Annotated in this window: 115 protein-coding genes, 9 tRNA genes and 1 riboswitch (1 of these 125 running past the window's edge); of the genes, 17 read left to right on the forward strand and 107 right to left on the reverse strand. The window is 46.7% G+C overall.

Going from position 1 to position 115,343, the window contains the following annotated elements; genetic code table 11:
* Positions 1-155: 155 nt before the first annotated feature.
* The 48 genes from ACLUWI_RS00005 to rpsJ form a co-directional block, all read right to left on the reverse strand.
* Positions 156-545: a hypothetical protein gene (locus tag ACLUWI_RS00005; protein WP_412145648.1), complete on the reverse strand. Its 390-nt coding sequence runs from the start codon at positions 543-545 to the stop codon at positions 156-158.
* Between the two features lie 19 nt (positions 546-564).
* The gene (locus ACLUWI_RS00010) at positions 565-1,461 is read right to left on the reverse strand and encodes a restriction endonuclease (RefSeq protein ID WP_412145649.1); all 897 of its coding nucleotides are present in this window, start codon (positions 1,459-1,461) and stop codon (positions 565-567) included.
* A 587-nt stretch (positions 1,462-2,048) separates the two neighbouring features.
* On the reverse strand, positions 2,049-3,422 hold the full coding sequence (rlmD, locus tag ACLUWI_RS00015) for a 23S rRNA (uracil(1939)-C(5))-methyltransferase RlmD (RefSeq protein ID WP_412145650.1): 1,374 nt from the start codon (positions 3,420-3,422) through the stop codon (positions 2,049-2,051).
* A gap of 66 nt (positions 3,423-3,488) precedes the next feature.
* Complete coding sequence (locus ACLUWI_RS00020) at positions 3,489-4,502, reverse strand: diacylglycerol kinase (RefSeq protein WP_412145651.1); 1,014 nt, start codon at positions 4,500-4,502, stop codon at positions 3,489-3,491.
* 24 nt (positions 4,503-4,526) lie between these two features.
* Positions 4,527-5,951, reverse strand: a complete 1,425-nt coding sequence (gatB, locus tag ACLUWI_RS00025; protein ID WP_412145652.1) for an Asp-tRNA(Asn)/Glu-tRNA(Gln) amidotransferase subunit GatB — start codon at positions 5,949-5,951, stop codon at positions 4,527-4,529.
* A 1-nt stretch (position 5,952) separates the two neighbouring features.
* On the reverse strand, positions 5,953-7,425 hold the full coding sequence (gatA, locus tag ACLUWI_RS00030; RefSeq protein WP_412145653.1) for an Asp-tRNA(Asn)/Glu-tRNA(Gln) amidotransferase subunit GatA: 1,473 nt from the start codon (positions 7,423-7,425) through the stop codon (positions 5,953-5,955).
* Positions 7,425-7,739, reverse strand: a complete 315-nt coding sequence (gene gatC / locus ACLUWI_RS00035) for an Asp-tRNA(Asn)/Glu-tRNA(Gln) amidotransferase subunit GatC (protein ID WP_006500583.1) — start codon at positions 7,737-7,739, stop codon at positions 7,425-7,427. The genes gatA and gatC overlap by 1 nt, the downstream gene beginning before the upstream one ends.
* 114 nt (positions 7,740-7,853) lie before the next feature.
* The gene (locus tag ACLUWI_RS00040; protein WP_412145770.1) at positions 7,854-8,954 is read right to left on the reverse strand and encodes a CamS family sex pheromone protein; all 1,101 of its coding nucleotides are present in this window, start codon (positions 8,952-8,954) and stop codon (positions 7,854-7,856) included.
* Positions 8,955-8,982: 28 nt separating this feature from the next.
* Positions 8,983-11,028, reverse strand: coding sequence for an NAD-dependent DNA ligase LigA (gene ligA / locus ACLUWI_RS00045; RefSeq protein ID WP_412145654.1), 2,046 nt, complete (start codon positions 11,026-11,028; stop codon positions 8,983-8,985).
* 14 nt (positions 11,029-11,042) lie between these two features.
* Entirely contained in the window at positions 11,043-13,283 is a 2,241-nt protein-coding gene (gene pcrA / locus ACLUWI_RS00050; RefSeq protein ID WP_412145771.1) for a DNA helicase PcrA, read from the reverse strand.
* Positions 13,284-13,413: 130 nt separating this feature from the next.
* Positions 13,414-14,586, reverse strand: coding sequence for an ATP-grasp domain-containing protein (locus ACLUWI_RS00055; RefSeq protein ID WP_412145655.1), 1,173 nt, complete (start codon positions 14,584-14,586; stop codon positions 13,414-13,416).
* A 20-nt stretch (positions 14,587-14,606) separates the two neighbouring features.
* Positions 14,607-15,179, reverse strand: a complete 573-nt coding sequence (locus ACLUWI_RS00060; RefSeq protein WP_412145656.1) for a xanthine phosphoribosyltransferase — start codon at positions 15,177-15,179, stop codon at positions 14,607-14,609.
* Positions 15,180-15,197: 18 nt separating this feature from the next.
* Positions 15,198-15,821 (reverse strand): glycoside hydrolase family 73 protein, encoded by a 624-nt coding sequence (locus ACLUWI_RS00065; protein WP_412145657.1) that lies wholly within the window; start codon positions 15,819-15,821, stop codon positions 15,198-15,200.
* A gap of 225 nt (positions 15,822-16,046) precedes the next feature.
* Positions 16,047-16,442 carry a 30S ribosomal protein S9 gene (gene rpsI / locus ACLUWI_RS00070; RefSeq protein WP_006500590.1) on the reverse strand — a complete coding sequence of 132 codons (396 nt, stop codon included), beginning with the start codon at positions 16,440-16,442 and terminating at the stop codon, positions 16,047-16,049.
* 13 nt (positions 16,443-16,455) lie between these two features.
* Complete coding sequence (gene rplM, locus ACLUWI_RS00075; protein WP_033934638.1) at positions 16,456-16,899, reverse strand: 50S ribosomal protein L13; 444 nt, start codon at positions 16,897-16,899, stop codon at positions 16,456-16,458.
* An 84-nt stretch (positions 16,900-16,983) separates the two neighbouring features.
* Entirely contained in the window at positions 16,984-17,778 is a 795-nt protein-coding gene (gene truA / locus ACLUWI_RS00080) for a tRNA pseudouridine(38-40) synthase TruA (RefSeq protein WP_412145658.1), read from the reverse strand.
* An 18-nt stretch (positions 17,779-17,796) separates the two neighbouring features.
* The gene (locus tag ACLUWI_RS00085; protein ID WP_412145659.1) at positions 17,797-18,618 is read right to left on the reverse strand and encodes an energy-coupling factor transporter transmembrane component T family protein; all 822 of its coding nucleotides are present in this window, start codon (positions 18,616-18,618) and stop codon (positions 17,797-17,799) included.
* Positions 18,611-19,486 (reverse strand): energy-coupling factor transporter ATPase, encoded by an 876-nt coding sequence (locus tag ACLUWI_RS00090; protein ID WP_412145660.1) that lies wholly within the window; start codon positions 19,484-19,486, stop codon positions 18,611-18,613. Before ACLUWI_RS00090 ends, ACLUWI_RS00085 begins: the two co-directional genes overlap by 8 nt.
* On the reverse strand, positions 19,465-20,280 hold the full coding sequence (locus ACLUWI_RS00095) for an energy-coupling factor transporter ATPase (protein WP_412145772.1): 816 nt from the start codon (positions 20,278-20,280) through the stop codon (positions 19,465-19,467). Before ACLUWI_RS00095 ends, ACLUWI_RS00090 begins: the two co-directional genes overlap by 22 nt.
* A gap of 218 nt (positions 20,281-20,498) precedes the next feature.
* Complete coding sequence (rplQ, locus tag ACLUWI_RS00100) at positions 20,499-20,882, reverse strand: 50S ribosomal protein L17 (protein ID WP_033934643.1); 384 nt, start codon at positions 20,880-20,882, stop codon at positions 20,499-20,501.
* A gap of 30 nt (positions 20,883-20,912) precedes the next feature.
* Entirely contained in the window at positions 20,913-21,857 is a 945-nt protein-coding gene (locus tag ACLUWI_RS00105) for a DNA-directed RNA polymerase subunit alpha (RefSeq protein ID WP_006500597.1), read from the reverse strand.
* A gap of 82 nt (positions 21,858-21,939) precedes the next feature.
* The gene (gene rpsK / locus ACLUWI_RS00110) at positions 21,940-22,329 is read right to left on the reverse strand and encodes a 30S ribosomal protein S11 (protein ID WP_006500598.1); all 390 of its coding nucleotides are present in this window, start codon (positions 22,327-22,329) and stop codon (positions 21,940-21,942) included.
* Between the two features lie 30 nt (positions 22,330-22,359).
* On the reverse strand, positions 22,360-22,725 hold the full coding sequence (gene rpsM / locus ACLUWI_RS00115) for a 30S ribosomal protein S13 (protein ID WP_006500599.1): 366 nt from the start codon (positions 22,723-22,725) through the stop codon (positions 22,360-22,362).
* A gap of 29 nt (positions 22,726-22,754) precedes the next feature.
* Positions 22,755-22,871: a 50S ribosomal protein L36 gene (rpmJ, locus tag ACLUWI_RS00120; RefSeq protein WP_006500600.1), complete on the reverse strand. Its 117-nt coding sequence runs from the start codon at positions 22,869-22,871 to the stop codon at positions 22,755-22,757.
* 39 nt (positions 22,872-22,910) lie between these two features.
* Positions 22,911-23,129, reverse strand: coding sequence for a translation initiation factor IF-1 (gene infA, locus ACLUWI_RS00125; protein WP_006500601.1), 219 nt, complete (start codon positions 23,127-23,129; stop codon positions 22,911-22,913).
* Between the two features lie 137 nt (positions 23,130-23,266).
* Positions 23,267-23,917 (reverse strand): adenylate kinase, encoded by a 651-nt coding sequence (locus ACLUWI_RS00130; protein WP_412145773.1) that lies wholly within the window; start codon positions 23,915-23,917, stop codon positions 23,267-23,269.
* A 27-nt stretch (positions 23,918-23,944) separates the two neighbouring features.
* Positions 23,945-25,243, reverse strand: coding sequence for a preprotein translocase subunit SecY (secY, locus tag ACLUWI_RS00135; protein WP_317315572.1), 1,299 nt, complete (start codon positions 25,241-25,243; stop codon positions 23,945-23,947).
* Positions 25,244-25,678 (reverse strand): 50S ribosomal protein L15, encoded by a 435-nt coding sequence (rplO, locus tag ACLUWI_RS00140; RefSeq protein ID WP_006500604.1) that lies wholly within the window; start codon positions 25,676-25,678, stop codon positions 25,244-25,246.
* 32 nt (positions 25,679-25,710) lie between these two features.
* Positions 25,711-25,893: a 50S ribosomal protein L30 gene (rpmD, locus tag ACLUWI_RS00145; RefSeq protein ID WP_006500605.1), complete on the reverse strand. Its 183-nt coding sequence runs from the start codon at positions 25,891-25,893 to the stop codon at positions 25,711-25,713.
* Between the two features lie 14 nt (positions 25,894-25,907).
* On the reverse strand, positions 25,908-26,417 hold the full coding sequence (rpsE, locus tag ACLUWI_RS00150) for a 30S ribosomal protein S5 (RefSeq protein ID WP_033934646.1): 510 nt from the start codon (positions 26,415-26,417) through the stop codon (positions 25,908-25,910).
* Positions 26,418-26,438: 21 nt separating this feature from the next.
* Complete coding sequence (gene rplR / locus ACLUWI_RS00155; RefSeq protein WP_033934647.1) at positions 26,439-26,804, reverse strand: 50S ribosomal protein L18; 366 nt, start codon at positions 26,802-26,804, stop codon at positions 26,439-26,441.
* A 51-nt stretch (positions 26,805-26,855) separates the two neighbouring features.
* The gene (gene rplF, locus ACLUWI_RS00160) at positions 26,856-27,392 is read right to left on the reverse strand and encodes a 50S ribosomal protein L6 (RefSeq protein WP_412145661.1); all 537 of its coding nucleotides are present in this window, start codon (positions 27,390-27,392) and stop codon (positions 26,856-26,858) included.
* Positions 27,393-27,420: 28 nt separating this feature from the next.
* Positions 27,421-27,819 carry a 30S ribosomal protein S8 gene (rpsH, locus tag ACLUWI_RS00165; RefSeq protein WP_033934649.1) on the reverse strand — a complete coding sequence of 133 codons (399 nt, stop codon included), beginning with the start codon at positions 27,817-27,819 and terminating at the stop codon, positions 27,421-27,423.
* Positions 27,820-27,849: 30 nt separating this feature from the next.
* Positions 27,850-28,035 (reverse strand): type Z 30S ribosomal protein S14, encoded by a 186-nt coding sequence (locus ACLUWI_RS00170; protein WP_074504970.1) that lies wholly within the window; start codon positions 28,033-28,035, stop codon positions 27,850-27,852.
* Positions 28,036-28,052: 17 nt separating this feature from the next.
* A complete protein-coding gene (gene rplE, locus ACLUWI_RS00175; RefSeq protein WP_412145662.1) occupies positions 28,053-28,595 on the reverse strand; it encodes a 50S ribosomal protein L5 in 543 nt (180 codons plus the stop codon).
* A gap of 28 nt (positions 28,596-28,623) precedes the next feature.
* The gene (rplX, locus tag ACLUWI_RS00180; RefSeq protein WP_006500611.1) at positions 28,624-28,932 is read right to left on the reverse strand and encodes a 50S ribosomal protein L24; all 309 of its coding nucleotides are present in this window, start codon (positions 28,930-28,932) and stop codon (positions 28,624-28,626) included.
* A gap of 31 nt (positions 28,933-28,963) precedes the next feature.
* Positions 28,964-29,332, reverse strand: coding sequence for a 50S ribosomal protein L14 (rplN, locus tag ACLUWI_RS00185; RefSeq protein WP_006500612.1), 369 nt, complete (start codon positions 29,330-29,332; stop codon positions 28,964-28,966).
* A gap of 66 nt (positions 29,333-29,398) precedes the next feature.
* Positions 29,399-29,659, reverse strand: a complete 261-nt coding sequence (gene rpsQ, locus ACLUWI_RS00190; protein ID WP_006500613.1) for a 30S ribosomal protein S17 — start codon at positions 29,657-29,659, stop codon at positions 29,399-29,401.
* 24 nt (positions 29,660-29,683) lie between these two features.
* Entirely contained in the window at positions 29,684-29,890 is a 207-nt protein-coding gene (rpmC, locus tag ACLUWI_RS00195; protein ID WP_006500614.1) for a 50S ribosomal protein L29, read from the reverse strand.
* Positions 29,880-30,311 carry a 50S ribosomal protein L16 gene (rplP, locus tag ACLUWI_RS00200; RefSeq protein WP_033934650.1) on the reverse strand — a complete coding sequence of 144 codons (432 nt, stop codon included), beginning with the start codon at positions 30,309-30,311 and terminating at the stop codon, positions 29,880-29,882. The genes rpmC and rplP overlap by 11 nt, the downstream gene beginning before the upstream one ends.
* Before the next feature lie 16 nt (positions 30,312-30,327).
* Positions 30,328-30,981 carry a 30S ribosomal protein S3 gene (rpsC, locus tag ACLUWI_RS00205; protein ID WP_006500616.1) on the reverse strand — a complete coding sequence of 218 codons (654 nt, stop codon included), beginning with the start codon at positions 30,979-30,981 and terminating at the stop codon, positions 30,328-30,330.
* An 11-nt stretch (positions 30,982-30,992) separates the two neighbouring features.
* Positions 30,993-31,340 (reverse strand): 50S ribosomal protein L22, encoded by a 348-nt coding sequence (gene rplV / locus ACLUWI_RS00210; protein WP_006500617.1) that lies wholly within the window; start codon positions 31,338-31,340, stop codon positions 30,993-30,995.
* Between the two features lie 16 nt (positions 31,341-31,356).
* Positions 31,357-31,638: a 30S ribosomal protein S19 gene (gene rpsS, locus ACLUWI_RS00215; RefSeq protein WP_033934651.1), complete on the reverse strand. Its 282-nt coding sequence runs from the start codon at positions 31,636-31,638 to the stop codon at positions 31,357-31,359.
* 40 nt (positions 31,639-31,678) lie between these two features.
* On the reverse strand, positions 31,679-32,527 hold the full coding sequence (rplB, locus tag ACLUWI_RS00220) for a 50S ribosomal protein L2 (RefSeq protein ID WP_033934652.1): 849 nt from the start codon (positions 32,525-32,527) through the stop codon (positions 31,679-31,681).
* Between the two features lie 23 nt (positions 32,528-32,550).
* Complete coding sequence (gene rplW, locus ACLUWI_RS00225; protein WP_006500620.1) at positions 32,551-32,844, reverse strand: 50S ribosomal protein L23; 294 nt, start codon at positions 32,842-32,844, stop codon at positions 32,551-32,553.
* The gene (gene rplD, locus ACLUWI_RS00230; protein ID WP_412145663.1) at positions 32,844-33,467 is read right to left on the reverse strand and encodes a 50S ribosomal protein L4; all 624 of its coding nucleotides are present in this window, start codon (positions 33,465-33,467) and stop codon (positions 32,844-32,846) included. Before rplD ends, rplW begins: the two co-directional genes overlap by 1 nt.
* Before the next feature lie 22 nt (positions 33,468-33,489).
* Complete coding sequence (rplC, locus tag ACLUWI_RS00235) at positions 33,490-34,149, reverse strand: 50S ribosomal protein L3 (protein ID WP_006500623.1); 660 nt, start codon at positions 34,147-34,149, stop codon at positions 33,490-33,492.
* Positions 34,150-34,188: 39 nt separating this feature from the next.
* On the reverse strand, positions 34,189-34,497 hold the full coding sequence (gene rpsJ / locus ACLUWI_RS00240) for a 30S ribosomal protein S10 (protein ID WP_033934655.1): 309 nt from the start codon (positions 34,495-34,497) through the stop codon (positions 34,189-34,191).
* Positions 34,498-34,538: 41 nt separating this feature from the next.
* Between rpsJ and ACLUWI_RS00245 the strand changes: the two genes are divergently transcribed.
* Entirely contained in the window at positions 34,539-34,967 is a 429-nt protein-coding gene (locus ACLUWI_RS00245; protein ID WP_412145664.1) for a hypothetical protein, read from the forward strand.
* A 64-nt stretch (positions 34,968-35,031) separates the two neighbouring features.
* On the opposite strand, the gene fusA is transcribed toward ACLUWI_RS00245, so the two are convergent.
* The 3 genes from fusA to rpsL all read right to left on the reverse strand — a co-directional run bounded on the left by fusA (position 35,032) and on the right by rpsL (position 38,155).
* Entirely contained in the window at positions 35,032-37,116 is a 2,085-nt protein-coding gene (gene fusA / locus ACLUWI_RS00250; RefSeq protein WP_033934656.1) for an elongation factor G, read from the reverse strand.
* Between the two features lie 135 nt (positions 37,117-37,251).
* On the reverse strand, positions 37,252-37,722 hold the full coding sequence (rpsG, locus tag ACLUWI_RS00255; protein ID WP_006500626.1) for a 30S ribosomal protein S7: 471 nt from the start codon (positions 37,720-37,722) through the stop codon (positions 37,252-37,254).
* A 19-nt stretch (positions 37,723-37,741) separates the two neighbouring features.
* Complete coding sequence (gene rpsL / locus ACLUWI_RS00260) at positions 37,742-38,155, reverse strand: 30S ribosomal protein S12 (RefSeq protein ID WP_006500627.1); 414 nt, start codon at positions 38,153-38,155, stop codon at positions 37,742-37,744.
* Positions 38,156-38,417: 262 nt separating this feature from the next.
* Between rpsL and ACLUWI_RS00265 the strand changes: the two genes are divergently transcribed.
* Entirely contained in the window at positions 38,418-39,101 is a 684-nt protein-coding gene (locus tag ACLUWI_RS00265; protein WP_412145665.1) for a prepilin peptidase, read from the forward strand.
* A 26-nt stretch (positions 39,102-39,127) separates the two neighbouring features.
* Here ACLUWI_RS00265 and ACLUWI_RS00270 read toward each other — a convergent pair whose 3' ends face one another.
* The 7 genes from ACLUWI_RS00270 to adhP all read right to left on the reverse strand — a co-directional run bounded on the left by ACLUWI_RS00270 (position 39,128) and on the right by adhP (position 52,820).
* Positions 39,128-40,294, reverse strand: coding sequence for an ABC transporter permease (locus ACLUWI_RS00270; protein ID WP_412145666.1), 1,167 nt, complete (start codon positions 40,292-40,294; stop codon positions 39,128-39,130).
* Positions 40,295-40,390: 96 nt separating this feature from the next.
* Positions 40,391-44,029: a DNA-directed RNA polymerase subunit beta' gene (gene rpoC / locus ACLUWI_RS00275; RefSeq protein ID WP_412145667.1), complete on the reverse strand. Its 3,639-nt coding sequence runs from the start codon at positions 44,027-44,029 to the stop codon at positions 40,391-40,393.
* A 32-nt stretch (positions 44,030-44,061) separates the two neighbouring features.
* On the reverse strand, positions 44,062-47,622 hold the full coding sequence (locus tag ACLUWI_RS00280; protein ID WP_412145668.1) for a DNA-directed RNA polymerase subunit beta: 3,561 nt from the start codon (positions 47,620-47,622) through the stop codon (positions 44,062-44,064).
* A 226-nt stretch (positions 47,623-47,848) separates the two neighbouring features.
* Positions 47,849-48,457, reverse strand: coding sequence for a TetR/AcrR family transcriptional regulator (locus ACLUWI_RS00285; RefSeq protein WP_412145669.1), 609 nt, complete (start codon positions 48,455-48,457; stop codon positions 47,849-47,851).
* A gap of 189 nt (positions 48,458-48,646) precedes the next feature.
* On the reverse strand, positions 48,647-51,145 hold the full coding sequence (locus tag ACLUWI_RS00290; RefSeq protein ID WP_412145670.1) for an ATP-dependent Clp protease ATP-binding subunit: 2,499 nt from the start codon (positions 51,143-51,145) through the stop codon (positions 48,647-48,649).
* A 22-nt stretch (positions 51,146-51,167) separates the two neighbouring features.
* Positions 51,168-51,635, reverse strand: a complete 468-nt coding sequence (locus tag ACLUWI_RS00295; protein WP_006500635.1) for a CtsR family transcriptional regulator — start codon at positions 51,633-51,635, stop codon at positions 51,168-51,170.
* A gap of 162 nt (positions 51,636-51,797) precedes the next feature.
* Positions 51,798-52,820: an alcohol dehydrogenase AdhP gene (gene adhP / locus ACLUWI_RS00300; RefSeq protein ID WP_412145671.1), complete on the reverse strand. Its 1,023-nt coding sequence runs from the start codon at positions 52,818-52,820 to the stop codon at positions 51,798-51,800.
* Between the two features lie 378 nt (positions 52,821-53,198).
* Here adhP and ACLUWI_RS00305 point away from each other — a divergent pair, with 378 nt between their 5' ends.
* Entirely contained in the window at positions 53,199-54,785 is a 1,587-nt protein-coding gene (locus tag ACLUWI_RS00305) for an amidohydrolase (protein ID WP_412145672.1), read from the forward strand.
* A 166-nt stretch (positions 54,786-54,951) separates the two neighbouring features.
* On the opposite strand, the gene ACLUWI_RS00310 is transcribed toward ACLUWI_RS00305, so the two are convergent.
* The 6 genes from ACLUWI_RS00310 to ACLUWI_RS00335 form a co-directional block, all read right to left on the reverse strand.
* Positions 54,952-55,023: transfer RNA gene (locus tag ACLUWI_RS00310), tRNA-Gly, on the reverse strand.
* 6 nt (positions 55,024-55,029) lie between these two features.
* A tRNA-Arg gene (locus ACLUWI_RS00315) sits at positions 55,030-55,103 on the reverse strand.
* A gap of 19 nt (positions 55,104-55,122) precedes the next feature.
* Positions 55,123-55,194, reverse strand: a tRNA-Gly gene (locus tag ACLUWI_RS00320).
* An 18-nt stretch (positions 55,195-55,212) separates the two neighbouring features.
* Positions 55,213-55,286, reverse strand: a tRNA-Pro gene (locus ACLUWI_RS00325).
* Between the two features lie 5 nt (positions 55,287-55,291).
* Positions 55,292-55,365 (reverse strand) — tRNA-Arg (locus ACLUWI_RS00330).
* Between the two features lie 17 nt (positions 55,366-55,382).
* A tRNA-Gly gene (locus ACLUWI_RS00335) sits at positions 55,383-55,454 on the reverse strand.
* 223 nt (positions 55,455-55,677) lie between these two features.
* On the opposite strand from ACLUWI_RS00335, the gene ACLUWI_RS00340 reads away from it, so the two are divergent.
* Positions 55,678-57,498, forward strand: coding sequence for a heavy metal translocating P-type ATPase (locus ACLUWI_RS00340; RefSeq protein WP_412145673.1), 1,821 nt, complete (start codon positions 55,678-55,680; stop codon positions 57,496-57,498).
* 71 nt (positions 57,499-57,569) lie between these two features.
* Here the strand turns inward: ACLUWI_RS00340 and ACLUWI_RS00345 are convergent, their stop codons facing one another.
* From ACLUWI_RS00345 to ACLUWI_RS00380, 8 genes are all read right to left on the reverse strand, one after another.
* Positions 57,570-58,238, reverse strand: a complete 669-nt coding sequence (locus ACLUWI_RS00345) for a potassium channel family protein (protein ID WP_412145674.1) — start codon at positions 58,236-58,238, stop codon at positions 57,570-57,572.
* Positions 58,231-59,574: a TrkH family potassium uptake protein gene (locus tag ACLUWI_RS00350; protein ID WP_412145675.1), complete on the reverse strand. Its 1,344-nt coding sequence runs from the start codon at positions 59,572-59,574 to the stop codon at positions 58,231-58,233. Before ACLUWI_RS00350 ends, ACLUWI_RS00345 begins: the two co-directional genes overlap by 8 nt.
* Before the next feature lie 115 nt (positions 59,575-59,689).
* A tRNA-Leu gene (locus tag ACLUWI_RS00355) sits at positions 59,690-59,771 on the reverse strand.
* Positions 59,772-59,788: 17 nt separating this feature from the next.
* A tRNA-Val gene (locus tag ACLUWI_RS00360) sits at positions 59,789-59,861 on the reverse strand.
* A 64-nt stretch (positions 59,862-59,925) separates the two neighbouring features.
* Positions 59,926-60,567 carry a deoxynucleoside kinase gene (locus tag ACLUWI_RS00365; protein ID WP_412145676.1) on the reverse strand — a complete coding sequence of 214 codons (642 nt, stop codon included), beginning with the start codon at positions 60,565-60,567 and terminating at the stop codon, positions 59,926-59,928.
* 274 nt (positions 60,568-60,841) lie between these two features.
* Entirely contained in the window at positions 60,842-62,338 is a 1,497-nt protein-coding gene (locus ACLUWI_RS00370; RefSeq protein ID WP_412145677.1) for an amino acid permease, read from the reverse strand.
* A 106-nt stretch (positions 62,339-62,444) separates the two neighbouring features.
* A riboswitch (Lysine riboswitch) is annotated at positions 62,445-62,619 on the reverse strand.
* Between the two features lie 51 nt (positions 62,620-62,670).
* Positions 62,671-64,194: an amino acid permease gene (locus ACLUWI_RS00375; RefSeq protein ID WP_412145678.1), complete on the reverse strand. Its 1,524-nt coding sequence runs from the start codon at positions 64,192-64,194 to the stop codon at positions 62,671-62,673.
* Positions 64,195-64,410: 216 nt separating this feature from the next.
* Positions 64,411-64,914, reverse strand: coding sequence for a GNAT family N-acetyltransferase (locus tag ACLUWI_RS00380; RefSeq protein WP_412145679.1), 504 nt, complete (start codon positions 64,912-64,914; stop codon positions 64,411-64,413).
* A gap of 41 nt (positions 64,915-64,955) precedes the next feature.
* Here ACLUWI_RS00380 and ACLUWI_RS00385 point away from each other — a divergent pair, with 41 nt between their 5' ends.
* A complete protein-coding gene (locus ACLUWI_RS00385) occupies positions 64,956-65,768 on the forward strand; it encodes an alpha/beta hydrolase (RefSeq protein WP_412145680.1) in 813 nt (270 codons plus the stop codon).
* Positions 65,769-65,828: 60 nt separating this feature from the next.
* Here the strand turns inward: ACLUWI_RS00385 and ACLUWI_RS00390 are convergent, their stop codons facing one another.
* The 4 genes from ACLUWI_RS00390 to ACLUWI_RS00405 all read right to left on the reverse strand — a co-directional run bounded on the left by ACLUWI_RS00390 (position 65,829) and on the right by ACLUWI_RS00405 (position 68,573).
* The gene (locus ACLUWI_RS00390) at positions 65,829-66,506 is read right to left on the reverse strand and encodes a phosphatase PAP2 family protein (protein WP_412145681.1); all 678 of its coding nucleotides are present in this window, start codon (positions 66,504-66,506) and stop codon (positions 65,829-65,831) included.
* Positions 66,507-66,573: 67 nt separating this feature from the next.
* Positions 66,574-67,035 carry a threonine/serine exporter family protein gene (locus tag ACLUWI_RS00395; RefSeq protein ID WP_412145682.1) on the reverse strand — a complete coding sequence of 154 codons (462 nt, stop codon included), beginning with the start codon at positions 67,033-67,035 and terminating at the stop codon, positions 66,574-66,576.
* A gap of 12 nt (positions 67,036-67,047) precedes the next feature.
* Entirely contained in the window at positions 67,048-67,800 is a 753-nt protein-coding gene (locus ACLUWI_RS00400; RefSeq protein ID WP_412145683.1) for a threonine/serine exporter family protein, read from the reverse strand.
* A 107-nt stretch (positions 67,801-67,907) separates the two neighbouring features.
* A complete protein-coding gene (locus ACLUWI_RS00405) occupies positions 67,908-68,573 on the reverse strand; it encodes a metal-dependent transcriptional regulator (RefSeq protein WP_412145684.1) in 666 nt (221 codons plus the stop codon).
* Between the two features lie 170 nt (positions 68,574-68,743).
* Between ACLUWI_RS00405 and ACLUWI_RS00410 the strand changes: the two genes are divergently transcribed.
* A complete protein-coding gene (locus ACLUWI_RS00410) occupies positions 68,744-69,646 on the forward strand; it encodes a cation diffusion facilitator family transporter (protein WP_412145685.1) in 903 nt (300 codons plus the stop codon).
* 149 nt (positions 69,647-69,795) lie between these two features.
* On the forward strand, positions 69,796-70,509 hold the full coding sequence (locus ACLUWI_RS00415; RefSeq protein ID WP_412145686.1) for a glycerophosphodiester phosphodiesterase: 714 nt from the start codon (positions 69,796-69,798) through the stop codon (positions 70,507-70,509).
* A gap of 94 nt (positions 70,510-70,603) precedes the next feature.
* On the opposite strand, the gene ACLUWI_RS00420 is transcribed toward ACLUWI_RS00415, so the two are convergent.
* From ACLUWI_RS00420 to ACLUWI_RS00430, 3 genes are all read right to left on the reverse strand, one after another.
* A complete protein-coding gene (locus ACLUWI_RS00420; protein ID WP_412145687.1) occupies positions 70,604-71,290 on the reverse strand; it encodes a VIT family protein in 687 nt (228 codons plus the stop codon).
* Between the two features lie 15 nt (positions 71,291-71,305).
* Entirely contained in the window at positions 71,306-71,986 is a 681-nt protein-coding gene (locus ACLUWI_RS00425; RefSeq protein ID WP_412145688.1) for a VIT family protein, read from the reverse strand.
* Between the two features lie 163 nt (positions 71,987-72,149).
* Positions 72,150-72,626: a universal stress protein gene (locus tag ACLUWI_RS00430; protein ID WP_412145689.1), complete on the reverse strand. Its 477-nt coding sequence runs from the start codon at positions 72,624-72,626 to the stop codon at positions 72,150-72,152.
* 233 nt (positions 72,627-72,859) lie between these two features.
* Here ACLUWI_RS00430 and ACLUWI_RS00435 point away from each other — a divergent pair, with 233 nt between their 5' ends.
* Complete coding sequence (locus ACLUWI_RS00435) at positions 72,860-74,398, forward strand: multicopper oxidase family protein (protein WP_412145690.1); 1,539 nt, start codon at positions 72,860-72,862, stop codon at positions 74,396-74,398.
* A 168-nt stretch (positions 74,399-74,566) separates the two neighbouring features.
* On the opposite strand, the gene ACLUWI_RS00440 is transcribed toward ACLUWI_RS00435, so the two are convergent.
* The 5 genes from ACLUWI_RS00440 to ACLUWI_RS00460 form a co-directional block, all read right to left on the reverse strand.
* Positions 74,567-75,421 carry an undecaprenyl-diphosphate phosphatase gene (locus ACLUWI_RS00440; protein WP_412145691.1) on the reverse strand — a complete coding sequence of 285 codons (855 nt, stop codon included), beginning with the start codon at positions 75,419-75,421 and terminating at the stop codon, positions 74,567-74,569.
* Between the two features lie 81 nt (positions 75,422-75,502).
* Positions 75,503-76,714, reverse strand: a complete 1,212-nt coding sequence (locus ACLUWI_RS00445) for a CPBP family intramembrane glutamic endopeptidase (protein WP_412145692.1) — start codon at positions 76,712-76,714, stop codon at positions 75,503-75,505.
* A gap of 148 nt (positions 76,715-76,862) precedes the next feature.
* Entirely contained in the window at positions 76,863-78,746 is a 1,884-nt protein-coding gene (gene rnjA, locus ACLUWI_RS00450) for a ribonuclease J1 (protein ID WP_412145693.1), read from the reverse strand.
* 240 nt (positions 78,747-78,986) lie between these two features.
* Positions 78,987-79,334, reverse strand: a complete 348-nt coding sequence (locus ACLUWI_RS00455; RefSeq protein ID WP_412145694.1) for a hypothetical protein — start codon at positions 79,332-79,334, stop codon at positions 78,987-78,989.
* Between the two features lie 73 nt (positions 79,335-79,407).
* Positions 79,408-79,854 (reverse strand): MerR family transcriptional regulator, encoded by a 447-nt coding sequence (locus ACLUWI_RS00460; RefSeq protein ID WP_412145695.1) that lies wholly within the window; start codon positions 79,852-79,854, stop codon positions 79,408-79,410.
* 234 nt (positions 79,855-80,088) lie between these two features.
* Here ACLUWI_RS00460 and ACLUWI_RS00465 point away from each other — a divergent pair, with 234 nt between their 5' ends.
* The gene (locus ACLUWI_RS00465; RefSeq protein WP_412145774.1) at positions 80,089-81,519 is read left to right on the forward strand and encodes a DHA2 family efflux MFS transporter permease subunit; all 1,431 of its coding nucleotides are present in this window, start codon (positions 80,089-80,091) and stop codon (positions 81,517-81,519) included.
* The gene (locus ACLUWI_RS00470; protein ID WP_412145696.1) at positions 81,519-82,241 is read left to right on the forward strand and encodes a DUF4811 domain-containing protein; all 723 of its coding nucleotides are present in this window, start codon (positions 81,519-81,521) and stop codon (positions 82,239-82,241) included. The genes ACLUWI_RS00465 and ACLUWI_RS00470 overlap by 1 nt, the downstream gene beginning before the upstream one ends.
* Before the next feature lie 158 nt (positions 82,242-82,399).
* Here the strand turns inward: ACLUWI_RS00470 and ACLUWI_RS00475 are convergent, their stop codons facing one another.
* The 3 genes from ACLUWI_RS00475 to ACLUWI_RS00485 all read right to left on the reverse strand — a co-directional run bounded on the left by ACLUWI_RS00475 (position 82,400) and on the right by ACLUWI_RS00485 (position 83,958).
* Positions 82,400-82,876, reverse strand: coding sequence for an S-ribosylhomocysteine lyase (locus ACLUWI_RS00475; protein ID WP_412145697.1), 477 nt, complete (start codon positions 82,874-82,876; stop codon positions 82,400-82,402).
* Positions 82,877-82,939: 63 nt separating this feature from the next.
* Complete coding sequence (locus ACLUWI_RS00480; RefSeq protein ID WP_412145698.1) at positions 82,940-83,818, reverse strand: RluA family pseudouridine synthase; 879 nt, start codon at positions 83,816-83,818, stop codon at positions 82,940-82,942.
* A gap of 64 nt (positions 83,819-83,882) precedes the next feature.
* Positions 83,883-83,958: transfer RNA gene (locus ACLUWI_RS00485), tRNA-Asp, on the reverse strand.
* Positions 83,959-84,150: 192 nt separating this feature from the next.
* On the opposite strand from ACLUWI_RS00485, the gene mprF reads away from it, so the two are divergent.
* The 3 genes from mprF to ACLUWI_RS00500 all read left to right on the forward strand — a co-directional run bounded on the left by mprF (position 84,151) and on the right by ACLUWI_RS00500 (position 89,965).
* Positions 84,151-86,757 carry a bifunctional lysylphosphatidylglycerol flippase/synthetase MprF gene (gene mprF, locus ACLUWI_RS00490; RefSeq protein WP_412145699.1) on the forward strand — a complete coding sequence of 869 codons (2,607 nt, stop codon included), beginning with the start codon at positions 84,151-84,153 and terminating at the stop codon, positions 86,755-86,757.
* Positions 86,758-87,153: 396 nt separating this feature from the next.
* Complete coding sequence (locus tag ACLUWI_RS00495; protein WP_272218656.1) at positions 87,154-88,587, forward strand: APC family permease; 1,434 nt, start codon at positions 87,154-87,156, stop codon at positions 88,585-88,587.
* 31 nt (positions 88,588-88,618) lie between these two features.
* Positions 88,619-89,965, forward strand: a complete 1,347-nt coding sequence (locus ACLUWI_RS00500; protein ID WP_412145700.1) for an aspartate aminotransferase family protein — start codon at positions 88,619-88,621, stop codon at positions 89,963-89,965.
* Positions 89,966-90,006: 41 nt separating this feature from the next.
* On the opposite strand, the gene ACLUWI_RS00505 is transcribed toward ACLUWI_RS00500, so the two are convergent.
* The 11 genes from ACLUWI_RS00505 to ACLUWI_RS00555 all read right to left on the reverse strand — a co-directional run bounded on the left by ACLUWI_RS00505 (position 90,007) and on the right by ACLUWI_RS00555 (position 100,760).
* Positions 90,007-90,582: a DJ-1 family glyoxalase III gene (locus ACLUWI_RS00505; protein ID WP_412145701.1), complete on the reverse strand. Its 576-nt coding sequence runs from the start codon at positions 90,580-90,582 to the stop codon at positions 90,007-90,009.
* 41 nt (positions 90,583-90,623) lie between these two features.
* Positions 90,624-91,610: an alpha/beta hydrolase fold domain-containing protein gene (locus ACLUWI_RS00510; protein ID WP_412145702.1), complete on the reverse strand. Its 987-nt coding sequence runs from the start codon at positions 91,608-91,610 to the stop codon at positions 90,624-90,626.
* Between the two features lie 76 nt (positions 91,611-91,686).
* A complete protein-coding gene (locus ACLUWI_RS00515) occupies positions 91,687-92,352 on the reverse strand; it encodes a uracil-DNA glycosylase (protein WP_412145703.1) in 666 nt (221 codons plus the stop codon).
* 66 nt (positions 92,353-92,418) lie between these two features.
* Positions 92,419-93,717, reverse strand: coding sequence for a threonine/serine ThrE exporter family protein (locus ACLUWI_RS00520; RefSeq protein ID WP_412145775.1), 1,299 nt, complete (start codon positions 93,715-93,717; stop codon positions 92,419-92,421).
* A gap of 226 nt (positions 93,718-93,943) precedes the next feature.
* Positions 93,944-94,834 (reverse strand): LysR family transcriptional regulator, encoded by an 891-nt coding sequence (locus ACLUWI_RS00525; protein ID WP_412145704.1) that lies wholly within the window; start codon positions 94,832-94,834, stop codon positions 93,944-93,946.
* A 12-nt stretch (positions 94,835-94,846) separates the two neighbouring features.
* Positions 94,847-95,716: a triphosphoribosyl-dephospho-CoA synthase gene (locus ACLUWI_RS00530; protein WP_412145705.1), complete on the reverse strand. Its 870-nt coding sequence runs from the start codon at positions 95,714-95,716 to the stop codon at positions 94,847-94,849.
* A 78-nt stretch (positions 95,717-95,794) separates the two neighbouring features.
* Positions 95,795-97,333 carry a citrate lyase subunit alpha gene (citF, locus tag ACLUWI_RS00535; RefSeq protein ID WP_169462062.1) on the reverse strand — a complete coding sequence of 513 codons (1,539 nt, stop codon included), beginning with the start codon at positions 97,331-97,333 and terminating at the stop codon, positions 95,795-95,797.
* Positions 97,323-98,237 carry a citrate (pro-3S)-lyase subunit beta gene (gene citE, locus ACLUWI_RS00540; protein ID WP_270634967.1) on the reverse strand — a complete coding sequence of 305 codons (915 nt, stop codon included), beginning with the start codon at positions 98,235-98,237 and terminating at the stop codon, positions 97,323-97,325. Before citE ends, citF begins: the two co-directional genes overlap by 11 nt.
* A gap of 2 nt (positions 98,238-98,239) precedes the next feature.
* Positions 98,240-98,533: a citrate lyase acyl carrier protein gene (citD, locus tag ACLUWI_RS00545; protein WP_412145706.1), complete on the reverse strand. Its 294-nt coding sequence runs from the start codon at positions 98,531-98,533 to the stop codon at positions 98,240-98,242.
* A complete protein-coding gene (citC, locus tag ACLUWI_RS00550; protein WP_412145707.1) occupies positions 98,523-99,584 on the reverse strand; it encodes a [citrate (pro-3S)-lyase] ligase in 1,062 nt (353 codons plus the stop codon). Before citC ends, citD begins: the two co-directional genes overlap by 11 nt.
* Before the next feature lie 12 nt (positions 99,585-99,596).
* A complete protein-coding gene (locus tag ACLUWI_RS00555; RefSeq protein ID WP_412145708.1) occupies positions 99,597-100,760 on the reverse strand; it encodes an NADP-dependent malic enzyme in 1,164 nt (387 codons plus the stop codon).
* 177 nt (positions 100,761-100,937) lie between these two features.
* On the opposite strand from ACLUWI_RS00555, the gene ACLUWI_RS00560 reads away from it, so the two are divergent.
* Positions 100,938-101,888 carry a sugar-binding transcriptional regulator gene (locus tag ACLUWI_RS00560; protein WP_412145709.1) on the forward strand — a complete coding sequence of 317 codons (951 nt, stop codon included), beginning with the start codon at positions 100,938-100,940 and terminating at the stop codon, positions 101,886-101,888.
* Between the two features lie 33 nt (positions 101,889-101,921).
* On the opposite strand, the gene ACLUWI_RS00565 is transcribed toward ACLUWI_RS00560, so the two are convergent.
* The 9 genes from ACLUWI_RS00565 to ACLUWI_RS00605 form a co-directional block, all read right to left on the reverse strand.
* The gene (locus ACLUWI_RS00565; protein WP_412145710.1) at positions 101,922-102,707 is read right to left on the reverse strand and encodes an alpha/beta fold hydrolase; all 786 of its coding nucleotides are present in this window, start codon (positions 102,705-102,707) and stop codon (positions 101,922-101,924) included.
* Positions 102,708-102,763: 56 nt separating this feature from the next.
* Positions 102,764-104,182, reverse strand: coding sequence for a DASS family sodium-coupled anion symporter (locus tag ACLUWI_RS00570; RefSeq protein WP_412145711.1), 1,419 nt, complete (start codon positions 104,180-104,182; stop codon positions 102,764-102,766).
* A gap of 40 nt (positions 104,183-104,222) precedes the next feature.
* Entirely contained in the window at positions 104,223-105,143 is a 921-nt protein-coding gene (locus tag ACLUWI_RS00575; protein WP_412145712.1) for an L-lactate dehydrogenase, read from the reverse strand.
* Between the two features lie 195 nt (positions 105,144-105,338).
* Positions 105,339-106,727: a flavocytochrome c gene (locus tag ACLUWI_RS00580; RefSeq protein WP_412145713.1), complete on the reverse strand. Its 1,389-nt coding sequence runs from the start codon at positions 106,725-106,727 to the stop codon at positions 105,339-105,341.
* Positions 106,728-106,743: 16 nt separating this feature from the next.
* Positions 106,744-108,141: a class II fumarate hydratase gene (locus ACLUWI_RS00585; RefSeq protein ID WP_109588114.1), complete on the reverse strand. Its 1,398-nt coding sequence runs from the start codon at positions 108,139-108,141 to the stop codon at positions 106,744-106,746.
* A gap of 331 nt (positions 108,142-108,472) precedes the next feature.
* Complete coding sequence (locus tag ACLUWI_RS00590) at positions 108,473-109,063, reverse strand: peptidylprolyl isomerase (RefSeq protein WP_412145714.1); 591 nt, start codon at positions 109,061-109,063, stop codon at positions 108,473-108,475.
* 68 nt (positions 109,064-109,131) lie between these two features.
* Positions 109,132-109,326 carry a hypothetical protein gene (locus tag ACLUWI_RS00595; protein ID WP_412145715.1) on the reverse strand — a complete coding sequence of 65 codons (195 nt, stop codon included), beginning with the start codon at positions 109,324-109,326 and terminating at the stop codon, positions 109,132-109,134.
* A 60-nt stretch (positions 109,327-109,386) separates the two neighbouring features.
* A complete protein-coding gene (locus ACLUWI_RS00600) occupies positions 109,387-111,321 on the reverse strand; it encodes a sucrose-specific PTS transporter subunit IIBC (RefSeq protein WP_412145716.1) in 1,935 nt (644 codons plus the stop codon).
* A gap of 224 nt (positions 111,322-111,545) precedes the next feature.
* Positions 111,546-112,592, reverse strand: a complete 1,047-nt coding sequence (locus ACLUWI_RS00605; protein WP_412145717.1) for a zinc-dependent alcohol dehydrogenase family protein — start codon at positions 112,590-112,592, stop codon at positions 111,546-111,548.
* An 87-nt stretch (positions 112,593-112,679) separates the two neighbouring features.
* Here ACLUWI_RS00605 and ACLUWI_RS00610 point away from each other — a divergent pair, with 87 nt between their 5' ends.
* The 3 genes from ACLUWI_RS00610 to ACLUWI_RS00620 form a co-directional block, all read left to right on the forward strand.
* A complete protein-coding gene (locus tag ACLUWI_RS00610) occupies positions 112,680-113,126 on the forward strand; it encodes a GNAT family N-acetyltransferase (RefSeq protein WP_412145718.1) in 447 nt (148 codons plus the stop codon).
* A gap of 81 nt (positions 113,127-113,207) precedes the next feature.
* Positions 113,208-114,671, forward strand: coding sequence for a sucrose-6-phosphate hydrolase (locus ACLUWI_RS00615; RefSeq protein ID WP_412145719.1), 1,464 nt, complete (start codon positions 113,208-113,210; stop codon positions 114,669-114,671).
* Between the two features lie 17 nt (positions 114,672-114,688).
* Positions 114,689-115,343, forward strand: partial view of a DUF2252 domain-containing protein gene (locus tag ACLUWI_RS00620; RefSeq protein ID WP_412145720.1) — the 5' portion only. It continues 731 nt past the right edge of the window; only the first 655 of its 1,386 coding nucleotides appear in the window; it begins with the start codon at positions 114,689-114,691; the stop codon falls past the right edge of the window.

Raw genomic sequence — 115,343 nt, forward strand, 5'->3', positions numbered from 1 at the left:
ATATGATTTTATAAAAATCACTAAAATACCAATTTAATTGATTAGAAAAAATCACCATCCCAAACGCTTCAGGTAGTTCACGTTTAAGGATGGTGAAGTGATTAGGATTGAGATATAAGTTGACTATTACGGCACTCAGCTATTTTGGCTGGGTGCTATTTTTTATCAAAGTTATCTTTGCTGTAGACCATGAAACCGCAGGCCGAACACTCAAATGTATACTCATTAATACCATCAAATTCTTTCACACCATGGTTTGGCATTATAGATAACCTTCTATCCTTGTTCCAACATTTTGGGCAATACTTTTTTTCATCGTTTTTTCTTCTAAGAAAACCGTTGTCATCCATATACACATTCTTATTACTAAGAACATCTGATCTTATTTCAGCTATTTCTTCCCTTAGCTTAATATTTTCATTACTAAGTAAACTGAGTTTTTGTTGAAGCAGTATTATCTCATCATTCAATTCCTTATCCTTATATTTTTTGGCAATTGATTGTACTTTTTCAGCAACGATTATGGAATCCGAGATTAAAGACATTTAATCATTCCCTTCTAAATCAATCCTCGTCCAAATAAAAGCTCTTCAAGCGATAGGTAGTTATTGGCTCAACATAGTAATTATACTTGGCTACTAGATCACAAATCTGATCACCATTAATCAACGTGATAATCCGGGTTCCTTGTCGCGCTGTCTTAACAGCATCTCTTGTAAAGTCCGAATTGGTGATGAAAATCCCAAACTCAGCATTAAATTTATCCATGGCACCACGAAATTTGTCGATCTCTGGTGCTGAAACCTTTCCCTGCCAACGTTTTGCTTGCAACGCTACTCTTGTAGTCCGATAGTCATCAGAACGAACATACCCAAAGCCATCTAACCCACCATCAGCGACATATTGAACCCCAATCTCATCATCGACGTCAATCCCCATTTTAGTCAGCAGGCCACGACAAAAGAGCTCAAATTTTTTAGGACTCATCTTGATTAACGTATCTAGCAGTTGTTGACGCCAAGGTTCTTCTAGGTCTTCCGAATTATCTTGATTAGAGTTGGTGCTGTCGGGAACGGAATTAAACTTAACTCGAGTTGTCTTCCGGTGGGGCATTTTACTTTCAGAAATTGACCTAACATCCCTATCAGCGTCAAAATCATCAATATCAATAGTGCGCCCCTTCTTGGAAAGCTCTAAGTCGTGTCCATTGTCAGTCTCAATAAACCCAGCAAGAATTAGATGTTTCACTGCAAAGTTAAACTTCCAATTGAAAGGGTGATATTCTTTACCACTCTTTTTGGAGATTCGAACTTCATCAATTTCTTTCTCGCTGAATGCCTTTGAATTATCATGAAGTTCCCGCAGCACTTGTTTTCTAGTAACCTGTCCACCAAGGTTATGCATAGCAATTAAGATTTCTTTCATTGCTTTATTTTCAATCTCAATTTGACGATTTGCCATTTTATGATTTTCCATCCTTACAACTATCTTTTCCTAAATTATAGTTGAGTGTACAATTCTGCTCAATAATGGTAACAAAATATGACAACGTGGCAGTGTCCTAATCTACTCAACTCCCTAAAACGAACACTGGTCTACACAACCCGAAAATCCAGCATGTTATCCACCCAAGCCTCGAATCCAAAAAGCAAAAAGTGTACTAATTCCAATCATCAACAGAGGAATTAGTACACTTTTCATCTATCAAGAATGCCATTATACTCGCGTTCCTAGACTATTTTTCTGTGCGTTCCAGCACCGCTACAATCTCAGCGGTTCGCCACACTAGTCAATCATTCGTCGCTTTCAGCCCCTCGACAGTACTGCTTCGCTCTCTGCGGTTCGTTGTTTCCGCTCTGTCTTCGTGCCATGCACTCGCCAGTCACGGACAACTATCGCATGAGTCATTCGTAAGTAATTGAACTTCGCTACGCTCGTTCCATTACAACGACACTCTCTGCGGTTCGCATTTACGAATCGCTTCGTCGCATAGCTCCTTGCTCTTCGAATGCTATCGCATGGAGCGTTTCTAAGCTTTCACGCTCTTGTTAATCGCGTTCAAGCAAAGTAACGCTCTCAACATGCGGGGTCTGAGGAAACTGATCAACTGGCTGGATTGGCTGGACGACACGATAGCCAACAGAAGCAAAGCGCTGCAGGTCACGGACCAAGGTGGCTGGATTGCAGCTGACATAGATAATCTTAGCTGGCGCCATCTTGCCGGCAGCATCAATCAAGGTTTCATCAAGACCTTTACGCGGCGGGTCAACGATCAAGACATCGGGCTTCAACCCTTCTTTTTGCCATTTTGCCATCTGTTCTTCGGCCTTGCCTACAACGAATTCGGCATTCTCGATCTGGTTGACCTTGGCATTTTGCTTGGCATCTTCAATGGCAGCTGGGACAATTTCAACCCCGTAGACCTTTTTAGCATGCTTGGCCACCGCCAAAGAAATCGTGCCAATGCCACAATAGGCGTCAATCACGGTCTGCGTACCATCCAGTCCAGCTGCTGCAATTGCCGTTTGATAAAGCTTTTCGGTCTGTTGCGGATTAACCTGGTAAAACGACAGCGGCGAAATCGTAAAGTCAATGCCTAAAAGCTGATCATGAATCGTATCGCTGCCCCAAAGCGTATGATTTTCCAAGCCTAAAAGTTTGTTCGTCCGCTTGGTATTGACGTTTTGCACGATGCTCTTAATCTCTGGCACCCCGCTGACGATCCCGGCTGCGATTTCTTCGGCATGCGGCAGCTGTTTGGTATTGGTAACCAGCACCACCATGATCTCATGACTGTAGTAGCCGCGCCGGACCATCACCGTTCGAATGCAGCCACGGCCAGTTCTTTCATCATAGGCACGAATGTTGTATTTCCGCAGCAGATCGCGGACGATCAGAATCGCCTGATCGATTTTAGGATCTTGAATGTAGAAATCTTCAATTGGTACCAAATCATGACTGCCTCGTTTATAAAAGCCAGTCTGCAGCTGACCTTTCATGTACTTAACTGGTACCTGAGCCTTATTGCGGTACTGGTATGGGTGATCCATCCCCATCGTTGGCGCAACTTTCAATTCATCCAAATGAGCTTTTTTAAGTAGTTCTTGAATCTGATGCTGCTTGAATTTCAGCTGTGCTGGATAGCTAAGAATTCCCAAGGGAGCGATGCCAGTTTTCAAATAACGGGCATCATTGATCTCAACCCGATCCGGACTCTTGGTCAACAACTGCTGCAGCTCTCCCCAGGCAAATTTGGCCGTCACCTTGGTAATCTTGATTTCGGCCTGCTCGCCTGGCAAAACGTACGGCACGAAAACCGGATAATTGTCAACCTTGATGACGCCATTGCCTTCATAGGTCAGATCAGCTACCGTTGCCGTTAGAATCTCGCCTTTATGAACCGGTACATTGATTTTTGCCATGTTTTCCTCCTTTAGCAAACACAGGGACTGCTGACAAGATTGCCCGCAGCCCCTGCTTGGTTTCAATTATTTTTGTGATGCTTCATCATCGTGAATATTGTCGACTTCACGCACAAAGTCATCTTCCACGCGTTTCATATCTGGTGATACGGTAATTGCATCATCTGGAATCTCATCAAGGTTGGCAACTACTTCCAAATGCTGCTTGAGGTTGCGGAAATGCATCGGCGCGTCGCCACCATACTCGCCATCCAGATTGATCATCACGCGATCTTCTGAATTGACGGGCGTTACGTCGATCTCGCTGGCCTTGGCATAAATAATGCCAGGATCGCCAATATGCTTGCCTTGCAGTGCCTTAGCCATTAAGCGCATCATGCCAATCAGGTTGCTTTCCTTAACAATAATCATCGTAAACTTGCCATCATCAAGCGCGGCATCCGGCACGATCTGCTCAAAGCCGCCCACCGAATTGGTCAGCGCGATCAGAATCGTGGAAGCTTGACCACGGTATTCATGACCATCGTACTTGATGTCCATTTCAACCGGCTTGATTCTTGGCAACAGTTCCGCTCCCTTTGCCAGATATGCCAAATAGCCAAACAGTGACTTCATCTGCGAAGGCACCTCGTAGGTCAGTTCCGTCAAGGTCCCCCCGGCCGCGATATTCATAAAGTAGTTGTCGCCAGCCTGACCAATATCGATCTTGAACTTCTTGTTTTTGCGCAAGATCAGCTTGGCCGCTGCGATCGGATCATCACGCGGAATCCGCAGGGCACGCGCGTAGTCGTTGGTCGTCCCCGCCGGAATAATTGCCAAGGCAGGCCGATGCTCAAGTCCGGCAATTCCGTTGACGACCTCGCTTAACGTCCCATCGCCACCCGCGGCTACAATCAGGTCAAAGCCTTCCTTAGCCGCGCGCGTTGCTTCGTTCTTAGCCGAATTAGGCGCCGGCGTCGTGGCAAACGCGCTGGTTTCATAGCCAGCCTTTTCATAGACTGCCAAAATGTCGACCAGATCGTTGCGCATGGCTTCACGTCCCGACGTCGGGTTATAGATAATCCGTGCTCGTTTTCGCATAGTTTCCTCCGCCATCAAATCAGTTTACTTTTCGTTCAGTGCCTTCATCAACAGCTTGTTGACCACGCCTGGGTTGGCCTTACCACGCGTCTGCTTCATAATCTGACCAACTAAGAAGCCGACAGCCCGATCCTTACCATTCTTGTAGTCTTCGATCGACTGTTGGTTGTTGGCCAAGACTTCATCAACGATCGGCTGCAGCTTGGCTGGGTCAGAAAGCTGTACCAAGCCATTCTTTTCCGCGTAGGCAGCTGGTTCTTGACCATCCAGAATTCCCTTGAAGACCTTCTTGGCCATCTTAGAAGAAATCGTACCGTCATCGATCAGCTTGATCATCCCCGCCAGGTTGGCCGGCGTCAGCTTGGTATCCTGCAGATCAACCTGCTTGTCGTTTAAGTAGCTGTTGACATCGTTCATCAGATAGTTGGCAGCCTTCTTTGGATCAGCACCCAAAGCAATCGTAGCCTCAAAGAAGTCAGACATTTCCTTGGTCTGCGTCAATACCATGGCGTCGTAATCACTCAAGCCCAGATCGTTGGTGTAGCGAGCGCGCCGTTCACCAGGCATTTCTGGCATGGCATCCTGAATTTCTTGGATCCATTCATCGCTGACTTCCAGAGGTGGAATATCAGGTTCTGGGAAGTAACGATAGTCGTCGCTGCCTTCCTTGGTTCGCATTGAGATCGTTTCGCCGGTTGCCTCATCAAAACGCCGCGTTTCTTGAGCAATCGTGCCGCCCGCCATAATGACCTTTTCATGCCGCTGCTGCTCAAAATTCAGCGCCTTCTTGACGAAATTGAAACTGTTGATGTTCTTCATTTCGGTCTTGGTACCAAACTTATCAGAACCGATTGGACGAATCGAGATGTTGGTGTCGACCCGCATCGAACCTTCTTCCATCTTAACGTCCGAAATCCCAGTAAATTGAATCCGTTGCCGCAAAGCTTCCAGGTAGGCCACGGCTTCTTCTGGCGAAGCAATGTCTGGCTTGGAGACGATTTCGATCAAAGGCGTGCCTTGCCGGTTCAAGTCCACGTAAGAGTAGTTGCTCGTGTGGGTGTTTTTACCGGCATCTTCTTCAATGTGCATTTCCTTGATCCCGATTTTCTTCTTCTTGCCATCAACTTCAATTTCAATCCAGCCATCATGTGCGATTGGCGTCTCGGATTGGGTTACCTGATAGGCTTTAGGGTTGTCAGGATAGAAATAGTTCTTCCGGTCAAAGTGCATGTGCTTTGAGATTTGGGCGTGCAGTGCCAAGCCAGCCATGATTCCATCCCGCACGACGCCTTTGTTCAGCGTTGGCAGCGTACCAGGGTAGGCCCAGTCGATAACGTTGGTATTGGCGTTGGGCTCGTCACCAAATTCTACTGGCGTTGGACTGTAGATTTTAGAGTGGGTCTTCAATTCCACGTGGACTTCAAGCCCAATGGTCGTTTCAAAGTTCATCTTAGTCTTGACCCCCTAACTTTGGCGTTTGTTTGTGGAAGTCGGTCGTCTGTTCAAAGACATAACCGGCATTGTAGATCGTTTGTTCATCAAAGGCCTTGCCGATAATGTGCAGACCAACTGGCAGACCATTGTCAAAGCCGGCTGGCAAAGACATTGCCGGTAAGCCAGCCATATTGACGGGAACGGTCAGGATATCATTCATGTACATCGTCTTTGGATCAGCAATCTCAGAGCCAATCTCAAAGGCTGGGTTTGCGCCAGTTGGTCCCATGATCAGATCATGGTCCTTCAAAACATTGGCAAAGTCTTGCGCAATCAACGTCCGAATCTTAGCAGCCTTGTTGAAGTAGGCATCGTAGAAACCAGCCGAAAGCGAGAACGTTCCCAGCATGATCCGGCGCTTGACTTCATCGCCAAAGCCCTGCGTCCGCGACTTGACATAGACTTCTTCCAGCGTCTTAGCATCTGGTGCCCGGAAGCCATAGCGAATTCCGTCATAACGCTGCAGGTTGGATGAAGCTTCTGATGAGGCCAGGATGTAGTAGGCTGGCACGCCGTATTTGGTATGCGGCATCGAAACATCCGTATCAATGATGGCCCCTAGCTCTTCAAAGTGCTTTAAGGCCTTGTTGATGACGGCCCGCACGCCTGGCTGAATTCCTTCGTCCAAGTATTCCTTTGGCACGGCAATCTTGAGGCCCTTGACATTCGTGTTTTCATTCAGGCTGGCAGCCCAGTTTGGTACCTGTCGATCTGAAGAAGTCATGTCGTGATCATCTTGACCACTGATGATTTCCGTCAGCAGCGCGTTGTTCTTAACGCTGTTGGTGATCCAGCCAATCTGATCAAAGCTGGAGCCAAACGCGATTGCCCCCCAGCGTGAGACCCGGCCGTAAGTTGGCTTTAAGCCGACCACGTTGTTGTATGATGATGGCATTCGAATCGAGCCACCCGTATCAGTTCCCAAAGCACCAATGACATCGCCGGCCGCAACGGCAGCAGCCGAACCACCCGAAGAACCACCGGGAACCCGCGTCAGATCCCAAGGGTTGTGGGTCGTAAAGAAGGCTGAGTTTTCCGTTGAGCCCCCCATGGCAAACTCATCCAGGTTGGTCTTCCCAACATTGATAAAGTCTTGGGCATTCAGCTTTTCAATAACCGTGGCATCATAGATTGGCGTAAAGTTTTCCAGCATCTTGGAAGCCGCCGTCGTCTTCAGACCCTTAGTTACGATATTGTCCTTGACTGCCAGTGGCACCCCAGCTAGCAGCTTGTCTGCCGCGATTCCTTCATTATCGATTGCTTCGGCACGCTTTAAAGCTTCATCCTCATTCAGCGTGATAAAGGCCTTGACGTCATCATCAGTTTCCTTGATGCGGTCAAAGGCTGCCTTGGTCAGTTCCTTGGCGCTGATTTTTTTGGTCTGCAGGTCTTCATGCAGCTGAGTCAAGTCGGTTTCATTGAACTTCATTATTCGCCGTCCTCACTTTCATCATCCATGATTGCTGGCACCTTAATCAAGCCGCCTTCCGTGTCGGGAGCATTTTTAAGCAGGGCTTCTCGCTCGTTGCTTTTGACTGCAACGTCTTCACGCATAACATTGACGCGATCCGTTGGCGAATACATTGGTTCCACGCCATCAGTATTCTGCGCCTGCAGTTCTTCAAACATATCGATGATGCTGCCCAGTTGTGGGGTAAACTTAGCAAGCTCGGCATCATTGAATTCTAGTTTGGCCAATTCGGCAACGTGCTTAACCTGCTGCTGATCGATCTGACTAGCCATTCTTTCTCCTCTTTTCCTTAAGTTAGGTATTACATACGTTCATCTATTTTATCACACAAAGTCCGCTGTTTTTAGCAAAAACGCCACCGCAAGCGCGATGACGTTCAAATTTTATTAATATGAGCTGAAGACGTGGGTCCGGAAGGTATTAGAGCCCGAATCACGGTAGACGACCGCCTGCATTTCTGAAGACGATTGAATCTTAATATCAATTGGAATACCATTTGGCAGATACTTCTTGGCCGCGCGTGCAATATATTGCGTAAAGCTTTGCACTTCAGACTGGCTATAGAACTGCGTGGTAACCGTAATGTGCATCCCCGAAAGCGTGCCATTCTGGTATTGGGCCTGAGCCGTCACGCCGCTGAGGTTTGGGAAGAAGCTTTGAATCTGACTCTTGAAGTTGGTGAAGCTGGTGTTGTCAGTTTCGTTGTCGCTGTTGGTTGAAGTTGCGTCACTGGCTTTTGGCAGCACCTTGGTTGAGTAGTTCAGCTTCTTCCAGCTCTTGATGGTATTGCCGTTGTTTTTACTATAGGCAAAGAAGCTGCCCCCAACCAGGCTGTCATTGGGTGCCTGTTTGTACAGCGCAATGACAATCGGCACGTCTTTAAGCGCGGACTTTTTGCGCAGCCGCTTTAAGATCTTTTGAGCAGCAATTTTTCCCTGCCTTTGAATCTCGGCATCCGAAAGTTTCTTTTGGTAGGTAGGACCATTTGTCGTCTTTTGGTAGTAGTAGACTGAGTTGATCCCAATCCCAATGGTAATTCCCTTTAAGGTCAGCGAATTGCCGTTTTGCTGCATGAAGTCTTGTTCTTCAATCTGCTGAACGTATTCTGGGTTCGGATCGCTCTTTTTACCCTGAGCGGCGTTTAAGCCGGTTGGATTACTCTTGGTTTTGCGTCCCAGCCAGTTTTCAATCGTATCCGTGCTTAGATACTGGCCTTCTTGGAAAATATAGCTCTTAGTCGAAAAGACCTTTTTGGAAACTTCCGTCAAGCCGGTTTCAAAACTCTTCAGATTGTAGCTGTTGTCATTTTGGTTGATGTTGACACCACGCGCCTTGCTGACCTTGTAATGGCCATTTTGAATGACGCCTTGATACTGACCACTGGCAGTCCCCGTCGTCGTAAGCTTGCTGGATGACGAAGAAGTTTTCTTTCCAATGCTGCATGAGGCCAACAGTACCGTGCTCATCAACACGACTGCCGTCAGCATCAGCTTTTTTAGCTTCTGTAGTTTCACGTTAATCCTCCTTCATCGCTTGAGCAAATTGACTCTCATTCCAGACCTCGACTCCCAGATCCTGGGCCTTGGTAAGCTTGGAGCCAGCCTTTTCTCCAGCGATGACCAAATCTGTTTTTTTCGACACGCTGCCAGTCACGCTGGCACCGCGTTCTTCCAACCATTGCTTGGCTTGATCGCGCGTCATTTCATTGAGTTTGCCCGTCAAGACCACGCGCTTGCCCTGCCATTCTTTAGCAGCCGCGCTTTCTTGAGCAATTGGCGCCGGTCCATGGTATTCCATATTGACCCCAGCCGCTTGCAGCTCTTGGATCAATTCCTGTACCTGCTCGTTGGCAAAATAATTTTTCAGGCTGTCGGCAATCGTTGGGCCAATCGTGTTGATCTCAGCAATCGCTTCCTCATCAGCCGTCATTAATGCCGCCAAAGATCCAAAATGCTGGGCCAGAATGCGAGCTGCCTTGGCACCGACATGGCGAATGCCCAAGCCAAACAATAGACGCTCAACAGAATTATTGCGACTGTTGGCAATCGATGTCAATAGGTTGTTAGCGGATTTGGGCCCAAATTTATCTAATGTTAATAATTGGTCATAGGTTAAACGATACAGATCGGCAACATCATGAATCAAATGACGATCCCAAAGCTGTTCAATTACTCTTGGTCCCAGATGATCGATGTTCATGGCATTGCGTGAGGCAAAGTGAACCAATCCCTCTTTTACCTGGGCCGGACACATTGGATTAATACAGCGCAGCGCGACCTCATCGTCCAAATGAACCAGCTTAGCTTGGCAGACCGGACAAAGCGTTGGAATCTTATATGGCTGACTGTCGGCTGGACGCTTGTTTATGATAACGCGGGAAATCTCGGGAATGATATCACCGGCCTTATGCAAAAGGACCGTATCGCCCAAACGAATATCCTTGTCTTTTAGATAGTCAGGATTATGCAGCGAAGCTCGGCTAACCGTGGTCCCGGCCAATTGAACCGGATCCATTACTGCTGTTGGCGTGACGTTGCCGGTTCGACCAACCGTCCATTCAATGTCTCTGACCACGGTAGCCTGTTCTTCAGGTGGGAATTTATAGGCAATCTCCCAACGCGGTACTTTGACGGTCGCGCCCAGGGCCTCTTCAACGGCGAGATCGTTCACCTTTTCGACGATCCCGTCAATTCCATACGGCAAATCATCACGCTTGGCCGTGTATTCATCAATATAGGCTTTGATTTCTGCTTCATTATGCACGACGCGATTGAATTCATTGACATGAAATCCTAACTGCCGCATTTTGTCCAAAGCCTGGTCCTGAGTCTTAACGCCCAGCTTTTCATATTCTGGAATGTAATACATAAAAGTATCCAATTCTCGTTTAGCCGTGACTTTGGCATCCAGCTGCCGCAAACTACCGGCCGCCGCGTTTCTTGGGTTGGCAAACGTTGGCAGTCCGTTAGCCTCACGTTCTTCGTTTAGCTTGGCAAACGCGGCTTTAGGCATGAAGCACTCGCCTCTAAATTCCAACGATAATGGCTCGGCCAGCTTTTGCGGAATTGATTTGATGGTCTTGACGTTTTCAGTGACGTCCTCGCCAATCATCCCGTTACCTCGTGTAGAACCCTGCACGAGACGACCATTTTCATAAACCAGCGATAAAGAAAGGCCGTCGATTTTGAGTTCCAGATTATACTCTGTCGTTCCGGTAAAATTGGGATTATCCTGCTGACGAGCATTGAAATCCATTAATTCAGCGACCGAAAAAACATCCCCCATCGAAAGCATTGGAATATCATGTTCAACTTTGGTTAAGACGGTTTCCGCCGCGCCGCCGACTTTTTGCGTTGGCGAATCTGGCGTTACCAATTCAGGAAAACGCTGTTCAATGTCAACCAGCCGCTGATAATTACGATCATAAACATAGTCTTCAACGGTCGGCGCATCCTGTTCATAGTATTCCTTGCCCCACTGTAGCAGCTGAGCTTTCAGCGGACCGATTTCTGCCGTGGCTTCCTTGAGCGTCAAGTCATTGACTGATTTTTCTTCTGTCATCGCGGGCCTCGCTTTTAATTAACCTTGGTAATTGGCGCAAATTGAGCTAACAAGCGTTTGACGCCCTCATTTGGAAAGGCAATGTCCAATTCCATATCGTTGCCTGAGCCATTGACGGAAACGACCATGCCTTGCCCCCACTTCTTATGCTGAACCTTATCGCCGACTTTCCAGGCCTGCTTATCAGCACCAGTTCCCGTGCTCTCCTGCTTAGCCGAGTGGGTCAGACCATGAGCACGTCTTTGTGAAGCAAACGTAGTGGCCTGAGAGGCAGCTTTGGCAAATGGCGTATTCATTGCCTTGGCCTTACCGGAGCCGTCCGCATTTTCAAATTTGATCAGATCATCATTGATTTCTTCGACGAACTGCGAAGGCTGATTGCGCTGTACCCGACCATAGAGCATCCGTGAATAGGCATTGGTCAGATACAGCTTGCGCTTGGCCCGTGTAATGCCGACATACGCCAGCCGTCGCTCTTCTTCCAATTCCTTTTCATTACTCAAGGAGCGATAAAGCGGAAAAATGCCTTCTTCCATCCCAACCAAAAAGATCACTGGAAATTCCAGGCCCTTGGCAGCATGCAGGGTCATTAAGGTTACCTTAGGCGCTTCTTCATCAACGTCATCCTGATCGGAAACCAGTGCCAGATCAGACAGGAAGTTCATGAGCTTTTGCCGATTGTCGCCTTCATCTTCGGCATGCTTTTGATCATATTCCTGGGTAACGGATTTAAATTCTTCCAGGTTTTCCTGCCGGGTTTGTGCCTGCAGATCATTTTCGGCTTTCAGCATCTGCAGATAGCCGCTCTTGGTCAAAATCTCATCAGTCAGCTCGGTGATGGTCAGATAGTCGGCCTCTTTGGTCAGATCAGCCATCAAACGGCCAAAGTCTTCAATCTTAGCTCGAATCCGTGCACTGATCGCATTGGCCAGCGTAACGTTTTGGGCGGCTTCTAGCAGCGACCAGCCATTTTCATTAGCAAACTGCCGCAACTTGTCGACACTGCCAGGACCAATCCCACGTTTCGGCGTGTTGACGACCCGCTCAAAGCTCATGGCATCGCGGGGGTTGACAATCAAGGTCAGGTAAGCCAGAATATCACGAATTTCCTTACGATCATAGAACTTGTGTCCACCAACCATGGTATATGGCACGGTTGACTTCATAAACGTTTCTTCAATCATCCGTGACTGGGCGTTGGTCCGGTACAAAACGGCAAAGTCATTGTAGTGGTAGCCGTGCTCGTTAATCTCAGCTTGAATCTTGCTGACGACAAACTGAGATTCATCATGTTCATTTTGGGCACGATAGTAAGAAATCTTGTCGCCAGTACCGTTTTCCGTCCACAGATTCTTTTCCTTGCGAACCAGGTTATTGGCAATCACTTCATTGGCCGCTTTTAAAATCGTCTGTGTTGAGCGATAATTCTGCTCCAGCATAACCGTGTGTGCTTCTGGATAATCGCGCTCAAAATTCAGAATGTTGTTCATATTCGCGCCCCGCCAGCCATAAATTGACTGATCGGCATCCCCGACAACGCACAGATTCTTGTATTTCGCCGCCAGCAGCGTAACCAGCTGATACTGCGCGTCATTGGTATCTTGATATTCATCAACGTGAATATAGTGGAACTTATTTTGATAGTATTCCAGTGTTTCTGGATCCTTTTCAAACAGCTCAATGGTTTTCATGATCAGGTCATCAAAATCTAGCGCTTGACTGTTTTCCAGTTCCTGTTGGTAAAGCACGTAAGCCTTGGCCACAATCTGGTTGAGCGGATTATTGGCATGACTGTTGAGCGCTGCATAGTCCGTTGCCGTCTGCATTGCATTTTTGGCGTTGGAGATCGCACTCAGAATTGCCCGTGGATCATATTTTTTAGTATCAACGTTCAGCTCGCCGCAGATCCGTTTCATCAAGGTTCGCTGCTCGCTGGTATCGGCAATCGTAAAAGCCCGATTGTAGCCCAGCTTGTCAATGTCGCGCCGCAGAATCCGTACACACAGCGCATGAAAAGTCGAAACCCAGATATCACGAGCGCTTTCGCCTAACAGCTTACCCACCCGCTCTTGCATTTCACGGGCGGCCTTGTTCGTAAAAGTAATCGCCAGGATGTTCCAAGGGTTGACCCCTTGCTCTTCAATTAAGTAGGCTACTCGATGCGTCAGAACTCGGGTTTTACCTGAACCGGCTCCGGCCATGACCAAAAGCGGCCCTTCCGTAGTTAAAACGGCTTCTGCCTGCTTATCATTCATTCCTTGCAGTAATTGACTTGTCACGCCGTAGTTCCATCCTCTCTTAAAATTATCATAGACTTCATTATAGCAAATTCTCGCGGCTCATTAAAAAACGAGCAACGATTGCTCAGCGCTGCTCGCATAAAAGTTATTGCTGATCAGGAGCCGGGGTTGAATCAGTTGATGCTTTTTCATTCCAAACCTCGGTGTCCTCGATTTGATGCTGGAGTTCTTCCAGGCTGGACTTGCCAACCGCCCAGACGAATCCAGCTACTGCTTGAGGATCTTCCCGCACTTCGGTAAAGAAGCGATAGTGCCAGTTGTCTTTTAACAGCCATTGCCGCTGCAAAGCTGCTCGTTGTGCTACCCGCGCCAACATCATGACGGTTGGCTGCAGCGTCTGAACCTCAAAAAGCGGCATTCCGGCAATTGCCCGTAAAAGCTGCTCAGTTTGCGAAACATTAGTGGCATAGTCAAAAACGCTGCCATAAGTCGACAGGCCCGGCTCAATTCCATGGACATACAGATTACCGGTTGCCGTTACATAGAAGTCGACACGAAAGACGCCGCGATACTGCAGATTTTCAGCTACACTGGTTACGATCCGCTCCATTTCCTGGGAAATATCCGCGTTTAGATTGGCTGGTGTTTTGACTCCCAGCAGCTTTTCATCAGTAGCCAGCATTAGTTCAATGGCGGGAAATACCTGAACTTTTTCGCCGTCGGTAGCTGCCAGCATCGTATATTCAGCAGTGTGATCAATCCAAGATTCCAAAAGATAGGTTCCCGCATTGATAAAATCAGCTGCTCGCGTAATATCAGACTGTTTGACGATTCTCATCGATTGCTCGCCAATCCCTCTTTGAATCGGCTTTAAGATTGCCGGATAGCCGATTGAGTCGATTGACTGGTAGACGTCATCCAAGCTGATTACCGTAACATATGGTGCTACGTTGACGTTGATCTGGTCCAGAAATGCCCGCTCCATCAAACGATCCTGAACGATTTCCAACGCGTTGACTCCTTGAGGAAGATAGGAGTCGCGACTTAGATAGCGCAAGACGCTAGAATCGATCAAGTCGTTGGCATAGATAATGGCATCACACGTCTGAGCAAACATCGTCAGTTTTTCTTGATTATTATAAGCACCACTGATCGTAAAATCGGCTTGTTTAGTCAAACTGGGCTGTGCATGGTCGACATAAACGCCAACGTTAAAACCGGCTCGTTTGGCAGCAGTAATTAGGGTGCTGCCGTTACGGTCCAAGCCAATAATGCCCAGCGTTGCTCCTGGATATAATACATTTGTACTGCTGCTCATTAGCCCACCTCCATTAGCAGTTAATCTTCAAATTCAGCTTTGCCATTGGCCAATGAACTGATCTTAGCCAATGATTCGATGCGCAGACCCTGTTGTCGCAACTTCTGACCGCCTTTTTGGAACGTCTTTTCAATCACGATACCGGCACCGGCAACTTCAACACCTGCTGCCTGAGCAATCTGGAGCATTCCTTCCAGTGCTTGACCATTTGCCAAAAAGTCATCGATCAGCAAAACCTTGTCAGTTGGGCTGACGTATTTTTTAGAGATTGAGATCTGATTGGTCGTTTCTTTAGTATATGAATAAACGCTGGCCGTATACAGGTCATCTTTTAAAGTCAGACTTTTGTGCTTGCGGGCAAAAATTACCGGAACGTTCATTGCCAGTCCCGTCATTACGGCTGGTGCAATTCCAGAAGACTCAACCGTCCAAATCTTGGTAACACCCGCATCCTTATAAAGCTTGGCAAATTCTTCACCCATGCGTTTCATTAAGACTGGATCAACCTGATGATTTAAAAAGGCATCAACCTTTAAAACATTGCCAGGCAAAACCGTACCATACTCTTTAATCTTTTCCTGCAGTTCTTTCATGGAGTCCTCCTTAGCGGCTTATTTATCATAATTGTACAACTTATAGGTCTGAATTACTGAAATTAATTTTTGGGCGTAATCCGGATCAGTTGCATAATGGGCCTCTTGAAGCGCCTTAGCAGCCTCCTTGTAGTCAGAAGCTTGGGTAACGGCTTGATAGTTTTGACTATTATAGTCCGTCCCATTGATCATCAGCTTGGTGTGATCCTTGATTGACTCACTCCAGCTGGAATAAACCTTAAACCGGCCTTTAGTCGTGATCCATTTACCATTTACGTATTCTTTAGTCGTCAGCACCTGGGAGTTTGTGCCAGTCCCCTTGATTCCAAACAGGTTGTGGTATTTAGCCGCCAACTTGCTGCTGCCCCAATCAGATTCCAAGATTGCCTGGGCAATGGTAATCGAAGCTGGAACGTTGTATTTCTTTTGCATAGCCTGCGCTTCAGGAGCAACCTGCTTGATAAACAGACGTTTGGCATTCTGTTGACGTTCGATAATCTGCTGCTGTTCGTAGCGTTGGTAGAAGTGATGACCAACGTAGACCCCCAAAAAGAGCACAATGACCGTTAAAATGCCAATCAGCCAGCGATGTTGAAACAGCTTTTTTGAGTGCCGCGTTTTTGGGCGGCGTTTCTTTGCCACAAATAATTCCTCCTGTTTGTCTAACGTAATCTAAAGTTCTATTTTGCATTTTACCAAACAAAAATCATTAAAAAAACTGTGAAACACTAAATTTGTAAAAATATAAAAAAAAGCACCAGCTGGATGCTGATGCTTGATTTTTTTGACCACAAATGATCAGTCAACCATATGTGACCATTCCAAATCTCTGAAGTGTTGATATTAAGCCGTTTCCGGTAAAAAATATTAACGCTTGGAGAATTGTGAAGCCTTACGAGCCTTCTTCAGACCTGGCTTCTTCCGTTCCTTCATCCGAGGGTCACGAGTCAACAGACCGGCCTTCTTCAGAGCATCCCGGAAATCTGGGTCGACGCTCAGCAGGGCACGAGCAATCCCGTGACGAACTGCGCCGGCTTGACCAGAGAAGCCACCACCGCGAACGTTGACCAGAACGTCGTATTGACCTTCCGTCTTCGTTGCAGCAAATGGTTGGTTGACGATAGCACGCAGGTTGGCAAACGGAATGTATTCTTCGATTGCCTTGCCGTTCATCGTAATGTTACCAGAACCTGGTACCAGACGAACCCGTGCGGTAGCATCCTTGCGGCGACCAGTACCACTGTATTGAACTTGTTGAGCCAATTCCGTTCCCTCCTTAGATTAAGTTCGTGATGTCAAGCACTTCTGGTTGTTGAGCAGCGTGCTTGTGATCTTCACCAGCATAAACATGCAGCTTCATGCCCATCTTGCGACCAAGAGGGGTGTGTGGCAGCATGCCCTTGATGGAATCTTCCACCAGCTTTTCTGGTTCGTTGGCGCGACGTTCGCCCGCCGTCTTTTGCTTCAGACCACCAGGGTAGTCAGAGTGGCGGTAGTAGATCTTGTCAGCGGCCTTCTTACCAGTCAACTTAACTTCGGCAGCGTTGATAACGATGACATTGTCACCAGTGTCAACGTGTGGGGTGTAGGTTGGCTTGTTCTTGCCCTTCAGAACAGAAGCAACAACGGATGCCAGACGACCCAGGGAGATACCCTTAGCGTCGACAATGTACCATTTGCGGTCAACTTCACCAGGTTTTGCCATGTATGTCGTTCTCACGATTAAGTCCTCCAATTTTTGTCTTTCTTTTACAAATAATTGTGTACCGAGTAATTAGATGGAAAAGAAATACCATTCGTTATTTTACTTGATAGATTCCGATTCGTCAATGGTTTTGTTATCCTGATTGCCATAATCAACGCTGACCAGATAAAGCCCACTGGCTGGTGCTGTCATGCGAGCTTGATTGCGATCCTTGGCAGCCAAAACCCTAGTAACATCGTCGACTGGTCGCTGATTGCTGCCAATCTCTAGTAAAAATGCCACCATAATTCGAACCTGATTATATAAAAAGCCGTTTCCGACAAAGTCAAAGATGATCTCATTATTGGCTTCATCACGATGTACATCTGCCTGATAGATCGTTCTGACATTGCTTAAAGCCTGACTTCCCGATGCCACGAAACTGGTAAAGTCATGCTCGCCAACCAGATCTTGAGCGGCTTTTTGCATTTTAGCCACATCAACCGGATATTTAAAATGAGCAGTATAATTGCGTTTAAACGGATTAACGAAATCACTCTGATCAACTCGATAGCGATAATGCTTTGAATGGGCATTGAAACGGGCGTGAAAATCGGGACTGACCAATTCGGCTTTTTTTACGATGATGTCTAATGGTAAAAGACTATTTAGGGCCTTACGCATTGAATCATTCCCCAGTTTATACGGACAGTCAAAATGCGCCACTTGATTGAGTGCATGTACCCCGGCATCCGTACGGCCTGAACCAATTACGGACAATGGCGGTTCTGGATTCTTAGCAATCTTATTGACGGCATTTTTCAAGGTCTGCTCAACCGTGCGTTTATTAGGCTGAATCTGAAAACCAGAAAAATTGGTTCCATCGTAAGCAAAAGTTATTTTGTAGCGATACACTTGATAGTTCCTTTCAAATTAAAACAGCATTCGTGCTGACACCAGCCGCGTCGCCAAAAGAATAATGGTCGCTGCTGTCAGGCTGATCATCGCCAGCGTGTCATTTTGATGCCAATGCAGCACCCGATATTTTGTCCGTGGTGCATCTGGATCATAGCCACGAGCCTCCATTGCAGTTGCCAACTCCTCAGCCCGTTTAAATGAACCGACGAACAATGGTATCAAAAGTGGCTCCAGTCGTCTGGCACGCTCGATCAAACTGCCCTCGTCAAAGTTGACGCCCCTTGATTTCTGGGCATTCATTACTTTGGTTGTTTCATCCATGATAGTTGGGATAAAACGTAAAACAATCATCAGCATGACCGCAATCTGATTGACTGGAACGCGCAGATAACGTAGCGGCTTCATAAAGGCCTCCATGGCTGCCGCTAATTGAAGCGTTGGCGTAGTGGCGGTTAAAACGGTTGAAATGGTAATAATGAGAATAAACCGTGCCAAAATAATTGCTGACTGATAAAAACCACCACTGGTGATCGCCAACCAGCCCCACTGCCAGTAAACATGCCCACCGCTGCTGAACAACAGTTGAATAGCCACCGTAAACAAAATAATCCAAAATAACGGTTTGATCCCACGCCAATAAAGTTTCAACGGCAACCTGCTCAATGCAATCAGGGTCCCCAACACGATAAACAGCCACAGATACCCCAGCCAGTTGCTTGCCAAAAAGACAATCACCACGTACCAAAAACAGCTGAAAAGTTTAACGCGCGGATCAAGATGGTGTAACCACGAGCTTCCTGGTACGTACGCGCCTAGTATTACCTTAGCATTACCCATTTGCTCGTCCCCCTCGCTTAAGGCTAGTCGCCAATTGATCCGCCAGTTCTTCAATCGTCAACGGTACGGTATCTGTTAAACGCAGGCCATGACTCTGCAGCTGCTGAGCAAACGCGACACTGGCTGGCGGCATGATGCCAGCTTCATTAAGCAGAGCTGCATTGCTGAATAGCTCATGCGGCGTCATAAAGGCAGCTTTTTGTCCATGATTCATTACCAAAACATGATCGGCAAAGCGTGCTGCCTGTTCCATTTGATGCGTAATCATCAAAATCGTCGTGCCTTTTTGATGAAGCTGATCAACTAGATCTAACAAGTCGGTGCTGGCTTGAGGGTCTAACCCTGCAGTCGGCTCATCCAAGATCAAGACTCGTGGGTGCATGGCCAAAACCCCAGCAATCGCCACTCGTCGCATCTGTCCACCCGAAAGTTCAAATGGTGATCGTTCATTGATGTCGCTAGGCAGCTTTAAAGCTTCTAAAGCCGCCAGCGCCTGTTCCTTAGCTTGCGTTGGTGAAACACCCAGATTCAGTGGACCAAACATGACGTCTTTTAAAACCGTTTCGGCAAATAGTTGACTTTCGGGAAACTGGAATACATAGCCAACCCCTTGCCGCAGTCTTGCCAACGCCTTCTTATCAGCTCGATTGTCAATTACGACCTCGCCCACATGCAACTGACCATGCGTTGGCACTAATAATCCATCTAACATGGCCATCAGCGTTGACTTGCCACTGCCAGTATGCCCGATGATTGCCGTAAAACTGCCGGCTTCAAGCTTTAAGGAAAAGTCCTTAATCGCCCAAGCAGCCATCGGCGTATCAGCTTGGTAGACATAATCAACGTTTAAGAATTCAATTGCTGACATAGCCACTCCACCATCCGTTCTGAATCTAAATATTGTGCTGGCACATTGATACCTTGTTTTTTCAACAGTAGCTGCAGTCTTTGGGCAAATGGCAATGCCAAATGCAGATCAGCAAGTTTAGCTGGATCTTGCAATAAGCTTGTTGTTTCACCCTGCATTGCGATCTTGCCATGATCCAAAACTACCGTGTAATCGCTAAGTGAGAGCTCCACTGGGTCATGCGTAATTGAAATCACAGTCATATCACGTTGAGTAATCAGTTTTTTTAACAGTTTCAACAAGTCATGCCGCCCTTTTGGATCCAGCATGCTGGTGGCTTCATCCAAAATGATGACTTGAGGACCAATTGCCAAAATCCCCGCCAAGGCAACCCGCTGCTTTTGCCCACCAGAAAGCATGGCTGGCTCACTGTCAGCAAATTCCAGCATTCCAACGGCTTTTAAGGATTCGTCAATCCGAGCCTGCATCTGGTCATGTGGTATTTGATGGTTCTCAAGACCAAATGCAACATCATCGGCAACTGTAGTCCCAACAAACTGATTGTCAGGATTTTGAAACACCAAACCGATTTGCTGCCGCAATTGCTGAAGATGTTTCTCATCAACAGGCAGCTCATCAATCTTAATCGTACCGCTGCTTGGTATTAAAAGCCCATCAATCAGTCGCGCCAGAGTGCTTTTGCCGCTACCATTATGCCCAATCACTGCCGTCCATTTCTTCATGGGCAGCTGTAAGGTTACATCATCTAGTGCTGCCTGTGTGTGATCCGGATATTTAAATGAAAGGTGTTGAATATCAATCAATCACGTCACCCATTTCTTTTTTTGTTATCTTATTTTAACAGTGAAGCAGCCGATTTAAAAATATACAAAAAAATCACTTACAACTGGGGTGCACGAGGACATAAACGTCCCGCATTCGAGCTAGACTAGGAATTGCGATTCCACCATCGTAGCGCTCTATACCACCAGCTGTAGTGATTCTTTATTACGTATTGAATTGACGAAAATGATTAGTCGACAAATTCCAGAACAACCATTTGTGCACCGTCACCACGGCGAGGCATGGTCTTCAGAATCCGCGTGTAACCACCTTTACGGTCGGCAAACTTTGGTGCCAGCTCTTCAAACAGGTATTGCAGAGCTGATTGTACGCGAACGTTGTCGCCATCTTCCTTAACGTCAGCAACGACATTGCGCAGGAAAGCGGCTGCTTGACGACGAGAAGCCAAGTCGCCACGCTTTGCCAGCGTAATCATCTTGTCAGCAGTCTTGCGAACTTCCTTAGCGCGAGCTTCAGTAGTCTTGATGCTGCCGTTGACGATCAGGTCAGTGGTCAAATCACGTAATAAAGCCTTACGTTGTGAACTAGTACGTCCTAATTTACGGTAACTCATGAAGTGGTTCCCTCCTTTTAATTGTTTTAATTAGTCTTCTTGGCGGAAGCCTACGCCCAAGTCGGCCAGCTTCAGCTTGATTTCTTCTAAGGACTTTTGACCCAGGTTGCGAACCTTCATCATATCAGCTTCAGTCCGTTCAGTCAGGTCCTTAACAGTTTGAATATCAGCACGCTTCAAGCAGTTGTAAGAACGAACCGACAGATCCAGTTCTTCAATCGTCTTGTCGAGTACCTTTTCTTGGTGAGTTTCTTCGCGTTCAACCATCACTTTGGCATCTTTTGCTTCTTCAGTCAGGTTGACAAACATCTCCAAGTGTTCAGTCAAGATCTTGGCAGCAAGACTAATAGCAGCCGTTGGGGTCAATGAACCATCCGTCCAGACATCCAACGTCAACTTGTCAAAGTCGTTGCTTTGGCCGACCCGCGTGTTTTCTACGGTGTAGTTGACCCGTTCGATAGGGGTGTAGATGGAGTCAATTGGCAAAGTCCCAATTTCAAGACCGCTCAAACGCAGCTTGTTTTGATCGGCTGGTACATAGCCACGACCCTTATCAGCCGTCATCATGATGTGCAGTTCAGCTCCATCAGCGACCGTTGCAATATGCAAGTCAGGGTTCAAGATCGTAACGTCGCCATCACCTTGGATGTCACCGGCAGTTACTTCTGCAGGACCCTTGACATCCAATTCCAAATCCTTGGCATCTTCAGATTCAATCTTCAAAGAAACCTTCTTGAGATTCAAGATGATCTGCGTAACGTCTTCTGTAACGCCTTGAACGGTACTGAACTCATGAAGCACACCGTCGATTTGGATACTGGTAATTGCGGCACCTGGCAGAGAAGCCATCATTACACGACGAAGAGAATTCCCCAGAGTGGTCCCGTAGCCACGCTCCAGTGGTTCGACAACAAACTTACCGTAGTTGTCAGTTTCTTCGACTTTGTGAATGTTTGGTTTTTCAAATTCGATCATTCTACTCTGTTTCCCCTTTCAAAACGTGGTCCGTAGATTGTTTAAAAGCACCTGGCCAATGATAATTTCGCCGTTGATGCGATTAGACACGACGACGCTTTGGAGGACGAGAACCATTGTGTGGCACTGGAGTTACGTCCCGGATGGCAGTAACTTCAAGACCAGTTGCTTGCAGAGCACGGATAGCTGATTCACGACCCGAACCAGGGCCCTTAACTTCAACTTCAACCGTCTTCATACCGTGTTCCATTGCTTGCTTGGCAGCAGCTTCAGAAGCCATTTGAGCAGCAAATGGAGTAGACTTACGAGAGCCCTTGAAGCCCAGCACACCGGCTGAGGACCAAGCAACGGCATTGCCTTGCACATCAGTGATCATGATCAACGTGTTGTTGAAAGTTGAGTGAATGTGTGCAACACCAGTTTCAACATTCTTTTTTGCACGACGCTTGCGTGAACCTTTTTTGGTTGCCATAAAACTAACTAACCTCCTTTATAGTATTGATTACTTCTTCTTGTTGGCGATAGCGACAGCCTTGCCCTTTCGAGTCCGTGCGTTGTTCTTAGTGTGTTGACCACGAACTGGCAGACCACGACGGTGACGCATGCCACGGTAAGAGCCGATTTCTTGCAGACGCTTGATGTTCAGGGAAACTTCACGACGAAGGTCACCTTCAACCTTGAGTTGGTCTACTTGACCACGGATCTTTTCTTCTTGTTCTGGCGTCAGGTCCTTGACACGAATGTCTTCAGAAACACCAGCAGCAGCCAGAACCTTCTTAGCAGTCGTGTTACCAATACCATAAATGTAAGTTAAGCCGATTACGATTCGCTTGTCACGAGGTAAGTCGACACCTGCGATACGAGCCATTGAGTTACACCTCCAATTCTAAAATATAATTACTTGCCTTGACGTTGCTTGTGCTTTGGGTTAGGGCAAATTACCATTACCCGACCATTGCGCTTGACGATCTTGCACTTTTCGCACATCCGCTTTACTGATGGTCGTACTTTCATTGTAAATAATCCTCCTAAAAATGATTTTAGACTAAAGACTTATTTGAAGCGGAAAGTAATCCGGCCTTTGGTCAGATCATATGGGGACATTTCGACCTTTACACGATCACCAGGCAGGATCTTGATGTAGTGCATCCGGATCTTGCCTGAGACATGTGCCAGGATTTCAACCCCATTTTCCAATTCAACTTTAAACATTGCGTTAGGCAAGGTTTCGGTAACCTTACCTTCGACTTCGATAACATCGGCCTTTGCCACTGAACGGTTCCTCCTTGCCGGTAAAATTACGTAAAAACGGTGGAAAGCGACATGCGCCTTCCACTGCAAGCTAGATAAACCTTGCGTAGTATACCATAGAGTACACAATTACGCAAGGATTCAACTAACAATGAGTCTTAAAGGCTAGTCAGAACTTCCTTAACGGCTTGATAAACCTTATCGATGTCTTGTTCGCCATCGATCTCATGGAGAATCCCCATTTGCTTGTAAAAGTCGATCAGTGGCGTATTCAGTTTAATGTTGACGTCTAACCGGTTCTTAACGGTTGCGGGCTTATCATCATCACGTTGGTAGAAGTCGTGGGAACCACAGACATCACAAGTGCCTTCAACCTTTGGCGGGTTGGAAAGCGTGTTGTAGGTCGTACCACACTTCCGGCAAATGATTCGGCTGCTCAGACGCTTCACCAACACTTCAGGATCAACATCAATGTCGATTACTGCATCCAACTTACGGCCATCATCAGCCAACATCTTGTTGAGGGCTTCGGCTTGCGCCAAGTTGCGGGGGAAGCCATCCAACATGAAACCTTGTTTGGTGTCATCTTGAGCCAAACGTTCCTTTACAATGCCATTCGTAACTTCGTCAGGGACCAATTCGCCTTTATCGATATATTTCTTGGCTTCCAGACCCATTGGCGTTTCGTTCTTGATTGCTGCCCGGAAGATATCACCAGTTGAAATATGTGGGATATCAAAGTCCTTGACGATTTCTTGGGCTTGCGTACCTTTACCGGCACCAGGCAGACCCATCAAAACGAGGTTCATCGTACTCATTTGCCAATTCCTCCTATTTTATTCGCGGATAAATCCAATATACTCACGTTTCATCGTTAAACTACGCATCTGCCGAACAACGTCCAAGGCAATTTGAACGACAATCAGCAAACTGGTACCACCTAAACCAATTGATTGGCTAAGGTTCCAAATGTTGCTGGCCAGCAGCGGAATCAATGAAATCAATCCCAAGAATAACGATCCAACCGTAGACAAGCGCATCAACAGTCCCGAAACAAAGTCCTGCGTGCCTTTGCCTGGCCAAACGCCAGAGATGTAGCTGCCTTGCTTTTGCAAGTTTTCCGCGAGTTTTTCTGGATTAACTTGAACAAAGGCGTAGAAAAAGGTAAATACAACAATCAAAAATACATACAGCGCAATGCCTGGACCAGACTGCATATTAAAAATCGTTGTCATAACCTGATACCAGGTATCTTGACTATGATTTTGCTGAAAGGCCATTAAGATCGTTTGCGGCGTCGAGATAAACGAGCCGGCAAAGATCACTGGAATCACCCCAGAAACGTTAATCTTCAATGGAAGATAACTGTTTGACGGCGAAGTAGTTGTCCGCCGCGTGTATTGAATTGGTAAACGCCGCTCGGCCTGTTGAAACCAGGTAACGAACGTCACGATTGCCAAAATCGCAACCACAACCAGGGCAATAAAGCCAATTCCCATCCAGAGGTTTGCGCCAGATTCACCAGTAATCTGATCATTCCATAACTGCTTGATCCCATTTGGCATTTCAGCGATGATCCCAGCAAAGATCAACATTGAAACACCATTACCGAGACCGCGTTCGGTAATCATGTCCCCTAACCAAGTAGCAAACATGGTTCCGGCAGTTAAAATCAGACCAATCGTGATATAGGTTTCCACCCCCGGATTGTTAACCAGTTTAATTGTGCTTAATGCATTGAAGCCCGCGGTGATCCCAATCGACTGGATAAAGCCAAGGACGATTGTTAACCATCGCGTAGCTTGATTAAGCTTCCGTCGACCAACTTCCCCTTGTTTGCTCCATTCAACAAACTTAGGAACGATATCCATTTGAAGAAGTTGAACTACGATTTGAGCCGTGATGTACGGGGAAACCCCCATCGCAAATAATGAGTAGTTATCCAAACCGCCACCACTGAAAGTGTTCAAGATTGATGCCAAGCCGGTACTAGAAATCTGCTCTAAAGCAGCAGCATTTACACCGGGTACCGTAATAGAGGCACCTAACCGGTAAACAATCAGTACAAACAAGGTGAACAGAATCTTCTTGCGAATATCCTTAACCTTGAATGCATTTTTGACGGTTGTGAACAATTACATCACCTCAGTTTTACCACCAGCAGCTTCAATTGCCTTAACAGCTGAAGCAGAAAACTTGTTGGCTTTAACGGTCAGCTTCTTGGTCAACTTACCATTGCCCAGAATCTTAACACCGCTCTTAACGTTTTTGATCACGCCGTTTTCCAGCAGAACTGCTGGCGTAACTTCGGCACCATCATCAAAACGGTTCAGCGTCGTCAGGTTTACAATAGCGTATTCCTTACGGTTGATGTTGCTGAAACCACGCTTTGGCATTTGACGGTACAGAGGCATTTGGCCCCCTTCAAAGCCCAGACGAGTCTTACCATGAGCCTTTTGACCCTTAGTACCACGACCAGAAGTGAAACCGTGACCAGATGACAGACCACGACCCTTACGCAGACGCTTGAAACGGGAACCAGCAGCTGGCTTCAATTCGTTTAATTTCATTAGGTAGGCACCTCCTTATTGTAGATTTTTAATTACTTGACTTCTTCAATGGAAACCAAGTGAGCAACCTTAAAGATTGCACCACGCGTTGCCGCGTTGTCTGGCAGGACATTGGAGCTGCCGATCTTGCCCAGACCCAATGCCTTAACCGTACGACGTTGAGTTGGCTTACGGTGGGCAACACTGTGGATCAAAGTAACTTTAACTTTAGCCATGATCTATGTCCTCCTTATTCTGCCAGGTGATCAACGGAGACGCCACGAAGTTGAGAAACTTCTTCGGCACTCTTCAGAGCCTTCAGACCTTCAAACGTTGCACGAACAACGTTGATTGGCGTATTGGAGCCCAGACGCTTGGAAGTAACGTCAGCAACGCCGGCCAGTTCCATAACATTACGAACCGCACCACCGGCAGCAACCCCAGAACCTTCAACGGCTGGCTTGAGCATGATCTTGCCACCACCGAAAGTACCAATAACTTCATGAGGAATGGTCGTACCAACGATTGGAACTTCAATCAGGTTCTTTTGAGCAGCTGCTGAAGCCTTACGAATAGCTTCTGGAACTTCTTGAGCCTTACCAGTACCAAAACCAACGTGACCCTTCTTGTCGCCGACAATTACCAGAGCGGCAAAACGCAGACGACGACCACCCTTAACAACCTTGGTAACCCGGTTGATCGAAACGACTTGATCTTCCAGATCCAGCTTGGATGGGTCAATGTAAGATTGTGATGCCATACAGGTTATTCCTCCTTTTCCTTAGAATTGCAGACCGTTTTCACGAGCTGCTTCAGCCAGAGCTTGTACACGACCATGGTACAGGTAGCCACCACGGTCAAAAACAACACTGCTGATGTTCTTTTCTACACCGCGTTTAGCGATCAGAGCACCAACACCGGCAGCTTGTTCCGTCTTAGTGTTGCCACTGACTTCACTGTCGAGAGTTGAGGCACTTGCGAGCGTCACACCCTTTACGTCATCAATCAATTGAGCGTAAATGTTTTTGTTAGAACGGTAAACACTTAAACGTGGGCGCTCTGCAGTACCAGAGATCTTACCGCGAACGCGCATGTGACGGCGTTGACGGATCTTGTTCTTATCTGGTTTAGAAATCACAACTGTCACCTCTTGATTCTTTTAATTTTAAATTATTTATGCAGCTAAGCTGCTAGACGATTACTTACCAGTCTTACCTTCCTTACGCAGGATGTATTCATTTTCGTAACGAATACCCTTACCCTTGTAAGGTTCTGGTGAACGAACGGCACGAACTTCGGCAGCAAATTGGCCAACGTGTTCTTTGTTGATACCGCTGATTTCAATCGTCGTGTTGTCTGGAACGTTAACTTCCAGATCTTCTGGCTTTTCCATTTCAACTGGGTTGGAGTAACCAACAGTCAGGATCAGCTTGCTACCCTTGGCTTGAGCACGGTAACCAACACCGACCAGCTTCAGAGTCTTCTTAAATCCGTTGACAACACCTTCGATCATGTTGTTAACGTTGGCACGCGTAGTACCGTGGACCATCTTAGCCTTCTTGTCGTCGTTTTCCCGTTCAAACGTTACTTCGCTGTCAGTAACGTTCATCTTGATCAATGGGGAGATTTCGCGACTCAGAGAACCCTTTGGCCCCTTAACAGTTACGACGTTGCCTGATTGAGAAACCTCTACGCCTTGTGGCAGTTCGATTGCCTTGTAACCAATACGACTCATGTGTACACCTCCGATCTTATTTTATTAATTACCAAATGTAGGCGATAACTTCGCCACCGATTTTCTTAGCACGGGCAACCTTGTCAGTCACAACCCCTTCAGAAGTTGAGATGATGGCAATACCCAAACCATTGAGAACCTTTGGCACAGCGTCAGCCTTAACGTAAGAACGCAGGCCAGGCTTTGAAATCCGCTTCAGACCAGAAATGACACGTTCGCCATCCTTGCCGTACTTCAGGAATACGCGGATGATGCCTTGCTTGTTGTCTTCAACGTATTCAACATCGCGAATGAAACCTTCTTGCTTCAAGATTTCAGCGATGTCCTTCTTCATCTTAGATGCAGGTACTTCTACAGAATCGTGGTGTGCCATGTTGGCATTGCGAATCCGAGTCAGAAAATCTGCAATTGGATCACTCATAGACATCGATATTTTCCTCCTTTGTCGGTGATTTGTTTACCAGCTAGCCTTCTTCATACCAGGAATTTGTCCTTCATGGGCAAGTTGACGCAAGCAAATCCGGCATAGGTGGAACTTACGGTAAACGGAGTGCGGACGGCCACAACGAACACAGCGCGTGTAGGCACGCGTAGAGTACTTGGCTGGGCGGTTGCACTTAGCGATCATTGATTTTTTAGCCAATTTGTGGACCTCCTTAATTACTTAGCGAATGGCATGCCCATTTGAGCAAGCAATTCATGACCTTCTTCATCAGAGTTGGCAGTCGTAACAATAACAATGTCCAGACCGCGAACGTGGTTAACCTTGTCGTAGTCGATTTCTGGGAAGATCAGTTGTTCGCGAATACCCAGCGTGTAGTTACCGTGACCATCAAATGACTTGTTTGATACACCATGGAAGTCACGAACACGTGGCAGTGAAACGTTGATCAGTTTGTCCAGGAAGTCGTACATACGAGTACCACGCAGCGTAACCTTGGCACCGATGGACATACCTTCACGCAGACGGAAGCCGGCAATGGACTTCTTAGCCTTAGTGATCAGTGGCTTTTGACCAGCAATCAGACCCAGTTCTTCAACAGCTTCATCCAACAGCTTGGAGTTTTGAGTAGCGTCACCGACACCCATGTTCAAAACGATCTTGTCGATCTTAGGAACAGCCATTACAGAAGTGTAGTTGAACTTGTCAGTCAAAGCTGGACGTACTTCACTTTCGTACTTTGCTTTTAAACGGTTTTCCATGAGCAATAATTCCTCCTTCCCCTAATTTTTAGTCGATCGTCTTGCCAGACTTCTTGGCAACACGAACTTTTTTACCGTCAACGACCTTGAAACCAACACGAGTAGGTTCGTTGGTAGATGGGTCAATCAGCATAACGTTAGATGCTTGGATTGGTGCTTCTGCATCAATAATCCCACCGTTTGGGTTAGCGTTGTTTGGCTTTTGATGTTTCTTGATTTGGTTAACGCCTTCAACGATCACACGGTTTTCCTTGACCAGGACCTTCTTGATGGTACCTTCTTTGCCCTTGTCCTTACCGGCGATGACGCGAACCTTGTCACCTGTCTTTAAAAACATGTGGTGTGCACCTCCTTATTTTCGGTTAATCTTACAGAACTTCTGGAGCCAGGGAGATGATCTTCATGAAGTCATCGTCACGCAGCTCACGAGCGATTGGGCCAAAAATACGGGTACCCTTAGGGCTCTTGTCGTTGTTGATCAGGACAGCAGCGTTTTCGTCAAACTTGATGTATGAACCGTCCTTACGGTGCAGACCATGCTTCGTCCGTACAACGACGGCCTTTACAACGTCACCCTTTTTGACAACGCCACCTGGTGTTGCTTGTTTTACAGTAGCGACAATAATGTCACCAATATTACCGGTCTTAACACGGGAACCACCCAAGATCTTGATAACCAAGATTTCGCGGGCACCTGAGTTGTCAGCGACCTTCAACCGACTTTCCTGTTGAATCACTGTTAGTGTCCTCCTTCCATCAGTAAGTAAGAATAATTAAGAATACGAAATCATCACAAAGCGGGATTAATCAGCTTTCTTAACGATCTTAACCAGACGGAAACGCTTCTTAGCAGACAGAGGCCGAGTTTCCATGATTTCAACCGTATCGCCGGACTTTGCTTCGTTGTTTTCATCGTGAGCGTAGTACTTCTTTGAGTACCGTACACGCTTGCCGTAAACTGGGGCACTCTTGTAAGTGTCGATTACGACAGTGATGGTCTTGTCCATCTTGTCGGAAACAACGCGGCCTTGGTAGACCTTACGTGCATTACGTTCATCACTCATGCGCTAATCCTCCTTTTCGTATTCTTATTTGTTTAATTCTTGTTGACGAAGAACTGTCTTAACCCGTGCAATGTTCTTGCGAACGCTCTTAAGGCTTGCAGTGTTTTCCAACTGGCCGGTTGCTAATTGGAAACGTAAGTTAAACAATTGTTCCTTCAATTCCTTTTCACGGTCAAGCAATTGCTCAGTGGTTAATCCATTCAGTTCTTGAACATAATCTTTAGTCTTCATTAGATTGTCCACCTTCCTCACGCTTTACGATCTTAGTGCGAACTGGCATCTTGCTGCCGGCCAAGCGCAGGGCTTCGCGGGCAACGTCTTCAGGCACGCCGGCAACCTCGTACAGAATCTTGCCGCGCTTAACTGGGGCTACCCAGCCTTCAGGAGCACCCTTACCATTACCCATCCGGACACCAACACCTTTGCTAGTGTAGGAAAGGTGAGGGAAAATCTTAATCCAGACCTTACCACCACGCTTCATGTGACGCGTAATAGCAATACGGCCGGCTTCGATTTGACGGTTGGAGATCCAGTGGGAATCCAGAGCCTTCAGACCAAATTCACCAAACGTTACGTTCTTGCCACCCTTGGCTTCACCACGCATGTGGCCACGTTGAACCTTGCGGTGCTTTACTCGCTTAGGTACTAGCATGTTTTATTTCCCCTCCTTACTTAGTGTTTTTGTTTGCTTGCTTCTCTGGCAAAACTTCGCCACGGTAGATCCAGGTCTTGATACCCAGTGCACCGTACGTAGTCCGTGCTTCATCCCATGAGTAGTCGATGTCGGCACGCAGAGTGTGCAATGGAACAGTGCCTTCAGAGTATGATTCGATCCGAGACATGTCGGCACCATTCAAACGACCAGCAACTTGAATCTTGATACCCTTAGCACCGGCACGCATAGCACGTTGGATAGCACCACGCATAGCACGACGGAAAGCAACACGTGCTTCAAGTTGTTCAGCAACGCTTACACCTACCAGGTGTGCATCTAAGTCTGGCTTCTTAATTTCAACCACGTTAATGTGGACGCGCTTGCCAGTCAAGGCGTTAAGTTCCTTGCGGAGTGCTTCAACTTCAGAACCACCCTTACCGATAACCATACCTGGCTTGGCAGTGTGAATCGAAACGTTTACGCGGTTAGCAGCCCGTTCAATTTCGATAGTTGAAACAGAGGCGTCAGCAAGTCGCTTTTCAATGTACTTACGGATCCGAAGGTCTTCGCTCAGGTAAGCAGCGTAGTCTTTTTCGGCGTACCACTTAGCAGTCCAGTCGCGAATGACCCCAACACGGAAACCATTAGGATTAATCTTTTGACCCACTATTATCCCTCCTACTTTTCAGTTACAACAACCGTAATGTGGCTGGTCCGCTTGTTGATTGGAGAAGCTGAACCTTTGGCACGTGGACGGAACCGCTTCAGGGTTGGTCCTTCGTTTGCAAAGGCTTCGCTAACTACCAATGAAGCCCGATCCAAGTCAAAGTTGTTTTCGGCGTTAGCAACTGCAGATTTCAATACTTTTTCGACGTCTGAAGCAGCACCATTTGGAGTGAACTTCAGAATAGCAAATGCTTCGGCAACGCTCTTGTTGCGAATGGTGTCAAGAACCAGACGAACCTTGCGAGCGGAAACCCGGACCATCTTGGCCGTTGCCTTAGCTGACGTAATGTTTTCAGCCATTGATCAAATTTCCTCCTTACTTCTTGCCCGTCTTCTTGTCATCACCGGCGTGACCACGGAAAGTCCGCGTTGGTACGAATTCACCCAGCTTGTGGCCTACCATGTCTTCTTGTACGTAAACTGGTACGTGCTTGCGACCATCGTAAACGGCGAAAGTGTAACCAATGAAGCTTGGGTAAATCGTGGAACGGCGTGACCAGGTCTTAATAACCGTCTTCTTTTCGTTATCCTTTTGTGCGTCAACCTTCTTCAACAAAGAAGCGTCGGCGAAAGGTCCCTTCTTTAAACTACGACCCATTGTTGTACCTCCTCTCGGGTAATTAGCTATTTGTTACTCATTAACGAGTGTGTGGACCACGCTTGCGACCGCGAACGATGAACTTGTTCGAACGAGCCTTGTGTGAGCGAGTCTTCTTACCAACAGTCTTCTTACCCCATGGAGACAGAGGAGATGGCAAACCAACTGGAGCCTTACCTTCACCACCACCATGTGGGTGATCGTTAGGGTTCATAACAGAACCACGAACGTGTGGACGTTGACCTGCGTAACGAGTACGACCAGCCTTACCTTTGATGATCAGGGCGTGTTCGTCGTTGCCGACAACACCGATCGTAGCACGGCAAGCAGCCAGAATCATCCGAACTTCACCAGAAGCCAGACGAACCAGAACGTACTTGTCACTTTCCTTACCAAGCAGTTGTGCAGAAGCGCCGGCAGAACGAGCAATTTGTCCACCCTTGCCTGGCTTCAGTTCGATGTTGTGAATAACAGTACCAACTGGAATGTTCTTCAATGGCAGTGCGTTACCAACCTTGATGTCGGCATCTGGACCGGATTGAACTTGCATACCAACCTTCAGGCCCTTAGGAGCCAGGATGTATGACTTAACACCATCTGCATAAACCAGCAGAGCGATGTTAGCAGTACGGTTTGGATCGTATTCGATAGCCTTAACGGTTGCAGGAACGTTGTCCTTAATCCGCTTGAAGTCGATGATCCGGTATTGACGCTTCGTACCGCCACCACGGTGACGAACAGTCATATGACCGTAGTTGTTACGACCAGCGGTGTGCTTTAATGGTGCCAGCAAAGACTTTTCCGGGGTCGTCTTCGTAATTTCAGCGAAGTCGAATCCGGTCATATTACGGCGACCATTAGTGGTACCCTTGTATTTGCGAATTCCCACTGTGTTTTCCTCCTATCTAGAATTTATTCGTTGTCGTCACCGAACAGCTTGATTTCTTTAGAATCAGCTGACAGAGTAACGATGGCCTTGCGACGGCGCTTAGTGTAGCCAACGTAACGGCCTTGACGCTTCTTCTTGCCCTTCAGGTTCATGATGTTAACCTTAACGACCTTAACGTCAAAAATTTCTTCTACGGCGTTCTTAACTTGCGTCTTAGTAGCGCGCAAGTCAACGTCAAACGTGTAGCGCTTTTCGTCCATCACTGCAGTTGATGCTTCAGTGATAACTGGGCGCAAAATGATATCGCGTGCTTCCATTATGCGAGCACCTCCTCTACTTGAGAAAGGGCTGACTTCGTGATGACAATCTTTTGACTGTCAACGACGTTCAGAATGTTAACGCCGGCTGGAGATACGACCGTGGTGTTAACCAGGTTGCGACCAGACAGAGCAGCGTTCTTGTCTTCGTCAGAAACAACGACCAGGACCTTTTCAGAAACCTTCAGGTTGTTCATAACGCCGGCAAATTCCTTCGTCTTTGGTGCGTCGAAGTTGATGGATTCAACTACAACAAACTTTTCATCAGCAACCTTTTGGGACAGAGCTGACTTGATAGCCAGTTGACGAACCTTGCGTGGCAGGTTGAAGTTGTAGGAACGTGGAGTAGGTCCGAAGACGATACCACCACCACGGAATTGTGGTGCACGGATGGAGCCTTGACGAGCACGACCCGTACCCTTTTGACGCCATGGCTTCTTACCACCACCGCGAACTGCGGAACGGTTCTTAACGGCGTGCGTACCTTGACGCATGGATGCGCGTTGACGCAGGATGGCTTCGTATTCAGCATTTTCGTTTGGTTCAATACCGAAGATGTCTGCGTTCAATTCGATGGTGCCGTTTTGGCTACCGTCTTGCTTAAATAATGCAACGCTTGTCATTTACTTTCTTCCTCCCTTCTGATTAGTTGTGTTGCTTGCTCAGGCTCTTCTTGGTGTTGGCCTTCACAGAGTTCTTAATCGTAACGTAGGACTTGTTAGCGCCTGGAACGTTACCCTTGATCAGCAGTACGTTGTTTTCAAGGTCAACCTTAACAACCTTCAGGTGTTGCATGGTAACCGTGTTGCCACCCATGCGGCCTGGCAATGCCTTACCCTTGAAGACGTGGTTGATGATGGCACCCAACGAACCTGGACGACGGTGGTAACGAGAACCGTGAGCCATAGGTCCACGACGTTGGCCGTCCTTGTGGATGTTACCTTGGTAACCATGACCCTTAGTGATACCCGTTACATCAACAGTTTCGCCTTCCGCGAAAATGTCTGCCTTAACTTCGTCACCGACTTTAATGTCGTCCCCCAGTTCAGCGTCGCGGATTTCACCGATGAAGCGCTTAGGGGTCGTGTTTGCTTTTGCTGCATGACCTTGTTCGGGCTTGTTGCTTAAGATTTCGCGCTTGTCGTCAAAACCAAGTTGAACGGCACTGTAGCCATCGTTTTCAACGGTCTTAACTTGCATAACAACGTTTGGCGTTACGTCGATTACCGTAACTGGAACCAATTCACCGTTGTCAGCGAAAACTTGCGTCATCCCGACCTTCTTGCCTAAGATTCCTTTGGTCATGAGTACACCTCCAATTTATTTGTTTTTATTTTTGTTTAATTACAGTTTAATTTCAATGTCAACGCCACTTGGCAGATCAAGCTTCATCAGAGAGTCAACCGTCTTAGGGGTTGGGTCGATGATGTCGATCAGACGCTTGTGCGTACGCATTTCGAATTGTTCCCGAGACTTCTTGAACTTGTGTGGTGAACGAATCACCGTGTACAGAGTCCGTTCAGTTGGCAACGGAATTGGGCCTGAAACTTGAGCACCGGTCCGCTTAGCGGTGTTAACGATCTTGTCTGCAGATTCGTCAAGTACGCGGTGTTCGTAAGCCTTTAAACGAATGCGAATCTTTTGTTTTGCCATTTTATTCCCTCCTTCGTCAGATTTAAAATTTGACTAGCTCCGTGGAAATTACCGCCACGCCCTATGGCAAAGCGGCCGGGTGTGTCGCAACCTTCCACATCACAGCTTTCACTGATTGGCTGAACCCCAGGGCTTTAAAAACCCCTGTTTCTAAGCTCAAGCACTTATCCATAATACTAAAGAATTGCCGTCGTATCAAGGTTTTTTTTGAATTTATTCTTGATGATCAGATTTGTAACATTCCTGAAAAATCTTTTGACGCAAATGCGGCGCAAAAAACTCAGTCGAAATGTTTTAATTTATCGACAGCCAGTGAACGACTGAATGGCAACAGTCTGCCGAGTATTATCCCACGTCTTTTTAAGCTTGTCGAGTCTTTTCTCAAAAAAAAAGCTAAATTTTTTAGAAATCAATCTTCAATTTTGTTAATGCAAATCTGGCACGATTCAAATTCCTTTTTATTTATATAGTAGAAAAATAAAAAGGCCCGTCTGCATAACAGCAGACGAGCCTTGAAGCAAAGAACGAGATTAACTATTCCTTGCCGTTTTTCTTGATGATGTCTTCTTGCACGCTCTTTGGAACAGCAGAGTAGTGGTCGAACGTCATCGTGAAGGTACCACGACCTTGCGTAGCAGAACGCAAAGCCGTTGCGTAACCAAACATTTCTGACAGCGGAACGAAGGAGTGGATTTCTTGTGCATTGCCACGTTCTTCCATACCATCAATCGTACCACGACGAGCAGTTACTTGACCCATAACGTCACCCATGTTGTCTTGAGGAACAACAATGTCAACCTTCATGATTGGTTCAAGAATAACTGGGTTGGCCTTCTTAGCAGCGTTCTTCAATGCCAGAGAAGCAGCAACCTTAAATGCGGCTTCAGAAGAGTCGACTTCGTGGTAGCTACCATCGTAGAGCTTAGCCTTCAAGTCAACCAGTGGGTAACCGGCCAGAACACCATTTTGCATAGCTTCTTTCAGACCTTGTTCAACGGCTGGAATGTATTCACGAGGAACAACACCACCGACAATGGCATCTTCGAATTCAAAGCCGGCACCTTCTTCAAGTGGCGTAAATTCGATCCAAACGTCACCGTATTGACCTTTACCACCGGATTGACGAACGAATTTACCTTGTGCAGAGGCAGCCGTCGTAAATGCTTCACGGTAGGAAACTTGTGGCTTACCAACAGTAACTTCGGCGTGGAATTCACGACGCAGACGTTCAACGATGATGTCCAGATGCAATTCACCCATCCCGGCAATCAGCGTTTCACCAGTTTCAGGGTTGGTTTCAGCCTTAAAGGTAGGGTCTTCTTCAGCTAGCTTTTGCAGACCCTTGTCCATCTTGTCTTGGTCAGCCTTGGACTTAGGTTCAACCGAAACTTGGATAACTGGTTCTGGGAAGTCCATTGATTCCAGCTGCAGTGGGTGATCTGGGTCAGTCAAGGAGTCACCGGTAGTCGTGTTCTTCAGACCAATAGCAGCAGCAATGTCCCCAGAGAACACTTCTGGAATTTCGTGTTGTTGGTTGGAGTGCATTTGCAACAGACGACCAACACGTTCACGCTTACCCTTGGTTGCGTTCAAAACGTATGAACCTGATTGCAGAGAACCAGTGTAAACACGCAGGAACGTCAGACGACCAACAAATGGGTCAGTAGCGATCTTAAATGCCAAAGCGGCAAATGGCTTGTCGTCACCGGCAGTCAGTTCAACCTTTTCACCATTTTCATCAGTTGCTTCGAATGGCTTAACATCCAGTGGAGATGGCAGGTAGTCGATAACAGCGTCCAGCATCATTTGGATACCCTTATCCTTGTAGGCAGAACCTGCCAGAACCGGGAACAGTTCTTCAGACAGAGTAGCTTTACGGATAGCAGCCTTGATTTCTTCAACAGAAAGTTCTTCACCACCAAGGTACTTTTCCATGATGTTGTCATCAACGTCAGCCAGCGTTTCCAAAAGTGCATCGTGACGAGATTCTGCTTCGTCCTTCAAGTCAGCAGGAATTTCAACGGTATCCCAGTTCTTACCTTCAGCATCTTCATCGTAAACGTAAGCAACCATCTTAACCAGGTCGATAACACCGATGAAGTCGTCTTCCGCACCAATTGGCATTTGGATTGGAAGTGGCGTAACGTTCAGACGGTCCTTGATCGTTTGAACAGAGTAGTCAAAGTCGGCACCCATCTTGTCCATCTTGTTGGCAAAGACGATTCGTGGAACATCAAAGTCGTCAGCTTGACGCCAAACGGTTTCAGTTTGTGGTTCGACACCGGCTTGGGCATCCAAAACAGTTACAGCACCATCAAGGACACGCAGCGAACGTTCAACTTCGACAGTGAAGTCAACGTGGCCTGGGGTGTCGATGATGTTGATCCGGTAGTCTTTCCAAACGGCCGTAGTGGCAGCGGACGTGATCGTAATACCACGTTCCTTTTCTTCATCCATCCAGTCCATTTGGGAAGCACCATCATGGGTTTCACCAATTTTGTGAATCTTACCAGTGTAGTAAAGAATCCGTTCAGTGGCCGTGGTCTTACCAGCATCGATGTGGGCCATGATCCCAATGTTACGGGTCTTTTCAAGAGGGTATTCACGTTTGTTAGCCATCTTAAAAGTTTTCTCCTTCCAGTAAAAAAACGATTTTAAATTAATTTTAGAAAAAGGGGTGACGTTCGATTAAATATCTGCGTCACCCCTCACATCATAGCTGACAGCTAAACAGCTATCAACAGTTGATGAAGCTTACCACCGGTAGTGAGCGAAAGCACGGTTGGCTTCAGCCATGCGGTGAGTATCTTCCTTCTTCTTGATTGAAGCACCAGTGTTGTTGGATGCATCAATGATTTCGCCTGCCAGACGTTCAACCATGGTGTGTTCACCACGAAGACGAGCGTATTGAACAATCCAACGCAGACCCAGCGTTACTCGACGTTCTGGACGAACTTCGATTGGAACTTGGTAGTTAGAACCACCGATACGGCGTGCCTTAACTTCCAGAACTGGTTCAACGTTGTCCATAGCTTGTTGGAAAACTTCTACTGGATCGTTGCCAGTTTGTTCCTTGATACGGTCAAAAGCAGCGTACAGAATCTTAGTAGCAGTACCCCGCTTACCGTCGATCATCAGGTGGTTGATCAGACTAGTAACCAGCTTTGAGTTGTAAATTGGATCTGGCAATACTTCTGGCTTTACAACATGTCCTTTACGTGGCATTGATTTACCCCTCCTTTAATTATTTCTTAGGCTTCTTGGCACCGTACTTGGAACGACCTTGCATACGGCCTTCTACACCGGCAGTATCAAGAGTACCACGGATGATGTGGTAACGAACCCCAGGAAGGTCCTTTACACGACCACCACGGATCAAAACAACTGAGTGTTCTTGAAGGTTGTGGCCAACACCTGGAATGTAGGCAGTAACTTCGATCAGGTTGGACAGACGAACACGAGCGTACTTCCGCAAAGCAGAGTTAGGCTTCTTAGGCGTCATTGTGCCGACACGAGTTGCAACCCCACGCTTTTGTGGAGATGGTGCAGCGATTTCTTCCTTCTTGAAACTGTTGTAAACGTAACCCAGAGCAGGTGACTTTGACTTACCCTTGTGGCTCTTACGGCCCTTACGTACCAATTGGTTAATGGTTGGCATGTAGTTATACCCCTTTCTTATTTTAAGTCCACACATCCAGGTGATTCTTTTTTGAGTATAAAAAAATTCCCGAATGCTATTCTTTTATGTGCCTTCGCCGACGCATGTCATCTGCCCCAACGACAGACACAATCCGTTGCTAAAAAAAGCACCTTAAATACCCTATCATGCATCCCCAAAAATGTCAACGGACAGTCGATTTTTCTTTTAGTGCTAAATTCAATTTTTAGCATATAGCAATATTAGAAGGGGGAAACTTAAAATGATTGTCTTAAAACTATTGGCTGCTGTCTGGGGTGCTTGTCTGGCTTCTTTCATTAATACGATTATTTGGCGTCTGCTTAATCATACTTCACTGTTTGATCCCCAAAGGTCCTATTGTGATAATTGCCACCAGCAGTTAACCTGGTGGCAGCTGATTCCGGTCATCGGCTGGCTGATTCAAAAAGGTCGGTGTCATTTTTGTCATGCACCAGTCGACAGTTATTCAACATTTAGTGAGCTCATAAACGGCTGGCTTTGGTATGAGCTGTTTATCATTGATCCTAAAATCATAACGGCATTATTGATATTGTCAACCTGCTTGTTGGTCTGCTCAGCAACCGATTATTTTGCCCAATGGATCTGGCCAATCTGGTTAATTGGTCTGTTTAGTCTGTTTTGGCTTTTAAATCAAAAATGGCAATGGCTGCGTTTGTCGGCTGCCATTGCCATCTTAGGCGGTTTATTGATTATGAGTTTTTTGACCAGTAACGGCATCGGCATTGGCGACATTGAGTTGATCTTTGTACTGCAACTCTGCACTTCAATAAAATTTGTTGCCACTACCGTTTTAATTGCAGCCGGTCTGGGAATATTAAGCCTTAAATCCCGATATCAGGCTTTGCCTTTTGTTCCCTACTTAAGTCTTGGTATCGTTATTACTCTAATATTAACACCGAACTAGGCAAACCTTGAATCTAATCATTACAACTATTGATGATCGTCATTTTTTTCGATTCGAACCGGAAAAATCTGATCACCGATCCGGGCAAGATATTTCAGATTTTGAAACAGTAAAAGCAGCCATGAAAACGAAAGGCCGAATTCCAACAGTTCAAAAGCAGTTAAAGAAAGATAGCTGGTGGCTTTAAAAACCAACCAGTCAAGTACCATTATGCCGCCAATAATATAGGAAATCTTTAAAAAATGTCTAGACAACCTTGGCATCAGCCATCTTAACAGACCGATAATCAAAATCATAATATAAACCAGCCACATTGAGATCCGATCATGCAGGACGTGATATTGTGGATCATTTGGAAAGCAGCCGATTCCACCCAAACAAACTGCCTCAGCATACAGAAGAATTTGCAATACTTTAACGCCACGATCAGGATATTTTTTCTGTAGTTTGAAGAATAGATAATCAACTAAAGTCGCCATCAAAAGTGCTGAAAAAATCAAAGTGATATTAAACCGCCAATAAGTAGCATTCTGCTGTGTCCCTAGATAACTGAAATTATAATGCCACCAGTTACGATTTGAATTGGTCATCATTGAAAACAGCATTCCACCAATAATCATAATCATCATGGAATTGGTAATAATTGCTTCAGAAATCATCATTGCTAGATTAAGCATTCCATAGGTAATCGCCGCAACAAACAAAAAGACGAATAAGGTTGAGGTGTAGACATCAAAGCTGGCTCCTGCAAACATTTTCTCCACAAGCCAAAAAACAATCATGATCGAGATTGCCAAAATCGTTCCAAAAGCAACCAGCAGCGTAGGTAAATTACGCCATTGCAGCTCCATCGCTGGCCCGCTACGGTGTCTTTTTTGCCTGATAAAAACAGTTGCAAAAGCTACAACGCCGCTAAACGTTCCAAGATAAAGAACCGCAAAGCCAATTGACCAGTTACCAGTTAATGAAATAACCCAATGATGATTGGCCCAACTAAGGCAGAAAAAGATAGCTGCTGCCAGCAATGCCGGGATCAGATACCAGCGCATCATGATCTGGGGCAGCATTTCAACGGTACGACTTGGCCGAATCGTCAATGTCTTATTGTCAACCATCAATACTAAAGAGGTATTTTTCTCCAGCTCTAGATTTTCTACTGCTTTGGCTGGTAAATCAATTCGATATTTTTTCATAGTAAATTCCCAAAAATAATAATGAGGCCTAGTATTTGGAATTAAACCAAATACTAGGCCCCACGAATAGCACTATTTAATCAAAAAAGCTTTAGCCTACTTTTGTTTTTTCATTTCGGCTTCGATATCGCTGGTCGATTTCATTGGTGCGTCGGCAGCTACAGCAACTTCTTTTGGCTTGATGTTGCGATAGTTGCTCATACCAGTACCAGCAGGAATCAGTTTCCCGATAATAACGTTTTCCTTCAGACCAACCAGTGGATCGTTCTTGCCACGAATAGCCGCATCCGTCAAGACACGAGTCGTTTCTTGGAAGGAGGCAGCCGACAGGAAACTGTTGGTCTCCAAGGCAGCCTTGGTAATCCCTAAGATAACCGGACGTGACGTTGCTGGAATGTTACCGGCCACCAGCGTGTCACGGTTGGCATCACGGAATTGACTGATATCCATCAGTTCACCTGGCAAAAGATCAGTATCACCAGGATCCATGACGCGAACCTTACGCATCATTTGACGAATCATGATTTCAACGTGCTTGTCGAGCAGATCGATACCCTGCATCCGGTAAACCTTTTGAACTTCAGCCAACAGGTAGGTTTCCGTAGACAGCACGTCGCGAACACGGATCAGTTCCTTAGGATCAATTGAACCTTCATTCAATTGCATCCCACGGTGAATGTAGTCGCCTTCTTCAACCTTGAGCCGAGCCGTGATTGGCAGCGTATAAGTCCGCGTATCGTTTTCACCAACAATCGTAACGTCTTTGGTCCGTTCAGCTGGGTTTTCTTCGACTGATTGAACTTCACCAGTAACTTCAGAAATCGTTGCCTTACCTTTAGGATTCCGCGCTTCCACAATTTCTTGCACACGAGGAAGACCCTGCGTGATATCGTCATTGCCAGCAACCCCACCAGTGTGGAAGTTCCGCAGCGTCAATTGAGTACCTGGTTCACCGATTGATTGAGCAGCGACCGTACCGACGGCTTCACCGGCTTCAACCTTGTCACCAGTAGCAGCGTTACGACCGTAGCAGCGTTCACAGACACCGTGTTCAGTGTTGCAAGTGAAGGCTGAGCGGATCGTTACCTTCTTAACTCCGGCATCAACGATCTTTTGAGCCATCTCTTCGTCAACCAGCACGTTCTTGTCGCAGATCTTCTCACCAGTTTCTGGATCAAAGACGGACTTCATCGTGTAACGACCCAGAATCCGATCGTATAGTGGTTCGATCATTTCATTGCCTTCCGTAATTGCGGCAACATCCAGACCACGATCCGTGCCACAGTCCTTTTCACGAACGACAACGTCTTGGGCAACATCAACCAGACGACGAGTCAGGTAACCTGAGTTGGCAGTCTTAAGGGCCGTATCAGTCATACCTTTACGAGCACCGTGAGAGGACAAGAACATTTCCAGAACTGAAAGGCCTTCACGGAAGTTTGAAAGAACAGGCAGTTCCATGATTTTACCGTTAGGAGCGGCCATCAGACCACGCATCCCGGCCAGCTGAGTAAAGTTGGAGATGTTACCACGAGCACCCGAGTCAGACATCATGTTGATTGGGTTGTGGATATCCATGTGTTCAATCAGCTTGTTTTGAACTTCATCTTTGGCATCATTCCAAATGCCAATAACCCGCTCGTAGCGTTCGTCATCAGTAATCAGACCACGACGGAACTGCTTGGTAACCAAAGCAACCTGCTTGTGGGCATTTTCAATGATTGCCGGCTTTTCTTTCAAGTCGGTAATATCGGCAATCCCCACGGTAACACCAGAAATCGTGGATTCGTAGTAACCCAGATCCTTGATGCGGTCAAGGAATTGCGAAGTCTTAGTAACCTTGTACTTCTTGTAGACTTCGGCAATGATGTCAGACAAGAAGCCCTTCTTAAATGGTGGAACCAGCGGCGCGTTTTCCAGGTAGGCATGAATATCTTCACCCTTGTCCAAGAAGTACTTGTCAGGAACACCATTCAAAAGGTTGTCATTAGTTGGTTCATTGATGTAGTAGTAGTCTTCTGGCATGATGCCATTGAAGATCAGCTTACCAACACTGGTAACCATGATCTGACTGCGCTGTTCATCAGTAAACGGCTTCTTTGGCATTGAGGAAACCTGAACCCCAACCCGTGTCTGCAGGGCAACAAAGCCATCCTTGTAGGCCATGTAGGCTTCGTTGGCATCCTTGAAGATCATGCCTTCGCCTTCACGGGCCTTGTCTTCGGTCGTCATGTAGTAGTTACCGATAACCATATCTTGAGAAGGCGCCACGATTGGTTCACCGTCACGAGGCGACAGAATATGGTGAGCAGCCAGCATCAGCAGCCGGGCTTCAGCTTGCGCCTCATCAGACAGCGGAACGTGAATAGCCATTTGGTCACCGTCAAAGTCGGCATTGTAGGCAGCACAAACCAGTGGGTGCAGACGCATCGCCTTACCAGATACCAATACTGGTTCAAAAGCTTGAATACCCAAACGGTGCAGAGTAGGTGCCCGGTTAAGCAGAACTGGGTGTTCGCTGATAACGTCTTCCAAGACATCAAAGACCTTGTTATCACGCTTGTCGATCAAACGCTTAGCGGCCTTAACGTTGGTAGCCAGCCCCCGCTTGGTCAATTCATGCATGATAAATGGCTTGAACAGCTCCATTGCCATTGGTACTGGCAGCCCCATCTGGTTCATCTTCAGATTAGGACCAACATCAATAACCGAACGACCAGAGTAGTCAACACGCTTACCCAGCAGGTTTTGACGGAAACGCCCCTGCTTACCTTTCAGCAAGTGAGACAACGATTTTAGTGGACGGTTACCAGGACCAGCAACCGGACGACCACGACGACCGTTATCAATCAGTGCATCAACGGCTTCCTGCAGCATTCGCTTTTCATTTTGAACGATGATGCCAGGTGCGTTCAATTCCAGCAGCCGCTTCAGACGATTATTCCGGTTGATAACCCGCCGATACAGATCGTTCAAATCAGAAGTTGCGAAACGACCACCTTCCAGTTGTACCATTGGCCGCAAATCAGGCGGCATAACTGGAATAACGTCCATAACCATCCATTCTGGCTTGTTGCCAGACTTTAAGAAAGCTTCCAAAATGTCCAGACGGCGAACGGCGCGCGTCCGCTTTTGTCCAGTCGCTTCCTTCAAGACGGCTTTTAATTCGGTAGCTTCTTTTTCCAGGTCAACGTCAGCCAACAGTTTTTGAATGGCTTCCGCACCCATTTCAGCAGTGAAGCGGTCACCGTATTCTTCTTTCTTTTCACGGTATTCCGCTTCAGAAAGCAGCTGCTTCTTTTCCAGTGGCGTGTCACCGGCATCCAAAACAACGTAGGAAGCAAAGTAAATGACTTCTTCTAGGGCACGTGGGCTCATGTCCAAGACCAGGCCCATTCGACTAGGAATCCCCTTGAAGTACCAAATGTGAGAAACAGGGGCGGCCAGTTCGATGTGCCCCATCCGTTCGCGACGTACCTTAGAGCTGGTAACCTCAACTCCACAGCGGTCACAAACGCGGCCCTTGAAACGAATCCGCTTGTACTTACCACAAGCACATTCGTAATCCTTGGTTGGACCAAAGATTCGTTCGTCAAACAGACCGTCTTTTTCTGGCTTCAGTGTCCGGTAGTTGATCGTTTCCGGCTTTTTAACTTCCCCGTACGACCAGCTGCGGATCTTTTGTGGTGAGGCCAGACCGATCTGCATGCTTTCAAATTTATTGACGTCAATCAAAGGATGATCCTCCTTATTTCAATTCAGGCAAACTAGTCTTGTTTTGCTTCGTCTTTGACTTCTTCGTGCTTGTCGCTGCCATCGCGCGCCAGCTTGCGGATGTCGGCCACGCCTTCATCCATGTTCTTGAGTTGAACTTCTTCGTTTTGACTGTCAAGCACCTTCATATCCAAGCCAAGGGATTGCAGTTCCTTAACCAGCACGCGGAAGGATTCAGGAACACCCGGCTTTGGAATCGGGTCACCATTGATGATGGCTTCGTAGGTGTTGACACGACCAACAACGTCATCTGACTTGTAAGTCAAGATTTCTTGCAGCGTGTAGGCAGCACCATAGGCTTCCAGGGCCCAGACTTCCATTTCACCGAAACGCTGACCACCAAATTGTGCCTTACCACCCAATGGCTGTTGCGTAACCAGTGAGTAAGGTCCAATTGAACGAGCGTGAATCTTGTCGTCAACCATGTGTGCCAGCTTCAGGTAGTGCATGACACCAACGGAAACCCGTTGTTCAAATGGTTCACCCGTTCGACCATCATAAAGAATCGTCTTCCCATCAGATGGCAACCCAGCTTCTTTAACTGCTTCCCAAACGTCTTCATCGGTTGCCCCATCAAAGACTGGCGTAGCAATGTGAATGCCCAGCTTACGAGCAGCCATCCCCAGGTGCAGTTCAATAACCTGACCAATGTTCATACGAGAAGGCACACCCATTGGACTCAGCATGATATCAATTGGCGTACCATCTGGCATGTATGGCATGTCTTCTTCTGGCACCACGATCGAAACCGTACCCTTGTTACCGTGACGGCCGGCCATCTTGTCACCGACTTGGATCTTACGTTTTTGAGCAATGTAGACCCGTACCATCTTGTTGACACCAGGAGCCAGCTCATCACCGTTTTCACGCGTAAATACCTTAACGTCCTGAACGATACCGCCACCGCCGTGTGGTACCCGCAGTGATGTATCACGAACCTCACGCGACTTTTCACCGAAGATGGCATGCAGCAGACGTTCTTCAGCTGACAGCTCAGTCATTCCCTTTGGCGTAACCTTACCGACCAGAATGTCACCATCATTAACTTCAGCACCAACACGAATAACACCAGTTTCGTCAAGGTTCTTCAAAGCATCGGCACCAACGTTAGGGATCTCGCTGGTCATTTCTTCAGGCCCGAGCTTGGTTTCACGAGCTTCAGATTCATATGATTCGATGTGAATTGAAGTGTAGACGTCTTCTTTAATCAGCCGTTCATTGATGGCAATGGCATCTTCAAAGTTATACCCTTGCCAAGTCATGAAGGCAATCAATGGGTTTTGACCCAGCGCCAATTCACCTTGCTCCATTGATGGACCATCAGCCAAAACGTCATCAGCATCGATATGCTCACCGACCTTCACGATTGGACGCTGGTTGTAGTTCTTACCACCATTGGAACGACGGAATTTCATCAGCTTGTAGGTATCAAGCGTGCCATCTTCTTCACGAACCCGAATTTCACGAGCATCAACGTATTCAACCGTACCAGCCTTCTTGGCAACCAAGGCAACACCAGAGTCATGAGCAGCTTTGTATTCAATCCCGGTACCGATCAGCGGTGCGTGAGGGTTGATCAAAGGAACCGCCTGACGCTGCATGTTGGCACCCATCAACGCACGGTTGGAGTCATCGTTTTCCAAGAAAGGAATACATGCCGAGGCAACGGAAACAACCTGCTTAGGCGAGATATCCATGTAGTCGACGTTTTCAGGAGTCGTTTCAACATAGTCATCCTTATGACGGCACATGATTTGTTCATCAGCAAATGAGCCATCATCGTTAAGCTTGGTATTGGCCTGCGCAATGATGTAGTTATCTTCTTCATCGGCAGTCAGGTAGTCGATCTTGTCGGTAACCTTGTGCGTATCCCATGAAACACGGTGGTATGGCGTTTCAATAAAGCCGTATTCATTGATCCGAGCATAGGATGACAGAGAGTTGATCAGACCGATGTTAGGACCTTCAGGAGTTTCAATTGGGCACATCCGGCCGTAGTGAGTATAGTGAACGTCACGAACTTCATAGCCGGCCCGGTCACGAGTCAAACCACCAGGCCCCAAAGCAGACAGACGCCGTTTGTGGGAAAGTTCGCCCAGTGGGTTGGTTTGGTCCATGAACTGAGACAGCTGTGAAGAACCAAAGAATTCTTTAATTGAGGCAACTACTGGACGAATGTTGATCAGCTGCTGTGGCGTAACCGTATTAATGTCTTGAATCGACATCCGTTCACGAACCACTCGTTCCATCCGAGCCAAGCCGATCCGGAATTGGTTTTGCAGCAGCTCGCCTACGGAACGAATCCGCCGGTTACCCAAGTGGTCGATATCATCGGTCGTGCCAATGCCTTCTTGCAGGTTGAAGAAGTAATTGATGGACGCGATGATGTCGGCTGGTTGAATGTGCTTAAGCTCCAAAGGAATGTGACCGTTGGCAACGATTGGCACAACACGGTCAGGATCGTTCTTGGAGTAAACCAGGATCTTTTGCAGCTTAACCGGTGCCGTAACAACAGCTTCATCAGATGGCGTGTAGGTAACCATCTTGAAGTCATCGTTATCCAAGGCCGGTTCCAAATTCTTCAATACTTCTTTAGTAACTACATCGCCCTTGTTGGCCAAGATTTCACCAGTTTCAGGATCAGCCAGCGTTTCAGCCAGCGTTTGACCCAGCAGCCGGTACTTCATCATCAGTTTCTTGTTGGTCTTGTAACGACCAACTGGTGCCATATCGTAGCGCTTTGGATCAAAGAAACGAGCCGTCAGCAGATTCCGCGCTGAATCAGCCGTCTTAGGTTCACCTGGACGCAAACGTTCGTAGATATCCTTTAAGGATTCTTCAACTCGTGAGTCTTCAGGGTTCTTGTGCACGTCTTTATCAATCGTAGCAGACAGGCCTTCGCTGTTGCCGCCCAGCATATCGATGATTTCATCGTCAGAGCCAAAGCCCAGTGCCCGCACCATTTCGGTCAATGGCAGCTTCCGCGTCCGGTCAACCCGTACGTAAGAGATTCCCTTCGCATCGGTTTCGTATTCCAGCCAGGCACCACGGTTTGGGATAAAGGTAGCGCCATAGCTTGGCCGGCCGTTTTTGTCATCTTCTTCATTGTAGTAAACGCCAGGTGAGCGAACCAATTGAGAAACGATTACCCGTTCCGCACCATTGATAATAAAGGTACCTTGGTCCGTCATCAGTGGGAAGTCGCCGAAGAACACGTCTTGGGACTTGATTTCGCCAGTTTCATGGTTTGTCAAGCGCAGGGTAACGTGCAGCGGTGCAGAGTAGTTTGCATCGTGTTCCCGGGCTTCATCAACCGTATACTTAGGTTCAAGCAGTTGGTAGTCGACGAATTCCAGCGACAGTTTGCCTTGGAAGTCATCGATTGGCATGATGTCGTTAAACATTTCCCGCAGACCTTTTTCCATAAACCAGTTATAGGAATCGGTCTGGATTTCAATCAAGTTAGGCAGGTCCAGTACTTCCTTGATACGGGAGTAACTGCGACGCGTACGGTGCTTACCGTATTTTACTAAATGTCCGGCCAAACTATTCACCTCTCAAATTTGTTGGGCAAGTTCATTCAAGTTTGTAATATTACATTTTGATTACAATTCATCAAAATTCCGGCTTTTGGGCAAAAAAAATCCAAAAACAGCTGACGGCTGTCTTTGGTTTTTATAAAGAATCCCATGGACAAGAGATCACGGAACTCAAATGAACTCGCAATTACATACACCAGTTATCATACGCGTTTGCTAATTCATTGTCAATATTTAGTTTTTATTTTTCGCTGGCGGCTGCTGGAACCGTCAAGCCGCGTAAAACACAGCTCAAAATCAGCTTGATACGCTGCTCTTCAGAGATGGCATGGCCGCCAATTGGCTGAAATGACTTAAAGATTGGCGACAGATCAGCAATAAACAATTCCGCCGCTTCTTTAGGCAGCAGATCCGGCCGCAAATGTACTTCAGGAAGCTTAAAGAAATCAGCAATCGGTTCAAGGTAATCCATTGTAAACAGCATGTCTAATTTGCGCTGAGCACTTTCGGAAAGCTCTCTTTTGGCTTCTTGATATTGATCATAGACGTTGAGTGGATGATGCTTTCTCAATACTTCGGTAATTCCATACAGCCGTTCTTCTGGAGCGATCTGCTGCTTGCGCATAACCTTATTGATATCCTGACGAACCTTACCGCATAGATTGGTTAGAACTGCCAAGTATAAAACTTCCTTATCATTAAAATGATGGTACAAAGCTGGCTGAGTGATGCCGATCTGCTTGGCGATATCTCTGGTTGAGGCGCCAGAAAAGCCCTTTTGCAAAAAAAGTGTCGTAGCGGTTTTCAAAATTGCTTGGCGAGTTTTTGCCAATTGTTCTGCTCGTTTCATGTTCTATCGATTCTCCCTTATCGGTTTCCCATATTAGTTAAAAATAATTCTCACACGAAAAACCAGTTCTTGCAAGCTCGGGTTACCAATTCGCTAAAAATAAAAGTCATTAAATCTCATTTCATGAAATGATGATTCAATGACTTATAAAATTTATCTATCAGGTTATTTATCGAAACCGGCAAGCTTTTAAGGCAGGGTAATCAATTCAGGATTAGCATCCCCACGCTTATCCTTTAGCGTGATCTTGCCTTGACGCGAGCCGATTACTACTTCATCGCCAGTTTGAACCGCACCGGCCAACAGCGCCTCGCTCAATGGATCCTCAACCAGATTTTGCAATGAGCGTCGCAGTGGTCGTGCTCCATATTCAGGATTATAGCCAGCTTTAGCAATCACATCGATCGCACCAGGCGTAAAGCGGACCTTAATATCACGTTCAACCATCCGCTGCTTGACTTTGTCGGCCAAGAGCTTAACAATCTGATGCAGCTCTTTTTGATTCAAGGAGTGGAAGATGATCGTTTCATCAATCCGGTTTAGAAATTCAGGCCGGAAGTGCAGTTTCAACTGTTGCCTGATGGCGGCTGACATAGCCTGATAATCTTCTGTCATATTGGCAGCTCCAAAGCCAACCTTTTTTTCGTCCTGCAGTTGGGTTGCCCCGAGATTAGAAGTCATAATCAAGATCGTATTGCGAAAATCAACGCGCCGACCTTTTGAATCCGTCAGATAGCCATCGTCCAGCACCTGCAGCAACAGATTGAATACATCAGGGTGGGCTTTTTCGGCTTCATCGAGCAACACAACGCTATAAGGATGCTGACGAACTTTTTCCGTCAGCTGACCGCCCTCATCGTAGCCAACATAGCCGGGAGCCGCCCCAATCAAGCGACTGACGCTGTATTTTTCCATATATTCAGACATATCAACACGAATCATATTGTTTTCTGAGCCAAACATTGCTTCAGCCAATGCCTTAGCCAGTTCCGTCTTCCCGACCCCGGTTGGCCCCAGAAACATGAATGAGCCAATTGGCCGATTAGGATCCTTAAGCCCACTGCGCGCTCGACGAATTGAACGAGCAATTGCCGAAACGGCCTCGTCCTGACCGATCACGCGTTGATGCAGGACTCGTTCCAGATTGATCAGTCGGTCGCTTTCCGTCTTTTGCAGCTGGGTCAGCGGCACGCCCGTCCATTCTGCAACCACTTTGGCAATGTCTTCGCCGGTAACGTGCAGCTGATGCTGATCAGCCTGCTTTTGTCGCTGCTCTTCTTCTTGCACCAGTCGTGCCTTAATGGTCAGTTCAGTCTGCCTGAGCTGGGCCGCGCGATCAAAATCCTGCTGCTCAATCGCCCGTTCTTTTTCTTCGCCCAGTTTGCGCAGCTGAGCCTGTTCGTTTGCCAGCGGCGCGGACTGTTCTTCAGCTTCGATGCGTACCATAGCCGCTGCCTCATCCATCAAATCAATAGCCTTATCTGGCAGAAAACGGCTCGTCAAATAACGCGTTGACAGCTTAACGGCAGCTTCTAAGGCTTCATCATCGATTTTGACGTGATGATGTTCTTCATATTTGGGGCGCAGTCCTTTTAAAATCGCCAACGCATCCTCAGCAGTCGGCTCTTCAACTTGAACCGTTGCAAAGCGCCGTTCCAAAGCGGCATCAGATTCAATGTATTTTTGATACTCATCCAGCGTCGTGGCGCCAATCGTCTGCAGCTCACCACGGGCCAGTGCCGGTTTTAAGATATTCGAGGCATCGATCGCTCCTTCTGCACCGCCAGCTCCAACCAGCGTGTGCAGCTCATCGATAAAAAGAATCACATGGCCGTCATGATAGATTTCATTGATGATTTTTTTCAAGCGGTCCTCAAACTCGCCTCGATACTTAGTACCAGCAACCAGCGAGCCCATATCCAGCATCATTAATCGCTTATCAGCCAGTTCTTCAGGAACTCGACCGGCTACGATGCGTTCGGCCAGTCCTTCTGCAATTGCAGTTTTACCAACTCCTGGCTCACCAATCAGCACTGGATTGTTTTTAGTCCGCCGACTAAGAATCTGAATTACCCGCTTGATTTCACGATCACGACCAACCACGGGATCCATGCCATCACTGCGCGCAATCTGCGTCAGGTCACGAGCCAGCTTGTCCAGCGTTGGCGTTCCCTGAACCTCGCCATCGCTGCCATCATTTTCACCAGGACGTCGCCGTGGTGCCCGTCGTTGTTGATTTTCAGTGATTCCTAAGCGCCGCAGCAGGATCCGGCGTGCCTGCTTTGGATTAACGTCCAGATTGCTTAAGATTCGTGATGATAGGATTGCATCATCACTCAACAGAGCCAGCAGCAGATGCTCAGTCCCAATTTGCGGAGCCTGCAGACGCTGAGCCATTTGCTTAGCCAGCAATAAAATACTGCGCAGTTTGGGCGAATCAGGCAGATAGGTATCGCGATCAACATCCTGCATCGTGCCATAACCGGTTAAGCTTTCGATTTCTTCACGAATATCATCGCTGGTGACGTTAAACTGATTTAAGACGCGGCCTGCAATACTATTGGAAACCATGCTCAACGCCAGCAGCAGGTGCTCGGTTCCCACAGCCTGATGCTTAAAGTAGTGTGCCTGTTCTTGGGCAATCTGCAAAACGTTTTGCGCGCTTCGGGTGTATGAATTATTGTCCATTAAATCACCGTCTCTTTCTCTCTTAGCTTTCAAAACGCAGCCGGTTTAACAGTGAAGTCAAAACCCGGGCCCGCAACTGATTTTCTTTAACCCGACTATCCAGTTTCAAGGTTTGCTTGGCGACCATTACCATCATTAAATCGCCCTCTCGCCGCGTGATGACTTTTTCTTCATATAAAGTTCGAATCACATCGAAGGCATCCCGCTCACTGATTGAGTCGCCAATTGCATTGATCAGCATATCCAAGACATCGACATCATCCAATAGATTGATGCGTTCAATACGAATATAGCCGCCTCCGCCACGTTTGCTTTGAACCAGATAGCCGTTTTGCAAGGTGAAGCGAGTTTTAATTACATAATTGATTTGTGATGGTACCACATCAAAATGGTTGGCCACTTCTGAACGACGTATCTCAATCTGCTCTGAGTTGCCAAGAATTTCTTTAAGATAAGCTTCAATAATATCTGAAATACTGCGGTCTTCCAAAATTTCGCCCCCTTATTCTTCATCTGACTAATATTGACCTTCATTTTATCATATATATCTATAAAATTCCGATTTTAAAATTAAAAAAACTCACCGCTGTAAAAACAACGATGAGCTTTAATTTTAGATTGCTAAGATCAGCTTACCTTAGTCGTTATTCAATTACTTGTTGTGTACAAAGTCAACGACGTTCCGGCCAACCACTTTGTTGTCCTTAAGTTCTTGGATCATGTCGTTGATTTCTTCCAGCTTGCGGGTCTTAACGATTGGGTGAACCTTGCCTTCAGCACCAAATTGGAAACATTCAGCCAGGTCTTGACGCGTACCAACCAGCGAACCGGCAACAACGATCCCATCCAGAACCGTCTTGGCAATGTTCAGCTGCATGTCACCCTTTGGCAGAGCAACGGCAACCAGCTTGCCATCTGGACGCAGAGAGCCAACAGCTTGGTCAAAGGCAGCTGGCGTAACGGCCGTAACAACAGCGGCATGAACGCCACCAACCTTCTCTTGGATCTGTTCGTCAACGTTGCCGTCATGACGGTTGATCAAAACTTCAGCGCCTTCCTTCTTGGCAGCTTCCAGCTTGTCAGGGTTACCGTCAACGGCAACCACGTGCGCACCAAATACGTTGTGGGCAAATTGAATCCCCAGGTTACCCAGACCACCGGCACCAACGATTGATACCCATTGACCTGGCTTGACGCCGGAAACCTTCAATGCCTTGTACATCGTAACGCCGGCACAGGTCAGAGAAGTTGCTTCGACTGGGTCCAGGCCTTCTGGTACCTTAACTGCGTAGTCGGCAGGAACGATGCATTGTTCAGCCATGGCACCATCAGCAGTGTAGCCGGCGTTCAAAACATTGCGGCAAAGCGTTTCACGACCCGTCAGACAGTATTCACAGTGGCCACAGCCCTTAAAGAACCAAGCAATCGATACTCGGTCGCCAACTTTCAGGCTGGTAACGCCAGGAGCAACCTTGGATACGCGACCAACACCTTCGTGACCAATGATCGTACCAGGTTTCTTGCCAAAATCACCGGCAGCAACGTGCAGGTCGGTGTGGCAAAGACCACAGTATTCCATGTCAACTAATGCTTCACCTGGCTTCAGATCACGCAGCGTAACGTCCTTAACGTCAACGAAGCCATCACAATTTTCACGAATAACAGCAGCTTTCATAGAGCAAAATCTCCTTTGCAATCATTAGATTTCCTTTACAGCCCCTATCTTAGCAGATTCTTATCGATTTGAAAAGTGAACGTTTGCACATTTGAACTAGACCACTGGATTTAAAAATCGTTTCCCTACCGATGTAAAGGGCTTCATGATCATCTAAAGCACTTTCAAAATTATTTTTATCTTGTGCAAATTCAAACTTATCAAAAATAAGCAAAGGCTTTCATCATTTAGATAGGCTACCCTTAATTAAAATGCTAGTTTTGATTTTTTAGATAATAATTAATATAACGTTCAGTTTTATTTTTCCAAGGTTGTCTCAATCCAGTTGGCGGATTATCATAATGTTACCGCTACCAAGATATCATGGAGGAACTAATTATGGAACAAACTTTTGTCAACGGCAAGGTATTTGTCGGTACCAACGAAACTGATTTCGTCTCTGCCTTTAAAGTCAAAAACGGCTACATCAGCTGGATTGGCCAGACTGAACAAGTTGACGATCCTAAAGCAATTGATCTGCATCAGCAAACAGTCTTGCCCGGACTGATTGATTGTCATACCCATCCTAAATATATCGCGGATGCTCTTCACGGAACGGCCTGCACGCCACCCAACGTCAACAGTATTCAAGAAATGATTGCCGCCCTCAAGGCATCCCCGCAGTATGGTCAAGGTCCGGATGTTTGGATCGAGGGATGGGGCTTTGACGAAACCAAATTGGCAGAACACCGCGCGCCAACCGTTGACGATCTGGACCAGGTTACTACCGAGCAGCCGATCTTCATCTATCGTTCCGACTGTCATTCATCGGTTGGCAACTCAAAAGCCTTGGCACTGGCTGGCATCGATCAAAACACCCCAGATCCAAAAGGCGGCCATATCGAACACTTCCCAGACGGTCGTCCCAACGGCTTTATGCGTGAGGTGGCTGCCAGTCAGCTGCTGATTCGAGCCAAGTCGGCACAAAGCTACGAAAATGACGTAAAAAACATGGTCAACAGCTCCGATCACTACCTCGAAAACGGCATCGTTGCAATCGGCGAAATGATGGGGCGGCTTAACCCCTACCCTACGCTGCGTCTTTATCAGGATGCCGTCAAGCAGGGCTTTAAGCCACGAGCCTCAATCTATTATGTCTATGATGAGCTGAAGCCTGATCAAGATCTTGATCCAGTAGGCGATGACCAGCTGCGGGTAGCCGGCATCAAGATTTTCATGGATGGTAGTATCTCCGGCGAGACCGCTGACAACTCATTACCTTATCCTTCTGGCAAGCGCGGTGTCTTACTTACTGATCAGGCCAAGCTGAAAACTGCCATCAGGTTTGCCAAAAAGCACCATCTGCAGGCCGCCATTCACGCGATGGGCGATGCGGCAATTCAGCTGGTTTTGGATACGACCTGTGATCTAGATCCTTGGCTGGACGATATGCCTTCAATCCGCATTGAACACGCTTCGTTGCTCAGCGACCAGATGCTTGATCAGATTAATCACGCCAAAATGCATTACGGTCTTTCCACCCAGCCAATCTTTTTCTTTGCAGAAGATGAATCCTATCGTAGCTATCTGACGCCAAAACAGTTCAAACTGGCTTACCGCGTTAAATCAATGCTTAAATCAAAAGCTCTGACAACTTTAAGTTCTGACGCGCCATGTACTCCCTGGGCCGAGCCTGACAGTCCTTTCTATAGTATCTATGCAGCTGTAACGCGCCAAGCTGCCAATAATGACGTCGTCAACATCGAGGAAGCCATTACCGTTCCACAAGCCATCTTAGGTTATACCAAATGGGCAGCAGAAATCGGTGGCTTTACGCATAATGGAACGCTGGAAGTTGGTAAATCAGCTGACTTTGTAATTTTAAATAAAGATATCTTCAGCGTTTCAAATGATGAACTGGCAACCGTAAATGCAAACGAGACCTGGTTTAAAGGACAGCGTGTCTACCAAAAGTCATCCAAATAAGTCTGCTAATCTATTAGAATCAGCCTGGCCGTCACCAATTCATTCGATTGATGACGGTCAGTTTTTATTTATTCATAGTTAAACGATCAGATCCTGTCATTGCCAAAATAGTACTGACAGGATTTTTTTAATAAAAAAACCGATGAAAAATCATCGGCATACAAAAAGCGGAAGACGGGATTCGAACCCGCGACCCCCACCATGGCAAGGTGATGTTCTACCACTGAACTACTTCCGCAAGAAATGCACCCAGAAGGAGTCGAACCTTCAACCTTCTGATTCGTAGTCAGACACTCTATCCAATTGCGCTATGGGTGCATAATTAATATTCAATTCAAGCGGAAGACGGGATTCGAACCCGCGACCCCCACCATGGCAAGGTGATGTTCTACCACTGAACTACTTCCGCATAATGTTTATTTATGAATCGGGAATACAAGATTTGAACTTGCGACCTCTTCGTCCCGAACGAAGCGCTCTACCAAGCTGAGCTAATTCCCGATTAATGCACCCAGAAGGAGTCGAACCTTCAACCTTCTGATTCGTAGTCAGACACTCTATCCAATTGCGCTATGGGTGCATGAAATAATGGAATCAAGCGGAAGACGGGATTCGAACCCGCGACCCCCACCATGGCAAGGTGATGTTCTACCACTGAACTACTTCCGCAATTGCTGTTTAATTTTGCTGATATCGTATCAACAGTTATATATATTACTGATAAAAACGTTTAATGTCAATACTAATTTTATATTTTCGTCAATTATTCCGATGTTTATTAATTTTGCCTTTAATGAAACCACCCCAGCATATTGACTCAGGCTGACATCTGGAAGCGATTACTAAACAGCGTTATAATTAAGACAAAATTTGGAGAAAGGAGCTGAAAATTATGAAAAAATTTTCGCATCGGCAGAAATTGTTCATGATTTTAGCTGTCGCCTTAGTAGCAGTTCTCCTGCAATACGTTTTTAAGCAGGCGCTTGCTGCCCAGATTTTGGTAACCATCGTGGGGGCCGGTATCGCGCTTTCGATGCTGATTGAGATGATCCACACTCTTAAAAATGGTCGCTATGGCGTTGACCTGCTGGCAATCATTGCCGTTGTCTCTACCCTAAGCGTCAGTGAGTATTGGGCCGCCATGGTGATTTTAGTAATGCTGGTCGGTGGCGACGCTTTGGAAGACTATGCCTCTCGTAAGGCCAACTCTGAGCTTAAGGCACTGCTTGACAACTCACCGCAGTCTGCTCACCGGCTGATAAACGAGCAGATTGAAGACGTGCATGTCGACCAGGTTAAGGTTGGCGATATGATCATCGTTAAGCCTGGCGAGCTGGTACCAATTGATGGCGAGATCATTAAAGGCAATACACAAGTCAACGAATCCTCGCTGACCGGTGAATCAAAGCCAATCGATAAGCAGGTTGGCGATCAAGTAATGTCAGGTTCGCTAAACGGCGATCAGGCAATCGTCATTAAAGCCGTCAAATTAGCTCGTGACAGTCAGTATCAAAAACTGGTGGCCCTGGTTAAAGAAGCAGAGAACACCCCTGCTCACTTTGTCCGTTTGGCAGACCGCTATGCCGTTCCCTTTACTGCGGCAGCACTTGTAATTGGCGGCATTGCTTGGATTATCAGCAAAGATCCCAGCCGTTTCGCTCAAGTAATGGTTGTCGCCTCACCATGCCCGCTGATTTTAGCCGCTCCGGTTGCCATCGTTTCGGGGATGAGTCGAGCCTCACGCAGCGGGATCATCGTCAAAACTGGCAGCGTTCTGGAAAAAATGGCGCATCCAAAAACAATGGCCTTTGACAAAACTGGTACGATTACCAGCGGCCAGCTGACCGTTGACCATCTCGAGCCTGCCAAGGGAGTCGACATTAAGGAACTGTTGCACTTTGCCGCCAGCGCTGAGGAACAGTCGCCACATATCCTTGCCCGCTCAACCGTTGCCTATGCCCAAGAGCACCAGATTCCGCTTAGCTCTGCCAGTGAGCTAAAAGAGGTAGTCGGCAATGGTATCTCAGCAATCGTTGATGGTCGGCAAGTCAAGGTCGGCAAGCTACTTTTTGCTGACCCGGATACGACCCAAAAGCCGCTCTCACAGACCGCAATCTATGCTAGTGTAGATGATCAGTACTGGGGCTGTGTAATTTTCCAAGATCAGATTCGTCCTGAAGCGCCACGTACTATGGAACAGCTGCGTCAGCTAGGCGTTGAGCACCTGGTTATGCTGACTGGCGATCAAAAAGCCATTGCTCAGCATGTTGCTAAGCTGGTCGGTATCCATGAGGTGAAAGCTGACCTATTGCCCGAACAAAAGATTGCCGCTTTAAAAAACGTTCCTCTAGATCGTCGTCCTGTCGTAATGGTCGGCGATGGCGTCAATGATGCACCCGCACTGGCAACTGCCGATGTTGGGATCGCCATGGGTGCTCACGGGTCAACGGCAGCCAGTGAATCCGCCGATCTGGTAATCGTTAAAGATGACCTGCAGCGGGTTGCCATTGCCGTTACAATCTCACAAGAAACCATGCGTATCGCTCAACAGGCCGTCTTGATCGGTATCGGTATTTGTACAACCTTGATGCTGATTGCCGCGTTTGGCATCATCCCTGCCTTTATCGGGGCGATGCTGCAAGAAGTGATCGATACCGTTTCAATTCTTTGGGCTTTAAAAGCTCGTCACGGAACTTCCGATATTGATGATTAATATCAACTTAATACCAAAAACAGCGTTGTGTTGGACTATAAAGCCTTCACAACGCTGTTTTTATGATTTGATTATTCATTAGCGATTACCGAGCTGAGCTTTTGAATTGCTCCGACATCCCCAACGACTGAGATATGATCGCCATAACGAAGCGTGTCGTCGGCTTGTGGCAGTTTATTGACCTGCTCACCGCTGACGATGGCAATCACGTTGACTTGATACGTATCGCGCAGATTGAGCTCTTTTAGCGTATGATCACAAAAGTCTCTGCTTTTAACTTCGATTTCGGCCAGCGTCAGCTCATGATTCAAAATCAAATAGTTGGCAATATTTAAATGCAACTGATGAAATACCATTCGTCTTGCCATATCACGTTCCGGACGCACAACATAGTCAGCCCCGATTTTTTCCAGAACACGGGCATGATTTTCATTTTCAGCCTTGCAGATAATGTTTTTGGCACCTAATTCCTTAACAATCAAGGTTGCCATGATACTTGCCTGAATATTTCCCACTGAAATGTAGACATTGTCAAAGCTGCCCAGATCAAGCTCGCGCATCGCTTCCTCATCTTGAGCATCAGCGATAACCGCCCGCGTGACTATGTTGGCGTATTCATTAACAACGTCCTCATTCTTATCAATGGCCAAAATGTCTTGATGCGCCTCGGCCAAAGTTTCACAGACCGAACTGCCGAACTGGCCGATGCCAATTACTGCATAGTTGTTTTTATTAGCCAATCAAAACCCCTTCTTCCGGATAGCGATAGTTCTTTTGCTTTGGATGAGCATTTAAAATCGTAAACATTACGGTATAAATACCAACCCGACCGATAAACATCAATGCCATAATGATCAGTTTGCCAAATAAATTCAAATGTGGCGTGACCCCCATGCTGATACCTGTCGTTCCAAAAGCAGCCATAACTTCAAAAATAATGTCTTCCAAAGTAAAATCAGCTGGCAAATGCTGCGTCAGACACAACAATAAGATGGCCGCGGCAAGAATTGCAAAAGCAACAAAAACCAGCGTCAGCGCCCGAAAAATATTTTCTTCTTTAAAGCGTCGGCGGCCAAAAACCGTATCGCGCTGACCTTTTAAAGTGGCAATGCTCTGCAGCGTCAACAGCCCAACCGTAGTCGTTTTAATCCCACCAGCCGTTGAACCTGGCGTCCCACCAATAAACATCAAGATTACCGTTACCGCGATACCAGCTGGTGAAAGATCTCGATAGGAAAAAGTCGTCAGACCAGCTGTCCGCGGTGTGATTGCCATAAAAATGGTATTAATAAAACGGTGCTCAACCGACATGTGCGGAAACTGAGCCGCCAGATTATCTTCAGTTAAAAGATAGCTCATCAGTGATAATAGCAGAATAATCGCGCCAGTCGACAGTGCCAGTGAAGTATGCAGCGACAACCGATGCTTTTTTCGATAAAGCAATAGATCGCGCCAAACCAAAAAACCAAATGAGCCGGCAATAATCAAAACTGCCATGATAAATAAGACATAGGTATCATCAGCAAATAATGCCAGGCTGTTGTCAAACAGATCAAAACCAGCGTTACAAAAAGCTGAGATTGAATGAAAGATACTGTACCATAACCCTTTGACCAAGCCAAACCGACGACCAAAATCAGGCCACAGCAATAGCGCGCCTAAAACCTGAATAATCAGTGAAAGGCCAACGATTAGATTTACAATAGTAATCTGTGCTGGCGACTGCAGGTTCAGTGATTCTTGAGCCAACAGACGTGCTGAAAGCCTGATCTTTTGACGTGCAAACAAAAACATCATGATCGCAAACGTCATAAAACCTAGCCCACCAATCTCAATCAAAGCTGTAATTACCAGTTGACCAAATAAGGACCAATGAGTCGCCGTATCAACCAGCGTCAATCCAGTCACGCAGGTTGCACTGGTTGCGGTAAAAAATGCCGTCATAAACGATGAATCCTCGCCAGGCTTGACGGCAATCGGCAGCATCAAAAGCAGCGTACCGATCGCAATCACGATCAAGAACCCAAACGTCAAGGCTTTTGAGAATGAAAGGCGATAACGACCAAACGTGATCATTTTTATGGCTTCCTTTCCCGATTAAAACTTCTAAGAACAACTATATCAGTGATTAGATGCAAAATAAATCAAAAAAACGACTGTACCTTGCTTCGGGACAGCCGTTTGATAATAATGCGGATGAAGGGACTCGAACCCTTACATCATAAGATACAAGAACCTAAATCTTGCGCGTCTGCCAATTCCGCCACATCCGCAAGTAAAGCATAAAAAATGGAGGATACAGGGCTCGAACCTGTGACCCTCTGCTTGTAAGGCAGATGCTCTCCCAACTGAGCTAATCCTCCGTATCAGATATGAAAATCAATAATTTAATTATACATATCTGAGTAGATTCTGTCAAGGCTCCAGCTACTTTAGATTCAATTCCGTCAGCTTATCATCAACCAGCTGTAAAACCTGATCAGCTGCATGTTGGTCTTCGACAAAATCATATTTATCCCCATCGATCAACATTTTAGGACTTTGATCATAGCTGGCATACCAGTCAACATAGCGCTGATTCAGTTCGCGATAGTATTCATAAAGACTCGGATCATTTTCAATCTGTTCAAACGAACGACCACGTTTCTTGATTCGCTTCAGCATCGTTTCAAATGAGACCTGAATACTGATCAAAAGGCTTGGTGCTTTGGTATGTACCTGCTGAGGCAGTTCTTCCATCATATTACCCAAAAGCGAGGAATAGATGTCGGCTTCTGTCTGTGTCGCTCGCCCCAGATCGGCATTCAGCCGAAAAAGCAGGGCATCTTCAAAAATCGAGCGGTCCAAAACGTTCAGATCATTATCAAATGAATTCTTGATCTCGGCCAAGCGCTTATTTAAAAAGTAGATCTGCAGCAAAAAGCCATATTTCTTAGGATCTTGATAAAACAGCGGCAGGATTTCATTATCATCAACTGATTCGTAAAAAGCCTGACTGTCCAAATGATCAGCCAGCATCCGCGTTAAACTGGTTTTTCCCGCACCAATAGTTCCTGCTAGTACAATCATTGCTTTTCCCCTTTTTTCCATTTTCTAAAAAGACACGAGCTATATTGTATCATCTTTGATCCAGCATCGTGAGTAAAATGTTTTTCATTTATCAGTCAACACCATAAAGTCTCAGTCACTCAATCAACGAGTCATACTTTTTGCAAATTATTTTGCTGCTCAACACTAAATGAATTTTGACTGATCGCATTTTTACAGCCAGCCCTGTCATTAACAATGTCTATTCATTTTAAAAATAATAAAATCCCCGCCAAAACTGACGAGGATTCGATGATTATTCAGCTTCATTTTTCGATTCAGAAACGAATGACTCACTGTTGTTGCTCCGTGACAAATCAACGTCTTTAAGCGGAATCAAATGCGTCTTGTAGCGAACCTTGTAGTAGATGAATAATATCAAGAACAATGGTACGGCCATGTAGGTAATCGCAATGTTTGACCAATCCATCTTGATAAAGGCATCAATGTTTTGACCACACATTACGACGATACACAAGATCAAGGCAAAGATTGGGCCAAACGGAAACAGCGTGGCATGATACTTCAATTCGCCAACCTGATGTCCCTGCGCGACAAAGGCCCGCCGGAAGCGCAAGTGTGAAATGGCAATTCCCAGCCAGGCGATAAAGCCGCACAGACCAGATGCCCCAATCAGGTAGTTATAAGCTTCGGGACCGACAAACTGTGTCAGGTAGGCCAAGCATGAGACAACCATGGTGCCCAACAATGCATAGATTGGAATCCCACGTTTGTTGACATAGCCAAAGATCTTCCAGGCATAGCCTTCCCGCGCCTGTGAAAACAGCATCCGCGTTGAGGCATACAGGCCGGAGTTGGCCGCTGAGATTACAGCCGTTAAGATAACCGCGTTCATGACACTAGCCGCGGCTGCCATCCCTGCCCGCTTAAAGACAATCGTAAATGGGCTCATCGTAATGTTTTGCACGTTTGAATTCAACAGGTTTTTGTTGGTATATGGCAGAACACAGGCAATGACAAAGATTGCAAAAATGTAGAACAGCAAAATCCGCCAAAAAGTTGAATGAATGGCCTTGGAAACCGATTCTTCCGGCGTAGCAGCTTCACCAGCCGTAATCCCAATCAATTCAGTACCTTGGAATGAGAACCCAGCAACCAGGAACACACTCAAAATCCCTGACCAGCCGTGAACGAATGGCGCGTCCTTGTAGTGGAAATTCTTTAAGCCAACTGGTCCTTGACCGCCCATAATCCCAAAGATGATGCAGACCCCAACGATCAAGAAAATCACGACCGTTACGACCTTGATCAAAGACAGCCAATATTCCGTTTCACCGTATGAACGAACCGAAAGATAGTTGATCAGAAAAATCGCAAGCAAAACAAACGTACTAAACAGCCAGCTCGGAAAATGCGGCAGCCAATATTGAAAAACCAGCCCTGCCGTCGTTACGTCAACCGGAATTGTAATAGCCCAGTTAAACCAATAGTTCCACCCCATCGCAAAGCCCAGTGCCGGATCAACAAACTTTGTCGAGTAAGTGGCAAAAGAACCTGAAACCGGAATATAAGTGGCCATTTCACCCAGACTGGTCATCAAGAAATAAACCATGATTCCCATGATAGCGTAAGCTGCTAAAGCTCCACCTGGTCCGGCCGTTGAGATTGCCGAACCACTGGCAATAAACAGCCCCGTCCCAATCGTACCGCCAAGAGCAATCATTGATAAGTGGCGCGTTTTCAATGTCCGTTGAATATGACCTTCACTGCCTTCATGACTGTGTTCGCTCATGAAAAAATCCTCCTCAAATTTACTGGCGAGAAAGGCAAATAAAAAGAGCCGGCAAACAAGGACTTCCCCGCTTGTCGACTCAACTTAACTTCTTAATTGTTGAATCAATCATGGAAGCGCCCCGCAGAAAATTCTGCGACAGTCCGTAATTTGTTCAACTACGGCCCAACACGTAAAGTCTTCAGTCGATACGCGTTTCGGCAAGCATCCCTTTCAGCCAGGCATTGATTCTGAAGCATCCAGCCTGGTCTACTGATGAGACTCGCACCTCTTCTCTTTTACACATTATTTGATTATAACTCACTTTTGATTTTAAGCAAGTTTTAATTTTTCTACTTGATTTCCTTACCATCAGCAGTAATGTATTTTTCACCACGCGAGCTGCGCGACAAATCAGCTTCCTGCAGTGAAAGCAGGTGCGTCTTATAGCGAAACTTGTAGTAGCAAAACAGAATCAAGAAGATTGGCACTGCCATGTAGGTAATCAAGATGTTATCCCAATCCAGGTGAATGAATGCTGGAATGTTTTGACCAACAATAACAATCATACAGAAAACAAAGGCAAAAATCGGACCAAATGGGAACAGAGTAGCATGATACTTCAACTCGCTGAGCTGATGTCCCTGTGCAACAAAGGCCCGCCGGAACCGATAGTGAGCCATTGCAATTCCCAGCCAAGCGATAAAACCAGATAGCCCGGAAGCATCGATCAGGTAGTTATAGGCGTTGGCACTGACAAAATGCAACAGGTAGATTGCCAGCGAGACGGCCATCGTACCCAGCAGCGCGTAGATTGGAATCCCCCGCTTATTAACGTAGCCAAACCCTTTCCAGGCATAGCCTTCCCGCGCCTGTGAGAACAGCATCCGCGTTGAGGCATAAAGTCCTGAGTTGGCTGAGGAGATCACGGCCGTTAAGATGACAGCATTCATCACGCTGGCTGCCGCTGCCAGACCGGCCCGCTTAAAGACAATCGTAAATGGCGACATTGCCACATCTTGAACGTTGCTGCTCAAAAGGTTTTTGTCGGTATATGGCAAAATACAGGCCATGACAAAAATTGAAAGAATGTAGAACAGCAAGATCCGCCAGAAGGTTGAGTGAATGGCCTTCGGAACGGATTTTTCCGGCGTGGCAGATTCACCAGCCGTAATGCCGACCAGCTCGGTACCTTGAAATGACATCCCTGCCACTAAGAATACGGTCAGGATGCTAGGAAAACCACCAACGAACGGTGCTTTTTTGTAATGGAAGTTTTTTAAGCCGATTGGTTCTTGACCACCCATAATCCCAAAAATGATCATGAAACCAACGATCAAGAAGACAATAATCGTTACGACTTTAATGATTGACAGCCAATACTCAGTCTCACCATAGGAGCGCACTGACAAATAATTGATCAAAAAGATTACCAGCAAAACAAAGCCGCTAAAAATCCACTCGGGAAACTTCGGCCACCAGAATTGAATAATAACTCCAGAAGTAACCGCGTCAACGGCAATCGTAATCACCCAATTCAGCCAGTAGTTCCACCCCATGGCAAAACCTAATGCTGGGTCAACAAATTTAGTACAGTAAGTAGCAAACGATCCAGTCAATGGAATATAGGTTGCCATCTCACCAAGACTGGTCATTAAAAAGTAAACCATGATCCCCATCATACTATAGGCGACCAAAGCTCCACCAGGTCCAGCCGTTGAGATTGCCGAACCACTGGCAATCATCATCCCGGTACCAATCGAACCGCCTAAAGCAATCATCGACAGGTGCCGCGTCTGCAGTGTCCGTTTCATATGGCCGGAATTACCAGTTATTGTCTGACCTTCCGTACCACCATTCTTTGCCTCTCCACTCATCGTAAATGGATTCCTCCTCTATGACAATTTCGAGCGCCAGTTATACATTTCTCATGGATAAAGTATAAGGTGTGCATACTTAATATGATTAAACATTTTAGCGCAATTTCAGCAAAAAAGCCATATCAATTGGACTATCTGCCCAAATTGGCCTATCTGCGACAACGGAAAAGATTATACAATAAAATAAATATTTAAACAAGTTTGTGCATGTAATTATAAAGCTTTAACCATTTTCAAATAACCGTTTTCATTACCGACCTGACGGAATCTGAACTTTTGCAGTAAAGATCTTGAACGCAGATTATCGATTGCTACATACGCCTGCAGACGCTTAATATCACCATTTTTTGCCAGCGCTTGCAAAAAATGGCCGAGCGCCTCGCCCATAATTCCTCTTCCCCAACAATCGCGTCGCAGTAAATATCCCAACTCGATGGTGCGGGTCTGATAGTCTCCATCGTTTGCATATATTTGGAATAAGCTGATTAACCCCAGCAGCTGTCCAGTTTGATCAGTGATTAATAAAAGCTGCTGCTGACGAAGCCAGTTATTGACTGCCCAGCTACGCATCATTTGATCATCCGGCAGCTGCAGTCCGCTTAATCTGACCAGTTCACCATCGCTTAACAGATTCAAAACGGCTTGAAGATCGTCTTGGCTACCCAGCTTGATTACGAAATGAGCAGTCTTGATTGGCCAAAGCAATTGTTTGTGCATTATAATTTCACCTACCAGGATCTTTTTTAGGAGTGTTTTTAATGAAAATCATTCAAGAAAATTTAAGTACCGCAAGCTATCACACTAAAGCTGTGCTGACTGGCTATCTGCAGACGCCCGTTCCCAAGTCGCCAGTGCAGCAGTTCCGGCCGCTGATTTTTGTCCCCGGCGGCTCGATGACGCATATCCCAGTCGAACAAACTGAGAAAACCGCGCTTAGTTTTTCAGCTCACGGCTTTCAGGTTTTTGTGCTGCGCTATACCTTTACCAGCGAACATCAGCCGGTCTATCCAAATCCACTGATTGACCTGGCACTGGCCGTCGCGCTGCTCAGAAAACAAGCCGCATCATGGTATTTAAAAGCCGATCAGTTGACGGTCATGGGCTTTTCAGCTGGCGGTCAGGTTACCGCGCTGTACAATGACTACTGGCATGAAGAATGGCTCAGCCGGCGCAGTGGCATTGACAGCGATCAACTCCGTCCCAACGCTGTCATTCTCGGCTATCCTGTTATCGATCTCAACCTTGGCTTTCCAAAAGACGCCGCAACGCGTGCTAAATGGACTGATGATCCGGCCCGCTATAATGCCGCGACGCATGTCAGCGACTTAAACGCGCCGACCTTTATCTGGACGACTTTTACCGATCAGGTCGTATCAGTACAAAATACTCTCAGCTACAGTCAAGCTTTGCTGGCCCATCAGATTCCCCAAGAATTACATGTTTTTGCGCATGGCCCGCACGGAATGGATATTGCCAACGCCTTGGTTGCCCATCATGACGATGTCGATCAGCCTCACGTTGCCCACTGGGTTGAACTGGCCTGCGAGTGGATTGACGATCTGTTCAAATAAAATTACCCAGGAAATATAAAATACCCGGTGTCGACTTCAAAAGACACTGGGTATTTTGATTTAAAGTTTCGAATTAGCGGTCTTGTGCCACCGATTTTTTATATCGTTGGCAAACGTTAGGTAAAGCGTTTCAGAAATCTGCAGCCAAGCATAGGCCAACAGCATCGCTCCTACCGTATCAAACGGATAGTGAGCATACAGATAGATGCGCGAAACGGCTACCAAGAAAACGGCCATGATCAGCAGCAGCTGACAGACTACCCGTACTGCAGCATTTTTAATCAATGGTACCACGATCAAAAACAGCACCGCGGCCACCAGAAACGTCCCCATCACATGTCCACTGGGAAAACTGTAACCATGGTCGCCAGTCGGATGCTGCAGGGGGCGATCCCGCTTAGCTAGATACTTGACGATTTCATCCAAAAGTCCACCGACAATCAGCGTTAGCCAAGCCCAGAGTGCCGGCACCTTATATTTGAAGCCCCAGAGGAAGAAGGTAATGATCAGCATCCAGACAATCGCCATCTTAGGGCTGCCAAGAAACGAAACGACTACCATTATATGATAGGTTGTGTTTGGCGTATGATTAGGATTTGGCGCCAGCAGAGCCTGGAAAACCGAATCCAAAACCTGCAGGATCATTGAGTTGCTCATCACCATCCCAGCGACAATTAAAAACAATACAAAGCTTACCATGAATCGCTTCCAACGATTCGGATCTTGTCCTATCAGCATGTTAAAATTGCTCCTTTGTTGGATCTTGTCATGGCATCAGCCACAATAAATTTTATTATATCACACCCTACCTGTTTCTTAAGTGGTGTTCAGAGAATAACAGTCGATTAATCAAATCACCCAGGCCAAAACCTAACGTAATCGCACCAGCAATCACCAAAACCTGATATAGATATACCAGTGCTGCACCGTTACTGCCCAAAACAAAGCTGCGCACCATCTTATAGGCTTGTCCACCAGGAACCAGCGGCACCAGCGCGGGAACGTTAAAGATGATCATCGGCATTTTTTGCCAGCGAGCAGCTGCCATACTCAAAACACCAATCATAATGGCAGCCAACAGATTGCTTAAAGCCAGCCCCAGGTGCAGCTGATAGTAGACTGCCCAGTAAAATACCCAGCTGGCTCCACCGATTGCACCAGCACTGTGATAGGCCCGGCGTGGTATGTTCAATAGGATGCCAAAACAAATCGTTGAAAGATCAGCCAGCACAAATTCAAAGATTAATCTAGCCAAAAAGTTTTCCATGCTCCACCTCTTTCAAACGTATCGCAACACAAAAACAATTGCACAGCCAATAGCAATTGCCGTCAGCGTGGCTTCAACCGCGCGTGACGTACCACTGATCAGATCACCAGACATCAGATCACGGGCCGCATTGGTTAATGGGACTCCTGGAACCAGTGGCATGACGCAGCCAATGATAATGTCATTAATATCATTGGCCCAATGCAGCTTGACAACTCCAACGGTCAAAAGCGCAATCACTAGCGAAGCACAAAACTCATTAACGAAGCGTGCTTTGGAATGCTTCATTAAAGTCAGATAGACCTGATAGCTCACAAATGCAATCAAGGCCGCAAACAATGAATCATGGACATTACCAGTATAGACAATCGTCAGTGCCCAGCTAAGCACACCGGCTGCCACGCACTGAACAAAATCTGAAGTCTGCTGTGGCTGCTCGTCAACTTTTTGCAGTTTTGCATACAGTGTCTCAACGCTGATTTCATGCGCAGCAAACTGCCGAGAAAGACTATTGACGGCCGCGACTTTGTTAAGATTCAATTTTCGCTGATGAATATCAATTACCTGAGCGTTTGGCAGATGTTCGGCGCTGGCAACGATAGCCGTCATTGTCGTAAATGCCTCAAAATTTTGCAACTGCGCGCTCAGTGCCATTCGCCGCATCGTATCGTTGACACGTTCCATATTTGAGCCGTTTTCGATCAGTAAGCGCCCCGCTAATAGGCACGCGGTAATGGCAAGATTCTTTTTATCCTTGCTTTCCACTTTCAATCATCCATCCTTATTATTGGTGAATTTATCCAGGCATCAGCTAAAAACAACAAAAGGGTTCAATGCACCATGCATTAAACCCGAGCCTAAAATTTAATTATTTAGTCCTGTAAAGGCTCTTGATTGACGAAAATATTATGCGAAGCCTTAAAGGAAATGCTGAGCTGCTGATCATTGTCCAGACATTCAACCAAGATCGGTCCCTCAAATGGTTCGTGTTTGATTACCTTAACCTTGGCATGCAGTTGAAGACCAATCTCATTTAAATAAGTCAGCAGCTCATGATTGTCCAAGAAGCGTTCAATGACTACTGTTTCGCCATCTTCAGCATCGGCCAGCAGACGATGACTGATATTGTCAAACTTGCCATTGGCAGCCGGAATGACGCCACCATGCGGACAATACTTGGGATGATTCAAAAAGGCATCCAGAGCCGTCGCCAAACGATCGCTGGTATTATGTTCCAAGATCTCGGCTTCTGGGTGAACATCAGTCATGCTGTAGTGCAGATCATCAACCAAAAAAGTCTCCCATAGACGATGCTTTCTGACCAATTCAGCTGCATGCTTAATTCCCTCTGGCGTCAGAGCAATTCCATCATATGGCTCATGAGATACCAAGCCTTCCTCCGTCAGCTTGGTGATCATTTCCGTTACCGAACCGGCTGCGATGCCCAATCCCAGTGAAATTTCTTTATTAGAAACCTTTTTATAGCCACCGCCCAGCTCAAAAATAATCTTTAGATAATCTTCTTTCATTGGGGTCATGTTTTGTACAACTTCCTCCTAAAAATGTCAGCGGCAGTAAGTGTCGTCGAGCTTTTAACCATGCATTTTTCCATATTGAAACTAATCAGATTATAACATATCATAAAAATGTAATTTGGAATACCTAAATCTATTTTTAGCTTATTTATTTTAAGGCGGGGAGTGATTTCATGGAACGGCCCAACGTTTCCAAACAGCGTTTCTTAATCGTCACGCTGCTCAATGTTTTGATTACCGTTGTTGAGATTATTGGAGGATTGATATCCGGCAGTCTGGCACTGCTTTCAGATGCCTTTCACAACTTAGGGGATTCAATCTCGATTGTTTTAGGCTACTTTGCCCAAGCTATCTCAGGGCGGCCAGAAAATCGGCGACGTACTTATGGCTACCGGCGGGCTGAGATCCTTTCGGCAATGGCCAACAGCATCTTTTTGATCGTCGTTTCAATCGCGTTGATCATTGAAGCCATTAAGCGATTCAGCCATCCTGAACACATCAATGGTCGGATCATGCTGATCGTGGCCATTATCGGGCTGATTGCCAACCTGGTTTCCGCGCAGCTTTTACACAGCGGCAGCCATGACAGTCTGAACGTCAAGGCCACCTACCTGCACGTTTTAAGCGATGCACTATCTTCAATTGCCGTAATTTTTGGCGGCGTAATCTTAATGTTTTTCAATATCACCTGGCTTGATCCTACCCTGACGATCCTGGTCGCGCTCTACATCGCCAAGGAGGCTTTGCCAATCATCAAACAAACCTTGAGCATTCTGATGCAGTCATCGCCTGATCTGGACTATGAAGCCATCAAGCATGATCTGATACAGGTACCAGGAGTCGTGGGCGTTCACCATGTTCATGCCTGGACGATCGATGAGCACCGCATCGTCTTTTCAGCACACCTTAATTGCCATGATATGATGCTGAGCGAAGTCGAAAAAATCTATCTGCAGGTTGAAAAAATCCTAAACGACAAATATAACATCAAACACATTACTTTACAGGCCGAATGCCAACGGGGACGTGATGAGGAACTCTTTAATCCACCAGTTGATCATGACAAGCTGTGCTAATGAACTCATCCATAGCGCCTGACCGATGATTTTGAGCGGCCTGATCAATAATTTACACATTTTTTACCAAATTACTATTGCTTTATCATACCAAGCGTCTATAATTCGGTTCGACAAATAACCAAAGACAATTTTTAAGAGGTAAAAAAATGAATACTCAATCAAATCAAGCCATCCAAACCAAGATCTTTGGACACCGCGGCTACCCTGCCAAGTTTCCCGAAAATTCACTAGCCGGTTTTCGCTATGTGGTTGCCCACCAGATCGATGGCGTTGAATTTGACGTTCATCTGACTTCAGATCGCATTCCGGTTATCATGCATGATGAAACCATCGACCGCACGACAGACGGTACTGGCCGCATCGTTGACTACACGCTGGCTGAGCTGCGCCAATTCAAGCTGAGCAACGGCGAATCTATTCCAACTCTGGATGAGCTGTTGGACGTATTTGAAAATAAGGACGTCTGGATCAACCTGGAATTCAAGACCGACAACATTGCCTACCACGACATTGAAAAGATCGTTATGCCAATGGTCAACCAACACCATCTGCTGCATCCGGTTATCTACTCATCATTTAATCTGCAGACATTAAAAAACTGCATGCAGCTTGACGCAACGCAAGACTATAACTGGCTGACTGAAAATGACGTGCCCAAAGCTCAGGAATTCGTGAAAAAAGAACACCTGCATGGCATTCACCCACACCATTACCAAGCAACTACTGCCACACAGCGCGTCTGGACCGTTAATGACGATCAAGAGGCACAACAGCTGTTTGAAAAAAACGTTGCCGGTATTTTTACCAATCGCTTTGAAGACATGGTTCAATTAAGAAAGCACGTTCAAATTGCCCAATAATTTTAAATCCTCGTTTCAAAACCTGAGACGAGGATTTTTTTGACGCAAAAAAATCCGAAATGATAAACATCTCGGATTAGTATAAATTGATCTATCAGAACATCTTACCAACACAGTAGTGGATAATTACAGTAATGATCCCAACGATAATATTACGAATGATTGCTACCTTGACCAAACCATTGCCTAATTTGGAACTGATATATCCGGTCAGTGCACTGGTAAGTATCACAGCCAAAACAACCGCTTCCCATCGCCAGGCCACTGGTGCCAAAACCATTGCCAATAACGGCAGCAGTCCCCCTGCCGCCGCTGAAACCAATGATGAGAACGCGGCATGCCAAGGATTTAGATAGTGACCCAATTCAATATCATATTTAACGCGTACCATCGTCTGTAGCGGCTTTTTATTCAGCAGGTCTTTGGCAATTGCCGTCGCGGTGGCCTTGCTGACTCCTTTTTCCATGTAGTGATCGCGAACTGCGACAATCTCGTTTTCAAAATCATGCTTGAGCAGATATTCCTCATGCGTAACAGCTGATTTTTCTGTATCCTTTTGTGTCGAAACCGATGCATACTCGCCAGACGCCATTGAAAAAGCACATGCCAACAAATCTGACAGGCCGGCAATAAAAATCGTAAATTGATCTGTTGTTGCCGCTGCTACCGAAACCAGTACACCAACAACCGTCAAGATCCCGTCATTGGCTCCTAAAACACCCGCACGCAACGTATTCAGCTTTTCTTGCATCGTCTGCTTGGGCTTTTTACTTTGCTCCATTACTTATTACCCCTTTCAACGCGCGAACAGCTGACCAATCAGATACGTTACCAACATCGTCAATAAACTAGAGGCTACGTTGCGAACTACCGACTTCAAGCGATTTGAATTGCCGAGGACAGCTGCCAGGTAACCAGTAATTACCAAGGCGACCAAAACAGCAAAAATCGTAGCTAAGATCGCAATATCATGCGGGAAGCTCATTACGGCAACCATTGGTAAAATCGAGCCCAAAGGAAAGGCAATCAACGAAGCAATGGCGGCTGCATAGGGACTGGTAAATTCTTTGGGATTGAAGCCATAGCGTTCTTGAACGACCGTAACCAACGGATCTTCATCCATCAGTTCTTTAGTGGCTTGATGAGCTAATTTAGGATCTATATCTTGTGCTAAGAACTTATTTTTGACATAGTTGAATTCACGATTATAATCTTCAGATAATCGTTCTTTTTCTTCAATCAACGCCATCTTCTGTGAATCTTTTTCAGTTGAGACCGAAACGTATTCACCCATACACATTGAGATCGTACCAGCCAAACTGCCAGAAAGCCCAGAAATCAAGATTGCATGTGGATTGCTGGTCGCAGCTGCCACCCCAATAACAATTCCGGCAACCGAAATGATCCCATCATTGGCCCCCATTACACTGGCTCGCAGCACATTGATTTTTTGTGCCAGCGACATTTTCTTTTTCATAAGCCAGTCCTCTTTCCTTATCGTAGTTTAGAATCATTATAACATAGAACTAAGAACCGACAAGCTTTTATTTTGTCAGCAAAAATTAAAAGGCAAGTCGAATGCCGCCACCAGCATTCGGCTTGCCTTTTTAGGATCGTCAAAAACATTTTTGATCAGCAGATTATTCGTAGTGAGTAACCTCATCCGTACGAATCACGAAAACTGAAGTTCCCGAATGCTTGACCATGTATGAAGCCTGTGAACCAACCGTATTGCGATTGCCGTTTTTACCGATTGAGCCAATAATCAGCAGATCCGGCTTAAATTCAGGAATCACATGATTGCAGATTCGTTCAGCTGGACGATCGCCTTGGTCAACGATCGCCGTAATTTTTTTAGGGTTCACGCCATAGTCAATCGCAGCCTGTACGTAATCGTTCAAGCGTTTGCGTAAATCATCTTCCGTACTATGAACGTAGTCACGATTTAGTACTTGGTAGACGTTGACTCGGTTAGTTTCCAAAATCGAAACGATTCCAATCTCAGACCCATCGCGCTTGGCCTTATCAACTGCATAGGAAAAAGCAGCCCGAGCGTCAGGCGCATCATCAACGCCGACGAGAATCTTTTTGAACTTCTTTGGCTTAATGTCGAACAAACTAACGACTCCTCTCTTAGATAACCGACTCCACTCGCCGGTACTGACTGGTGTTCATTTAACTTATCTATGTCTATGTTACTACATTTACCAACTTTGTAAACTCAATTTTTTAGACAAGCCTAAATATTATTTAATGAATCATAAAATATTTGCAGACTATTTAGTTTAATTAATGATTATAAGCGTTATAATAATTATGTAAACGTATTCATTTAAGGGAGGTTATTGACATGAACGACCAAGAAACGATTCAAGACTATTGTTACGATGAAGCCGCCTTTGACTATCATGACCGTGCGTATATTCCGCTGCAGGTGGCAGATGCTCCAGAACAGCCCCTGCGAATTCCAGAAATTCTAAAACCCGATCAGGAAACCGCTACGGACGTTTACTATACGATCACCGCACAAACCGGCGCCGTTCAGCTCCTACCTGGGAAGAAGACCGCTACCTGGGGCTATAACGGACCGTTGCTTGGCAAAACCGTAATCTTTAAAGATGGACAAACCGTGCATATTCACTATATCAATGACCTGCCTGAAGTAACGACCTTTCACTGGCATGGTCTGGCAATTCCTGGACCAATTGAAGATGGCGGCTGTCATGCTCCCGTCTATCCTGGGCAAACGCGCGACGTTGAATTCACAATTCATCAACCGGCTGCCTTTGTCTGGCTGCATGCTCATCCATGTCCAGCCACTGCCGAACAAGTCTGGCATGGACTAGCCGGTGGCGCCATCGTTCAAGATCAGCATGAATCTCAGCTACCCTTGCCACGTAACTATGGCGTCGATGACATTCCGGTTATTCTGCAGGATCGTCGTTTTCATGAAAATAACCAATGGGATTATCGTCAAGACTATGATCCAGATGGCATTTTAGGTCCAACGCCAATGATCAATGGAACAATCAACCCCTACTTTGACGTCACAACGCAAAAAGTAAGGCTGCGTTTCTTAAACGGTGCCAACCGACGTGAATGGCGGCTGCACTTTAGCAATGATCTGCCGTTTACCCAGATTGCCGGTGACCTTTCACTGCTCCCTAAGCCATTAAAAATGACCAAACTGATGCTGACATGTGCCGAACGAGCTGAAATCATCGTCGACTTTGGCAGCTATCGCCCTGGCGATGAGGTTGTGCTCTATTCTGACGATACGCCGCTGCTGCGCTTTAAGATTCACGAATTCCAGCCAGATTGCTCCACTCTGCCTGATGTCTTGTTTGAAACGCCTAACCCATCTGTATCACCTGAAATGCCGATTCATTACGTCACCTTAGATGGAATGGATGAAGCGGTAGCGATGAATGGCAAGAAGTTTAAGATGGATCGAATCGACTATCAGATGCCAATGCATAAGGTTCAGCTTTGGGATATTGAAAACACCAATCGCGCACCTGGCATGATTCATCCGTATCATATGCACGGAACTGGCTTTGTAACGGTAGCTCGTAATGGTCATGCCCCAAATGCAAATGAGTTGGGGCTTAAAGATACGATTGCCATCAATCCGGGCGAACATGTCCTGCTCAAAGTCTGGTTTGACGTGCCCGGCGTCTTTATGTACCACTGCCACATTCTTGAGCACGAAGACGGCGGCATGATGGCTCAATTAAAAGTTGTTGATCCCAAAAATCCCAATAAACAATATCAGCTGATGGATCATATGACACTAATGCGCGCCTTTGCCGAAGAACGCCACGTGCCATTAAATGAGCTCTGGTTGGGTGGTATGGATTCCTATCGTAAAATGGGTGAAGAAATGTAGCATATTTCCCGGGAAATTCCATTTTTCTTCTACTGATCAGTTAGCTTTGCAATTGCTGAAAATAAATAATGGTGCTAATTCAAGCCACTAAAGCTTGAATTAGCACCATTTTATTTTGGAAAAAATTAAATTTCAGTCCGTGACTGTCTGATTTTCCATCTGCTTTGACTACTTCAAGACCAAAAAGTACAGCAACACAAGCAAACCAAGAGCAATCCGATACCAGCCGAATACTTTAAAGTCATGCTTTTTGATGTAGCGCATCAAGAATTTGATAACGATAATCGATGAGACAAATGCCGTAATCAAGCCGACCATCATAATCCAAAATTCCATTGAGGTAAACGCTAGGCCAAATTTAAGCAGCTTAAACAATGCTGCCCCAAACATAACTGGAATCGCCAGGAAGAAGGTATATTCGGCAGCTACCGTTCGTGATACCCCCAAAAGCAGCGCGCCGACGATCGTAGCCCCCGAACGGCTGGTCCCAGGGAAGACCGCGGCAATCAGCTGAAAGAAGCCGATCATGACTGCCATCTTATATGAAATTTCGGCAATTGAATTGACTTTGGCTTGTTTACCTTTGTGTGCCGTTTCAATCCAAATAAAGGCCACCCCAAAAACGATTAAGGCGATTGCCACACTAATCGGGTTGTAGAAAAGCCGTTCAAAAGTATCGTTGAAAGCCACCCCGATAATCCCAGCTGGCAGACATGAGATAAAGATCTTCAGCCACATAATCATAATATCTTTATCGATATAGCGCCAGATGCCTTTTGGTGCGGCAATTCCCACGGCTTGACTGTGATGGAACGGCCAGATGCGCTTCCAGTAAATTACAACGACAGCCATGATCGCTCCTAATTGGATAACGACTTCAAACATACTGTAAAAAGATTTGGACACATCCAATTTAACGAACTGGTCCAACAGAATCATATGGCCGGTACTGCTAATTGGCAGCCATTCAGTGATCCCTTCTACAAGCCCAAAGAAAAAGGACTTGACTAGTTCAATTATCATTAAGTTAAACATCCTTTCAAAAATCGCTGTTTATAATGATAAGCTTTTTTTTCAAGATAATATAGGGTCTTTACTAAAATTTCACATTCTAAAGTCAAATGAGAAGTCAAAATGCTGGTGATCGCCAGTAAACCGATCGGCATGTCGTTCCATGACCAGACGGCGATTGCCAAACATCATCCAAAGAGCAGCAGCAGTAAAGTAAAGGAACTCAATCGCCAGTGCAATCCAATCAGCCAAACTGGTACTGCCGACGATCGTTTCATGATGCGTTAGGCAAAAGATCGCTGCATCGATAAAGAAGTGCATCAGCATTGTCAGCCATAATTGTCCCGTGTATAGGTAGACGACTGCCAGATATAGACCCAGGCCAACCGCAAAGATCGTCTGCAGAATCGTCACGTCCCATTTTTGCACGGCAGCATTTGGCAGATGCAGCAGTCCAAAGCAGAGTGCGCTCAAACCTACCGCAATCGGTACACGCTGCGTCAGATTACGGCAAGCATAAAGCATCGCGCCTAAAATTCCAAAACGGCAAAGCGTCTCTTCAGCAATTCCTGCTTCCAGAGCCGTCAAGACTAAACGCAGATTCCATTGAACGTGAAAATCAAACTGCAGCCAACCGGTTTGGAAAATATCAAATGCCAAATAAATTACATAAACAGCCAGCAGAACGCTCATTACCCACCAGCTCCAGCCAGTGCCAAACGTCGGTATCAAACCTGGCCATGACAAATGCCAGGCTCGCATCAAAACCGTTACCGAAACAAAAAATGCCAAGGCGCCCCAAAAACCTGTTCCGATAAACTCCTTAAACAGCTGCGGCTGAATAAACTTATCGGGTAAAAAGTACTGCATCATCATAACCGTTGTCATAAACAGATAGATTAAAAAGATGATGCGAGCGACCACGTTTTCCATCTGACCGCCAATCTCACTGGCAAACGGCGCAAACATGATCAGATAGTATAACAGTGTTACGGCAATTACGCCCCGTGCCGGCAGATGCAGCCGCACGATGATCTCTCTGGTGACGGTTCCCCACAGCATGATCAGCATGATTGGCTGCAGCATGGTCTGTAAAAACACATCGACAACCTGCAGCCAGTGCGGTACATGAGTAACAACCGTAATCATCAGTCCCTCCAAGGCAACCAGCGCCAAAACGAATACCAATAACCGGATTCCGCGTCCCATAATCAAGACGTTCCACCAAGCAACGGCAATCAAGAAAATTAAAGCGCCAACCAACTGGGCCTGATACCAGATGTGAAGATAGTCTCTCCCTGACATCAAAATGCCTCCTTAAATAATGAAAACAAAAATAATTACAGCTTTCATAATACCAGAGGGCAAGCAATTCATTAAGTCTGGAATCAAAAAAGGTCAGTTTATTTACCGTCAAAAAAAGCCCGCCATTTAGACGAGCTTTGCTTAATTGCTATTTTTCGGCTACGACTGGCTGGCCGTTTTTCTTGGCAACTGGATGACTGCGCCGGCGCGGACGTGGACGTGACTTATCGTTTTCGTTATTGGCAGCACCATTTTTGCTTTTGTGCTTGGGACGCGAATTAGTCCGTCGGGCGTTGTGGCGAACGTCACGCTGCAGATCGCTGCCCTGTCCTTCTTCATCGGCATTCAAAATAGTAACCATTGGAATAATAACAGGACGCCGCCCAGTCCATTCAAACAACAGCTTTTGCAATCGGCTGACGATGGTACGATTGATTGCCCGCCGATCGACATGCTGATGGTTCTTAAATGTATTCAGGATTGCCCAAAAAACTTCATGGTTGGCGGCCTTGATCAGTTCTTGAGATTCATGCATATAGACAAAGCCTCGTGAAACAATGTCTGGCCCAGCCACGATCTGGTAGTCTTTTAAATCAACGACGGCAATCGCGGTAACCACCCCTTCTTCAGAAAGCATCCGTCGTTCGCGGATCTCAGGGTTACCGACCGTATCGCCGGCATCACGGCCATCAATATAGACATCGCTGGCCGTTTCGATATGATCGGCAACGCGGCAGGTATCCTTAGTCAGGGCCAAAACGTCGCCATTAGCCAAAACGAAGCTGTGATCCATTGGCACGCCGGTTAATTCAGCCAACTTTGTATGAATCTTTTGCATCCGATATTCTCCATGGACCGGTGCAAAGAACTTTGGCTTCATCAGACGCAGCATCAGTTCTTCGTCAACCTGACCACCATGACCGGAAGTGTGAATATTGTTGACATAGCCATGAATTACCTCGGCACCGTCTTCTTCCAGCTTATTGATCAGAGCATTAACGCTGGTGGTGTTGCCCGGAATCGGATTGGAAGAAAAGACGACCGTATCGCCAGGTTGAATGGCAATCTGCCGGTGCGTACCGTTGGCAATGCGACTCAGCGCAGCCATTGGCTCACCTTGCGAACCGGTACACATGATCATAACCTTTTCTGGCGGGTAGCTGTTGATGTCATTTTGATCGATCAGGGCATCTTCTGGAATATGCAGATAGCCCAGCTCCTGTCCAGCCGCAATCGCATTCTCCATGCTGCGGCCAAACACGGCAATCTTGCGGCCCTGCTTCAAAGCAGCATCACTGGCCTCGCGAAGCCGGTAGACGTTAGAGGCAAATGAGGCGAAGATAATGCGTCCCTTAATCCGCTCAAAGATCCGGCGAATGTGAATATCAACCCAGCGTTCCGATTTGGTAAATTCAGGTCGTTCCGCGTTGGTCGAATCTGAAGTCAAAAGCAGGACGCCTTCTTCACCAAGCTTTGCCATCTGTTGAAAGTTTGGGCCTGGCAAATGACCAACCGGCGTTAAGTCGAACTTAAAGTCACCGGTTTGAACGATCGTGCCTTGTGGAGTATGAACAGCAACTCCCAAGGTATCCGGAATCGAGTGCGTCGTCCGGAAGAATGAGACCCACAGTTTTTTAAAGTGCACCGTATCAAATTCATTGATTTCATGCAATTCGGCATTCTTCAACAGGTGTTTTTCCTCCAGCTTGCCGCGAATCAAAGACATGGCAAACGGACCAGCATAGATTGGCGCATTAACTTTCTGCAAGAAAAATGGAAGTCCGCCAATGTGGTCTTCATGACCGTGCGTAATGAAGATCCCTTTAATCTTGTCTTTATTTTCAACCAGGTAGTCGTAGTTTTGAATGACGTAGTCGACCCCTAGCAGCTCATCTTCTGGGAACAAAACTCCGCAGTCAATGATGATGATCTCATCTTGGAATTGAACACAGTACATGTTCTTACCGATCTCGCCTAAGCCACCCATAGCATAAAAAGCGACTTCATTGTTTTTAATTTTTAATTTGCGCATAATACCTTTCTTTCCTTTGTGTTATTAAAATTTCGTCAATTTTCGCAATTCAGAAATCAATGCAAGTGAAAATAGCGCCGTCAAACAACTGACGTCACGTCTGAATTTGAAAATGAGCAACTCGTATTATTTATCCGTTCAAATAAAACTTAGTTTATTCTAACACATCCTAGAAGGCATTAGTAGTAAGTCGTTTTTGGAAAAATAAAAAGCACGGCTGAATACCGTGCCATGATCGGTTTAATCTTCTTGCGGCAGCTTGGCATGCTCTGATTGCATCCATTCTGCCCAAGCCTCGACTGGTTCACCATCAGCATCAAAGCGCGCCGACAGTTCATTCAAGATCTTAACATAGCAAGACTTAACCATCGAAATACTCATTGCAGCTAGTTTGGCAATGGTCAGATAGTTGTTTTCTTCCAGAATCTGATTGATCATTGCCACTGCCTCATCGTCACCGGCCAATGCATCAATAATTTCAAGATTGTCCTGCTTGTATTGGCGAACGTAGTACTTGGCAAATGTTTCTAAAGCATTGTCCTGTGCTGCATCGGTCAGCTCATTAAAGCCAAAAGTATCTTCGCTCATGGAAGTCGTCCCCTTTAAAAATAATTTGTACATTACTAGCTTAACACTTTTTACGACTTCTGCAGTTACCAACCTATTGACGGTTTCGCAGGGTTAATTTAACGTGTTCGGACCCTTGAACGACTGCAACAACTTCCTTATCTGGCACATCATCCAGTTTTCCAAGATTGATCAGCGTCGCACCAGTCATTTCATCAGTTTCAAAATCCAACAGCCGATCACCAACAAAATGCTTAAACGACTTAACCATGGTCCGATGCTCTTTTTGTTTTTTGACGGCAACCGGCAGCGTAAAGCCCTCATCCAAAAAATACTTGATACCCGCCACTTGCACTAGTGTCATCAATGTATACTTATGGCTCTTGTTTTGCTGATCCTGTTCTGAACTTATATATCCTTTGCGCTCCCAATATCTGATCTGACTGGGTGAGACGTTGGTTGCTTGCGAAAGCTCACTCATACTGATGCGCAGTTTTTCATGAACGAACATCTTGCGGAATTCTTCCGTAATGGGACTCATTTTCTGATTCCTTTCCTATTTCTTATCAATTGTAATCCTTTATATCGTAACCTAAAAACACTAATTAATATAATATTTTTGAATATCTTTATCAAGAAATTTGACAAAGATATTCAATTATCATATATTTATAATCGTTTTTAAAAAATCAGCAACTTCAAAGGGGGGCTTTATGTGTCTGCAAATACAGCAGTCGACATCAACGGCAAACCATATCACCGCAATCTTTTGGTGATGGTGATGTTGATCGGTAGCTTTTGTACGGTCTTGAATCAAACAATTTTGGCCACGGCTTTTCCAACTTTAATGAAAGCCTTTGACATTAGTACGGCAACCGTTCAATGGCTCACGACCGGTTTTATGATGGTTAATGGGATTATGATTCCCGTCTCGGCATATCTAAGCAGTAAATTTAATTCCAAATGGCTCTATATCTCAGCGATGACGATCTTTGAATTGGGAACCATCACGGCTTTTATGGCTCCTAATTTCGGCACCCTGCTTTGTGGCCGCTTGATTCAGGCAATTGGGGTCGGTATTACAATGCCCTTAATGCAAAACATCATGCTGACGATCTTTCCACCCGAAAAACGTGGAGCAGCGATGGGAATCAACGGTTTAGTAATTGCCCTAGCACCAGCCCTTGGTCCTTCGCTTTCTGGATGGGTGGTCGATAACTACTCATGGCGTGTGCTTTTCGGTATGATTATTCCCATTGTTGCCATTGTGATCTTTGCCAGTTTCTTTTTAATGCAAAATGTTATCAAAAATACTGATCCAACTTTGGACTGGCTTTCATTGCTCATTTCTACAATTGGCTTTGGCAGCGTTTTGTATGGTTTCTCATCTGTCGGCGATAAAGGCTGGACCAATGCCATCGTTTGGGGCTCCATCTTGCTCGGCGCTGTTCTGATTGCTGTTTTGGTATGGCGCCAGAATCATTTAGCGCATCCATTTCTGAACTTTAAAGTCTTTAAAACCCCTGAATTCGCGTTGGCAACACTGCTTAGTTCCGTAGTTATGATTGCCATGGTCGGTGTTGAATTGGTTCTGCCGCTTTATTTGCAGATCGTACATGGCATGTCGGCTTTCCACTCTGGATTGACGCTGCTATTCGGGGCAGTCATGATGGGGGTAATGAGTCCGATTACCGGAAGTCTTTTCGACCGTTATGGTGCTCGGCGACTGGCTATGACTGGAATGTTTGTTTTAACGGTTGGTACGCTGCCATTTGCTTTCTTAACTCGTGAGACATCGATCTTCGACGTTGTCTTTCTTTATGCTGTGCGGATGTTTGGGATTTCAATGGTAATGATGCCCGTTACGGCTTCCGGTATGAATGCCCTGCCATTTAACATGATTTCGCACGGAACCGCCGTCAACAACACGATCCGTCAAGTTGCCTCCTCAATGGGTTCAGCAATTCTGATCTCAGTATTGACTAACGTAACGAATTCGCAAAAACCAGCTGATTCTTTACTAAAAGCCTCTCCACTGCAATACAAGTCAAAGATGATCGATGCCACTTTAAATGGCTATCATGCTGCCTTTTGGATCGCAATTGCCTTTGCCGTGATCGGTCTATTGGCAACTATGCGTTTGGGCGAAGGCAATAAGATTCACGCCAAATATGATTCAGACGCTGAAAAGGAGGGCAATGCATAATGATTACCATTATAATGTTTGTTGGAGCCATTGCTTTCTTTGTTGCGATTATGTTTTCTCCTAATAAACATACACGTTTGCTTTGGGGAATGATCACCGGCTTGATTTTTGTCGGCGCCACTTTATTAATTACCGGTAACTTCCATGAACATTGGGGAATGAAGCAGGTTACGACGACTAAGACTCAAAAAATCTACTCGCCCAGTCCGCAAATGCAGCTGGCACTTTACCAGCCAGTTGGCACTTCTGGTAAAGACGATGTCTACATCTACCAGACCAAGCCACGGCAAAAAAAGCCGCAGCATACGCAAGCCAATGAGTTTACGACCAATCGTTTAGTCTGGACTGATTCAGATCAGGCTACATTAACCATTAAAGAAACTCGTTGGCGCTTTAAAAACAACTTTTATAAAGTACTGTTTGCCGGTTCCAAAATGGATGGGAATCTAGTTTCGCGGACCAATACGTTTAGATATCCAAAAACGTTTGTTAAGATTTCAGTCAAACAGGCCCAGGCGCTAAAAAAGCAGGTGCAGGCACGGAAATCCCCCACAGCTCAGGCTCAGCTGCAAAAACAAGCTGCTGCTTATGTTACTGCCAAAGTACAGGCCGCTAAGCAGCAAAATCCTAAGCTGACAGAATCTCAGGTACAAAAGATCTCTCAGCAGGCACAGCAGGAATATCAAGCTCAGTTAATCAAAAAAATGATGACCGCCAAATAAAAGCAGTCATCGCCTAATTAATATTCCAAAAGAACGTCCTAAGGGAGCCATCCATCCCATGACTGAAGTCACGGGATTTCCGGCTAGGCATAATTAAAACGACAGCGTCACATCATGTTCGATGTAATGCTGTCGTTTTTTTAATGTTGCAAAGCAGCCTAATCAACAATGTGACGTTCAAATGGCTGATCACTAATGCCTTGGGACAAAATCTTCTTGCACCATTCCTTAGCAGAAAACAGTGAGTGGTCGCGGTAGTTGCCACAGCTCTTTTCAGTCGTGCCTTGAACGTCTTCCCACTTGGTCTGGTAGGCGATTTCTTCCAGTGAGGACTTCAAGGCTTTGGCAACTTCGGTCGTGCTGTGTTCGCCCCAGGTAATCAAATGAAAGCCCGTCCGGCAACCAAATGGCGAACAGTCAATAACGCCCGTCAAGCGGTCCCGCAGCAAGCCAGCCAGTAAGTGTTCAATCGTGTGCAGACCGGCCGTTGGAATGGCATTTTCATTTGGCTGAACCAAGCGCAGATCGTAATTACTGATCTTGTCGCCTTTAGGTCCTTCTTCAACCGTAATCAACCGAACGTAAGGGGCCTTTACTTTTGTGTGGTCCAGCGTAAAACTTTCAACTTTAGCCATGAAAAATTCCTCCTAAAACTTGATTAGTCTTATTATAGAACTTTTACTTGAAACTGCATAAAATTATCGGGTCATAGCCTGGGCAAACGTTGCCGGCAATTTAATCGTAAAGTCACGACGCTTTAACGTAAATGGGTCGTCAAATGCGATATGCGAGGCACAGAGCAGCTGATGATCAAACTGTGCAGTCTGACCGCCATATAAATGATCCCCTAGCAGCGGATGGCCGAGATAACTAAAGTGAACCCGGATTTGATGCGTTCGACCAGTATGCAGCCGTACTCTTACCAACGTCCAGTCTTTGCCACGCTCTTCAACCCAATATTCGGTCTTAGCAATCTGACCGCTTGTTCTGACTTCACGCCGCGCTTGCCCCTCAACCCGAGCGATGGGTTCTTCAATCAGGCCATGGTCGTTTTCCAGGACTCCTTCAACAATCGCTTGATATTCCTTAACCATTCGATGCTGCTGAACCTGTTGACTGATCATGCTGACGGCTACCTGATGCTTAGCCACCAACAATAGGCCACTGGTAAAGCGATCCAGGCGCGTAATCAGATGCGGCCGCTGATCTGGCGAATTCTGATCCATCAAGTATCCGGTCACGCGGTTAAGCAGAGTATCATCACCAGTCGTTGGTCCTGGAATCGATGCCAGTCCAGCTGGTTTATTAACAACCAGCCAGTTGGCATCTTCAAAAACAATCTCCAGATCACCATGACTGGGCTGAACGTCTGGATTGGGAAACTCTGGCACGACTTTGATCGTCAGCGGCTGATTGGGTAAAATCTTGGTAGTTGGTCGCACCGTTCGATGATCAACCTGAAATTCGCCGGCACCATTTTTGATATCGTTAAACATCCGATGCCCCATGCCTAAAGTCTGTAGATATTTTTTAATCTTGATCGGTTCTTGACCACGATAGATCCAAGTGTTTTCCATTTTCTCCTCCAAATGAGCATACAAAAAAAGTTGAGACCGAAATCCCAACTTTCAAAAACTATAACGGTCCGTACGAGACTCGAACTCGTGATCTCATCCGTGACAGGGATGCGTCCTAACCAAAACTAGACCAACGGACCAATTCCACAACAATTGATAGTATACGAAAAGATTTGCTCAGCGTCAATAGCAGCAACCAAAATTAAGCTGTTTTAATATTGAAAAATTTTTTGCCACGTCAGATGCAATCTACTATTATTAATATTGAATTGCAAACTGGCAGACCATTTTGTTTATCAAACTGACATAATAAAAAGCGAGGATTCTGAAACATGAACTCATCCCTAGCTACACGCATTAAAAATTGGTGGCAGCATTATGCTAAGCTGTTGAAGCTGCTGTTCATTGCTTCAGTGGTTATTTTTGTAATCACGGCGCTGGGCAGCTTTTTAAAGGACGTTGACTGGCATCGTGTCGGTATTGGTCTTGCCAGTCAATCGCCCATTCACGTTTTAATGATGCTGATCGGCGGATGCATCTCAATCATGCCCATGCTTGGCTACGATTTTGCCATTACTCATTTTTTGTCCGGTCGTTTCTCTAAGCACTACATTATCAGAAGTGGCTGGATCACCAATACCCTGACCAACGTTGCCGGCTTTGGCGGACTGTTGGGCGCAACCTTAAGAGCCTATTTTTATGGCAGACATTCCAGCAAAAAGCAGGTCTTGTTTGCCATCTCTAAAATTGCCATCTTTTTGCTGTCCGGACTTTCGATTCTTTGTTGGCTGGCACTGGTAGTATTGTTTTTAGTACCAAACGGGCATCATTTTGATCGCTACATCGTCTGGCTGGTTGGCGGTGGCCTTTATTTCCCCATTGTCTTTATTTTCACGCGGCTTAAAAATTCCAGCTTTTTTAAGGATCTGACACCCAAGCTTGAATTATTCATTGTTGCGAGCTCAACTGGCGAATGGCTGCTGGTGGCACTCTTTTTCTTGATGATCGGCTGGTTATTGGGCGTTAAGATCAATTTGTTATTGATCCTGCCAATGTATGTCGTCGCCCAGCTCTTAGGCGTCATCTCCATGCTGCCTGGGGCAATCGGCTCCTTTGACATTATCATGCTGATGGAGCTGAGTATGTTGGGCGTCGATCGCTCAACAGCTCTGGTCTGGCTGGTTTTCTTCCGAGTCTTTTACTATTTGGTGCCGTTGGCGTTTGGAGCGTTGTTATTTGTATACCATTTCTGCCAGAAGATCAATCGTTTTTTCAAGGGTCTGCCCAACTTAATCTGGCATCAGAGCGCGCATGTCTTGATCACGATCTTTATGTACTTTTCCGGCATCCTCATGCTGATCGATGCCTCCTTGCCTGATTTGACTGAAAACAGCCGCTTTCTGCAGCGTTTCTATCCTTTCACTTTCTTTTTTTTGCATCAATTAAGCACCGTTTTATTTGCCATTGCGATGCTGGCATGTGCGCGCGGCGTGCAGGCCAAGCTCAAGAAGGCATATTGGCCATCCTTGATTCTACTGCTGATTGGCATGGTCAACACGCTATGGAATCTGGGAACCTGGGGACTGACCATCTATCTGCTGGTTCTGCTGTTGCTTGTCTTAACGATGCGGCATGCCCTGTATCGCGAAAAGATGGCCTATTCGCTGGGGAAGGCGTTTAGTGATGGGATTGTCTTTGTCGGTATTTTTATCCTTTATATTATTATTGGAATCGTTAATGAACCAAACTACTATCACCATCATAAGATTCCCCAGTTCTTGTTCTTCCCAGGCGAAAATCTCTGGTTCTCCGGTTTTATCGGCTTAATCTTAGGAATTTTGGTCATGCTGGCCATTCTGCGCTACTTTACCAGCGGCTACGATCCATTCAACGGCTATCATTCATTCGATGCCAAGCGCTGCCGGCAGCTGATTGAGCGCTTTGGCGGCAACGAAACCAGTCATCTGGCTTTTTTACGCGATAAAAACATCTACTATTATCAAGTCGAAAAAGAAGACCGACTCTTCTTCATGTACCGGCGCAAATACGACAAGCTGATCATCATGGGCGAACCAGTCGGCGACCAAAGCTTGCTGCATGATGCCTTGAAACAGTTCATCGTTGAAGCCGATCGTTTCGGCTATCAGCTGGTATTTTATGAGGTGGGTCAGTCGACGACCATGCTGCTGCACGAATTTGGCTTTGACTTTCTTAAAACCGGTGAGGATGGCCTGGTTAAGCTGGCTGACTTCACGCTCGCCGGTAAGCGTCAGCGTTCGCAGCGTGCCTTGATGCACAAGTTTGAGCGTGAAGGCTACACGTTCGCTGTAGTAGAACCGCCATTTAACCAAGATCTGTTAAAAGAGCTGAAGCACGTTTCCGACAGCTGGCTGGGCAAACAGGTTGAAAAAGGCTTCTCATTAGGCTTTTTTGATGAATATTACCTGCAGCAGGCCCCAATTGCCATTGTTAAAAATCAAGACCAGCAGATCGTGGCCTTTGCAACGCTGATGCCTACTGGAGGCAAACAAATCCTGACGATCGATTTAATGCGTCACGATCGCGATCTGGCACCATCAGGCATTATGGACATGATTTTTGTCAATCTATTCTTATATGGTCAAACATCCGGCTACGAATATTTTGATCTAGGAATGGCCCCATTGAGCAACGTGGGCGAATCACAGTTTAGCTTCATCGAAGAAAAAGCCGCACACTTTATTTACGAGTACGGCTATCGACTCTACGGCTTCCAGGGGCTGCGCAACTATAAGGAAAAATATGCCGATATCTGGCTGTCGCGCTACACCGTCTATCGCAAAAAGAGCTCGCTGGTTGGTTCAATGCTGGCCCTGGTCAGTGTCGTCAATCAGCGTTCAGCCCCTAATCACAGTCGACGCTTGAAACCGCAATTAATTGAAGATATTCTAAAACATTGAATAAAACAGGCCTATCCATCCCATGAATAAAGTCACGGGATTTCCGGTCTAAGTTAATTAAAGAGTCGTCTCGTAAGTTGAGACGACTCTTTTGTCATTTGAACAATCTTTAACACTAAATTAAAAAAATTAAATTTTCAGCCGTCATCACGAAACTTAATTCAGCGCGTCACGCCTGATACGTTTACGCTTACATGGTTTAGGCGGATTGTTAGAATGCACAAAAAGTTCTTGCAAGCTGTTTAAATTATAGTTATAATTTAAAACATTAGAGAATTCTAATTTAACTATCATTATTTATCGCTTGGTTTTCCCGCCAAGTTATGACTAATTGCAATCATATTGGAACTTTTTTGCAGAATTAGGATTGTCTCACTTAGTTCAGGAGGAAGATTTATGGGATTTTGGAAAACTATCACTCGAAAAGAAGACCCCAGTGTCTACCAAGATAAGGACAGTCACCTTATTCGCTCATTGCGCGTACGGGACTTTCTGGCCTTAGGGGTCGGGACGATTGTGTCCACTTCGATCTTTACTTTACCTGGTGAGGTTGCTGCCATGCACACTGGTCCAGCCGTTGCCATCTCGTTTGTGATCGCGGCTGTCGTTGCTGGCCTGGTTGCCTTTGCCTATGCTGAAATGTCAGCTGCCATGCCATTTGCTGGCTCTGCTTATTCATGGATCACTGTTGTATTTGGTGAATTCTTTGGTTGGATTGCCGGTTGGGCACTGTTGGCTGAATACTTTATCGCCTTGGCCTTTGTCGGCTCTGGTCTTTCGGCCAATCTGCGGCCACTGCTTGCCAACATTGGGATCAAGCTGCCGGCTTCGCTTTCCAATGCCTTTGGTACTAGTGGCGGGGTCGTTGACCTGATTTCTTTGATCGTGATTGCACTGGTTGCCATCCTGGTTTCCCAAGGTGTAAAGGATGCCGCCCGTGTTGAAAACGTACTGGTTACGCTGAAGGTGCTGGCAATTCTGCTGTTCATCGTCGTTGGCGCAACCGCAGTCAAGCACAGTAATTTCGTTCCATTTATTCCTAAGTACCGGATGACTTCTAACGGTGCTTTTGGTGGCTGGCAAGGTATCTACGCTGGGGTTTCGATGATTTTCCTTTCCTACATCGGCTTTGACTCCATTGCCGCCAATTCAGCCGAAGCCATCAACCCTGGTAAGACGATGCCACGCGGGATTCTGGGTTCGCTGGCAATTGCCGTTGTTTTGTTTGTTGCCGTAGCCTTGGTTCTGGTTGGGGTTCTTCCTTACCAAAAGTACGCCAACTCTGCTGAACCAGTTGGTCTGGCTCTGCGTTCTATTGGTCACCCAGTCGTTGCTTCGGTTGTCCAAATCGTTGCCGTTGTTGGGATGTTTACCGCACTGATTGGGATGACGATGGCTGGTTCTCGTTTGATCTACTCATTTGGTCGTGACGGCATGCTGCCTAAGTTCTTGGGAACGCTGGACGAAAAGAACCGGCCGAACCATGCACTTTGGACTTTGGCAATCATTGCTATCCTGATTGGCGCCATGTTCCCATTCGCATTCTTGTCACAATTAATCTCCGCTGGGACGTTGATTGCCTTTATGTTTGTTTCATTAGGGATCTATGCATTGCGCCCTCGTGAAGGCAAGGATATTCCAACGCCAGCCTTTAAGATGCCGTTCTATCCAGTAATGCCATGCTTAGCTTTCCTGGCTTCCCTGTTCGTGTTCTGGGGACTTGACATCGATGCCAAGATCTATGCCGGCGTATGGTTCCTGCTTGGTCTGGTAATCTACTTTACCTATGGTGCTCGTCATTCTTACTTAAACAAGACGAAAAAGGACTAGTTGTAAGCTTTAAAAGGGGGCGGCTGTCAAAATGACAGACAGTAACAACAAGCATCTGCTGGAAGAAGAAGCCAAAGCGTTTGCTTCTTCTGGCCGGATCAACTATTACGATATCGTTATCGATCATGGCAAGGGCGCGGTGATCACCGATGCTGACGGCAATGACTATATTGATCTTTTGGCCAGTGCCAGTTCAACCAATACCGGTCATGCCCACCCTAAAGTCGTCAAGGCAATTCAGGATCAAGCTGCCAAGTTGATCCAGTATACGCCAGCCTACTTTGCCAACACTCAAGAAGCCCGTTTGGCGCCACGTCTGGCAAAACTGGCCCCGATGAGTGGTCCGGTTGAGGTTTCATGGGGACTGTCTGGCTCTGACGCCAATGATGCCATTATCAAGTTTGCGCGGGCCTACACTGGTCGCCAGTATCTGGTAGCCTTTACTGGTGCATATCATGGTTCTACTTATGGTTCCATGTCGCTTTCCAGTATCAGTATGAACATGAGCCGTAAAATGGCACCGCTATTGCCTGGTGTCGTTAAGGTTCCTTTCCCATCACCTTGGGAACGCGAACCTAATGAAAGCGAAGAACACTTCGTTGATCGTTTCTTCCGTGAATTCATGCGGCCATTTGAAACCTACCTGCCAGCTGAAGAAACTGCGGTTATCTTGATGGAAGCCATTCAAGGCGACGGTGGGATTTGCAAGACACCGCCTGCCTTTATGAAGAAGGTCTATGATTTTGCCAAGGCACATGGCATCTTATTCGCCGTTGATGAAATCAACCAAGGCATGGGCCGCACCGGCAAATGGTGGTCAATTCAAAACTTTGACGGGATTGAACCTGATCTGATGTCAGTCGGCAAGTCACTGGCATCCGGCCTGCCTTTAAGTGCCGTTGTTGGGCGCAAAGAAATCATGGAATCGCTTGGCGCGCCAGCACATCTGTTTACGACTGCCGGTAATCCGGTTACGACGGCTGCTGCCAACGCAACGCTAGATGTTTTTGAAGAAGAGCACCTGCTGGAACGTTCAATTAAGCTGGGCCAAAAAGCCAAAGCATTCTTTGAAGCCGAAAAAGAAAAGTTCGACTTCATTGGCGATGTACGAATGTATGGTCTTGACGGTGGGATTGATATCATTGATCCGGCAACTGGTCAAGGCGATACCGATGCCACGGTTAAATTAATGTATCGCATCTTTGAACTGGGTGCGATCATCATCAGTCTGCGCGGCAACATTCTGCGTTTCCAACCGCCTTTGGTAATTACCGAAGAACAGCTTGATCAAGCTTTTGCCATGATTGATCAAGCCTTCAGTGAACTTGCTGCTGGTAAGCTGACGCTGCCGGCTAAGGCTGCTGAAATGGGTTGGTAATAATAAAAAGATCCGGAGAATTAATCTCCGGATCTTTTTTGTTAGATGTTTTCTTTAAGGTAGTCGTACAGCGTATCCTGCTTAATTGCCTTGGTATCAAGTCCTAGTGCCTCAGCAATTGCAAATGCATAGGCCCATGCGGTTGCCGGACCGCGACTAGTAACCAGGTGGCCTGCTTGATCGGTAACCGTGATGTCTTCTTTAAAATGACCGTTTGGCGCCAACGACTGCGTTTCTTTTTCAATTCCTGGATAGCATGTATAGTCATAACCGTCCAACAGACCATAACGAGCCAGAGCAATCGGTGCCGCGCACATTGCAGCACACCATTTGCCAAGCGATTGACGCTTCTGCATGATTGCCATCAACTGATCATTATCGCGTAATGTCTGCGCATTGCCATACCCGCCAGGAAAGGCCACGATATCATAATCCAGCAGCTGATCACTGATTAGCTTGTCAGCCTTAAAATCAATCTGATGAGCACCATGAATTTCAGAGCCTAAAACTCCTACGATATCGCATCGTACCCCCATGCGGCGCAAAACGTCGACCACCGTTAAGCCTTCAATTTCTTCACAGCCATCTGCAAATACTACTGCTGCCGTTTTTGTCATTTTTATCACCTCATAGTTATGATAGTCTGAATAATTCAAGTCTATTGTTGATCAAAATCATGAGCCAGCTGTGCAATTACGTGCTTCGATTCTGGAATTGGATACAGTGGATAGGAATGAAACATCCCACGTCCAATTACGGTATTGGTTTTGACGCCAGCTGCCTTTAACCGCCGCGTAAAGTGAATGGAATCCGGATACATGATCTCATGTGTGCCAATGTAAATTGTAACGTTGCGCAACTGATCCACGGGGCCGTTGAGCGGCGTCAAACGATAGTCACGCGGATCTTCTTGACCAGCCCAAAGTTTTCCTAACGCTCGCAAACCTTTTTGATCAAGCAGCCGATCCTTGGTCGCGTACTTTTTAATCAGAGGATTGCTCAGCTGCAGATCCAGCCATGGTGAAATCAACACCAAATGGCCCGGCTGTGGCAACCCCTGCTGTGCCAGATTCTCACAAAAACCAGTCGCTAGCCCCGCTCCCGACGAGTCACCCATTAAGATAATATTGCTGGCCGGTCGTTTGTCATACAGTTGTTGATAAAGATCAAGCAATTCACGATAGGCATCCTTAAAATTATGATCAGGCGCCAATGGATAATCGGGAACCACGATCTCAGCATCCGTTTTTTTAGCCAACCGATCCAAGAACTGCCAGTGCCCTTTTGACGGCCGCTGAATAAACGCGCCCCCAGCAAGATAAACAATCAGATTGCGTGCTTGCGAATGCTGATTGAGCCAAATCATTGGATAAGGCGTTGTCACCAATTCCACGGGTACGCTAAACTGAACGTCAGTCGGAATCTTCAAAGGCTTTCGATTGGCTTGTCGGCAGTTTTCAACCAATTCTTGACGTTTTTGAGAATCAGTCAAAACCTGCTTGAAGCCTGACAGCTGAATGCTCATCTCGGTTAAAGTCGCTCTTTTGGATCGCGAATGTCCGCAACGTGCCATTTCACGCAGGCTGTTGCCCAAGTTATCGGCCATCGCGGCTAAAATATGATGATCAAAATTTTTTCTATCCATAGACTGAAATTCACTTTCTTATTGTCTTTGCTTTTAATCCTATCACGAATCAGCTGCTAACTTTTATTTGATTTTGTTAAATTTTATCGGTTTCCAACTGATTTAGCTTTTGCGCAACCGTTTCCCAATCATGACGAACGATCGGCTCCAGCTTTCGCGCGTACAAAAAGGCCGCGGGATGATACATTGGAATCACCATGTAACTCTGATTGCTCATGACATAGCCTTGATGATCATTAGCTGCTCTTTGAATCGGACAGTGCAGGATCCGACCATGCAGACTACCGATTTTAGCACTTGGCCCCAACAAGCGCTGTAGACTGGTGTTTCCCAGCGGCATTAAAATCTTCGGTCTCACCTGATCCAACTCCCAGTCAAACAGACGCGCATAGGCATAAACCTCAGCCTTGGTCGGCGTTCGGTTAGGCGTTTTTTCAATGAGTTCACCCGTTTTTTTATCTTTAACCTTTTTGATTGAGTAAGGCCGTTTTCTGACCACGCTGGTAATATAAACGTCTTCTCTGGTCAGGTGAAGATATTCTTCGATCAACTTCATCAGTTCTTTGCCTGATGCGCCAACAAATGGTACACCGGTTTGAGCTTCTTCTCTGCCTGGCGCTTCGCCAATCAGCATAATTTTAGGATGTTCAGGGCCTTGCCCAGCTACAAAACCGGTTAGATGATGACCTTTTAATGAATCCTCAGCCTGTTTTAACAGTGATTGCGGATACTCAATAATCATGCTTTCAACCTCGAATATAAAAAAGATTTCTATTACCAATTATGATAACAGAAATCTTTAACATTACTAACTGGTATGACGCCACTTGGTATCGCCTAAAATCCGTGCTGCAACCAAACCTAATGGCAGGAAAACGATAATCAAAAGTGCTTTGGTAATCCACAAGGCACCAACGCTAATAGAGGTTAGCCCCATATTGTACATAGCGCGATAAAGGTAAAGTCCCGGCACCATAATCACGATTGCCGGCACCGTCAAAGAAATTCTTGGATAACCAACCCAGTCTCGCACAAATGAAGCCAGTAGTCCAGCGGTTAATGCCCCTAAGAACGCGGCCGCCCCCGCTGGCATCACCTTATAGTCAACCAGTTCGAGTCGCAACGTATTGGCAACTGCCCCGATTACACCCGCTGCAGCTGCCATTTTCGGCGTGGAATTAAACATGATTGAAAAGCCAAATACTCCACAAAAACTGGCTGGCAGGCGCAGTAAAAAGAGCATCAGCGGCGAAAGTGCCAAAGGCTCAAAGTTTTCCGGCTTAAGATGAACCATCATGGCAACCAGCCAGCCGACTAAAGTAGCTACCACGATAATCATCACGGCATAGGCCAACCTTTCCAAACCTGAGCGCATATCGAGCTTAGACAGATCCAAGCCGCTAGTAATGAATGGGAAACCAGGAATTACAAACAGCATTGCCCCAATATAGCCGGCTTCATGGCGCGGATTAAGCGAAATCCCCATATTTAAAAGCTTTAGGGCCATCACATAGATAACACAGGCCATGGCTACCGAAGTCGCAAGACAGGCAAACAGAGTCAGCTTACGATCAATCATCTTGCGCCGGATAAAATTACCGATCCCAGCACCAAAGAATGAGCAGATCATTTCGATTGGTCCACCGCCCAACAGAAAAACAAAGGCACTGCAGGCTAAAGCCGCTGCCAGGCCGACTTGCAGCGGCGAATAGTTGCCTTTCATTCGGTGAATGACGTCCAAGCGTTTGTGAATCTCGCCAACGGTCCAGTGATCACCCCGTTGGTCAAACTCTTTGACAAAACTTTCCAACGCATTCAATTTTGTCGTATTGACCCCGGTATTAGGCAATGACAAAGCCTGCGTATAGCTGTTATTGGCGTCCATACAGGTGTATTCGATTGAAACCAGACCAATGTCGGCCGAGCAGGTCATATTAAGCTTTTTAGAGACCACGTTCATCGAGTCGCGTACTCGCCAAGCTCCCGTTCCGCAAGCCAGCATCATGATTCCGATACGCCCAACAATCGTCGAACGCTCGACCAGATTGGCTTTTTGAGCTGGTGTTACATTATCGCTGCTGTAGAAGTCATGCCAGTGAATCGCCATATGTTGACGATAGTTTCCGAGATCCTCATTATTTTTTTGAGGCTGATCTTGTTCGATCGGCAGTTTTCTCATTATTCAAATCGCTCCTTAATCTGACTTTTTAAAAATCGTCAAACTTCTTACCATTATAAAACGATTAATCCCGTCTGTACGAAAAATTTATGTCAAATGCAGAAAGTCAATTCAAAAGGCCCGCCATCCAATTTCGGATACCGAGCCTGATCATTTATTCATCTTCTTTAGCAACCTGACTTAACAGCTTTACAAATTGCTGCTCTTCATCGCTAAGCACGTAGCCATTACGAATCGCCAATGATATATAAAACCATTCTGGCAACGGATCATCAATCTCTAATGGTACGATGCCATTTTCGTTTTTAGCAGCATCCCGAACCATTAGCGCAATCCCAACATTTTCTCTAACCAGTTCCTTAACCCATGAAACATCGGGGACTTTGTAGACTGCTACAGTCGGCTTGATATGCGCATAGGCAAAATAAGAACGCATTGCTGCTACGTGAACGTATTGCTTATCATAAGTAATAAAATGCTGATTGGCGAGCTCTTTAAAACTGATATGTTTTCGCTGCGCCAAAGGATTATTAGCGCTGACCATGATGCTATAAGGCCGCTTGGTTAAAAGCTGAACATAGACCTTTTCTTCATCCAGCGGTGCCACTGAGCCCAGCATGGCCACATCAATCTCACCTTTAAGCAGCTTTGACAGCAGTTCTTGTGACCCAGCCTCATGGATTCGTACTCGGCGCATGATCGAACCAGGCACTTTTTTAGCAATCTTGGCAACCAAAAGCTTACCGATAATCGGTGGCAGGCCAAAACGAATCTGCCGTTCTTGGACCAACTCAATGGAATGATGAGCCAGCGAAATCTGTTCATTGATCGTCTTGGCACTAGCCGCCAAAAGCTGACCGCTGCGCGTAATCAAGTTTTGCCGGTGCGCACGGTCAGTATAGACCAGCTGAGCGTTAAATTCTTTTTCCAATCGTTTAATTGCCTGTGTAACGGTTGGCTGTGAGACCCCAAATTCCTTGGCAACGCGCGTGTAGTTTTTATACTTGACCAATGCTTGAAAATACTGCAGATCCCGCGTATTCATCAAATCATCTCCTCAGATTGCTGCTTCAGGTCGTAGAATTCCCTTGCGCAAGCCAACAAAAATCGTCAATATCAGCAGATCCGCTGAACCGCCCAAGCTATAGTTGTTGAGCAGATATTCTTGATTGAGCTGTGCCAGATAGTCGCGGCCGGCCTGCGTCTGTGTGCCGCCCAGCTCTAAATATCTTTTTGCCTGTTGATGGGCCTCTTTGACAACACCATGACGACCAGCCCGCTTGATCAGATTGGTGTCCTCAGTCCGTGCGACGATATGCATAAACGTATCCAACAAGCGCTGCATCGTCGTCCCTTCGCTTTTTGCTAATGCCGGTACGCCAATCTTCATTACGGTTGGATAGCCGGCCTCGGCCTCACCGCGAATGCCTTTGATGCCATAGCGCAGAAATTCTTTCTCACCGGCCGTCAACTGTGCAACCGGCTTGGCATGCAGCTTTTCAATATCGTAATCACTGGCCGTCAAGCCTTTTAGCATCCGTTTAACGATCGTGGTCAGATCCAACTGGGGATGCTTGATTCGATAGGCCTCGGCACACGTTAGGACACCAAGCGAAAAAACCGCGCCCTTATGCGTATTAACGCCATTGGTTGCCTTAAACATCGTCTTTTCGGCTTCAATACCCAAAGTTCGCAGCTTTTTAAACATAAGCGTCAGATCAGTTGCTGCAAAACTCATTCCCAAATCCACGCTTTGTTCAAAATAATGATGCAAACTAAGCGCACTGTCAATAAATAAAAACACATCCATGTCAGGGTGCGGTCCAGAAGACACTGGGTCCACCAAGCCAGGCTTAGGGTTGACAGAAACCTCGTAAATCATTGCTCGCAGTGCATCGTTAACCAGCTTAGCGCTTGTCTGTTCCATAAATCATATCCTCAATTTCATAAAAAACCGCGACTGAGATTAAAGCAGCCGCGGTTTTAAAATTTCAATCAGTTCAGATTAGTCCTTAACCTGCTTGATCGTATCAATAATCGTTCCGTCACGGTATTCAACCAGCGCCACCGTCCGATCAGTGAATTGCAGTGGTTCTGGCTTGCCAACCTTGGATTCGGCCAGCTTTTGCAGGTCGTGAATGTCGTAAACCGGCAGACCCGGAACGTTGCTCAAAGCTTCTTGCAGATCCTTACGACGAGGGTTGATGGCAATCCCGTATTCAGTAACCAATACGTCAACGGATTCACCTGGCGTAACAACCGTCGTTACGTCTGGTACAACCGTGGCAATCCGGCCACGAACCAATGGAGCTGAGATAATCGTCAGCTTTGAGGTTGCAGCGTCTTGGTGACCACCAATGGCACCACGGATCACACCATCAGAACCAGTCATAACGTTAACGTTGAAGTTAGTGTCGATTTCCAGAGCGGACAAGATGGCAACGTCAAGCTGGTCAACCATGGCACCCTTGTTGTCAGGGTCAGCATACCAAGAAGCATCGATTTCTTGTTGGTTTTGGTTGTTCTTCATAGAAGCAGCCGCGCCCTTATCGAAGTCTTGAACGTCCATAACCTTCTTGACCAGGCCTTCTTCAAGCAGCTTAACCGTTGGCGAAGTAATTCCACCCAGAGCGAATGAAGCCGTGATGCCAGCATCGATCATGGATTGACGCAGGAACCGCGTAACGGCCAGGGCTGCACCACCAGAACCAGTTTGGAATGAGAAGCCATCCTTAAAGTATGGTGAGTTAACGATCACGTCGTTTACCATCGAAGCAATCTTCAATTCCTTAGGGTCCTTAGTGAAACGAGTAGCCCCAGAACCGATCTTGTCAGGGTCACCCACCTTGTCAACCTTAACAACGTAGTCAACCTGCGTCTGCTTGATTGAAGCCGGCGTGTTAGGATAGTCGACAATGTTGTCAGTCAGCAAGACGACCTTGTCAGCATATTGAGCATCCATCAAAGCGTAGCCCAGTGAGCCAAAGACTGCATCACCATTCATACCGTTTGCGTTACCCAGCGCATCTGAGTTTGGTACCCCAAGAAAAGCAACGTCGATCTTGATGTTGCCGTTTTCGATTGAACGAGCCCGGTTACCGTGCGAACGGAAGATAACAGGGTTCTTTAAGCCACCATGAGATACAAAGTCACCCAAAGAGCCACGCATCCCAGAACTGGTAATGTTGGTAATCGTACCGGCCTTGATGGCTTCAATCACTTTATCGTTCATGACACCAGTCAGTGAGGATGGTGCCAGCGTCAAGTCCTTGATCCCCAACTTCAAAATGATGTCCATGACTTGGTTGAAGACAAAGTCACCGTTACGGAAGTGGTGGTGGAAAGAAATCGTCATGCCGTCTTTAACGGTCTTTTTAACAACGTCTTCCAGTGATTCAACAACCTTGTCGTCACCAGTCGTTACGGTAACCTTAGGCGCAACCCGTTGAACTTCGGGATGGCCGATTTCAGTAGTTTCAAATGGCTTGTAGTCGAGCTGCTTCATCAGATCTTCTGGCAGTTCGCGATTTACATTATTTTTCAATGTAGTTTCCCTCCTCGTCAATCAGGTTGGATGCCTTAGCCAGGCGCATCACCCGTTCAGCACGCAGCACAACTGGACGGTCGACCATTTGACCGTTCATGGAAATAACGCCGGAACCCTTGAGTTTGGCTTCCTTAATAGCATTTTCAACGTTCTTGGCGTTTTCGATTTCCTTCTTGGTTGGTTCGTAAACCTTGTTAACCATTGGGATTTGACGTGGGTTAACCAGCGACTTGCCGTCAAAGCCAAGCTGGTGAATGTATTCAGTTTCACGGTAGAAGCCTTCCGTGTCGTTCATGTTGGTGAAGACCGTGTCAAAGGCAGCTACACCAGCCGCCCGGGCAGCATGCAGCACCATGTTGCGGGCAAATTCAAGTTCGGCACCATCTGGGTAGCGGTGCGTCTTCATGTCAGTCGTGTAGTCTTCGGCAGACAGAGCAATCCCCATCATCCGATCAGATGCCGAAGCGATTTGGTAGGCGTTGATGACACCCTTGGCGCTTTCAATAGCAGCCATCAGCATCGTCGAACCTTCCTCACGGCCAAATTCCTTTTCGGCAGCCGTAATATCAGCGTCCAGCTTCTTGATCATTTCAGCGTCTTCAGCTTTTGGCAGCCGCACAACGTCAATACCTGCCTTAACCATGGCCCGCACGTCATTAGCATAGTATGGCGTGTCTTGACCATTGACCCGGACAACCAGTTCCGCATCGCCATAGTCCTGTGTTTGCAAAGCTTCGTAAACCAGGTCACGAGCAGCATCTTTTTCAGCCATTGAAACGGCATCTTCCAAGTCGAACATGATGGAGTCGGCACCATAGATACCAGCATCCTTAACCATTGCTGGGTTGTTGCCAGGTACGAACATCATCGTCCGGCGCAAGCGTTCTTTAATTTCAGCCATGCTTACAATACCTCCCATGCAGGTTCATCAGTCGTCTTGGCAGCACGTTGCGCAGCAGCAATCGTGCGGGCCTTGATCACACAATCCAAGGCACCTTTGTCAACGGCCTTAACCTTAGCGTTTTGAATTCCCATTGCCGTCAGTGTTTCAGTGATGACCTTTTTGATCTGGGTGCCAAACTGCTTGGCAACGTCCGATTCCAAATCAATTACAATGCCATCCGTACCCTTGGACAGCATGATTTGAATATCAGATGATTCCAAGGTACCAGCTACTGCGGTTTCCTTAATTTCCATTGATGTTCATTCCTTCCTTGATCCGCTCTTGAAGTATCGCAACATGGTCTTCAACGAACTTCTGCGTCGTTGCTGGGACGAGCCCCATGATAGCATCGAGATTGTCATCCTTGATGCATTTGCGTACCTCAGTCGCGGTAATATAATTTCCATTAGTTGCCGTCTTGCGCTCGATGATCTTTAACGCAACTTTAGGCGGCAATTCCTGCTGCAAAACTTGATTATAGATTCCAGTCGTTCGTGATAACGGCTCACTGCCAACATAACGCGTCTTTATATTGAGTGCCGGTGCGATCGTGTCGCGAAAAACGCGGGCATCTAAGGTTGTCTGGTAGCGAATCGTCTGGTCGGCTGATTCCAAAAAGTAGGCTGGGAAAGTAGCATAACTGACCATATAATCGCCACCATCAACGACAATGACGTTTTTTAGATCAGCCGTGCCCGCTTTTACCAGTTCAAAGCGTTCACGGGTTTTAAACAGCGACAGATCCGTATTGACTACAAAGACATAGACCAGATCGTTTTCATTAGCAGCCTGCTCAACCAAGTAGCGATGGCCATTGGTAAAGGGGTTGGCATTCATAACGATACCAGCTACTTTTTTAGTCGCTTGTCCGTCCACTTGCGGAACAGCGGCTAAATAATCATCAACGTTCGGATCGCCGGTTTCCAAAAAAGCAGCCACATCCGAATGAGCCAGTTCCTTAAAACCGAGGTGCTGAAAGCTTGCTGAATATTTGGCCTTGGTAAAGACAAATAAATGAAAGCGATGTTCCTGAAAGAGTCGATTCGTCAAAGCACTGACAATGGCATTGAACCTAGCTCCCGGCACGGCTTCTTTGTTGCAGACGCCAATATATTTCAAGACATTGCCGGCCGCTGAACCCGTACCAACCAGCTGGCCTTGTTCGTCAAGCAGTCCCAGAGTAAAATCAATCTTGTCGACCTCAGCATCCGAAAAGTTGTGGATTCCCAATGATTCCAAAAACTGCTGCCATTTCTGCCGCGTAGCACGATCACTCAGATGCAGATCAACGATTTGATTTTCCATGGAACGACTCCTTTACTTTTGTTGGCTGGCGTAGTCTTCAACCGCTTTTGCTACGGTTGGGACAACGCGCTCATCAAAGACGCTGGGAACGATATTTTCAGCAGTTGGTTGCTCAACCACGCTGGCCAGTGCCTGAGCAACCGTTTTTTGCAGATCCATGTCAACCTTTTTCAGGCCGCTAGCCAATAAGCCTTTAAACAGTCCCGGAAAAGCCAGGATATTATTGACCTGATTAGGGTATTGACTGGATCCGGTAGCAATCACTGCTGCCCCAGCTTCCTTAGCTTTTTCGGGTGTGATTTCCTGATGCGGATTTGCCAAAGCAAAGATGATTGGCTGCTCATTCATCTGTTTGACATCATGACGATTGATCACATTACCGGTTGAAAGTCCGATAAAAGCATCCTGTCCCTTGATGGCATCATGAATATTTTGATTTTCCATGCTTTGCGGCGTTCCCAGCTTAGCGGCAAACACCCGCTGATAATCATTGGCGCGGTAGTCTTCACTGGTAATGACGCCGTGAACGTCGACCAGCGTTAAGTGTTTGATCCCGGCCGCATACAACAGGCGTGCCGTTGCCAGTCCAGAGGCCCCAACACCGTTGATTACAATCCGCAGATCGGTCAGCTTTTTGCCAACAACCTTGGCAGCATTGATCAAACCGGCTAAAACCACAATCGCACTGCCTTCTTGATCATCATGGTAGACCGGAATGTTCAACTCTTCACTCAAGGCATTCTCGATTTCAAAACAGCGTGGCGCGGCAATGTCTTCTAGGTGAATGCCGGCAAACGATAGTGAGATGTTTTTGATCGTCTTGATGATTTCTTGCGGGCTGACTTGATCAACTGCCAATGGAATTGCGTTGATGTTAGCCAGATCCTTATATAATAAGGCCTTCCCTTCAATTACCGGCAGACCGGCAGCTGGGCCGACGTTGCCAAGTCCCAGTACGGCAGTCCCATCAGTAATCAAGGCAACCAATTTGCCACTGACCGTAAACTTGTCTTTAAGTTCTGGCTTTTCAGCAATCATTCTCGATAAGACCGCAACTCCGGGCGTATAAGCCTTTTGCAGATCAGCACGATCCTCAATATCAAACTCTGACTTAATGTTCAGCATCCCAGTATGGGCTTGGTGCAGGCGAAGAATAGCATCTTCTTCTGAAGTCATCTAATCATCCCTTCAAGTTATCAAATTCTCAAACTCATCTAAATTTCAAATCTCTCGCTAGTAATTTTACACTCTCTTTTTAACTTTTTCAAATAGTTATAATATTTTTTCAAAATTAAAAAAGTTTGATATTATTAAAAGGGACTCATATCGATTTTAGAAAGAAGGCTCATTTGTATGAATGACATCACTCAACAAGGTCAACTGGCTGATATTGCCCGCGACTATTATCTTGGCCAGCTGACTATCACTCAGCTATCGGAAAAATACCAGCTGAGCCGTTATTTGATCACTAAAGCACTAAATGAGGCGCGGTCGGCCGGCATCGTTAGAATCACCATCAATTCGCCAATTGATCGCAACACTGAATTAGAAACACGTTTTGCCGAACTCTTCCCCCACACCAACACGATGATCATCAAAGACGCAGCCACCACCAATGCTGATATCGAAAACATCATTGACTTTGCTGCAGCCGAGATTCAGCGCCATATTAAAGGCAGCAAGATCGTTGGCGTCAGCTGGGGCGGAACCTTGATGAACATCATCAACCGTTTCCAAACCGATGTCCGCGATGATCTGACCTTTACTCAATTCATGGGCGACAACCTCAAGTACAGCTCAGCGATCGGTGCAACGCCATTGGTTCAGCGCGCCGCCGCCAAATATGGATCCAGCTACCTGACCATTCCCGCCCCACTGTATATTCTCAACGATACCGTCAGAGAACAGCTTAAAGGCGAGCCGGCCATCGCCAACGTTTTTGAGCAGTGCGGCAAGATGGATATGCTTTTTACCGGTATTGGTACAATTGACTCGGTCAACAGCATCCGTATCTGGCATCAAAGTATTAACGAAATTTTTGAAAACGTTAATCGCCAAGAAATCGTCGGCATGCTTTATGGTCGACCGTATAGTATTGCTGGCCAGATTTTGACGCCAAAAAGTGACAAGCTTTTCGGTGCCTCTGTAGCCGCGCTTTTAGAGGTACCTTGCCGAATCGGGGTCGTAAAGAGCAAGTTCAAAGCCCGCGCCATGCTGGGAGCCTTACGCGGCAGTCTCCTAACTGACATTATTACCAATGAAGCCGTAGCCAACCGTGTCTTACTGGAATTGGACAACAACTGATTTCTATGCGTCGTCTGCTGCAGACGGCATTTGCTATTGGACGCGTTTAACGAATCGCGCCAAAATCTCGTTAAAAGCAGTCGGTTGTTCTGCCATCACAGCGTGCCCGGCATTAGCAACGACCTGTGTCTGAGCTTTTTCATTTAAGATTTGGATTGCTTGCAGAAAATCAGGATTAAAGTAAGGCGACTTTTCACCGGCAACCGCCAAAAACGGCACTGGCATTAAAGCAACGATGTCACGCCAGTCTTGAAAGGCATGGTCAATTGCAAAATTGTAATTGGCATTCTCGTCATACGGGTGCTGTGCATTGGCCTGCCGAACAGCTGCTACCGTGGCTTCATCAATTTCAACTGCCGTAGCGCGACCCAGCGGCATTTTCATCGCTGCTGGGAATTCATCCCATGATAAATTTTTAAAACCATAATGCCATGTCTCATCATTAATCATCTTAGGGCTTTGATCAATGTCTACCAATCCATCCAACTGACCGCGCCCAAATAACGAGACATAGCCAAACATCGTTGAAGCGCCCATTGAATGCCCCACTGCCAGACAATGCTCAATCGACAGACTCTTCAGCAATTCGTAAACGTCAATCGCATGCCGCGAGATCCGCGCTCCCTTAAAGGTATGTTCAGAAGCCCCCTGATTACGGGCGTCAAACGTAACTACTCGATAGCCGTTTTGCAATAGAAATGCCTTGGTGGGCCGCCAAATCTCCTTACACATGCCCAAGCCGCTAACCAGCAGAATTGGATAGCCTGAACCCTCATCCTCATAATCCAGACGTACGTGATCTGTTGTAATAAATTTCATAATCTTTCCTTTCGATGTAAAAAAAGCGACCCAGACCGGATCGCTTTTTTGCATGTCTACCACATGCCGATAACTTTCATCCAAAGCGGTGCCACCGTCAAGAAGACTACCAAGTAAAGCAGTCCCAAGACAAAGCTCATCCGCCACCATTCACCTTGTTTGACATAGCCAGAGCTTGCCAAAATGGAAGCAGGACCGTTGGCATAGTGAGTCGTCGAGGCCATGATTGCCGAACAGAATGCCAGTGACATTGCTGCCAGCATAGCTGGAGCCCCAGCAGAAACCGCAACACCGACAAATGGCGCGTAAAGAGCCGTAACGTGCGCCGTGGCACTGGCAAACAGGTAGTGAGCATAGAAGTAGATAACCATCAGAATTGCCAACACTGCAACCCAGTTCATACCATGCAGACCACTGGCAATCGATTTTGACAGCCACTTGATCAGGCCCATTTCAGAAAGCTCGCCGGCCATGAAGACCAGAATTGAAAGCCAGATCAAAACATTCCAAGCGCCAGTTTCACTCAACAGATCCTTCGTAGTCAGCACCCCAAAGATCAGCAACAAGCAGATTGCCAAAAAGGCAACGAATGAAGCTTCAATGCCAAGGACATTGGACATCATCCACAAAATAATCGTTAAGATGAAAACACCAGCCATAACCTTTTCAGAAACCTTCATTGGTCCCATTTCGCGCAGGCTCTTGTCAGCCCATTCACGGGCATTAGGCGTTTCCTTGATCTCAGGCGGATACATCTTGTAGATGACATATGGCACCAAGATAAACAGCAGCAAACAAGGGACAACACTAGCCGTAAACCAGCCCAGCCAGGTAATGTGAATCTTCATCGTTTTAGCCAGGGCAACGATAACCAGGTTAGGTGCCAAAGCCGTCATAAACATAGCCGAAGTGATGATGTTGCTGTTAAATTCAGAGAACGTCAGAAAAGCCCCGATTTTTTTACGTGAATCGTCATTTGGCTCGGAACCAAACGTCTTGGCCAGTGATTCAACCAGCGGGTAAACGATCCCACCGGCACGAGCCGTATTGGAAGGCGTAGCTGGCGCCGTGATCAGATCAATTCCCCCAACGGCATAAGCCAGACCAAGCGTCTTTTTACCAAAGGCCTTGATCAAATACAAGGCAATTCGGTGACCCAGACCAGTCTTGATGATGCCCCGCGCCAACATAAAGGCCATGGCGATCAGCCAAGAAGAAGAGTTGCTGAAGGCCATCAAAGCATCATCCATTGGCACCAGTTTCGTCATGACTACTACCGTAAAGCCAATCAGCGTTACCGCAGCAATTGGCAGCGGCTGCGTAATGCAGGCAGCAATCGTTGCAATAAAGATCGCCATCATGTGCCAAGCGGCAACTGAAACGCCGGCTGGCCGAACTGGAGCCGTAAACCAGATCAGCAGCCCGATAATTAATGGAGCAATAAAGCCCTTATACTTAACTTTTGCTAAACCCATTGTGATATTTCCTCCAAAAAGGTTGTCTCAAAATCCTAATCTAAAGCTCAACGCCATCCAAAACTTCTTTCATCTTGGCGGCGGAGTGCTGCATTGCCGCTACCTCGCGTTTTGAAAGCGGCGTTTCAATGACATAGCGAATTCCAGTCCGGTTAACGGAAGCAGGCGTTCCCAGATACAGATCCTTGATGCCATACTGACCATTCAAAGGAGCCGATAGAGGCAAAACGATTGAACGGTTGAAGATGATGGCCTCACAAATCAAAGACAGACAGCGGGCAACGCCGTAGTAGGTAGCACCTTTGGAACGAATGATCGCGCCACCTTTTTTCTTGACCCCGGACTGCATTTCTGCAAGCTCTTCATCGCTGACATCAGCAAACTCTTTTAAAGGCTTGCCGGCAATCGTTGCTTCATCAAAGTTGGCAAACGACGTATCACCATGCTCGCCTAAAACGTCAACGCTGATTTCGCGTACCGGCACATGGCAGCGTTTGGCAAGTGCCACGCGCAGCCGAGCCGTATCAAGCGAGGTCCCCGTACCAATGACCCGGTTCTTGGGAAAACCAGAGATCCGCTGTGTCAGCGTCGTCAAAATATCAACTGGGTTGGAAGCAACGACAAAGATTCCCTTAAAGCCGCTGTTAACAATTGGGTCGATGATCGTCTTTAAAATGCCAACGTTTTTGTTGACCAGATCTAAACGACTCTCTCCTGGCTTGCGCGGAATACCCGCCGTGATGACTACAACATCGGTGTCGGCAGCATCTTCATACTTGCCGCTGCGAACCACCGTCGTACCATCAAACATGGCCAGGTCTTCCAGATCCATTGCATCGCCAGCCGCTTTTTGCGTCTTACGATCAACAATGATCAATTCATCTAAACTAACGTGTTGCAGTAAATCGTTGGCAAAAGCAGAACCAACTGCACCGTCGCCAACCAGCATAACTTTTGACATATCTGATTTTCCTCTCTACTCGTCTGAAAAAGGCTGTTTAGACACTTTTTCAAAAATTTTCTAACAAAATTCAGTATTGTACACGCTTCTTGTGATAATTTCAACAAAATAATGGCTAAGAATACGACAGGGCAAAATCCCTAACCCTGCCGTATTCAAATATTTAGACCCGCGTACGCTATTGAAGGCAGAAAATTAATGTTCGCGAGCGTAAACCGTTACTTGTTGACCGGCTTGACGACCAAAGATGATCGTTTCAGCAATTGAGTTACCGCCGACCCGGTTGTTGCCGTGCAGACCGCCGGAAACCTCACCGGCTGCGTACAGACCAGGAATCACGTCACCATTGCCGTCAAGAACCTGCGTCTTGGTGTTGATGTGAATTCCACCCATCGTGTAGTGGATGGCTGGAGCAATGTGAATGGCAAAGTAGCCTGGCTTGGACAGATCGCGATCCATTCCCGTCGTCCGGCCAAATTCTTTGTCGTCACCAGCTTGAACAGCCTGGTTCCAAGTTTCAACCGTATTCTTAAGCACCGCCGGATCCATCTTCAGGTTCTTGGCCAGGTCTTCAACCGTGTCACCATGAACAACCAAGCCAACCTTGTCGTAGAACTCAATAGCCTTGGCATGGTCACGCACGCCTTGGTCAAAAATCAAGTAGGCGCTGTGTTCTGGCAAGGCGGTAATCGTTTCGGAGACGATCTTGCGCGTGTTCAGTTCGTTGACGAAACGCTTGCCTTGGAAGTTGACCAAGATGGCCCCTTCACCACGAACGGCTTCGCCAATCAGGTAGACGTGTGGATTGTCTTGTTGAACGGTTGGGTGAACTTGAACAAAATTCATCTGCGTCAATTGAGCGCCAACCTCTTCAGCCAGCTTTAAGCCGTCACCAGTTGCCCCAGGCTGGTTGGTCGTCTTATAGTCGGCCAGATCTGGACGATAGCGCTTGATGTATTCCTTAGAGGCACCAAAGCCACCGGTTGCCAGCAGCACGGCCTTAGCATTGATCTGCTTTGGCTGACCATCAACGCTGGCTACGACCCCGGCAACTGCGCCTTGGTCGTTTTTAACCAGCTTTTCAACCTTAACCTTGTTAAAGACGGGGATGTTTTCTTTAGCAGCGACATCCAGCAGACTCTTGACCAGAAAACCACCAATTGGAGCCATTGAAGCTGGACGGTGGGTCCGCTTCTTGGACATCCCACCGGTAATCGTAACGTCTTCCAGCTTGATGCCATGATCGGCCAGCCAGTCGATTGCCAGTGGTGAGTGAACAACGAAGAAACCAAGCATGTCCTTGTCGTTGAGCTTACCGCCGTCTTTGTAGGTTTCACGGTAGAAGTCATTGATGTTGTCAATAATGCCATGCTTGAGTTGAACGTTGGTTTCAGCAGCGTTCATCCCAGAAGAGGCCCGGTTGGTGTTACCACCAAGCTGTTCTTCTTTTTCCAGCACGGCAACGTTCATCCCCAGTTCATGAGCTTGAATTGCGGCCGCCAGACCGGTACCACCAGAACCAACGATTACCGCATCATAGCTGTCTGCCAGCTGACTGACTGGCGTGGTTTGAAATTGTGCCATTTTGCAGCTCCTTTAATTAGTCTTCATAGTCATGACGATCAGCGTTAGTCATCTTCAGCGGATCCATCCATTCGTCATATTGTTCTTCAGTAACCTTGCCAGACTTCAGGGCAGCTTCTTTCAGCGTGCTGCCAGCCTTGTCAGCAGCTTGAGCAATCTTGGCACTGTCATGGTAGCCAATGTGTGGGGAAAGTGCCGTAACCGTCATCAGTGAGTTGTCCAGCAGTTCCTTCATCCGCTTTTCGTTGACCGTCAAGCCATGAATCATCTTGTCAGCAAAGCCCATCGTCGTACCCGTCAGCAGGTCGGCCGATTCCAGGAAGGCATCAATCATAACCGGCTTAAAGACGTTCATTTCAAAGTTACCCTGCGAGGAGGCAGTTGAAACGACTACATCATTGCCGAAGACCCGCAAAGCAGCCATCGTAACGGCTTCAGCTTGAGTTGGGTTAACCTTACCAGGCATGATTGAAGAGCCTGGTTCGTTAGCTGGGATGTGCAGTTCACCATAGCCGGCCCGTGGACCAGAAGCCAGGAAACGGATGTCTTGAGCGATCTTAAACATGTCGGCAGCCAGCGTCTTCAAAGCACCATGAACCACATTGAGGCCAGAGTGGTGTGACAGGCCATAGAACTTGTTGCTCTTGGCAGTCAGCTTCAGACCGTATGCTTGGCTGAGCTTTTCGGCGATCTTTTCAGGCATGCCTTCAGCAGCGTTCAGACCAGTACCAACAGCCGTCCCACCAATTGCCAGTTCTTCCAGCGTTGGTTCAAGCTGTTCGATGTACTTAAGGTCGTGTTCAAGTGCAGATACGTAGCCGGATACTTCTTGACCAAAAGTCAATGGAACGGCATCCTGCAGGTGGGTCCGGCCAACCTTAACCGTTTCCCAGTACTTGTCTTGCTTGATCTTCAATTCATCGATCAAGTGTTGTACGGCTGGCTTCAGCTTGTCCAGTGCTTCTAAGGCAACGACGTTCATAGCAGTTGGGAACGTGTCGTTTGAGCTTTGGCCCTTGTTAACATCATCGTTAGGCAGGATTTCAACGTCTGGGTTGATCTGCATTGCCTTATGAGCTACGACTTCGTTAGTGTTCATGTTGGTCTGCGTACCGGAACCGGTTTGGTAGACCTTCAATGGGAAGTCCTTGCGCAGATCTTCATCGCTCAAAGCCAGCAGTTCATCAACGGCTTTAACGATCAGGTTACCCTTTTCTTCAGAAATCGCGTTGGTTTCCATGTTAGCTTGAGCAGCTGCCTTCTTAATGTTCAGCAGTGCACGAATAATAGCGATTGGCATGTATTGGCCAGTTGGGAAGTTGTGACGGCTCCGTTCAGTTTGAGGACCCCACAAAGCATCGGCAGGGATTTGAACTGGACCTAGAGTATCTTCTTCAGTACGAAATTCTGGCATATTAAAACCTCCAATTGAATTCAACATGCGATATAAACAAAGTGATGTAAGCGTTGTTGCTTTTTTACGATTCCAACTTTACTCTGCATAATTAGATATAGTCAAAACAAATAGAGCTTATAAGAATTCCTTATAATCCCCCATTAAAAAGCCTTTCCTAAGCTGTTTTATTCTTTTTGAAACTTTTGCACAATCTTTAATTAATTTCAAAAAAATCTAAAAATTTTTCGCTTGATTGATCAATTAGGCATTTTTAGTTTAACAGTCAATTAGCAGCAAAAAAAATACTGCTAATCAGCTCTAGAAAGCCGTTAGCAGTATCGTAGTCATATTATTCTTCAGTAATTTCAACCGTTGTCATTACAACGTCTTCTTTCGGCTTGTCAGCAGCATCACGAGCTACCCGGCTGATCTCATCAACCACGTCCATGCCGCTGACTACCTGGCCAAAGACGGTATGATGTCCATCAAGCCAAGGCGTGCCACCATTCTTTTCGTAATTGGCTACGACTTCGGCTGGCCAGCCCAGCTGCTTCATTTGACCAATCATATTATCAGGCACCTGCGTAGCACTGACGATAAAGAATTGGCTGCCGTTGGTATTAGGGCCGGCATTGGCCATTGACAGCGCCCCATTGAAGTTAAAAAGCTCACGACTGAATTCATCTTCAAACGGTGCGCCAAAGCTGCTTTGACCGCCAGCCCCAGTCCCGGTTGGATCACCGCCTTGAATCATAAATTCTGGAATCACCCGGTGGAACGTTACTCCGTCATAGTAGCCTTGCTTGGCCAACGTAATGAAATTCTCAACCGTCTTGGGCGCCTGATCTGGAAACAGCTGAATGGTTACGTCACCATGGTTGGTCTTGATGGTTGCTTTAGGTCCCTTGGCATCTGCCAGATTCAATTGTGGATAGGTCATGTTTTCCTCCTGCTAATATAGAAAATCGTATTATACCTAATTCTATCATTATTTTAGATTAACACGATCTAATATTGATCAACGTTTTTACCACGATGAAAAATGATGATCGCTTCTTGATGAGAATCAGACGCCTGACTAGCCGCAGAACTCAGAATTCCCCGCCTTGCTCCGATTTTTTGATGTAAGTCAGCCCGCTGAATAATGTTATACCAGCCCAGAAATTCTCGACCGCTACCTATATCACTATCGTTGCCAATCAAATCAAAAACCGCCCGATTCCCATCGAGCGGTCTTATCATTAATGCAAAGATATTTAGTCGTTATTTGGCAACCTCAATCAGCTTTTCGCCATGCTTGATGTCGCCTTCTGCAACGTGTTCAACCTTGGCATAGCTGGCCGTGTTGGTTACGACGACCATTACCGTAGTATCATAGCCCGCTGCTTCAACGGCCTTGAGGTCAACCGTTCCCAGCTTGTCACCGCGCTTAACGGTTTGGCCCTGCTCAACCGCGCTGGTAAAATGTTCGCCCTTCAGGTTAACCGTGTCCAAACCAACGTGAATCAGAATTTCGGCCCCATCATCAGATGTAATGCCATATGCGTGCTTAGTAGCATAGGCAACGGTAATCTTACCATCAACCGGTGAGTAGATGGTGCCATCGCTTGGTACGACAGCCGCGCCATCACCCATCATCTTTTGTGAAAAGACCTCATCTTTAACCTTGGACAGATCTTCCACCTTGCCGTCAACTGGACTCAGCACGTCTTCACTCTTAACGGCACCAGCAGGCTCAGCAGCCGTTGCCTCAGCCTGAACCTCAACAGCCTTAGCTTCAGCATCAGCATCAGCCTCAGTAACTGGATCAACCAGGTTATGGTGCGCCTTGCCATAGAAGAACGTGACACAGAATGCAATGGCAAAGCTGACCAGCTCACAAAGAATGTAAAGCGGAATCGACTTGGCATTAATTGAAAGGAAGCCAATGAAACCAGCCGAACCGAGCGATACGGCAATAACGTGGAACATACCAGCCAATGCACTGGCAACACACGAACCAATCAAAGCACAGAAGAATGGGAACTTCAATTTCAGGTTAACCCCGAAGATTGCCGGCTCAGTAATCCCCAACAAGGCCGAAACCGCAGCTGAACTGGAAAGCCCCTTCATCTTCTTGTTCTTGGTCAGGAAGTAGACCGCCGTCGTCGCAGCCCCTTGTGCAACGTTAGCCATCGAGGCAACGACAAAGATAAAGTCGCCATAGCCAGTACCTGACTTAAAGGCTGAAATCAATTGCGTTTCGATGGCTGGGAAGCTTTGGTGCAGCCCCGTCAAAACAATTGGTGAGTAGAAGGCACCAAAGATACCGGTTCCGACCCAGCCAAGCGTGTTGTAGATCCAAACAATCGCAGCCGTGATCCAGTCGGAAAGATCCCGCATAACTGGACCCACGATGGTAAACGTCAGAAAACCAGTCAGCAGAATCGACAGCAGTGGCGTAAACGTGAAGTCAACCGCACTTGGCAATTTCTTATGGAACCACTTTTCAAAGATCGACAGCAGCCAAACTGCAGCCAATGCCGGAATAACTTGTCCCGTGTACGGCTGCATTGAAACGTGCAGTCCAAAGACGTTCCAGAAATGACCTGCCTGCAGCAGCGGCGAGGTCATCATCATACCAACAACCGCACCCAGGAATGGGTTAGCACCAAACCGCTTAGCACCAGAAATCCCAACCAGAATTGGCAGGAACGTAAATGGTGCTGCCGACATTACATTGACCATTGACTCAATGCCCTTGAGCGAAGGGTACATCTGAATGACTGACTTGGGCCCAAACAGACCAGGTGAAGCCAGCACGTTGTCCAAAGCCATCAAAAGACCGCCGGCAACCAAAGCTGGAATCAACGGTACGAAGATGTCAGACAACAGCTTGATGAACGCCATCACTGGATTCGTCTTTTGGTTCTTAGCTGCGACCTGTTTCAGATCATCGGTTGACATTTCCTTTAAACCGGTAATCTTAACCATTTCATCATAGACATTGTTGACATCACCAGGGCCGATGATGATCTGGTATTGACCATTCGTTTCGAACGTTCCTTTGATGTCAGCATCATTATCCAACATTTTTTGATTGATCTTGGAATCATCCTTGACCACCAAACGAAGCCGCGTGGCACAGTGTGCAGCAGCCACGATATTATCTTTGCCCACCGCTTTGACAACGGTTTGGGCGACTCGTTTATGATCCATAATTGCTCTCCCCAGATAAATAATTGCATTGCTAACCAAATAAAATAAATAAACGTTAAAATCTGTAAGCGCTTTTACTGTTACTTATCATACCTTTTTTTTGCAGAATGTCAATCGTTTAACATTTATTTTTACTAATAAAATGACAATGGGTTGACATATAATCCCGCTTTAAAGGCATTTTAACCCTTTATTAAGGTTAAAATTTTTTAACCATTCTCGAATCATTCTCGTGTCCCAACTCGCAATACACAGGCACCGTCAATATCGCCGCGCTTGACCCGCCGCAGCGCCTCATCGGCTTGGGTCAATGGATATTCGGTAATGCTGGGGCAGATATCTAAACGATCAGCCAGCGTCAAAAATTCTTCACCATCACGCCGCGTATTGCTCTCAACGCTGGTCAGTATTTTTTCATGGAAGAGATGCTCCTGGTAGGTCATTTGCGGCACATCGCTCATATGAATGCCTGCCAAAGCCAGCGTCCCCCCTGGCACCAGATTTTCCAGTGCATTGGGAATCATCTGGCCAGCTGGTGCAAACATGATTGCCGAATCAAGCGGTACCGGCGCCTGATCATAGGCACCCTGCGCGGAGGCACATCCCAGCTGGCGAGCGAATTGCTGCGCGTCTTTTCCTCTTGTAAAGACGTGAACCTCAATTCCTTGTTTAATCGCAATCTGCGCCGTGATATGAGCTGAACCGCCGAAACCATACAGCCCCAAGCGACCACCAGCCGGCACGTTGGCACGTCGATAGGCTCGATAGCCAATAATACCGGCACAGAGCAACGGGGCCGCCGTCAGATCATCAAAACGCTCGGGAATTCGATAGGCAAATCCTTCTGGTACCGTGACATATTCAGCGTAGCCGCCATCATGATCCCAGCCGGTATAAACTGAATGAGGACAAAGATTTTCACGCCCCGAACGACAAAAGCGGCAGACTCCGCAAGCATGCCGAAACCAGGGAATCCCGATGCGTTCACCAAGCTTAAACCGCTGCGTAGCTTCCCCAAATGCCACGACTTGACCAACAATTTCATGGCCGGGCGTCACATTGGGCTGATGGACTGGCAGATCGCCTTCACTGACATGCAGATCAGTATGACAGACACCACAAGCCAACACTTTAACCAGAACCTCACCGCGTTTGGGCTTTGGTACTGGTTTTAAAACAAACTCAAGTGGTGATTTTTCGCCATCAATTGGGCCAGGTTCAACGACTGACCAAGCATGCATCATTGTTGGAAGCTTTTCTTTTTTCTCCATGTTGCCACCTCGCTTGCTAAAAAACTATACTAAGACTACAAGTAAATGATAACGCTAATTCAAATTGACATTACAGGAGGTTTTATCATGATTGACGTAAAGCAAACCAATGAACTGACACCCCAAGAGCTGGTTACGATCTTTAAAGAGCGGACGCGCGTATTTGTCGTTGAACAGACCTGTTACTATCAAGAAGTCGATGATGAAGACTACCAATGCTTTCACGTCCGAATTCTAAACGATCAGACCAATGAACTGATGGCCTACGCGCGCATCATGCCCAAAAAGGACTATGTGACGTTTGGCCGCGTGCTGGTCGTTGAAAAATTCCGTAAGCAGGGACTGGGCAACCAATTGCTCAAGGCCGTCTTAGACTATATCTCAACCCATTTTCCTGATCTCAATGTTGAGATTGAAGCGCAGGCCTATCTAACCAAGTTTTATGGCAGCTTTGGCTTTAAGCAGACGTCTGAGGTCTATTTATTGGACAACATTCCGCACTGCAAGATGAAACTAGCCGCGACCGTTGATTGATAAACGTTTGACATCAAAGCAGCGACTCCTTAAAATTAGAATATAAAACAGCGCTTTCAAATTGACAGAGGGGTTGAAATTATGGAATGGACTCGCGAGCAACGCTACTTACCTTATGAAAAGCACAGCGCCTTGGAATTGCTAAAGCTGCAGACCCAAGCTGCAAATTCGCCTTATCAGATGCATTATCACATCCGGCCAAGTTCTGGGCTGCTGAATGATCCGAACGGCTTTTCTTATTACAACAACGAATGGCACGTTTTTTTTCAGTCGTTCCCATTTGGTGCCGCTCATGGTCTGAAGTCATGGATGCATATGACTTCACCGGACCTGGTACATTGGCAGAATCACGGTCTGGCTCTGGCCCCGGATACTGAATATGACAGCCACGGCGCTTATTCTGGCTCAGCACGCGTAATTGACGATCAGCTTTTCTTAATGTACACCGGCAATCATCGGGATGCTGACTGGCACAGAACGCCTTATCAGCTGGGAGCCTGGATGGACAAGCAGAATCACGTAACCAAGCTGCCCCAGCCGTTGTTTGTCAATCCCAAGCATATCAGCGAGCATTTTAGGGACCCACAGCTTTTGAAACATAACGGCAGATACTACGCCATCATTGGCGCGCAGGAAAAGGCAACTCAAGAAGGGCATATTGATTTATGGGCCAGCGATGAGCTTACGACTGGCTGGCAAGAAGTCGGTTATGTTGATTGTATGTCAGATTCAATGGGCTATATGTGCGAATGTCCCAATCTGATCGACGTTGACGGCCATCCCGTTTTGATTTTTTGTCCGCAAGGCTTGGATAAAAAGGTGGCCGATTATGAAAACATCTACCCAAACATGTATCTGATCGGTGACGATTTCGATTATGAAAAGGCCAAACTGATCAACAGCTCACGGATTCCAGTTAACCTGGATGATGGCTTTGACGTCTATGCCACGCAGGCCTTCAACGCACCAGATGGACAAGCGTATGCCATCAGCTGGGTAGGCTTGCCGGATCTTTCATACCCAACCGATGATGAAAACTGGGCCAACTGCCTGAGTCAGGTCAAGGAACTGCACTATTGTAACGGTCGCCTGATTCAAACCCCTGTTGTGGCAATGAAAGAGTTGCGCGGTCAGGCTGAATCGTTCAATGGCAATGTCAGTCATATCAAGACTGGTCGGCAGTTCGAAATGGCAGTCGATATTGCTGCCGATCAAGCCGGGACACTCTTTTTAGCAGCTTCCCAGGATCTTTCTGCCGGTTTACAGGTGCGTTTTGACACACAGACTGGTAAACTAAGCGTAGATCGCAGTCATGCCGGCCAACCCGTCGCTCCTGACTTTGGTACGGTAAGAAGCGTAAAGCTGCCAGCCGACCAGCCTTTAAAGCTTGACGTTTTTATCGATCATTCGTTAGCCGAGATCTTCGTCAATGATGGCGAGCACGTCTTGACTCTGCGCTTCTTTAATGATCCTTGTCAGGTCTGGGCAGGCTTTAATGAGCGGATCAATGCTCATGGAACGGTATGGCAGCTGAAAAACATGTGAAGGAAGTTTTGTCAGTGATGCTCAATCAGCCTCTGGATGTTTTTGACTTAAAAAAAATCCAGGTCAACGCCACGAAAGCCGAACTGGAAACCGATGGCAAGCTGCAGCGCCGCCAAGTCCCGGTCGCCAAGCTCGGTGAATACGTCCCCGTTCAGCGCGATCCGATCAATTTGATCAAGCTGACCGAAGCTAAGATGATCCCTGAGCTGCTGCCCTTGCGTCATCAGCGCATGGCTGTCAGCCGCTTTGCTTTTTTTCGCGGTACCGCGGAATTAATGGAACAAGACCTTAAGCAGCAGTATCAAAGCGGTATCTCAATCATTATCAATGGTGATGCTCATTTAGGAAACTATGGCTTCTATGCCTCGCCAGAACGCAAATTGCTGTTTGATCTCAATGATTTTGATGAATCTCGGATCGGCAATTGGGAAAGCGACTTAAAGCGCCTTTTGGTCAGCACCTATTTGGTTGGCCTGCAGAATAATTTTGAGCCAGATCGGCTGCAGACACTCTTAAGCAGCATGTGCAAGGTTTATCGGCGCGGCGTCAAGCATGCCGAGACGCTTACTCTTTTGCAGCGCTTTTATTTTTCATATGAGATTCATGATATGATTCAAACGCTGAACTCGCTGGAGGATAACGATCGTGCCGAAATGAGCCGCATCGTCGACC

It is taken from the genome of Limosilactobacillus mucosae (genome assembly GCF_046939755.1).
Lineage (GTDB): Bacteria > Bacillota > Bacilli > Lactobacillales > Lactobacillaceae > Limosilactobacillus > Limosilactobacillus mucosae_A.

Bases quoted from the DNA above. Each gene is read 5' to 3' on its own strand.
- ACLUWI_RS00005 (WP_412145648.1), bottom strand. From the start codon at position 545: ATGTCTTTAATCTCGGATTCCATAATCGTTGCTGAAAAAGTACAATCA.
- ACLUWI_RS00010 (WP_412145649.1), bottom strand. From the start codon at position 1,461: ATGGCAAATCGTCAAATTGAGATTGAAAATAAAGCAATGAAAGAAATC.
- rlmD (WP_412145650.1), bottom strand. From the start codon at position 3,422: ATGGCAAAAATCAATGTACCGGTTCATAAAGGCGAGATTCTAACGGCA.
- ACLUWI_RS00020 (WP_412145651.1), bottom strand. From the start codon at position 4,502: ATGCGAAAACGAGCACGGATTATCTATAACCCGACGTCGGGACGTGAA.
- gatB (WP_412145652.1), bottom strand. From the start codon at position 5,951: ATGAACTTTGAAACGACCATTGGGCTTGAAGTCCACGTGGAATTGAAG.
- gatA (WP_412145653.1), bottom strand. From the start codon at position 7,425: ATGAAGTTCAATGAAACCGACTTGACTCAGCTGCATGAAGACCTGCAG.
- gatC (WP_006500583.1), bottom strand. From the start codon at position 7,739: ATGGCTAGTCAGATCGATCAGCAGCAGGTTAAGCACGTTGCCGAATTG.
- ACLUWI_RS00040 (WP_412145770.1), bottom strand. From the start codon at position 8,954: ATGCTGACGGCAGTCGTGTTGATGAGCACGGTACTGTTGGCCTCATGC.
- ligA (WP_412145654.1), bottom strand. From the start codon at position 11,028: ATGACAGAAGAAAAATCAGTCAATGACTTGACGCTCAAGGAAGCCACG.
- pcrA (WP_412145771.1), bottom strand. From the start codon at position 13,283: ATGAATGATAAGCAGGCAGAAGCCGTTTTAACTACGGAAGGGCCGCTT.
- ACLUWI_RS00055 (WP_412145655.1), bottom strand. From the start codon at position 14,586: ATGAGCAGCAGTACAAATGTATTATATCCAGGAGCAACGCTGGGCATT.
- ACLUWI_RS00060 (WP_412145656.1), bottom strand. From the start codon at position 15,179: ATGAAAGAACTGCAGGAAAAGATTAAAGAGTATGGTACGGTTTTGCCT.
- ACLUWI_RS00085 (WP_412145659.1), bottom strand. From the start codon at position 18,618: ATGGGTAATGCTAAGGTAATACTAGGCGCGTACGTACCAGGAAGCTCG.
- ACLUWI_RS00090 (WP_412145660.1), bottom strand. From the start codon at position 19,486: ATGTCAGCAATTGAATTCTTAAACGTTGATTATGTCTACCAAGCTGAT.
- rplQ (WP_033934643.1), bottom strand. From the start codon at position 20,882: ATGAGTTACCGTAAATTAGGACGTACTAGTTCACAACGTAAGGCTTTA.
- ACLUWI_RS00105 (WP_006500597.1), bottom strand. From the start codon at position 21,857: ATGATCGAATTTGAAAAACCAAACATTCACAAAGTCGAAGAAACTGAC.
- rpsK (WP_006500598.1), bottom strand. From the start codon at position 22,329: ATGGCAACCAAAAAAGGTTCACGCAAGCGTCGTGCAAAAAAGAATGTT.
- rpsM (WP_006500599.1), bottom strand. From the start codon at position 22,725: ATGGCTCGTATCGCAGGTGTCGACTTACCTCGTGACAAGCGAATCGTA.
- rpmJ (WP_006500600.1), bottom strand. From the start codon at position 22,871: ATGAAAGTACGACCATCAGTAAAGCGGATGTGCGAAAAGTGCAAGATC.
- ACLUWI_RS00130 (WP_412145773.1), bottom strand. From the start codon at position 23,917: ATGAACCTCGTTTTGATGGGTCTGCCTGGTGCCGGTAAAGGTACGCAA.
- rplO (WP_006500604.1), bottom strand. From the start codon at position 25,678: ATGAAATTAAACGAATTGAAGCCAGCTGCTGGTTCCCGTTTCAAGCGT.
- rpmD (WP_006500605.1), bottom strand. From the start codon at position 25,893: ATGGCTAAAGTTAAAGTTACTTTGATCCACAGTGTTGCCCACCGTAAG.
- rpsE (WP_033934646.1), bottom strand. From the start codon at position 26,417: ATGGCATCACAATCTTACATTGACCCATCCAAGCTGGATCTGGAAGAT.
- rplF (WP_412145661.1), bottom strand. From the start codon at position 27,392: ATGAGTCGTATTGGTTACAAGGCAATCGAACTGCCACAAGGCGTAGAG.
- rpsH (WP_033934649.1), bottom strand. From the start codon at position 27,819: ATGTCTATGAGTGATCCAATTGCAGATTTTCTGACTCGGATTCGCAAT.
- rplE (WP_412145662.1), bottom strand. From the start codon at position 28,595: ATGGAAAACCGTTTAAAAGCAAAGTACGAAAGTGAAGTACGTCCAGCT.
- rplX (WP_006500611.1), bottom strand. From the start codon at position 28,932: ATGTTTTTAAAGACAGGTGACAAGGTTCGCGTCATCGCCGGTAAGGAC.
- rpsQ (WP_006500613.1), bottom strand. From the start codon at position 29,659: ATGAGTGATGAACGTAATGCACGTAAGGTCTACCAAGGCCGCGTTGTT.
- rpmC (WP_006500614.1), bottom strand. From the start codon at position 29,890: ATGAAGACTAAAGATTATGTTCAAGAACTGAATGGATTAACCACTGAG.
- rplP (WP_033934650.1), bottom strand. From the start codon at position 30,311: ATGCTAGTACCTAAGCGAGTAAAGCACCGCAAGGTTCAACGTGGCCAC.
- rplV (WP_006500617.1), bottom strand. From the start codon at position 31,340: ATGGCTGAAAACATTACGTCAGCTAAGGCAACGGCCAAGATGGTCCGG.
- rpsS (WP_033934651.1), bottom strand. From the start codon at position 31,638: ATGGGTCGTAGTTTAAAGAAGGGACCTTTCGCCGACGCTTCTTTGTTG.
- rplW (WP_006500620.1), bottom strand. From the start codon at position 32,844: ATGGAAGCACGCGATATCATTTTGCGCCCAGTTATCACTGAAGCATCA.
- rplD (WP_412145663.1), bottom strand. From the start codon at position 33,467: ATGACAAGCGTTGCATTATTTAAGCAAGACGGTAGCCAAAACGGCACC.
- rplC (WP_006500623.1), bottom strand. From the start codon at position 34,149: ATGACCAAAGGAATCTTAGGCAAGAAGGTCGGGATGACGCAAGTTTTC.
- rpsJ (WP_033934655.1), bottom strand. From the start codon at position 34,497: ATGGCAAAACAAAAGATTCGCATTCGTTTAAAGGCTTACGAACACCGC.
- fusA (WP_033934656.1), bottom strand. From the start codon at position 37,116: ATGGCTAACAAACGTGAATACCCTCTTGAAAAGACCCGTAACATTGGG.
- rpsG (WP_006500626.1), bottom strand. From the start codon at position 37,722: ATGCCACGTAAAGGACATGTTGTAAAGCCAGAAGTATTGCCAGATCCA.
- rpsL (WP_006500627.1), bottom strand. From the start codon at position 38,155: ATGCCAACCATTAACCAATTGGTACGTAAGGGCCGTAAGAGCCACAAG.
- ACLUWI_RS00265 (WP_412145665.1), top strand. From the start codon at position 38,418: ATGATTGTCTTAAAACTATTGGCTGCTGTCTGGGGTGCTTGTCTGGCT.
- ACLUWI_RS00270 (WP_412145666.1), bottom strand. From the start codon at position 40,294: ATGAAAAAATATCGAATTGATTTACCAGCCAAAGCAGTAGAAAATCTA.
- ACLUWI_RS00285 (WP_412145669.1), bottom strand. From the start codon at position 48,457: ATGAAACGAGCAGAACAATTGGCAAAAACTCGCCAAGCAATTTTGAAA.
- ACLUWI_RS00290 (WP_412145670.1), bottom strand. From the start codon at position 51,145: ATGGACAATAATTCATACACCCGAAGCGCGCAAAACGTTTTGCAGATT.
- adhP (WP_412145671.1), bottom strand. From the start codon at position 52,820: ATGAAAGCTGCTGTTATTCGTGAAAATTGTGATGGCTTCGTTGACGTT.
- ACLUWI_RS00305 (WP_412145672.1), top strand. From the start codon at position 53,199: ATGGAACAAACTTTTGTCAACGGCAAGGTATTTGTCGGTACCAACGAA.
- ACLUWI_RS00340 (WP_412145673.1), top strand. From the start codon at position 55,678: ATGAAAAAATTTTCGCATCGGCAGAAATTGTTCATGATTTTAGCTGTC.
- ACLUWI_RS00350 (WP_412145675.1), bottom strand. From the start codon at position 59,574: ATGATCACGTTTGGTCGTTATCGCCTTTCATTCTCAAAAGCCTTGACG.
- ACLUWI_RS00365 (WP_412145676.1), bottom strand. From the start codon at position 60,567: ATGATTGTACTAGCAGGAACTATTGGTGCGGGAAAAACCAGTTTAACG.
- ACLUWI_RS00370 (WP_412145677.1), bottom strand. From the start codon at position 62,338: ATGAGCGAACACAGTCATGAAGGCAGTGAAGGTCATATTCAACGGACA.
- ACLUWI_RS00375 (WP_412145678.1), bottom strand. From the start codon at position 64,194: ATGAGTGGAGAGGCAAAGAATGGTGGTACGGAAGGTCAGACAATAACT.
- ACLUWI_RS00380 (WP_412145679.1), bottom strand. From the start codon at position 64,914: ATGCACAAACAATTGCTTTGGCCAATCAAGACTGCTCATTTCGTAATC.
- ACLUWI_RS00385 (WP_412145680.1), top strand. From the start codon at position 64,956: ATGAAAATCATTCAAGAAAATTTAAGTACCGCAAGCTATCACACTAAA.
- ACLUWI_RS00390 (WP_412145681.1), bottom strand. From the start codon at position 66,506: ATGCTGATAGGACAAGATCCGAATCGTTGGAAGCGATTCATGGTAAGC.
- ACLUWI_RS00395 (WP_412145682.1), bottom strand. From the start codon at position 67,035: ATGGAAAACTTTTTGGCTAGATTAATCTTTGAATTTGTGCTGGCTGAT.
- ACLUWI_RS00405 (WP_412145684.1), bottom strand. From the start codon at position 68,573: ATGACCCCAATGAAAGAAGATTATCTAAAGATTATTTTTGAGCTGGGC.
- ACLUWI_RS00410 (WP_412145685.1), top strand. From the start codon at position 68,744: ATGGAACGGCCCAACGTTTCCAAACAGCGTTTCTTAATCGTCACGCTG.
- ACLUWI_RS00415 (WP_412145686.1), top strand. From the start codon at position 69,796: ATGAATACTCAATCAAATCAAGCCATCCAAACCAAGATCTTTGGACAC.
- ACLUWI_RS00420 (WP_412145687.1), bottom strand. From the start codon at position 71,290: ATGGAGCAAAGTAAAAAGCCCAAGCAGACGATGCAAGAAAAGCTGAAT.
- ACLUWI_RS00425 (WP_412145688.1), bottom strand. From the start codon at position 71,986: ATGAAAAAGAAAATGTCGCTGGCACAAAAAATCAATGTGCTGCGAGCC.
- ACLUWI_RS00435 (WP_412145690.1), top strand. From the start codon at position 72,860: ATGAACGACCAAGAAACGATTCAAGACTATTGTTACGATGAAGCCGCC.
- ACLUWI_RS00440 (WP_412145691.1), bottom strand. From the start codon at position 75,421: ATGATAATTGAACTAGTCAAGTCCTTTTTCTTTGGGCTTGTAGAAGGG.
- ACLUWI_RS00445 (WP_412145692.1), bottom strand. From the start codon at position 76,714: ATGTCAGGGAGAGACTATCTTCACATCTGGTATCAGGCCCAGTTGGTT.
- rnjA (WP_412145693.1), bottom strand. From the start codon at position 78,746: ATGCGCAAATTAAAAATTAAAAACAATGAAGTCGCTTTTTATGCTATG.
- ACLUWI_RS00455 (WP_412145694.1), bottom strand. From the start codon at position 79,334: ATGAGCGAAGATACTTTTGGCTTTAATGAGCTGACCGATGCAGCACAG.
- ACLUWI_RS00460 (WP_412145695.1), bottom strand. From the start codon at position 79,854: ATGAGTCCCATTACGGAAGAATTCCGCAAGATGTTCGTTCATGAAAAA.
- ACLUWI_RS00465 (WP_412145774.1), top strand. From the start codon at position 80,089: ATGGTGATGTTGATCGGTAGCTTTTGTACGGTCTTGAATCAAACAATT.
- ACLUWI_RS00470 (WP_412145696.1), top strand. From the start codon at position 81,519: ATGATTACCATTATAATGTTTGTTGGAGCCATTGCTTTCTTTGTTGCG.
- ACLUWI_RS00475 (WP_412145697.1), bottom strand. From the start codon at position 82,876: ATGGCTAAAGTTGAAAGTTTTACGCTGGACCACACAAAAGTAAAGGCC.
- ACLUWI_RS00480 (WP_412145698.1), bottom strand. From the start codon at position 83,818: ATGGAAAACACTTGGATCTATCGTGGTCAAGAACCGATCAAGATTAAA.
- mprF (WP_412145699.1), top strand. From the start codon at position 84,151: ATGAACTCATCCCTAGCTACACGCATTAAAAATTGGTGGCAGCATTAT.
- ACLUWI_RS00495 (WP_272218656.1), top strand. From the start codon at position 87,154: ATGGGATTTTGGAAAACTATCACTCGAAAAGAAGACCCCAGTGTCTAC.
- ACLUWI_RS00500 (WP_412145700.1), top strand. From the start codon at position 88,619: ATGACAGACAGTAACAACAAGCATCTGCTGGAAGAAGAAGCCAAAGCG.
- ACLUWI_RS00505 (WP_412145701.1), bottom strand. From the start codon at position 90,582: ATGACAAAAACGGCAGCAGTAGTATTTGCAGATGGCTGTGAAGAAATT.
- ACLUWI_RS00510 (WP_412145702.1), bottom strand. From the start codon at position 91,610: ATGGATAGAAAAAATTTTGATCATCATATTTTAGCCGCGATGGCCGAT.
- ACLUWI_RS00515 (WP_412145703.1), bottom strand. From the start codon at position 92,352: ATGATTATTGAGTATCCGCAATCACTGTTAAAACAGGCTGAGGATTCA.
- ACLUWI_RS00520 (WP_412145775.1), bottom strand. From the start codon at position 93,717: ATGGCGATTCACTGGCATGACTTCTACAGCAGCGATAATGTAACACCA.
- ACLUWI_RS00525 (WP_412145704.1), bottom strand. From the start codon at position 94,834: ATGAATACGCGGGATCTGCAGTATTTTCAAGCATTGGTCAAGTATAAA.
- ACLUWI_RS00530 (WP_412145705.1), bottom strand. From the start codon at position 95,716: ATGGAACAGACAAGCGCTAAGCTGGTTAACGATGCACTGCGAGCAATG.
- citE (WP_270634967.1), bottom strand. From the start codon at position 98,237: ATGGCTGAAATTAAAGAACGCTTGCGCCGGACGATGATGTTCGTACCT.
- citD (WP_412145706.1), bottom strand. From the start codon at position 98,533: ATGGAAATTAAGGAAACCGCAGTAGCTGGTACCTTGGAATCATCTGAT.
- citC (WP_412145707.1), bottom strand. From the start codon at position 99,584: ATGGAAAATCAAATCGTTGATCTGCATCTGAGTGATCGTGCTACGCGG.
- ACLUWI_RS00555 (WP_412145708.1), bottom strand. From the start codon at position 100,760: ATGACTTCAGAAGAAGATGCTATTCTTCGCCTGCACCAAGCCCATACT.
- ACLUWI_RS00560 (WP_412145709.1), top strand. From the start codon at position 100,938: ATGAATGACATCACTCAACAAGGTCAACTGGCTGATATTGCCCGCGAC.
- ACLUWI_RS00565 (WP_412145710.1), bottom strand. From the start codon at position 102,707: ATGAAATTTATTACAACAGATCACGTACGTCTGGATTATGAGGATGAG.
- ACLUWI_RS00570 (WP_412145711.1), bottom strand. From the start codon at position 104,182: ATGGGTTTAGCAAAAGTTAAGTATAAGGGCTTTATTGCTCCATTAATT.
- ACLUWI_RS00575 (WP_412145712.1), bottom strand. From the start codon at position 105,143: ATGTCAAAAGTTATGCTGGTTGGCGACGGTGCAGTTGGTTCTGCTTTT.
- ACLUWI_RS00580 (WP_412145713.1), bottom strand. From the start codon at position 106,727: ATGGCACAATTTCAAACCACGCCAGTCAGTCAGCTGGCAGACAGCTAT.
- ACLUWI_RS00585 (WP_109588114.1), bottom strand. From the start codon at position 108,141: ATGCCAGAATTTCGTACTGAAGAAGATACTCTAGGTCCAGTTCAAATC.
- ACLUWI_RS00590 (WP_412145714.1), bottom strand. From the start codon at position 109,063: ATGACCTATCCACAATTGAATCTGGCAGATGCCAAGGGACCTAAAGCA.
- ACLUWI_RS00600 (WP_412145716.1), bottom strand. From the start codon at position 111,321: ATGGATCATAAACGAGTCGCCCAAACCGTTGTCAAAGCGGTGGGCAAA.
- ACLUWI_RS00605 (WP_412145717.1), bottom strand. From the start codon at position 112,592: ATGGAGAAAAAAGAAAAGCTTCCAACAATGATGCATGCTTGGTCAGTC.
- ACLUWI_RS00610 (WP_412145718.1), top strand. From the start codon at position 112,680: ATGATTGACGTAAAGCAAACCAATGAACTGACACCCCAAGAGCTGGTT.
- ACLUWI_RS00615 (WP_412145719.1), top strand. From the start codon at position 113,208: ATGGAATGGACTCGCGAGCAACGCTACTTACCTTATGAAAAGCACAGC.